Source organism: Photobacterium aquae, from assembly GCF_001029445.1.
In the GTDB taxonomy this organism is placed as follows: Bacteria; Pseudomonadota; Gammaproteobacteria; order Enterobacterales; family Vibrionaceae; genus Photobacterium; species Photobacterium aquae.
Genome location: NZ_LDOT01000001.1, coordinates 57,672 through 173,014, shown reverse-complemented (window position 1 = coordinate 173,014; position 115,343 = coordinate 57,672). Strand labels below are relative to the sequence as shown.

The 115,343-nt window shown below is 49.8% G+C and carries 105 protein-coding genes, 1 pseudogene and 1 riboswitch (2 of these 107 cut by a window edge); of the genes and pseudogenes, 70 read left to right on the top strand and 36 right to left on the bottom strand.

What is annotated here, in order from left to right; translation table 11 throughout:
• Together ABT56_RS00745 and ABT56_RS00740 are read left to right on the top strand one after the other, a co-directional pair.
• On the top strand, nucleotides 1–1,890 hold the 3' portion of the coding sequence (locus ABT56_RS00745; RefSeq protein ID WP_047876926.1) for a replication initiator protein RctB domain-containing protein. It extends 105 nt beyond the left edge of the window; 1,890 of the gene's 1,995 nt are visible here — the last part of the coding sequence; its start codon lies beyond the left edge, outside the window; it ends in the stop codon at nucleotides 1,888–1,890.
• A 161-nt stretch (nucleotides 1,891–2,051) separates the two neighbouring features.
• Nucleotides 2,052–4,325, top strand: coding sequence for a patatin-like phospholipase family protein (locus tag ABT56_RS00740; protein ID WP_053062341.1), 2,274 nt, complete (start codon nucleotides 2,052–2,054; stop codon nucleotides 4,323–4,325).
• Nucleotides 4,326–4,760: 435 nt separating this feature from the next.
• Here the strand turns inward: ABT56_RS00740 and ABT56_RS00735 are convergent, their stop codons facing one another.
• Complete coding sequence (locus ABT56_RS00735; RefSeq protein WP_047876925.1) at nucleotides 4,761–5,402, bottom strand: bifunctional 4-hydroxy-2-oxoglutarate aldolase/2-dehydro-3-deoxy-phosphogluconate aldolase; 642 nt, start codon at nucleotides 5,400–5,402, stop codon at nucleotides 4,761–4,763.
• A 377-nt stretch (nucleotides 5,403–5,779) separates the two neighbouring features.
• On the opposite strand from ABT56_RS00735, the gene ABT56_RS00730 reads away from it, so the two are divergent.
• Nucleotides 5,780–6,496: an MOSC domain-containing protein gene (locus ABT56_RS00730; protein WP_053062340.1), complete on the top strand. Its 717-nt coding sequence runs from the start codon at nucleotides 5,780–5,782 to the stop codon at nucleotides 6,494–6,496.
• A 29-nt stretch (nucleotides 6,497–6,525) separates the two neighbouring features.
• Here ABT56_RS00730 and yieH read toward each other — a convergent pair whose 3' ends face one another.
• Nucleotides 6,526–7,191 carry a 6-phosphogluconate phosphatase gene (gene yieH, locus ABT56_RS00725; protein ID WP_047876924.1) on the bottom strand — a complete coding sequence of 222 codons (666 nt, stop codon included), beginning with the start codon at nucleotides 7,189–7,191 and terminating at the stop codon, nucleotides 6,526–6,528.
• Nucleotides 7,192–7,293: 102 nt separating this feature from the next.
• A complete protein-coding gene (locus ABT56_RS00720; RefSeq protein WP_047876923.1) occupies nucleotides 7,294–7,812 on the bottom strand; it encodes a hypothetical protein in 519 nt (172 codons plus the stop codon).
• A 77-nt stretch (nucleotides 7,813–7,889) separates the two neighbouring features.
• Here ABT56_RS00720 and ABT56_RS00715 point away from each other — a divergent pair, with 77 nt between their 5' ends.
• The 8 genes from ABT56_RS00715 (at nucleotide 7,890) to ABT56_RS00680 (ending at nucleotide 15,423) form a co-directional block, all read left to right on the top strand.
• Complete coding sequence (locus tag ABT56_RS00715) at nucleotides 7,890–8,552, top strand: CatB-related O-acetyltransferase (RefSeq protein WP_047876922.1); 663 nt, start codon at nucleotides 7,890–7,892, stop codon at nucleotides 8,550–8,552.
• A gap of 266 nt (nucleotides 8,553–8,818) precedes the next feature.
• Complete coding sequence (locus ABT56_RS00710) at nucleotides 8,819–9,469, top strand: hypothetical protein (protein ID WP_047876921.1); 651 nt, start codon at nucleotides 8,819–8,821, stop codon at nucleotides 9,467–9,469.
• Nucleotides 9,470–9,479: 10 nt separating this feature from the next.
• Nucleotides 9,480–10,178 carry an ABC transporter ATP-binding protein gene (locus ABT56_RS00705; RefSeq protein ID WP_047876920.1) on the top strand — a complete coding sequence of 233 codons (699 nt, stop codon included), beginning with the start codon at nucleotides 9,480–9,482 and terminating at the stop codon, nucleotides 10,176–10,178.
• Entirely contained in the window at nucleotides 10,166–11,440 is a 1,275-nt protein-coding gene (locus ABT56_RS00700) for an ABC transporter permease (RefSeq protein WP_047876919.1), read from the top strand. The genes ABT56_RS00705 and ABT56_RS00700 overlap by 13 nt, the downstream gene beginning before the upstream one ends.
• Before the next feature lie 109 nt (nucleotides 11,441–11,549).
• On the top strand, nucleotides 11,550–12,287 hold the full coding sequence (locus ABT56_RS00695) for an outer membrane lipoprotein-sorting protein (RefSeq protein ID WP_047876964.1): 738 nt from the start codon (nucleotides 11,550–11,552) through the stop codon (nucleotides 12,285–12,287).
• Nucleotide 12,288: 1 nt separating this feature from the next.
• Nucleotides 12,289–13,575, top strand: coding sequence for a hypothetical protein (locus ABT56_RS00690; protein ID WP_053062339.1), 1,287 nt, complete (start codon nucleotides 12,289–12,291; stop codon nucleotides 13,573–13,575).
• Nucleotides 13,575–14,666, top strand: coding sequence for a sensor histidine kinase (locus ABT56_RS00685; RefSeq protein WP_047876918.1), 1,092 nt, complete (start codon nucleotides 13,575–13,577; stop codon nucleotides 14,664–14,666). Before ABT56_RS00690 ends, ABT56_RS00685 begins: the two co-directional genes overlap by 1 nt.
• The gene (locus ABT56_RS00680; RefSeq protein ID WP_047876917.1) at nucleotides 14,632–15,423 is read left to right on the top strand and encodes a LytR/AlgR family response regulator transcription factor; all 792 of its coding nucleotides are present in this window, start codon (nucleotides 14,632–14,634) and stop codon (nucleotides 15,421–15,423) included. Before ABT56_RS00685 ends, ABT56_RS00680 begins: the two co-directional genes overlap by 35 nt.
• 16 nt (nucleotides 15,424–15,439) lie before the next feature.
• Here the strand turns inward: ABT56_RS00680 and ABT56_RS00675 are convergent, their stop codons facing one another.
• Nucleotides 15,440–16,363, bottom strand: a complete 924-nt coding sequence (locus tag ABT56_RS00675; RefSeq protein WP_053062338.1) for a Rossmann-fold NAD(P)-binding domain-containing protein — start codon at nucleotides 16,361–16,363, stop codon at nucleotides 15,440–15,442.
• A gap of 100 nt (nucleotides 16,364–16,463) precedes the next feature.
• Here ABT56_RS00675 and ABT56_RS00670 point away from each other — a divergent pair, with 100 nt between their 5' ends.
• The 4 genes from ABT56_RS00670 (at nucleotide 16,464) to ABT56_RS00655 (ending at nucleotide 21,057) form a co-directional block, all read left to right on the top strand.
• Nucleotides 16,464–17,348: a LysR family transcriptional regulator gene (locus tag ABT56_RS00670; RefSeq protein ID WP_047876916.1), complete on the top strand. Its 885-nt coding sequence runs from the start codon at nucleotides 16,464–16,466 to the stop codon at nucleotides 17,346–17,348.
• Nucleotides 17,349–17,676: 328 nt separating this feature from the next.
• On the top strand, nucleotides 17,677–18,870 hold the full coding sequence (locus ABT56_RS00665) for an acetate/propionate family kinase (RefSeq protein ID WP_047876915.1): 1,194 nt from the start codon (nucleotides 17,677–17,679) through the stop codon (nucleotides 18,868–18,870).
• 257 nt (nucleotides 18,871–19,127) lie between these two features.
• On the top strand, nucleotides 19,128–20,231 hold the full coding sequence (locus ABT56_RS00660) for a methyl-accepting chemotaxis protein (RefSeq protein ID WP_047876914.1): 1,104 nt from the start codon (nucleotides 19,128–19,130) through the stop codon (nucleotides 20,229–20,231).
• Nucleotides 20,232–20,448: 217 nt separating this feature from the next.
• Entirely contained in the window at nucleotides 20,449–21,057 is a 609-nt protein-coding gene (locus ABT56_RS00655; RefSeq protein WP_047876913.1) for a hypothetical protein, read from the top strand.
• A gap of 76 nt (nucleotides 21,058–21,133) precedes the next feature.
• Here the strand turns inward: ABT56_RS00655 and ABT56_RS00650 are convergent, their stop codons facing one another.
• The 5 genes from ABT56_RS00650 to ABT56_RS00630 all read right to left on the bottom strand — a co-directional run bounded on the left by ABT56_RS00650 (nucleotide 21,134) and on the right by ABT56_RS00630 (nucleotide 26,332).
• A complete protein-coding gene (locus ABT56_RS00650) occupies nucleotides 21,134–22,498 on the bottom strand; it encodes a TrkH family potassium uptake protein (protein WP_047876912.1) in 1,365 nt (454 codons plus the stop codon).
• Between the two features lies 1 nt (nucleotide 22,499).
• Nucleotides 22,500–23,153 carry a potassium channel family protein gene (locus tag ABT56_RS00645; RefSeq protein WP_047876911.1) on the bottom strand — a complete coding sequence of 218 codons (654 nt, stop codon included), beginning with the start codon at nucleotides 23,151–23,153 and terminating at the stop codon, nucleotides 22,500–22,502.
• Nucleotides 23,154–23,592: 439 nt separating this feature from the next.
• Nucleotides 23,593–24,357, bottom strand: coding sequence for a transglutaminase-like domain-containing protein (locus ABT56_RS00640; RefSeq protein WP_084722116.1), 765 nt, complete (start codon nucleotides 24,355–24,357; stop codon nucleotides 23,593–23,595).
• 67 nt (nucleotides 24,358–24,424) lie between these two features.
• Nucleotides 24,425–25,231: an AraC family transcriptional regulator gene (locus ABT56_RS00635; protein ID WP_084722115.1), complete on the bottom strand. Its 807-nt coding sequence runs from the start codon at nucleotides 25,229–25,231 to the stop codon at nucleotides 24,425–24,427.
• 339 nt (nucleotides 25,232–25,570) lie between these two features.
• Nucleotides 25,571–26,332, bottom strand: coding sequence for a uracil-DNA glycosylase family protein (locus ABT56_RS00630; protein ID WP_205626043.1), 762 nt, complete (start codon nucleotides 26,330–26,332; stop codon nucleotides 25,571–25,573).
• A 216-nt stretch (nucleotides 26,333–26,548) separates the two neighbouring features.
• Between ABT56_RS00630 and ABT56_RS00625 the strand changes: the two genes are divergently transcribed.
• Nucleotides 26,549–28,783: a hypothetical protein gene (locus tag ABT56_RS00625; RefSeq protein WP_047876909.1), complete on the top strand. Its 2,235-nt coding sequence runs from the start codon at nucleotides 26,549–26,551 to the stop codon at nucleotides 28,781–28,783.
• A 48-nt stretch (nucleotides 28,784–28,831) separates the two neighbouring features.
• Here the strand turns inward: ABT56_RS00625 and ABT56_RS23815 are convergent, their stop codons facing one another.
• From ABT56_RS23815 to ABT56_RS00615, 4 genes are all read right to left on the bottom strand, one after another.
• On the bottom strand, nucleotides 28,832–28,981 hold the full coding sequence (locus ABT56_RS23815; protein WP_157037752.1) for a hypothetical protein: 150 nt from the start codon (nucleotides 28,979–28,981) through the stop codon (nucleotides 28,832–28,834).
• A gap of 97 nt (nucleotides 28,982–29,078) precedes the next feature.
• Nucleotides 29,079–30,824 carry a methyl-accepting chemotaxis protein gene (locus tag ABT56_RS00620; protein ID WP_169753866.1) on the bottom strand — a complete coding sequence of 582 codons (1,746 nt, stop codon included), beginning with the start codon at nucleotides 30,822–30,824 and terminating at the stop codon, nucleotides 29,079–29,081.
• A gap of 1,514 nt (nucleotides 30,825–32,338) precedes the next feature.
• On the bottom strand, nucleotides 32,339–32,506 hold the full coding sequence (locus ABT56_RS23810; RefSeq protein WP_157037751.1) for a hypothetical protein: 168 nt from the start codon (nucleotides 32,504–32,506) through the stop codon (nucleotides 32,339–32,341).
• A gap of 397 nt (nucleotides 32,507–32,903) precedes the next feature.
• Nucleotides 32,904–33,572: a PDDEXK-like family protein gene (locus ABT56_RS00615; protein ID WP_053062335.1), complete on the bottom strand. Its 669-nt coding sequence runs from the start codon at nucleotides 33,570–33,572 to the stop codon at nucleotides 32,904–32,906.
• Nucleotides 33,573–34,133: 561 nt separating this feature from the next.
• Here ABT56_RS00615 and ABT56_RS00610 point away from each other — a divergent pair.
• On the top strand, nucleotides 34,134–34,826 hold the full coding sequence (locus tag ABT56_RS00610) for a hypothetical protein (protein ID WP_047876907.1): 693 nt from the start codon (nucleotides 34,134–34,136) through the stop codon (nucleotides 34,824–34,826).
• Between the two features lie 265 nt (nucleotides 34,827–35,091).
• Here ABT56_RS00610 and ABT56_RS00605 read toward each other — a convergent pair whose 3' ends face one another.
• Nucleotides 35,092–37,728 carry a glycosyl hydrolase family 18 protein gene (locus ABT56_RS00605; protein WP_157037750.1) on the bottom strand — a complete coding sequence of 879 codons (2,637 nt, stop codon included), beginning with the start codon at nucleotides 37,726–37,728 and terminating at the stop codon, nucleotides 35,092–35,094.
• A gap of 47 nt (nucleotides 37,729–37,775) precedes the next feature.
• Nucleotides 37,776–37,867, bottom strand: a riboswitch (cyclic di-GMP riboswitch).
• Between the two features lie 739 nt (nucleotides 37,868–38,606).
• Here ABT56_RS00605 and ABT56_RS00600 point away from each other — a divergent pair.
• The gene (locus ABT56_RS00600) at nucleotides 38,607–39,692 is read left to right on the top strand and encodes a methyl-accepting chemotaxis protein (RefSeq protein WP_047876905.1); all 1,086 of its coding nucleotides are present in this window, start codon (nucleotides 38,607–38,609) and stop codon (nucleotides 39,690–39,692) included.
• A 418-nt stretch (nucleotides 39,693–40,110) separates the two neighbouring features.
• On the opposite strand, the gene ABT56_RS00595 is transcribed toward ABT56_RS00600, so the two are convergent.
• Nucleotides 40,111–40,452 (bottom strand): hypothetical protein, encoded by a 342-nt coding sequence (locus ABT56_RS00595; protein ID WP_047876904.1) that lies wholly within the window; start codon nucleotides 40,450–40,452, stop codon nucleotides 40,111–40,113.
• Nucleotides 40,453–41,050: 598 nt separating this feature from the next.
• Between ABT56_RS00595 and ABT56_RS00590 the strand changes: the two genes are divergently transcribed.
• Nucleotides 41,051–42,334, top strand: coding sequence for a methyl-accepting chemotaxis protein (locus tag ABT56_RS00590; protein ID WP_047876903.1), 1,284 nt, complete (start codon nucleotides 41,051–41,053; stop codon nucleotides 42,332–42,334).
• A gap of 248 nt (nucleotides 42,335–42,582) precedes the next feature.
• Here ABT56_RS00590 and manA read toward each other — a convergent pair whose 3' ends face one another.
• Nucleotides 42,583–43,785 (bottom strand): mannose-6-phosphate isomerase, class I, encoded by a 1,203-nt coding sequence (gene manA, locus ABT56_RS00585; protein WP_047876902.1) that lies wholly within the window; start codon nucleotides 43,783–43,785, stop codon nucleotides 42,583–42,585.
• A 248-nt stretch (nucleotides 43,786–44,033) separates the two neighbouring features.
• On the bottom strand, nucleotides 44,034–45,935 hold the full coding sequence (locus tag ABT56_RS00580; RefSeq protein ID WP_047876901.1) for a PTS fructose transporter subunit IIABC: 1,902 nt from the start codon (nucleotides 45,933–45,935) through the stop codon (nucleotides 44,034–44,036).
• 413 nt (nucleotides 45,936–46,348) lie between these two features.
• On the opposite strand from ABT56_RS00580, the gene ABT56_RS00575 reads away from it, so the two are divergent.
• Complete coding sequence (locus ABT56_RS00575; RefSeq protein ID WP_047876900.1) at nucleotides 46,349–47,194, top strand: AraC family transcriptional regulator; 846 nt, start codon at nucleotides 46,349–46,351, stop codon at nucleotides 47,192–47,194.
• 3 nt (nucleotides 47,195–47,197) lie between these two features.
• Here the strand turns inward: ABT56_RS00575 and ABT56_RS00570 are convergent, their stop codons facing one another.
• The 8 genes from ABT56_RS00570 to ABT56_RS00535 all read right to left on the bottom strand — a co-directional run bounded on the left by ABT56_RS00570 (nucleotide 47,198) and on the right by ABT56_RS00535 (nucleotide 54,258).
• Nucleotides 47,198–48,019, bottom strand: a complete 822-nt coding sequence (locus ABT56_RS00570) for a PTS sugar transporter subunit IIA (RefSeq protein ID WP_047876899.1) — start codon at nucleotides 48,017–48,019, stop codon at nucleotides 47,198–47,200.
• A gap of 4 nt (nucleotides 48,020–48,023) precedes the next feature.
• Entirely contained in the window at nucleotides 48,024–48,332 is a 309-nt protein-coding gene (locus ABT56_RS00565; protein WP_047876898.1) for a PTS fructose transporter subunit IIB, read from the bottom strand.
• 122 nt (nucleotides 48,333–48,454) lie between these two features.
• The gene (locus tag ABT56_RS00560) at nucleotides 48,455–48,916 is read right to left on the bottom strand and encodes a MarR family winged helix-turn-helix transcriptional regulator (RefSeq protein ID WP_047876897.1); all 462 of its coding nucleotides are present in this window, start codon (nucleotides 48,914–48,916) and stop codon (nucleotides 48,455–48,457) included.
• The gene (locus tag ABT56_RS00555; protein WP_240478227.1) at nucleotides 48,913–49,902 is read right to left on the bottom strand and encodes a DUF2955 domain-containing protein; all 990 of its coding nucleotides are present in this window, start codon (nucleotides 49,900–49,902) and stop codon (nucleotides 48,913–48,915) included. Before ABT56_RS00555 ends, ABT56_RS00560 begins: the two co-directional genes overlap by 4 nt.
• 45 nt (nucleotides 49,903–49,947) lie before the next feature.
• A complete protein-coding gene (locus ABT56_RS00550) occupies nucleotides 49,948–50,997 on the bottom strand; it encodes an HlyD family secretion protein (protein WP_047876895.1) in 1,050 nt (349 codons plus the stop codon).
• Nucleotides 50,998–51,172: 175 nt separating this feature from the next.
• Nucleotides 51,173–52,543, bottom strand: a complete 1,371-nt coding sequence (locus ABT56_RS00545; RefSeq protein WP_047876894.1) for an L-serine ammonia-lyase — start codon at nucleotides 52,541–52,543, stop codon at nucleotides 51,173–51,175.
• A gap of 201 nt (nucleotides 52,544–52,744) precedes the next feature.
• Nucleotides 52,745–53,875 carry an HlyD family secretion protein gene (locus tag ABT56_RS00540; RefSeq protein WP_047876893.1) on the bottom strand — a complete coding sequence of 377 codons (1,131 nt, stop codon included), beginning with the start codon at nucleotides 53,873–53,875 and terminating at the stop codon, nucleotides 52,745–52,747.
• Nucleotides 53,875–54,258 carry a DUF3302 domain-containing protein gene (locus ABT56_RS00535; RefSeq protein WP_047876892.1) on the bottom strand — a complete coding sequence of 128 codons (384 nt, stop codon included), beginning with the start codon at nucleotides 54,256–54,258 and terminating at the stop codon, nucleotides 53,875–53,877. The genes ABT56_RS00540 and ABT56_RS00535 overlap by 1 nt, the downstream gene beginning before the upstream one ends.
• Before the next feature lie 367 nt (nucleotides 54,259–54,625).
• Here ABT56_RS00535 and ABT56_RS00530 point away from each other — a divergent pair, with 367 nt between their 5' ends.
• Nucleotides 54,626–55,861, top strand: coding sequence for a tetratricopeptide repeat protein (locus ABT56_RS00530; protein WP_053062334.1), 1,236 nt, complete (start codon nucleotides 54,626–54,628; stop codon nucleotides 55,859–55,861).
• 174 nt (nucleotides 55,862–56,035) lie between these two features.
• Here ABT56_RS00530 and def read toward each other — a convergent pair whose 3' ends face one another.
• The 3 genes from def to ABT56_RS00515 form a co-directional block, all read right to left on the bottom strand.
• A complete protein-coding gene (gene def / locus ABT56_RS00525) occupies nucleotides 56,036–56,551 on the bottom strand; it encodes a peptide deformylase (protein WP_047876891.1) in 516 nt (171 codons plus the stop codon).
• 602 nt (nucleotides 56,552–57,153) lie between these two features.
• Complete coding sequence (locus ABT56_RS00520; protein WP_053062333.1) at nucleotides 57,154–57,540, bottom strand: DUF2799 domain-containing protein; 387 nt, start codon at nucleotides 57,538–57,540, stop codon at nucleotides 57,154–57,156.
• 143 nt (nucleotides 57,541–57,683) lie between these two features.
• Entirely contained in the window at nucleotides 57,684–58,655 is a 972-nt protein-coding gene (locus ABT56_RS00515) for a TDT family transporter (RefSeq protein ID WP_047876890.1), read from the bottom strand.
• Between the two features lie 989 nt (nucleotides 58,656–59,644).
• Here ABT56_RS00515 and ABT56_RS00510 point away from each other — a divergent pair.
• The gene (locus ABT56_RS00510) at nucleotides 59,645–60,292 is read left to right on the top strand and encodes an AcfA family outer membrane beta-barrel protein (protein WP_047876889.1); all 648 of its coding nucleotides are present in this window, start codon (nucleotides 59,645–59,647) and stop codon (nucleotides 60,290–60,292) included.
• A 16-nt stretch (nucleotides 60,293–60,308) separates the two neighbouring features.
• Nucleotides 60,309–60,644: a YgiW/YdeI family stress tolerance OB fold protein gene (locus ABT56_RS00505; protein ID WP_047876888.1), complete on the top strand. Its 336-nt coding sequence runs from the start codon at nucleotides 60,309–60,311 to the stop codon at nucleotides 60,642–60,644.
• 1,275 nt (nucleotides 60,645–61,919) lie between these two features.
• On the opposite strand, the gene ABT56_RS00500 is transcribed toward ABT56_RS00505, so the two are convergent.
• Nucleotides 61,920–62,306: a hypothetical protein gene (locus ABT56_RS00500; protein ID WP_047876887.1), complete on the bottom strand. Its 387-nt coding sequence runs from the start codon at nucleotides 62,304–62,306 to the stop codon at nucleotides 61,920–61,922.
• Between the two features lie 278 nt (nucleotides 62,307–62,584).
• Nucleotides 62,585–63,409: a LexA family transcriptional regulator gene (locus ABT56_RS00495; protein WP_047876886.1), complete on the bottom strand. Its 825-nt coding sequence runs from the start codon at nucleotides 63,407–63,409 to the stop codon at nucleotides 62,585–62,587.
• Nucleotides 63,410–63,642: 233 nt separating this feature from the next.
• Here ABT56_RS00495 and ABT56_RS00490 point away from each other — a divergent pair, with 233 nt between their 5' ends.
• Genes ABT56_RS00490 through ABT56_RS00470 form a run of 5 tightly spaced genes read left to right on the top strand, consistent with a single transcriptional unit; the run spans nucleotide 63,643 to nucleotide 67,911 of the window.
• Nucleotides 63,643–63,870 (top strand): helix-turn-helix domain-containing protein, encoded by a 228-nt coding sequence (locus ABT56_RS00490; RefSeq protein WP_047876885.1) that lies wholly within the window; start codon nucleotides 63,643–63,645, stop codon nucleotides 63,868–63,870.
• Nucleotides 63,863–66,088: a DNA-binding protein gene (locus ABT56_RS00485; RefSeq protein WP_047876884.1), complete on the top strand. Its 2,226-nt coding sequence runs from the start codon at nucleotides 63,863–63,865 to the stop codon at nucleotides 66,086–66,088. Before ABT56_RS00490 ends, ABT56_RS00485 begins: the two co-directional genes overlap by 8 nt.
• A gap of 54 nt (nucleotides 66,089–66,142) precedes the next feature.
• The gene (locus tag ABT56_RS00480; protein WP_047876883.1) at nucleotides 66,143–66,856 is read left to right on the top strand and encodes an AAA family ATPase; all 714 of its coding nucleotides are present in this window, start codon (nucleotides 66,143–66,145) and stop codon (nucleotides 66,854–66,856) included.
• Between the two features lie 12 nt (nucleotides 66,857–66,868).
• The gene (locus tag ABT56_RS23165; RefSeq protein WP_053062331.1) at nucleotides 66,869–67,390 is read left to right on the top strand and encodes a hypothetical protein; all 522 of its coding nucleotides are present in this window, start codon (nucleotides 66,869–66,871) and stop codon (nucleotides 67,388–67,390) included.
• Entirely contained in the window at nucleotides 67,387–67,911 is a 525-nt protein-coding gene (locus tag ABT56_RS00470) for a helix-turn-helix domain-containing protein (RefSeq protein WP_047876882.1), read from the top strand. The genes ABT56_RS23165 and ABT56_RS00470 overlap by 4 nt, the downstream gene beginning before the upstream one ends.
• A gap of 17 nt (nucleotides 67,912–67,928) precedes the next feature.
• Here ABT56_RS00470 and ABT56_RS23805 read toward each other — a convergent pair whose 3' ends face one another.
• A complete protein-coding gene (locus ABT56_RS23805) occupies nucleotides 67,929–68,093 on the bottom strand; it encodes a hypothetical protein (RefSeq protein ID WP_157037749.1) in 165 nt (54 codons plus the stop codon).
• Between the two features lie 59 nt (nucleotides 68,094–68,152).
• On the opposite strand from ABT56_RS23805, the gene ABT56_RS00460 reads away from it, so the two are divergent.
• The 35 genes from ABT56_RS00460 (at nucleotide 68,153) to ABT56_RS00295 (ending at nucleotide 98,063) form a co-directional block, all read left to right on the top strand.
• Nucleotides 68,153–68,569: a hypothetical protein gene (locus ABT56_RS00460; protein WP_047876880.1), complete on the top strand. Its 417-nt coding sequence runs from the start codon at nucleotides 68,153–68,155 to the stop codon at nucleotides 68,567–68,569.
• A 25-nt stretch (nucleotides 68,570–68,594) separates the two neighbouring features.
• A complete protein-coding gene (locus ABT56_RS00455; RefSeq protein WP_047876879.1) occupies nucleotides 68,595–69,227 on the top strand; it encodes a DUF3164 family protein in 633 nt (210 codons plus the stop codon).
• Nucleotides 69,228–69,236: 9 nt separating this feature from the next.
• Entirely contained in the window at nucleotides 69,237–69,425 is a 189-nt protein-coding gene (locus ABT56_RS00450) for a hypothetical protein (protein WP_047876878.1), read from the top strand.
• Between the two features lie 99 nt (nucleotides 69,426–69,524).
• On the top strand, nucleotides 69,525–70,094 hold the full coding sequence (locus tag ABT56_RS00445) for a gp16 family protein (protein ID WP_047876877.1): 570 nt from the start codon (nucleotides 69,525–69,527) through the stop codon (nucleotides 70,092–70,094).
• A gap of 153 nt (nucleotides 70,095–70,247) precedes the next feature.
• Nucleotides 70,248–71,267, top strand: coding sequence for a hypothetical protein (locus tag ABT56_RS23160; protein ID WP_169753864.1), 1,020 nt, complete (start codon nucleotides 70,248–70,250; stop codon nucleotides 71,265–71,267).
• A gap of 156 nt (nucleotides 71,268–71,423) precedes the next feature.
• On the top strand, nucleotides 71,424–71,834 hold the full coding sequence (locus ABT56_RS00435) for a Mor transcription activator family protein (protein WP_047876876.1): 411 nt from the start codon (nucleotides 71,424–71,426) through the stop codon (nucleotides 71,832–71,834).
• Nucleotides 71,835–72,135: 301 nt separating this feature from the next.
• A complete protein-coding gene (locus ABT56_RS00430; RefSeq protein ID WP_047876875.1) occupies nucleotides 72,136–72,531 on the top strand; it encodes a DUF4019 domain-containing protein in 396 nt (131 codons plus the stop codon).
• A gap of 235 nt (nucleotides 72,532–72,766) precedes the next feature.
• Nucleotides 72,767–73,189, top strand: coding sequence for a DUF5675 family protein (locus ABT56_RS00425; RefSeq protein ID WP_047876874.1), 423 nt, complete (start codon nucleotides 72,767–72,769; stop codon nucleotides 73,187–73,189).
• Nucleotides 73,190–73,198: 9 nt separating this feature from the next.
• The gene (locus ABT56_RS00420) at nucleotides 73,199–73,720 is read left to right on the top strand and encodes a hypothetical protein (RefSeq protein ID WP_053062329.1); all 522 of its coding nucleotides are present in this window, start codon (nucleotides 73,199–73,201) and stop codon (nucleotides 73,718–73,720) included.
• Nucleotides 73,717–73,962, top strand: coding sequence for a TraR/DksA C4-type zinc finger protein (locus tag ABT56_RS00415; protein WP_047876873.1), 246 nt, complete (start codon nucleotides 73,717–73,719; stop codon nucleotides 73,960–73,962). The genes ABT56_RS00420 and ABT56_RS00415 overlap by 4 nt, the downstream gene beginning before the upstream one ends.
• Entirely contained in the window at nucleotides 73,946–74,260 is a 315-nt protein-coding gene (locus ABT56_RS00410; protein ID WP_053062328.1) for a DUF2730 family protein, read from the top strand. Before ABT56_RS00415 ends, ABT56_RS00410 begins: the two co-directional genes overlap by 17 nt.
• A complete protein-coding gene (locus tag ABT56_RS00405) occupies nucleotides 74,260–74,556 on the top strand; it encodes a VpaChn25_0724 family phage protein (protein ID WP_047876872.1) in 297 nt (98 codons plus the stop codon). Before ABT56_RS00410 ends, ABT56_RS00405 begins: the two co-directional genes overlap by 1 nt.
• Before the next feature lie 2 nt (nucleotides 74,557–74,558).
• Nucleotides 74,559–75,149, top strand: a complete 591-nt coding sequence (locus ABT56_RS00400; RefSeq protein WP_047876871.1) for a DUF3486 family protein — start codon at nucleotides 74,559–74,561, stop codon at nucleotides 75,147–75,149.
• A complete protein-coding gene (locus tag ABT56_RS00395) occupies nucleotides 75,149–76,741 on the top strand; it encodes a terminase large subunit domain-containing protein (protein ID WP_047876870.1) in 1,593 nt (530 codons plus the stop codon). The genes ABT56_RS00400 and ABT56_RS00395 overlap by 1 nt, the downstream gene beginning before the upstream one ends.
• A gap of 26 nt (nucleotides 76,742–76,767) precedes the next feature.
• Nucleotides 76,768–78,069, top strand: coding sequence for a DUF935 domain-containing protein (locus ABT56_RS00390; RefSeq protein WP_047876869.1), 1,302 nt, complete (start codon nucleotides 76,768–76,770; stop codon nucleotides 78,067–78,069).
• Nucleotides 78,062–78,511: a phage virion morphogenesis protein gene (locus ABT56_RS00385; protein ID WP_053062327.1), complete on the top strand. Its 450-nt coding sequence runs from the start codon at nucleotides 78,062–78,064 to the stop codon at nucleotides 78,509–78,511. The genes ABT56_RS00390 and ABT56_RS00385 overlap by 8 nt, the downstream gene beginning before the upstream one ends.
• A 384-nt stretch (nucleotides 78,512–78,895) precedes the next feature.
• Nucleotides 78,896–80,299 (top strand): SIR2 family protein, encoded by a 1,404-nt coding sequence (locus tag ABT56_RS00380; protein ID WP_047876868.1) that lies wholly within the window; start codon nucleotides 78,896–78,898, stop codon nucleotides 80,297–80,299.
• The gene (locus ABT56_RS00375) at nucleotides 80,293–82,653 is read left to right on the top strand and encodes a hypothetical protein (protein ID WP_047876867.1); all 2,361 of its coding nucleotides are present in this window, start codon (nucleotides 80,293–80,295) and stop codon (nucleotides 82,651–82,653) included. The genes ABT56_RS00380 and ABT56_RS00375 overlap by 7 nt, the downstream gene beginning before the upstream one ends.
• A 270-nt stretch (nucleotides 82,654–82,923) precedes the next feature.
• Nucleotides 82,924–84,117 (top strand): phage protease, encoded by a 1,194-nt coding sequence (locus ABT56_RS00370; RefSeq protein ID WP_047876866.1) that lies wholly within the window; start codon nucleotides 82,924–82,926, stop codon nucleotides 84,115–84,117.
• Complete coding sequence (locus ABT56_RS23155; RefSeq protein ID WP_053062326.1) at nucleotides 84,114–84,500, top strand: hypothetical protein; 387 nt, start codon at nucleotides 84,114–84,116, stop codon at nucleotides 84,498–84,500. The genes ABT56_RS00370 and ABT56_RS23155 overlap by 4 nt, the downstream gene beginning before the upstream one ends.
• Nucleotides 84,501–84,530: 30 nt before the next feature.
• Entirely contained in the window at nucleotides 84,531–85,430 is a 900-nt protein-coding gene (locus tag ABT56_RS00360; protein ID WP_047876865.1) for a Mu-like prophage major head subunit gpT family protein, read from the top strand.
• Between the two features lie 80 nt (nucleotides 85,431–85,510).
• Entirely contained in the window at nucleotides 85,511–85,852 is a 342-nt protein-coding gene (locus ABT56_RS00355) for an HI1506-related protein (RefSeq protein ID WP_047876864.1), read from the top strand.
• A gap of 71 nt (nucleotides 85,853–85,923) precedes the next feature.
• Nucleotides 85,924–86,352, top strand: a complete 429-nt coding sequence (locus tag ABT56_RS00350; RefSeq protein WP_047876863.1) for a gp436 family protein — start codon at nucleotides 85,924–85,926, stop codon at nucleotides 86,350–86,352.
• A gap of 16 nt (nucleotides 86,353–86,368) precedes the next feature.
• Nucleotides 86,369–86,803, top strand: coding sequence for a phage tail terminator protein (locus tag ABT56_RS00345; RefSeq protein ID WP_047876862.1), 435 nt, complete (start codon nucleotides 86,369–86,371; stop codon nucleotides 86,801–86,803).
• Nucleotides 86,793–87,728, top strand: coding sequence for a hypothetical protein (locus tag ABT56_RS00340; protein WP_047876861.1), 936 nt, complete (start codon nucleotides 86,793–86,795; stop codon nucleotides 87,726–87,728). Before ABT56_RS00345 ends, ABT56_RS00340 begins: the two co-directional genes overlap by 11 nt.
• Before the next feature lie 41 nt (nucleotides 87,729–87,769).
• Nucleotides 87,770–88,102, top strand: a complete 333-nt coding sequence (locus ABT56_RS00335; protein ID WP_047876860.1) for a hypothetical protein — start codon at nucleotides 87,770–87,772, stop codon at nucleotides 88,100–88,102.
• 5 nt (nucleotides 88,103–88,107) lie between these two features.
• Complete coding sequence (locus ABT56_RS00330; protein ID WP_047876859.1) at nucleotides 88,108–88,443, top strand: hypothetical protein; 336 nt, start codon at nucleotides 88,108–88,110, stop codon at nucleotides 88,441–88,443.
• Nucleotides 88,436–91,237 (top strand): tape measure protein, encoded by a 2,802-nt coding sequence (locus tag ABT56_RS00325; RefSeq protein WP_047876858.1) that lies wholly within the window; start codon nucleotides 88,436–88,438, stop codon nucleotides 91,235–91,237. The genes ABT56_RS00330 and ABT56_RS00325 overlap by 8 nt, the downstream gene beginning before the upstream one ends.
• Before the next feature lie 30 nt (nucleotides 91,238–91,267).
• The gene (locus ABT56_RS00320) at nucleotides 91,268–92,110 is read left to right on the top strand and encodes a hypothetical protein (RefSeq protein ID WP_047876857.1); all 843 of its coding nucleotides are present in this window, start codon (nucleotides 91,268–91,270) and stop codon (nucleotides 92,108–92,110) included.
• Nucleotides 92,110–93,009 (top strand): hypothetical protein, encoded by a 900-nt coding sequence (locus ABT56_RS00315; RefSeq protein ID WP_047876856.1) that lies wholly within the window; start codon nucleotides 92,110–92,112, stop codon nucleotides 93,007–93,009. Before ABT56_RS00320 ends, ABT56_RS00315 begins: the two co-directional genes overlap by 1 nt.
• 2 nt (nucleotides 93,010–93,011) lie before the next feature.
• Nucleotides 93,012–94,703: a hypothetical protein gene (locus ABT56_RS00310; protein ID WP_047876855.1), complete on the top strand. Its 1,692-nt coding sequence runs from the start codon at nucleotides 93,012–93,014 to the stop codon at nucleotides 94,701–94,703.
• On the top strand, nucleotides 94,678–95,442 hold the full coding sequence (locus tag ABT56_RS00305; protein ID WP_240478226.1) for a phage BR0599 family protein: 765 nt from the start codon (nucleotides 94,678–94,680) through the stop codon (nucleotides 95,440–95,442). The genes ABT56_RS00310 and ABT56_RS00305 overlap by 26 nt, the downstream gene beginning before the upstream one ends.
• A gap of 29 nt (nucleotides 95,443–95,471) precedes the next feature.
• Nucleotides 95,472–95,684 carry a hypothetical protein gene (locus tag ABT56_RS00300; RefSeq protein WP_047876853.1) on the top strand — a complete coding sequence of 71 codons (213 nt, stop codon included), beginning with the start codon at nucleotides 95,472–95,474 and terminating at the stop codon, nucleotides 95,682–95,684.
• A complete protein-coding gene (locus ABT56_RS23800; RefSeq protein ID WP_157037748.1) occupies nucleotides 95,656–95,901 on the top strand; it encodes a hypothetical protein in 246 nt (81 codons plus the stop codon). The genes ABT56_RS00300 and ABT56_RS23800 overlap by 29 nt, the downstream gene beginning before the upstream one ends.
• The gene (locus ABT56_RS00295) at nucleotides 95,874–98,063 is read left to right on the top strand and encodes a phage tail protein (protein ID WP_047876852.1); all 2,190 of its coding nucleotides are present in this window, start codon (nucleotides 95,874–95,876) and stop codon (nucleotides 98,061–98,063) included. The genes ABT56_RS23800 and ABT56_RS00295 overlap by 28 nt, the downstream gene beginning before the upstream one ends.
• A gap of 522 nt (nucleotides 98,064–98,585) precedes the next feature.
• Here ABT56_RS00295 and ABT56_RS00290 read toward each other — a convergent pair.
• Nucleotides 98,586–99,560: pseudogene (locus ABT56_RS00290) on the bottom strand (glycosyl transferase family protein); the annotation flags it as partial.
• Nucleotides 99,561–99,736: 176 nt separating this feature from the next.
• Here ABT56_RS00290 and ABT56_RS23150 point away from each other — a divergent pair.
• Nucleotides 99,737–100,675 (top strand): DUF3427 domain-containing protein, encoded by a 939-nt coding sequence (locus ABT56_RS23150; RefSeq protein ID WP_053062325.1) that lies wholly within the window; start codon nucleotides 99,737–99,739, stop codon nucleotides 100,673–100,675.
• Nucleotides 100,676–100,705: 30 nt separating this feature from the next.
• Here ABT56_RS23150 and ABT56_RS00275 read toward each other — a convergent pair whose 3' ends face one another.
• Both ABT56_RS00275 and ABT56_RS00270 read right to left on the bottom strand, forming a co-directional pair.
• On the bottom strand, nucleotides 100,706–103,303 hold the full coding sequence (locus ABT56_RS00275; RefSeq protein ID WP_047876850.1) for a TRAP transporter permease: 2,598 nt from the start codon (nucleotides 103,301–103,303) through the stop codon (nucleotides 100,706–100,708).
• Nucleotides 103,304–103,365: 62 nt separating this feature from the next.
• Entirely contained in the window at nucleotides 103,366–104,337 is a 972-nt protein-coding gene (locus ABT56_RS00270) for a TAXI family TRAP transporter solute-binding subunit (protein ID WP_047876849.1), read from the bottom strand.
• A 740-nt stretch (nucleotides 104,338–105,077) separates the two neighbouring features.
• Between ABT56_RS00270 and ABT56_RS00265 the strand changes: the two genes are divergently transcribed.
• The 6 genes from ABT56_RS00265 to ABT56_RS00240 all read left to right on the top strand — a co-directional run bounded on the left by ABT56_RS00265 (nucleotide 105,078) and on the right by ABT56_RS00240 (nucleotide 111,322).
• Nucleotides 105,078–106,439: a DNA-3-methyladenine glycosylase 2 family protein gene (locus tag ABT56_RS00265; protein ID WP_047876848.1), complete on the top strand. Its 1,362-nt coding sequence runs from the start codon at nucleotides 105,078–105,080 to the stop codon at nucleotides 106,437–106,439.
• Between the two features lie 31 nt (nucleotides 106,440–106,470).
• Entirely contained in the window at nucleotides 106,471–106,938 is a 468-nt protein-coding gene (locus tag ABT56_RS00260) for a methylated-DNA--[protein]-cysteine S-methyltransferase (RefSeq protein ID WP_047876847.1), read from the top strand.
• Nucleotides 106,939–106,953: 15 nt separating this feature from the next.
• Complete coding sequence (gene fabV, locus ABT56_RS00255; RefSeq protein ID WP_047876846.1) at nucleotides 106,954–108,165, top strand: enoyl-ACP reductase FabV; 1,212 nt, start codon at nucleotides 106,954–106,956, stop codon at nucleotides 108,163–108,165.
• A 424-nt stretch (nucleotides 108,166–108,589) separates the two neighbouring features.
• Nucleotides 108,590–109,615, top strand: coding sequence for a M23 family metallopeptidase (locus ABT56_RS00250; RefSeq protein ID WP_084722111.1), 1,026 nt, complete (start codon nucleotides 108,590–108,592; stop codon nucleotides 109,613–109,615).
• 40 nt (nucleotides 109,616–109,655) lie between these two features.
• A complete protein-coding gene (locus ABT56_RS00245) occupies nucleotides 109,656–110,783 on the top strand; it encodes an anhydro-N-acetylmuramic acid kinase (RefSeq protein ID WP_047876947.1) in 1,128 nt (375 codons plus the stop codon).
• Nucleotides 110,784–110,836: 53 nt separating this feature from the next.
• Entirely contained in the window at nucleotides 110,837–111,322 is a 486-nt protein-coding gene (locus tag ABT56_RS00240; RefSeq protein ID WP_047876845.1) for a hypothetical protein, read from the top strand.
• An 87-nt stretch (nucleotides 111,323–111,409) separates the two neighbouring features.
• On the opposite strand, the gene ABT56_RS00235 is transcribed toward ABT56_RS00240, so the two are convergent.
• Entirely contained in the window at nucleotides 111,410–114,697 is a 3,288-nt protein-coding gene (locus tag ABT56_RS00235; RefSeq protein ID WP_053062324.1) for an autotransporter outer membrane beta-barrel domain-containing protein, read from the bottom strand.
• A 535-nt stretch (nucleotides 114,698–115,232) separates the two neighbouring features.
• Nucleotides 115,233–115,343 carry the 3' portion of a hypothetical protein gene (locus tag ABT56_RS23795; protein WP_157037747.1) on the bottom strand. 144 nt of this gene lie beyond the right edge of the window, so the window shows 111 of its 255 coding nt (coding positions 145–255); its start codon lies beyond the right edge, outside the window; the stop codon is at nucleotides 115,233–115,235.

Genomic DNA, 115,343 nt, shown 5'->3' with positions numbered 1-115,343 from the left:
ATCGACTGGCTACCTCAGTACCAACATTTCAAAGGTGTTACCAAGAGTATTATTGAACTCTTGAATTTAATTTCACTGCGTGGGCTATCGACTCAAGACGGGATGGTATCGACAACTGAACTTGTCGAAGCAACCGAAGGACAGTTAACCCGGGCGGCTATTCAGCAGCGTTTGCGTGCCGCAGTGAGTGTTGGCCTGTTTCGTCAACAGCCTGTTCGTTTCGAAGAAGGTCTGGCTGGCAAGACCATGCTACATCATTTTATCAATCCGGCGTTGCTTGTTTCCCAACTAGGCACCGGCAGCCTTAATTCTGATCAAAGCAGAGCACAGGCAAAACAAAAACGTTCAAAAGCCTTAGCGCAAAATTTTGTTAATCGACAGCTACTCAGCGAACATGGCCTGGGTACGCCGCCAACCATGCCAGATGAGGCAGATCAGATCGTCGTCTCTCCGACAAGCTGGGCGGGGATCATCGATCAGGCGCTCGCGCCTCCTCGTACCAAGAAAAGTTATCAAAAATCAATGGTGGCGATCAGCGGAACCAAAGCGATCATCGAAACGCGATCGTCCAAGTCAATTATGACGGTTGATGATTTGATGACCTTGTTTGCCTTGTTCACAATGACCGTGCAGTATCACGATCATCATCTGGCTGACTACGAAATTCAGACCCGTACCATGGGGAATAAAACGCCGATATACATTACTGATATTCTGGCGTTACGTGGCAAGAAAGACAGCGGCCCCGCGCGTGATTCGATCCGCGAGAGTATCGATCGCATCGAGTTTACCGACTTCCAGCTGCATGAACTAACTGGGCGTTGGCTTAGTGACAACATGCCGGAAGGATTCAAAAGTGATCGCTTCCGTTTTCTGGCCCGAACCATCACCGCTTCTGAGGAAGCACCGAAGGAAGGCGATGACGGCGAAATCAAGATCAAGCCTAATTTGTATATTCTTGTTTGGGAGCCGTCGTTTTTCGACGAGTTGCTGACCCGGGATTATTTCTTCCTGTTCCCGCCCGAGATCCTTCGCCAGCACATGTTGGTCTTCCAGCTCTACACCTTTTTCCGGAGCCGGATGTCACGCCGGATCAATGATTCGATGCTGCTCAGCGAGCTCAACCAGAAGCTGGCTCGCAATATTGAATGGCGCCGCTTTTCTACCGATTTGATCCGCGAATTGCGCAAATTGGCCGAGGGCAAGATCACCGATAATGTGTTTGCGGTGAATTTGTGGGGATATCATTTGACGATTACCCCGCACGAGGAAAACAAGCGCTATTGCGATTACCAGATTGACATTCGTTGCGATGCCGATGAGGTGATCCGCTTCTCGCGGGCCAAGACGACCAATGAAGGCAAGCGCTCAATGGCACCGACCATGCCCAACCCGCTGCGTAATGAAATTATGCCGCGGCAGGAGCTCGATCAGCTGTCTGAAATTATTGACGGCGAATTCGAGCCGATCCAGCGCAAGGAAGGGCGGACCAAGGGGCGACTCGGCCGCAGGGTTAAGCTGCGTAAGCATTTGGTTGAAATCAACGCAGATGAATTGACCATAACTTTGTCTAAATACACCTCTCCAGAGGCCCTGCAACGCAGTATAACGGCGTTATCGGCAATGAGTGGTCACTCTGCATCGGCAATCAGCGAAGAGTGCCATACGCTGCTGGAGAAGCTTGATTGGCTGCGGGTCAGCGGTGAGGTTGTCCCGTATGAGACGCTTAGCCGGACCATCGAGCTTTACAACGAGCAGCAAGATGCACGTCATTTGTCGATTGAGCGTTTGATCTCCGGCCTTGCCGTGCGTCGCAAGGTTTGCAAATTGGTCTTCGAGGGGCACTACAACGAGCAGGTTATGACAGCCCTTGACGATATGGCCCAATGACATTGATCGTCTGATCCCCTCTCTCTAATGATCAAGCTATAGTAGCTTGATCATCTTTCCGTACGATTGACCCGGCTGCATGCCGATTCTCACTTGAGCCTAGCGGGCAAATTGAAGTAGTTTGGGTATATCTCTTTTATTGTCTTTAGAAAGGATTAGGCATGGGTTGGCTGGCTTTGCACGGCAAGCATGTGGCTGTATTGGCCATTTCTATTTTGTGTGCCGCCCCTGGCACAGAGGCTGCTGAAGAGCGTTTGAAAGTTGGCGTTGCCCTTAGCGGCGGCGGAGCCAAGGGGGCGGCCCATATTGGCGTATTATCGGTATTGGAAGAAAACCGGATCCCGGTTGATATTGTGACCGGTACCAGTATGGGAGCCTATGTCGGCGGGATCTATGCGATGGGCCTGTCGGCCGATGAACTGTACCGTCGGACGCTGAAGGCCGACTGGTCTTCCGGCTATGAGGATCGGGTCGGACGCAATGATCTTGTTCTGCGCCGCAAAAAACAAAATGACGATTATCAGATTTACACTGATATCGGTATTGATATCGATGGTAGCTACCAGTCCAAGTCGGGGGCATTTCAGGGGCAGGGCATGGCAACGCTGCTTGGCCAATTGACCGGCAATTTGCCAAGGCTCGACAGCTTTGATCAGCTGGCGATACCTTACCGGGCGGTTGCCACGGATATTGTCAGGGTTAAGCCTGTTGTGCTCGATGGTGGCCACCTTGCAACGGCGATGCAGGCATCGATGACGGTGCCCGGCGCCCTGCAGCCGGTACGGATCAATGATCAAGTACTGGTCGACGGTGGCGTGGTCAACAATATGCCCGTTGATGTGGCCAAATCGCTCGGGGCCGATGTGGTTATCGCGGTGGATTTGCGCGATAGCTTGTTTGCCGAGGCGGAGTTGGGCAGTGCGTTCAATATTATCGGCCAGCTGACGACATTCATGACCAATTCCAGTGCCGATCAGCAAAAGGCACTGCTGACAGAACGCGATACGTATCTTCAGCCGGAAGTCGGTTTTATGCTGGCCCCTGATTTTGACAAGATGGAGCTGGCCTACGCGGCCGGTCGGAAAGTGGCACTGGCGGCTTTGCCTGAGCTATTGCGCTATCAGGTATCATCTGATGAATATCAAGCCTACCGGGCGAGCAAGCTCGATCGACGTAGCCGTTTGACGGCGAGCTCTGCCTATTACATCGACCGAATTGACATCATCAATGGAACTCGTCGTTCCGATGCCGCATTAAGGGCATTGCTCAATCTAGAGCCCGGGCGGGTGATCAGTGCCAGCGAGCTGGATCGGGCTGTCAAACGACTAAACAGCGAAGATATTTTCGAGCGGATCACCTACCAGATTGATCATCAAGAGGGGGTCAATGTGCTGGTGATGGATATCAACGAGAAAAGCTGGGGGCCGGGCTATCTCAATTTCAAGTTTGCGTTTGAGGACGATTTTGCCAATCGTTCGGATTTCTCCTTCGGCGCACAGTATATCTATACTGATTTGACTGACAAGGGCGGTGAATGGCAGTTTGAATGGCTGCTCGGTAGCTGGAAACAGATCCATACCAGTTTCTATTTCCCTCTGGACTACCAGAAGACGCTGTTTACCAATTTTGGGGCGGGGTGGAACCGAGAACTGCGCCAGTTCCGCTTGTCCGAGGAGCAGGCGGATTTCATAGGCCGTGAGCCGGGAAGCGTGGTCGAGACCGAGTATGAGGTCTTCCACGGATTTGCCGAGCTGGGATGGAATCTGCGGCCATGGAGCTCCCTGACGCTGGGTTACCGTGGGCAGCGTGGCAAGGTGGTGGAAACGAACCAGATCAACCGCCAGGATTATGATGTCCACGGGCCTTATATGGCCTTTGTCTATGACGATCTGGATAATATGTTCTTCCCTCGGACGGGCTGGCTATTGGAAGCTGAGCTGGGGATGGGGACGAGTACCAGCCAAGTCAATGCGTTGGATGAATTCGAAGATGACAACGTCTACTACGACGTCAAGTTGTTTAAGCCGATCAGTTATGACAAACACAGTTTGCTGGCTATCGGTAAGTTCTCCGGCAGTGAGGGCGACGATTTACTGCCTATTTACGTCCAGGATCTGGGCGGCCTGTTCAATATGTCGGGCTACCATCGCTATGAGCTCAATGGGCGCTACCGCCTGTTTACTGGCTTGATTTACAGCTACCAGTTGATGGAGAACAATTTCGGTGCGCTGTCGATCCCTGTGTATATCGGCGCCTCTATCGAAAAAGGCAATGTGTGGGATCAGGGCGAGAATATCAGTTGGGGGGAAACCCTCAATGCCGGTAGTGTGTTTGTCGGGTTGGACTCACCGTTGGGACCGATCTATTTCGCCTATGGTCAGGCGGAGGGCGGCGAGCATTCAATATATCTCTCTGTCGGTACTGTTTTTGACTAAGGAAGGGGCGCTGGATAGGGCGATTTATGCGATAAACTTTGTAGTTTGTGGTTTTTGACCATGATCGTTGCGTAATAAATGGAACGCATAGCTAAAAAAAAGCTATTATTTGACGCATTTTGACAATTTTCTGACATCGAGTTGTATTTTTAGGTCAATATAGTGCCCGGATATAACCTTTGTCCCTTTCGATGAGATAAGTGGTTGCCCGTCATGGATGGCGGCGCAGACTTTGTCACCCTCTCGAAATGCAATATATGAGTTATTTTTGCGAGCCATCGACCGGCTCGCTTTTTTTTGCCCAAAATTCAAGCCGCCGGGCACCAAAGCCCCCGAAGGGGCTGGTTGGGTAGCTGTGTTTCTCCCCCCGTTGTTGATATCTTATTGAGTTTGCCAACAGCGGGGGAGGGGAATAACAGATAATTACAGGATGGCTTAGCGACTAACCAAGGCCACAGCTTCTTGTGAGAGGCGGGTTATTTCGGTCCAGTCACCGTTATCGATGAGCGTTTTGGGGAGCATCCATGACCCGCCCACGGTTGCCACGCATTTCAAGGCTGTGTATTGCTCGACATTGGCCGGGTTGATACCGCCTGTAGGGCAAAAGCTGATTTGCGGCAGCGCTGCTGCGATGGCTGCCAGTGCCTTGGCTCCGCCGTTGGTTTCGGCCGGGAAGAATTTCAGATCCGTATAGCCAAGCTCCATAGCCTGCATGATTTCGGATGGCGTCGCCACCCCGGGGATCAGTGGCACGTTGCCGTTTTTGGCATGGTTGAGCAGGGCTGGGGTCATACCCGGTGAGATTGCGAACTTGGCTCCCGCTGCCACGGCGTCGTCGTATTGCTTGGCCGTCAGAACCGTTCCTGCTCCTACCATTGCTTCCGGCATGGCTTCGGCAATGGTACGGATAGCGTCAAGGGCACAGTCGGTTCGTAAAGTGATCTCGAATACAGATATCCCACCAGCCAATAATGCCTTTGCCATAGGGAGGGCATTTTCTAGGCGCTCGATAACCATCACAGGGACAACCGGCGAGGCGGCAAAAACAGTCTGTGGGGCGATTTTCCAGTTGGTCATGATTGTTCCTTAATCGAAAGTGTTCGCACTGTGTATTATCGCACCGTCTTCGCTCTATCACATTGAAAATTTTAGTAGGATTAATGGGATTCAGCTCTGGCTCCAGAACGATGATCAAGCTGAATGATGGTGATCCCATTACGGGATCTAGCCATGATCATTGATCCGCATTGATATGGATCTTGTTCGCAGTAAGCAATGGGGCATAAATAGCGGATTCATTATTTACTACTATGGCTATTACTGGCGCTAACAGGTCGTAGGGCGTTCTGTTACCCTATATCTCCTAGTTACCTCAAATGTCCATAGTGTGCTTAAATGAGCGACTTGAGGCAGCTGGCTATAATCACAACAATCACAACAAAGGAGTGGGGAACGTGGTCAAATCACAAGTCTTGGAACTGCGTCTCGGAAAGGTTCAGGCAATGGCCGCTGGTGGCCGCGACAGTGCTATCGACAAGCAGTTGGTTGAATCTGTGGTGGTGAACGAATTGGGTATTGTCGGTGATGAGCAGGCTGAGTCGTTTCATGGTGGTAGTGAAAGGGCATTGCTGCAATATGACTGCGGTCACTATGATGGCTTGCGTCACCAGTTTCCCGACGCCTCGGGGTGCCTTGTGCCGGGGGGCTTTGGCGAGAATATCGTTGCGGCCGGTATGAACGAGGAAACGCTGTGTATCGGTGATGTAGTGATGATCGGTGATGTCAGGGCACAAATCAGCCTGCCGCGTGCGCCTTGCTTCAAGCTCAATGACCGTTTTGGTGTTGCTGATATGGCTCATTATGTTCAGCAACATGCGGTAACCGGTTGGTTTTATCGGATTCTGGACGGGGGACGTATTGCCGTTGGCGATGAGATTGTGGTGATCAAGCGTCCAAACCCGCAATGGTCGATTGCTAGAGTCATGCATTACCTTTACATCGAACCTGATAACTTTGCCGTTGCTGCTGAGCTGAGTGTTTTGCCTGCGCTGGGGAATGAAATTGCCCGGGTCTTTGCCAAACGGGTTGATAGCGGGCAGGTGGAAAATTGGCAGGGGCGGTTATACGGCTCAAGCCGAAAGCCGACAGATGATAATACAGCGAGCCGCTGAACGCAGGCTTCGCTATATGGGGTGTAAACCTAGGCCGGCTCGATATGGTCGAGCAGCGCGAGCATGCTGCTAAGCGTAGTGACCTGTGGTGGGAGGTATGATCCTACAGAGGAATGCGCATTGTAGTGAAAGGTCGGGACATCGGCATTGATCCCGGCCTGTATTCCCTTGACGGTATCATCGACGAACACGCAGTCTTGCAAACGGTACCCCATGTGCATAGCAGCATAATGGAGCAGATCCGGATCGGGTTTCCAGCTGCTGGCGTCGAAGCCGCTAAATAGCTTGCCTTCAAAATAGGGCATGAGCTGTGTTAGTCCGAGGGCGTGCTTCATTTTGAACACCGGGCCATTGGAGGCAATACACATGTCGATCCCCTTGGCTTCCAGCGTGGCGAGCAGTTCGGGGATACCGTCTATGGGCTTGAGGTATTGTTCGAACAACTGGCGGCACTCTTCGCGGTACATGGGCTCTAGCTCGTCGATGGAGGTAGTTACGCCTGTACGGGCTTTAGTCTCGGCAAGGATGTCGACAATTTTTCCACCTTGGAAATTTGCGATGCACTCTGCCAGTGACAGTTGTCCTCCTTGACGGGTGAATATATTCACGAGGGCCTGATTGCACAGAATTTCGCTGTCCACCAAGGTACCGTCACAATCAAAAATTACACAGCGTGTCGGATGCTTTTTTTCCATCACTCTTCCCCCCGGCAAGAATTGTCCTTGCTTGATTGATAATCCAGGCCGGGTTTGGCGACAATGGCGATATCGGCAAAGTGTTAGCTGGCTCTCTTCATTTTATTTCTCTGGCTGCGTTTTTGTGCTGTGTGGCGTGCATTGGGCCGATGAGGGGCTTGTTGGCGCGTAGGCGGCAATGAAATCTGCTAGTATCGCTAATCCACTATCATTTTCGTGTTGCTCTGCCAGCAGGAACTCATAAATAGCATCTTCGTGAGCCTGGACCAGCTCGAATAGCTCCTTGTGTTCGGTGGCTGCTGCGGCTTGTTCGCGGTAGCGTAGGGCGTAAGGTTCAACCCACGGGATCATGGTGTCGATCAGGGTAGGCCAATCCAGTCCCAACCATTTTTCGGCGTCTTCGAGCCCTTTGTTTTCCATCTCGTCATCTTGACTCGGGCAAGGATAATTGGCCGCCTCTAAGCCATTTTTGAGCCTGTTGGCAGTAATTTGTTCTACTTGTATCAGATGTTGCCATTTATTGATGTGGCTATCATTACTATACTTCTGGGCAAAAGCAGTGAAAAAGGCAATGCCATAAAGCTCGCCGAGGTAGGCTGAATAAAGTTGTTGTAACGGCATGGAGGGCTCCTTGTCGATGATGGCCTGTTTTCGGCTTACACGTCTGGGTGGATGGCCAAATATTATAAGGGGTAGCTATGTCTTCATCTATTTTTCCGTCATGGCTTGGCGGGTATGAAGTCAGGGAGCATGTTAATAATCCTAATATCAGGGTAGGAGAGCATACCTATTATTCGGGGTATTATCACGATAAGCATTTTGAGGATCACTGTGTTCGCTATTTGCTCGGGGATCATTCCAGCCGGGCCGTATGGGAATCGGGGATATTTGGCGAGGTTGATCAGCTTATCATCGGCAAGTACTGTTCGATTGCCTCGGGGGCGACCTTTATGCTGGCTGGCAACCAGGGGCATCGCCATGACTGGGTGTCGTCATTCCCGTTTGATGTCAGCAAGTTTGGCGACAAGGTGAAATCCGGTTTCGAGCGGGCTGGAGATACGGTGATCGGCAATGATGTTTGGATTGGCTCCGAGTGCGTCATTATGCCGGGGGTGACTATTGGTGACGGGGCGGTGATTGGGGCCCGTGCAGTGGTGACCAAAGATGTGCCGCCCTATGCTGTCGTGGTGGGGAATCCCGGGCAGGTGATCAAAAAACGTTTCGACGAGGACTTGGTTGCCAAGCTGATCGAAATGAAGTGGTGGGACTGGCCACTTGACCAATTGCAGGCCAATATGGATTTGATGTGCAGCAATGATATTGATGCACTCTATCAGCGTTACTGCCACCAGCAGAAATAGCAGGCGGCCACACCGTTCGCTTCTCGGTATGCCAAGCAGGCCAGCATTATGCTGGCCTGCTGTGTTTTAATTCCCCCTCCCTCATTGATGCTCTTGTCGTCTTCCTATTTATATTCTTTTTCCCTACGCATTACCGCGTTCCTACCATCCACTCCCATTATTGACCGTTTGTCGCATCGCGCGGCAATGGTGCGGTATTGGCCGTACTCTCAAATACAACAAGACGGGTATTCGGTTTACCTGATAGGGATTGCGAGGATTGCGAAATGAAAAAAATAGGGTTGTGGGCTTCGTTATGGGTTGTGGGGATGCATATGGCATATGCCGCACCGGACAGTGCGTTGATCAACGCCTATAACGAGGCGGCGATGGGGAACGAGGATCGGGTCGAAGAGGTGTACCACCAACTCAATGGGTTGATTGAACAGCAAGGCGCGACACCTTTAACGTTGGTCTATTTGGGAAGCACTCAAATGCTGCAGGGGCGTGATGCCTTTTTGCCGTGGAACAAGATGAAGTACGTCGAGCAGGGCGTTGCCAGCATTGAGAAAGGGCTTGGACTTATTGACGCGATGGCTCAGGACAAGGCGCAGGCTATGCCGGATATTGTGCAGGGGCTGCCGGAAAATATGCTGGCCCGTGCGGTGGCGGCGATTTCTCTGAGCCAGTTGCCGGATTTGTTCAACCAACTCGACCACGGATACGACCTGTACCTTGGGTTATTGGCCGAGCCTGCGTTTAGGTCGGCGAACTTTGAGGCGACGGCATGGATTTACGGCGGTGCCATCGAGGCGGCGCTGCGTAGCGGTGACTGGGTTCAAGCCGAGGCATGGCTGGCCGAGATGGGGGAGAGACACGAGGATCATCCTCAAACCCTGAAGGCAAGGACGTTGGTGTTCTCGGATCGTGGCCTGTAAGGAGGAGACAATGCTGACATTTGAGAATCTTCAGCGCCAATACCGCCTCGGAGGGCAGCGGGTCAATGCGTTATGCGGGGTGAGCGGCCAAATTGAGCGGGGGGAAATGGTTGCCCTTTGTGGGCCATCCGGCTCGGGGAAGAGCACCCTGCTGAATATTTTGGGGTTGCTCGATATGGCATACGACGGCAGCGTGGTGCTGGATGGCGAGGTGATGCCAAAGGCCGGGAGGCTGGTACAACAAAGGCAGGCAGCTACGTTACGTCGGAGCAAGATGGGATTTATTTTCCAGCGTTTTAACCTGATCCCCGTGATGACCGCATTGGAGAATGTCTGTTTTCCCCTGATGCTAAACGGCATGGACCGCCATACTCAGATCCGTTTGGCGACTGAGATGTTGGAAGCGGTTGGCCTTGCCGAGTTCATCCATCACCGCCCTGATCATCTTTCCGGTGGCCAGCAGCAGCGGGTTGCCGTTGCACGGGCGCTGGTCCACAGCCCCTCACTGGTTATCGCCGACGAGCCGACGGCGAGTCTTGATAGCCAGAGCGCCGGCAAGATTATCGCCTTGATGAAGGCTCTGGGGCACCGGCAAGGGACGACCTTTGTCATCGCAACCCATGATCCCCGGATGGCTAGGCAATGCGATCGGGTGATGACGTTATGCGATGGCCAGATCAGCGAGGAGGGGATGTCATGGGCAAGTTAACACTGCGTGTTATATCACATAGCGAGAGCTACCGTTTGGCGTGGCGCAATATCTGGCGTAATCGCCGCCGTAGTTTGCTCTCGGTGACGATCATTGCCATTGCGGTATTTGCGCTGTCGGTGGCGGGGGGATTCGGGCTCTATACCTACCACTCGCTGCAAGAGGCGGCAGCGCGAGATAGCGGCCATTTGATTTTGAGCCAGCCCGGATTTTTCGAAAAAGATGAGGAGATGCCGCTCAGCAATGGTCTCGAGCGCAACTCGGCGTTGGAGCAGGCGATAGTGTCATCGCCTATGGTTCGCTCGCTCCAGCCAAGGATTTACCTGTCGGGGCTGGTCTCAAATGGCAATAAGTCGACGATTTTTACCGGGACGGGGGTGACGGCGAGGGAGTTTGCGATGAAAGGGCCATTTCTGACCATGATCAAGGGGAAAACCCTGTCATCGGTGAATTCACCTCGCTACAACCCCGCCGAGCCGCAAATTATGCTTGGTGAGGCGCTGGCGGCCAATCTGCAGCTTGGGGTGGGTGACTGGGCAACCTTGTTGGCAACAACCCGCCACGGGGCATTGAATGCGATTGACTTCAAGGTTCGGGGGATTTTCTCTACCGGTGTTCCCGAGCTTGATAAGCGCCAACTGTATATTCATCTCGATACGGCGCAGTCACTGTTGGACTCAAACCGGATCAGTACCCTGTCGGTGTTTTTGTTCGATACGCCGGATACCGAGCGAGTTTCCGGTCTGATCGGAGGCTGGGCAGAGCAGTTCGTGGAGGGTGAGCTGGCGATGACACCGTGGCATGAGCGGGCATTCTTCTATACCAGCGTCAGGGCACTTTACGATCGGATATTCGGCCTGCTGGGTAGCATTTTGGGGCTGGTGGTCTTTGTGGCTCTGTTCAATACCATGACGATGTCGGTAGCCGAAAGAACGCGGGAGACCGGGACCTTGATGGCACTGGGATCCCCTCCTTCGGAATTGGTGCGGGGGTTCTTGCGCGAGGCAGGTTTGCTGGCGGTGCTGGGAAGCCTTGCCGGGGCACTGCTGGCGGCGTCGGCCTCGGTGTTTTTCATGGTCGCGGATATTTGGATGCCGCCTCCTCCCGGACACAGCGAAGGTTATCCGCTGCAGGTGTATTTCTCATGGCCGTTGGTACTGGCGGCAACAATAGGGTGTGTGGCCATTTGCCTGTTGGCGGCATGGTTTTCGGCACGAAAAGGGGTTGGCAGACCGATCACGGAGGCATTGGCATATGTATAGGCTATGGATTGAACAGGTAAGGGGCGGCAGGAAATTATTGCAGGCGATTGGCACGGTGTTCGTTTTGTGGGGGGCATTATGTTCAGCGGTGTGGGGGACGCCAACGGAGATGGCCGATATGGCCGGGAAAGCAACGACTGCCAGCACGGAAACGCAGGATGCCGGACAGATGCTGGCCAGAGCCGATCACTACCGCAGCGATGGTGGTGATATCAAGGTGGTGTCGGAAGTCAGCCTGTATGAGGAGGGCTCACTCGATAAGCGCCGCCGTTACCATGTTTATACCCGGGCGAAGCGTGAGTCACTGGTTGTGTTCAAATCGGACGTGGAGGCCGGGCAGAAAATGTTGATGCTTGGTGATAACTATTGGCTGTTGATGCCCAAGAGCCGACGTCCGATCAGGATCACCCCGATGCAGAAATTGCTTGGCGAGGCGTCGGTGGGGGATATCTCGACCTTGACTTGGAGCCAGGACTACGCCGGCCAGTGGCGAGGCAGCGAAACGATAGAGGCTATTGATGGTAAGCCGGTGCTGGCTAATAAATTGGTGCTAGAGGCGACACTGGGTGGGGCGAGCTATCACCGGATCGAGCTCTGGCTTGAGGCGGGGAGTGATTTTCCGCTCAAGGCCAATTTGTATCTTCGCTCGGGGAAAATGGCCAAGGTTGCCTATTATCACCGCGGGATCCGGGATGGCTCACCGGCTGTGGTTGCGATGACCCTGCTCGACCAGATCCAGCCCGAGCGGAAAACGGTGATTGAATATGTGGCGTTTGCGCCGTCTGCATTGGCCGATAAGTATTTCAACCCCGCCTATCTTTCCCGAAATGGCGTCTCGGAGCTTTAGCATGATTGATATGGCAGCGGTAAGGCTGCGAGTCTCGTTGTGCCTGTTGGTGGCGTTGTTTTTGCTGCTGCCTAAGCCGGCAAAGGGGCAGCCGGATGACTGGCAGCTCGAATGGGACTGGATGGTAAGTGCTGGCTATCACCATATCTCCGGTGCCAACCAGTATTCCGATCTGGAGGATGAGAGTGCACAGGTTGACGCGCTGCTGGATCTGCAATGGCAATACCGCCGCTGGTTGGGGCTATTTGCCCTCAAGGGAAATCGGCTGGTGGCATGGAACGATGATCAAGGTGGGGATGCTGAGGCTGAGTGGGTGATTCGGGAGCTGTTTTGGCAAGAGTCGGTTTCTGTTTTTGATCTGCCTCTGGATCTCACGTTTGGCAAGGTGCGCCTCGACTGGGGAGTAGGGTACGGTTACCGTCCGCTTGATGTGATCAAGCCATATCGTCGTAACCCTGTCGGGATCGCGGTCGAAGAAGGGGCCGGTGTCGCGGCGGTGTCCTATTTTGACGGGCTGGGGGAATGGAGTTGGCTGTATAGCGATTCCTCGTGGAACAGCCAGTCGGGTAGTCCCTTGGAGGAAGCGTCAGAGCAGCGGGGAGTTGGTGGCCGTCATTACCGGCTAGAAGGTGATAGTGAGTACCAATTCATTGCCTATTATGACGATGTCCGGCATGGCTTGCTTGGTCTCGGGTTTACCACTGTAGCCGGTATGGCTTGGTCTTTCCACGGTTCGGCTCTTTACCAGCGCCATTACCAGCGCTACCAGCAGCCGGTAATGGCTGGGGGCGGGGTAACATTGGGTGAAGGCCGTGATGCGCTACAGTCCTTGATTGGGGCAACATGGACTGCCAGTAACGGGCATCAGGTGATTGCGGAGTATTGGTATGACGGCCGGGCTTGGAGTCATAGCGAATGGGCGCGAGCCGGGGCGGCTTTGGCCAATATGGGACGTGGAAAAGGGGATATCCGGATGAGCTTTGCCCATGGTTTCGAAGCGGTAAATTTACGGCAACATAATTTGCTGCTCCACTGGCAGCTTGACCCCAACGGTGGGTATGGCGGGATTTGGCCGGAATCCTTGACGCCGAAGATTGATCTTCTCTACACCCCGGAAGATAGCGGGCATGTGGTGACCGGTTGGCTTGATTATACCGTGAAAGATACCGGGTCGATGCGACTTGGCGTGGAACTGGCTGTGCGTTGGTTTGGTGGCCCGGCAGACAGTGCGTACCGGATGCTGCCCGAACGACAGCAGCTGTTTTTGAATATCAAAGGGAGGTTGTGATGAGTGATAGGGCAGAGGATCTGGCGCATTACAGTTGGCGTCACTCGCTGATCCAAACATCAGTGATTTGTGTGGTGATAGCCGTTGTGACGTGGCTGATCTGGCCATCGAGTTATGTCGAGCATTTGGCGATCAGTCTGGGCTATGGCTACAGTGCCTTGGGCAGTGCCTGGGTTTTTCAACGTGTATTTTCCGGCTTGCAGTACCGGCAGTTGCTGGTACTTGTGCTGTTGAGTGCGATGATTCTCGGAAGCCTTCTGGCCATGCTCTGGACGGGGACTGGCGTTCAAGAGTGGGAAGCCATGAAGTCAGTCATGTTGTTGGGTTTTCTGTTTACCGTCTTTTGCTTTTATTTTTTTTATGTCAGAGAGCAGAAATTTGTGGCGGAAAGGGCGTTGGAGCAAGCTCGCCGTCAGCAGAGCGAGCAGGAAAAAACGTTGGTGTTAAGTGAGCTGAAAATGCTCCAGAGTCAGATAGAACCTCATTTCCTGTTTAATACCTTGGCCAATATTAGTGCCCTGATCGACTATGACCGCGAGACTGCCAAGATCATGCTGACCAAGCTGACGGAGTTGCTGCGGGCAACGCTCAGTGCCAACCGTGCGAGGTTGGTCACCGTTGAGCATGAAACTGCATTGGCCAGTGCCTATCTTGCGATCCAGCAAATACGGCTGGGCAGCCGGTTAGCTTATACTGTCAGCAATAGTGGGGTTGGTGATAGCTGGTTGATCCCCCCGCTGTTATTGCAGCCCTTGGTTGAGAATGCCGTCTTGCACGGGATAGAACCGCTTGCCGACGGTGGGCAGATAACGGTAGATATCTGTGAGCAAGACCGTCGGTTAGTGATGCGTATTAGCGACAATGGCATCGGTTTGGGCGGTCAGTCACAGCATATTGGACACGGGGTGGGATTGGAAAATATCCGTCATCGCCTTGAGGTCTTGTTTGGCTGCGGTGCCGGGTTGCAAATCAGAGGCAATACCCCGGCTGGCGTGGTGGCTGAGATTTGGATTGAGCGCGGCGCACTGGATGCATTGGTGGAAAAGGAGAACAGGGATGAACGAGCGCGCAACGGCAGTCATTGCCGATGATGAACCATTGTTGCTGCACCACCTGAACAAGGCATTGGCCGAGGTATGGCCCGAGCTTGAGATTGTGTGCCAGGCTCGCAATGGCCAACAGGCCTGGGAGGCCGCTTGCCAATATCAACCCGATGTGATGTTCCTTGATATTCGGATGCCTGAGCTCGATGGCATGGGCGTAGCCAGAAAAGTGCTGCAGCTCGGATCCCCGCCGTTGGTCGTCTTTACGACCGCTTACAGTGATTATGCGGTAGGGGCTTTTGAGCATGACGTTGTGGACTATGTCCTCAAACCGGTATCGGAGGCACGGCTTGAGAAAACGTGCGACAAGCTGCGCAGTCAGCTTAGGATGCGGCGTTCTGCCGATGTTCCAGCAGGCGTGAATACCCTGCTGGACGAGCTAAGTAGGCTGTCTGCGCCAAACCCGTGCCAATACCTCAAATGGGTGAAGGCGGTAAGGGGGGAGGATATCCACCTGCTGGCGGTGGGCGATATTCGTTACTTTAAAGCCGAGGACAAGTATGTTTCGGTATTTGTGGGAAAGGCCGGTGGGCCCGTGGAAGAGTATGTGATCCGTACCCCGCTCAAGGAGCTGCTGGAGCAAATAGATCCCCAGCAATTTTGGCAAATTCACCGTTCGACATTGGTCAATGTCGAGGCTATCGAGAAAGTCAGCAAGGATTTTACCGGCCGGATGAGTGTTCGGGTTAATGGTACGAAATTACCCGTAAGCCGCCGTGCACAGTCACTGTTCAAAGGTATGTAATTCAGGCTAGGGTTGATTACTGATCTTGCCGCCAACTTTGCTGTACCGCAATTTCCAGTGGTGTATGGACGAACAGATATTGCTGTGGCAGCAGATTTGAGGATGGAATGGTCTGTCCACATTGCCAGACGCTACGCATATGGGCCAAGCCGCGAAATACCGGAGAGAATAGAGATATGGCCTCAATAAGTCCCCAGCTGAGCTGGGTGACATTAACCGGCTTGCCGCAGGAAAGCGCGAGGCTACGGGCGATATCTTGGATGCTGACCAGGTGGCCCGGGTAATAGCTGACTTCTAATTGGGTATGATGCGTTTTTTGGGTGGAGAGTTGATGGACGATATTCTCCGCAAAGTCGGGTAAGTATGTCCAATAATGACGTTGGCCAAACGGGCCGGGAGATTGCAGGGTCAGACTATTGTCGTTTTCCTTTATGAACATACCTAGGTAACTTTGTGGGCGGGCACAGCTAAGGCTGTGCCCGCAACACATCACGCTTATACTGGCACCAGCGTCGGCGGCCGCGTTGAGCTGGCGGGTCAGCTTATGGGGGAGAGCGGTTGTGATAGGTGACGTGGCTTTCCAAAAAAGTAGCTTGGACAGGCGTGAATATTGGTGCTCGTAATGATTGGTCGTCAGCATCAGGTGACGGCCGTGTTTGATGATCAGGGCCAATACCGTGTCGAGTGAAAAAATCACTTGCCCGCCCAGTGACGGATCGGGCAAGTGCAGGAAGACTGTATCGACATCTTGTATTAGTTGTTCTAAGAGCTCGACATCTTTCTCACCCAGTTCGGCGAGGGTCATGTCGGAATGCAAGGCGACCGTATGTTGTGGGTCGTCGATTGCCGCCACCACATACCAGTTGTATTGTGATAAAGCCTTACTGATCAGGTTGCCCATTTCATATTCGGCACCAAGAACAAGGGCTCTTCTCATCATTACCTTCAACCTTGCGATTCATATCAAACTCAATATCAATAAGTTAAGTGCTTTTTACGTTTATAGTAAATAGACAAAACGGCATAGCAGGTATTTGATAATGCATAACATGGAATGGGATAGTATTCGGGTATTTTTAGCCGTTGCTGAAGAAGGGAGTATGTCGGCCGCAGCCTTGGCTTTGGGGATGTCGCAGCCGACCGTCAGCCGCCAGATCGTCGCCTTAGAACAGAAAGTGGGCTTTAACCTGTTTGACCGTTCGTCACACGGGCTGAAGCTGACAGACAACGGTGAGATTTTACTTGAAACAGCCCGGCAAGCCGCAAAGGGAGTCGAGGGGTTCAAGCAGCAAGTGGTGGCCTGCAAGAACAGTCATGAAGGGCATGTTCGTCTGGCTGTTGGGGAAATTGCCGCATTTTATTTTTTGCCCGATGCGCTGACGGCATTTCGTGAGGCGCATCCTGAAATTGATGTGGAATTGTTGGTAGAGAACAAGGCCGTCAATCTGAATAAGCGCGAGGCTGATTTGTTGATTTCGCGCGAAAAGCCGACCCAGCCTGATTTGGTGGTGAGTTATCTGCATGAAGAAGCGCTTGGGTTTTATGCTCATCGTGATTATCTGGCAGAGATGGGGACTCCGGCAGACATGGATGCCATGCACCATGAAGGCTACCACTTGATAGGCTATGATCAATTTGATTTCTATACTCGGGCGGCTTCGGAGATCGGTGGCAAGGTGACCAAGTCGAACTTCTGTTTTCGTACGGATAGTTACAAGATGCAGGTTGAATTGGCGCGCGCCAAGGCGGGGATTGCAGTGATGTTTGACTGTGTTGCAAGGCGCTACCCGGAGCTTGTGCCGGTGTTGCCGGGGACCCCGCTGCCCAAAACAATCTGGTGGCTGGTGAGTCATCATGACGTTCGGGTAAATCGACGTATTCAGTGTTTAATGACCTTTTTGAGGGCGTGGTTTCATCGCTGTTAATCTCATGGAAATTTAGATGCTTATGCAATTTTTTTAATACATCAAAAATTATGGGCTGAATTTTGTACTTTGGTGAATAAATAAACGCATTTAAACGTTTTCGTTGCGCTTATCTTGATCTCAACCAGTGAAATTTCAATTTTTTGTTTTTTTCTCGAAACAAAAGTTGAGTTATTCAAAAAAAATTGAATAATGTAACCATAAAATATAAATCAGAAGAAAATGCTGCTCCACACATCTTCTTCTGGCTAAGGTCACTGGACCAAATAGACGTGTTCACGGAACAGCACGCTGTTTCAAAGCCAACAAATATTCTGATGAGATAACCATGAGCAATTCTCTAGTACTTGTAATCAACTCCGGCAGTTCTTCCCTGAAGTTTGCCCTAATCGATACCGTAAGCGGTGAAGCAACCCTGAGCGGTTTGGGTGAATGTTTCGGTCTACCAGAAGCGGTAGTGAGCTGGAAGATTGATGGCGAGAAGCACGAATATCATCTTGAAGCTGAAGGCAACCACCACCAGCAGGCTGTTGATCGCATCGTAATGCTGCTTGACGAGCTGGGCATGAAGCAGGATATCGTTGCTATCGGTCACCGAGTTGTACATGGCGGCGAGAAGTTTACCAAGACAGTGAAAATCGACGATACAGTACTGGAAGAAATTGAAAAGCTGAGCGATCTTGCTCCGCTGCACAACCCAGCTCACGTTATCGGTATGCGCGCGTCAATCAAGGCGTTCCCTAACCTGTCTCAGTACGCAGTATTCGATACGGCTTTCCACCAGACTATGCCGGCGAAAGCGTACACTGGCGCTATCTCACAGAAGCTGTACAAAGATTACGGTATCCGTCGTTACGGTTTCCACGGTACTAGCCACTACTACGTAAGCCGTGAAGCTGCGAAAATGGTTAACAAGCCAATTGACGAAAGCAACTTCATCTCTGTCCACCTTGGTAACGGCGCGTCAGTGTGTGCAATCAAGAACGGCAAGAGTGTCGATACCAGCATGGGCTTCACCCCGCTGGCGGGCCTGATGATGGGTACACGTTGTGGTGACCTTGACCCAAGTATCATTGAGTTCCTGCTGAAGAAAGGCTGGTCTCAGGAAGCTGTGTTTGATGAGCTGAACAAGAAATCTGGCCTGTTGGGCGTATCTGGCCTGACAAGCGACTGCCGCGGCATCATCGAAGCGATGGAAAACGGCCACGAAGGCGCGACACTGGCATTCGAACTGTTCTGCTACCGTGTTGCCAAGTACATCGGCTCTTACATGGTTGCACTGGATGAGCTTGACGCGATTATCTTCACTGCGGGTATTGGTGAGAACTCACAGCCAATCCGTAGCAAGATCCTAGAGAATCTGAAGATCTTCGGTTACCGCGAAGATGAAGACGCTAACGCAGCGGCACGTTTTGGCAACCGCGGTATTATTACCAAGCCTAACACGCCTGTGGCGATGGTTATCCCAACTAATGAAGAGTGGGTAATCGCCAAGGAATCAATGGAGCTGCTGCACGCTTAATAGCGGCAAGAAATCCATTAACCCCATACGTAACCGCCGGTATCATACCGGCGGTTTTTTTGTGCTTAATCCCTCAGAATTATCTCATTTGTGAATACAAAAAATAGCTTTTAGGTATGTTTGTCAATACAATACGCGCTGTTTTGCGCAGGGTATATACGCTGCATATTGTATTGTTTATTAATGTTTTTAAGTTGTTTGGCGAAGTTACCCTGATAATGATCGCCACTGTCCGATAGGTAAAATGGTTGTCGAATATGTTCAGTTTCGCCTTCAATAAGAATAAAGACGGTAACAATGCCGTAATAGATACATTAAGTGCTCAGTTAGATGAACAACGGAAAGAGAACGAGCGATTAATCACGACGATTAGCGAAACGCAGCAGCACGTTGAGCAATTGGAGTTATCCGTTGCAATCAAAGATGAGTTTATGAACAAGCTGCTCAAATCCGTTTCGCCGCTCGAATATATCCGAAGCAACATTGCCAGCGCGGCTGAGAACCTTGCGCTTAATCTTGATCAGCATGTGTCTGACAACAAAGATGGTATTGCCATCTTGAATATGTTCCGCGATACCCTCAATCAGCTTATTGGGCAGATCCAATCGAGTGGGGACTCACTCGAAGTATTGAAGTTGAATTCTGACGATATCGGCAAGTTTATTGTCACGATTAATAATGTATCAGAGCAGACTAACCTTCTGGCGCTCAACGCGGCCATTGAGGCTGCCCGTGCAGGTGATCATGGACGGGGATTTGCCGTTGTTGCCGATGAGGTACGCAAGTTGGCCCAGAATGCCAGCGATGCGGCCAGCCAGATCCAAAATGTGGTGGGTGAGATTAGCGGTAACACTCAAACTTGTTACCAGAGCTCAAAGTTCATCGAGACTCAGTGTACTCAATTGCACGACAGTATCGAAGAGCTGATCATGATTGTCAGTTCGCTGATCCTTAAATCCGAAGAGCTGTATCGATTGGTTGATATGAGCTATACCTCGATATTTCTCCGTCTGGTTCAAATTGATCACGTGGTATGGAAAGTCAGCATTTACCAGCGCCTTAGCCAGCAGAGCTTCAATAGCCAGGAGGTGGTCGATCACCACCGTTGTCGCTTGGGCAACTGGTATTATCAGGGCCGCGGCAAGCAGCTATTCTCGGGATGCCGTTCGTATCAGCAGCTAGAGCGTCCGCATGCCGATGTGCATACCTATGGCCGTAAAGCATTGCAGGCATTTGCCGAGGGGAATCAAGCAGAGGGGATGCACTGTCTTGCCCAGATGGAAGAGGCGGCAGATAGCGTGATAGACCTGCTTAATGATCTGGAAGGGGAAATCGCGCAGGTTAAACAGCTTAAGCGTTAACTACTTTTAGAATGCAGAAAAAACCGCCCTGAGCCTATGTTCAGGGCGGTTTTTTTATGTGATGAAGGCATGATCTGTTTGGGTGAGGCGTCGGAATATTGCAAGGAACGTTAATGTCGGTCAAAGATATCGGAGATAACTATGGTACTTTTCCTGCTGTATTATCTTGCTTTTTTATTGGCATTGCCGTTTTTATTATTTATCCACATGGTTCTTTATGAAAAAAAGATACGTTGTTTTGGGTGTTTTGCTCATCGCTATATTGAGCGCTTTCTTGGTCGATAATTTGAACTACAGGTTGGCAACCGTAGGTTATTTTATTGAAGATTATTGGATGATTCTTGTAGCTATCGTGATGGCAGCGGTTGGCTTCAAGCAGCCAGAGAAGAAAAAGAAAATACAGCGTTATGTTGTGGCCATGTTGTTGGTGGGAATTTACATCGGGGATTATTTCTATATTTCAGAGTATGAACAAGAAGAGGCATGGCTGTCCCTTGGGCAAGTTTCTGATATTTATGATTCAATGGGGCTCGAGTCCAAGATTGAGCCGCTGTTTATCATCAACACAGTGCGTTTGCCTGATGCCTCATTGTCTGATGTGAAGTCATGCGAGGATGAATTCGCACTGGCTAATCTGGTGATACTGCGTAAAAGGTATGACCGCAAAGAATATTCTTATTATATTTATCGTGAGATTGATGAAGTTATCGATGTCTTGCGTCAGGGCGGCGGTAGAGTCTATACCTATATCCAGAACAGCAGTGGGGAGAATGTCTGCCGGGCGTCAATGAAAGGGGCCGATCGTTTTTCAATGGAGAAGCTGTGACGTTGCTACTGTGATTGTATATCCATAAAAAAAACCGCCAAAAGGCGGTTTTTTGTCTCTGAGCAACAGGTCGCATCTAGCCAATGGCCAGTTTGGTCTCCGGATAGCGTAGCTTGCGTGCCCGGGGGCTGGCGAGGAAATAGGCGAGGGTCAGCGGGCCGACCCGGCCGATAAACATCAGTATGATGATGATGGTCTCGCCGGCAGGCGTCAGGTTCGGGGTTAGTCCGCGTGACAGGCCGACGGTTCCTAACGCTGACAGGGCTTCGAACATGATATCGAGCATCGGGGCCTTTTCGGACAGGAGCAGGCCGAAAATGGCCAGCCAGCTCACCACGACCGAAATCATGGTAAGGGCCAGTGCCTTGCTGACGGTTTCGCGCGGGATTTCGCGTTTGAACACGAAGATCGCTTCGTCCCGGCGTAGGTACCCGTAAGTTGCCAGAATCATCACCATGAAAGTCACCACCTTGATCCCGCTGGCGGTGCTTAGCGAGCCGCCGCCGATAAACATCAGGGTCATGATGAGGGTTGTTGTGGCATCTTCGAGTTGGTCTATCGGCAGGGTATTAAAACCCGCTGTGCGGGGGCTTACTGCCTGAAACCAGGCCGCCAGCCATTTCCCGTGCTCGGAGAGATGCGCCAGGGTATGTGGGTTGTTGTACTCAATCATGTAAATGGCGATGACGGCGAACAGGTTGAGCAAGACGGTGCCGGTTATCATCATTTTGCTGTAGGGCGTCAGTTTTGACCAGCGTCGGTTGCGGTGCAGGTCGATCCATACCGAGAAGCCCAGCCCGCCAACGATGAACAACCCCGTAATCGTCAGGTTGACCACCGGATCTTCCACATAGGGCATCAGGTTGTCGGCGCTGAGGGCGAAGCCGGCATTGTTGAAGGCGCTGATGGTATAGAAGAACCCGTGGAACAAGCTGGTCTTCCACCCGAGCTCGGGACTCCAGTAGGCCGCCAGAATAACCATTCCGATGCTTTCGACGAACAGGGCATAGGCCAGCACGTTCTTGGCGGTAGAGGCAAGGGTCGATGTATCGGTTTGGTTGAATGCCTCTTTGGCCACAGTGCGCTCGAGGAAGCCGATTTTGCCGCCCAGCGAGATCAGGGTCACGATGGCAAAGGTCATCAGCCCCAACCCGCCGCACTGGATTAGCAGGGCGATGACGGTTTGGCCGAACGTGGTGAACACGGTACCGGTATCAACCACCGACAGTCCGGTAACGGTGACGGCGGAAGTTGCAGTAAACAGGCTTTGTGACCAACTTAGTGGTGCCGCTGTGGCAAAAGGAAGCTTAAGCAAGCAGGTGCCAAGCAAGATCAGGGCAAGGAAGCTGCCCGCCAGAATCAGGGGCGGCGCCCCTGTGATCTTCTTGGCGGCATTGGTCTTGCGCTCAAGCGGCGAGACAGAGGGATGCCACAAAACCATGTTACACCAACCTTGGGGCGAGGTATTTCAATTCGGCCCGGGTGCCGCACAATAACAGGATATCATTGGTTTGCAGTACAAAATCACCACTTAGCTGGGTGAAGGTTTCCTGATCGCGTTTGACCAGCAGCGGCTCGATATTGTCGCTGATATCCCCCAGCAGTTGGTTCAGCGTCACCTCGTTGAGGCAGGCTTGGATGGGAATCTCGACGACGTGCAGGCCGTGGCCAATCGACAGGTAATTGTTGACCATCGGGTAGTTGAGCGATTGGGCGACCCGGATCCCCATTTCCTCCTCCGGGTGGATGATACGCGAAACCCCTAGCTTGGAGACGATGGTATGGTGGGCCTTGGTGCTGGCTTTTACCCAGATATTGTTTACGCCACTGTTCTTCAGGGCAAGGGTGGTGAGCAGGCTTGCCTGCATGTCTTCGCCAATAGCGATCAGGACGGCTTCGCTGTTGCCCAGATCCATTTCACGCAGTGCACACTCGTCGGTGGCATCGCAGATCACCATTTCGGTAAAGTCTTCAGTATATTTTTCGGCAATTTTCGGGTCGCAGTCGACGCCGGTAACAGTATGGCCGAGGTGGATCAACTCTAGGCTGGCGGCGACACCAAAACGCCCCAAGCCAATGACGGTAAAATGCGCCATGGATAAGTACCTTGAATAGTTTGGTTTGATAGATAGTGACAGTAAGCCACCACTGGCAATACCGTGGTGTCATGTCGTTATGTGGTGTGCCGGGAGGGCTAGGTAGTCACGGTGTATTCCTGCAACTGATAGGTTGTTTTCTCGTTGTTTGAGAGCGCGGCGGGATTCGCCCCTAAAATTGTGCGCTACATCACGGTCTCACTCTAGCAGAGGCCACCGTGCAGAACGCGCTTTAAATTTGCAATTTAGGATTGCCATATTGAAGGCGGATTTGGGCGAGTAATATGCATAAATGAAAGAGGGTAAATAATTAAAATTTTGTTTTTATTGATTTTTATTTTTTATTCCAAGATAGAAATATGCAGCGTTGATAGCGATTTACAGTGTGAATTGGATCGCCTGCCGTGATGTTGCGGCAGGCTGGAGATGACTGTGGTGGTTAATTATCGACCCCTGTGCGGCGCACTTTATCTACATGGCGGTTGATTAAATGGCGGATCAGCCAGCGGTAGGCGATATGTTTGAGTCCGCGGGTGTTGCTGCCGTAGCGCGAGAAAAAGCTGTCAGGGTCATTGAATACCCCGAGGTCATCAGCAATGCCTTGCGCTTGGATATAGGTATCACTGCCGGTAAAGATATTCGGCGGGTTTTGCAGGCATGCAACGCTGATACCATAGCCACTGAATATACGCGTACCGGGGTGGGCTCGCTGAACCTGTTCGAGAAATGGCGTATCGATGATAAATCCCTCAAGGTTAAGCCATCGCCCCTCCAGTTTGACCTCTATCCAGCTATGCAAAATCTTTTTGGGGGCAAGCGGCATAATGTAGTCAGGGATTGCCCCGCGCTGGAGTGCATTGTAGATGGTAAAGCCATGGAAGCGGCATTGTATGGCGAGGCTGCGCAACAAAGCCATAAGGAGGGTACCTTTGGTGTTGCATTGCCCGTAGCCGTCTTTGAGAACTTGGCTGGCAGGTAGGGTATCGTCACTGTTATAGCCAAATAATATATCGTCGCGGACGAAATTATAGGCTTCGCGAAGAGCTGTTGCCGTGTCTAGTGCACGCCACCCCTTATTCTCGATAAGTTGTGATATGGCTGGATGGTTGTAGTCGATCATAGGGGTCGGCAGGAGTAGCCGTGGGTGCTCGGCTGGCGCGGGTATGTTGGAATCCGCTGTTCTGGGGGCTGTTGGTATGCTCATGGTGTATCCTCCCTGTTGGTACGCTTACGGTATCAACAGGAAAGGGGGGCGGTATTGAACAAACTGGCTATTTGTTCTTATTCAGGGTGAAACTGGCGAGCAGCTCGCTGCTGGTCATGCCAAAGGTACGCTTGAGGGTTCTGCTTAGGTGCGCCGCATCACTGAAGCCGGCAAGGTGGGCCGCCTGAGTGGTATTCGCTCCGTTTTTTATTGCCCTAACGGCACAGAGCAGACGTCGCCAGAGTAGATAAGGGCGCCAGGCTATGCCCAGTTGCTCGCGGGCGAGATGGAGAAAGCGGCTTTCTGACAAGGCCAGCCAGTCGGCGATTTCCTTGGCCCGCCATTTATCCGGTTTTAGACAGTGGCCAGATAGGCAACTGTCAAGTTGGGCCTGCAATTTTCTGATCCTCGAATCGCTGATGGTATAGCCCTGTTGTTTGAGTGCGTTGACCAATTCGGGCTGTGCCGCGAGGGCATGGTAGAGCCCACCGAGGGTACGATTCGGTTGGCCGGCAAATTCTGTCGGCAGTTGGCTGATCGCTGCACCGACCCGGCTCTCTGGCTCCGCCAGAATGATCCAGCCCTGTTCCATTTGGAGTTGATGGCTCTGATCTGGGGGGATAACCTTAGCCTTATCGAAAGGCTGGCCGTTGAGCTCGGCAGATAGAGTTGGCAGGCAGAGCTGCCATAGTGTATGGCGATGGGGTTTGGCATCGATGCTCTTGCCAAAGGCAATCACCAGCCCAGGTGAAATATGGCTGAAAGGTTCGCACCTTGATTGGGGAGGAGAGGGGATTTCGTTTTTCGTTTCCGCGCTGTTCCATGTCGCGGGGGAAGCCACTATCGCGGGTGTGGCCGAGGCGTCTGACTGCATCCTTGTCTACCTACTTGTTGTTCAGCTATCGCTGGTTGAAAATTGTTCAATCCATAGTAGCGATATCCCCGAGCGAGCTCAATATACATAATGGATATGTCTGAAAGCGGAGGTACTTTAATTTCCGGCGATATGTTTTAGGGATAGGTTGTCAGTTTTGGTTCGGATTGTTTTTGGGAGCTACGATAGGAAATTTTACTATCACTGTATCTATTGAGGGTTATGACTGCGTTGGTGTTGCTTAGGTGTATTCATATCTTTATTGAACAGGTATAGAAAGTTCTTATAGTAAATAATGAATACAAGCAGGGATATCTCCTGCTTGTATTTCATTCATCATCAAACTGCGTAACCTAATACTGATAGCAGTTGTTGTTTTTTACTTAAGATAATTTCAGGATTTGTTTTATCTGATAGGTTCTCTCTGGATTTTTCACCTAAAAAGAATGCTATTCGTTCAGCATTAGCCCCCGATGGGTGAGGCATACCAGCTAAGATTTGCTCGCGCTTGATATATCCGCTCTCAGCCATGAAGAAAAGCACGTCTGCTACTGAATCGCCTAAGGGGACGTATAATGTCTCTGAAGACAATTGACGTAGCTCTTCCCCAAGGTATTGCTCTATTGCTTCTCGAAGCAATGGCGTTCCTAACATCTTCGGCGTGCGCCCACTGTAATTTTTACCATTCACAAACACGGGATAACGTAGAGCTGAGGTGTAATGTACTAAGTCCTTCCTGATCGTGAATAGTTCTTCGCAGTCATTTACGCCTAACCGATGTTGCAACCCGATATGATTTAGCATTCGTATAAGATTTTTACGCATGGGGCCGGCGAAACTGGCGGTTTCTTTGGCTGATTGGCTAACAATAGGCAAAGGCTTGTTGGTACTTAATTGTCGATGTGCTTCCTGTAGTGCGATTTCCGCTTGTTGTAGTCCTGGCGTTATTCCACAAATGACAATTTTTGCTGCTGTATTCACATGATCAAATGGTGCGTAATACATCTCAATTGATTTGTCTTTATTTAGTAACAATGAACTAGGCATTTCCTTTAATGGGAACTGCAATGCTGTTATTGGTTTAATAAGTTGAGATAACACTTGATATTCTTCTCTTTGTTATTTTGAAAATACGGTGATTACGTACGGATTTCAGCCTGTTGTCGTAACACTTTACAGCAATGAGTATCGGAAAAGCGATATGTGTTGTTGTTCGTGTGCCCTGCTTTTTCATCGATGGAAAATAGATCACGACTGGCCACATAAATCGAAACAATACACCTTATGTTGCATAATGAGTATGAAGCTGCATAGGATATGTGGCACCAAATTTTTGTTGGTATCGAGCACGGAGTGGTGGCTGTGGGAATAAATGATTTTGATGAGGGCTGGGAAATTCTGGTCAGTGATTACGCGAGGCCTATTGCGGCTAAACGCCTGATTGCAAATATTTATCGAGGTTCGGATATGGCGAATGGGATCATTCGCAGTCAGATCGCCGAAAATAGCCAGCATTACCGGTGTGCACAGTGTCGGGGGGCGGTATATCTTGCCGGAGGACAGGGGAGAAGGCAGTGTTTGCATTTTAGGCACAACACTAAATCTCCAGAGAACAAACAGAAGGCCGAGGGATGTTTTTTCTGCAATCCTAACCGTGAGCAATGCCGATTATACAACCGCATCTTTCGTGCTGAGGGAGAATGGCACATGCAGAACAAAGAGCGGGTTGCAAATATATTGGCCCTCGACCCAAGAATCGAGCCGGATTCAGTCGCGACGGAACGCTATATTTTTAGTACCGAGCATACGCTCAATATTCGTCGACAGCCTGATATATATTGCCGAGATCGGGATGGTAATCATTGGGTTTTTGAACTTACCCGTTGGTGGTTACATCCGGAGACGGCCGTTGAGCGGCAAAAATTCTACCGTAAGCTCGGTTATAACCTCGTATGGCTGTTTAGCCCGGAATGCAGAGAGGAGAATCGTTCGACATTTCATCTTTTACTCTATGGTGCTAATTATCATGACGAGATGACGCTGGAATCCATCACTTGTGAAGGGGCACAGTTCAATGCTTTTGAGTTGTCCGAATCTGCGCTGGAAAAAAGTGACAGTGAGGGTGAGTTATATCTCGACGTTATCTATCCGAGCTTTGTTGTTGACGATAACCTAGGTACGCTCATGACGAGTTATCATAACAGGCTGATGAGTATGCATGATCTCATCTTGGATCCTTGTCAGCGGCTTCCGTATGGCGTAGAGACGGCGTGCCAACTGCAACAAGCGAAGGCGTATCTGGCAGAGGTGCGTAATGAATTGCTTCAAGCTGAATTCAATCGGCGGTATAAGTCCGAAGTGAAAGATCTGACGTTAATCCGTCGGTCGCTTGGCGAAATACGGAAAATACGACGGGTTGGTATCGACGAAAGCAGCATGGTGCAAATCAGAGAACGATTGTCCGAATGTCGTGCGAGGTTACCAGAGATTGGTGGGATGAGGGCGATTCGAATCGAAAAACTGATTATCGGTGCAGATTGCAAGGCCCAGTTGTCTATTGAGCGTTACCTAAAAGAAAGAACGGCGCGTGAGGAGCAGATTAGTACACTTTGCTACGAAGGGCATGGGTTTATTAACCAATTCAGTGGGCAACCACTACATCCTGATGGAGAAGTCAGTCGGCAGGCGGAGCAACTCAGCAAACAGCTTGAAGAGATAGGCAATCTCAGTTTTTCACGGCGCATAACGGCCGCATCTCGGGCTTGCCACCGTCGTTATATCGAGTTGTTTATTTATCAAATGAATGAAAGTGTAGGAAAGGTAAAGCATCGTCAGTACGTGAAAAAAAACAGGCCGTTGTTGTTCTCATTGCAGGAATATTGCCAGCAATTTGATGAGCGTCAGCTGCTCGTTCAGTTAAACAAGTTGCATCATATCGTTGATAACCACACTATCTATCTTCAATATTGCGAACTGGCTGCGATGATCGCTCATCCTATGCTGCCGTCAGGGTATCTTGATGATGTGCTGGATATGTATGATTTACTGTCGGAATATGAATTTAACCAGCAAAGGACGGATTTTAACCTTGCCGTGATACGGCGTTATGCCAGACAAGCTGTGGATGATTTTGCCGCGCTTCATCAATGGGATAAAGCACTAGATTATCGAACGCTCCTACCGCTGGCGATTCAGGTCGCCGAGGAGGATGAGTCGGCATTGGCAACAATGCTGGGATGTCATGCCAACAGTCTCTCCCGTCTACCAGAAATCAGAGATAAGTATGTTGAACAGGCGTCGGAGTCGGTGGAGTCTTTTTTTGTCGGGATAGGTCAGGCACTCTCTAGCTTGATTTCCAAGGCAGAGCGGGCATCGAATACAAAAGTCTTGGCTGCTATCGTCCCGTTAGCCGAGAAGCTCTTTACTGACTGCTATCTTTATACGTCATCTTTTTCAGATCAGGCGGTGCAATCCCAAAAGACTGATTTAATGAATGCGCATTATGAGCCTTTGTTTGACAAGCTCTACCAACTTGTTGAACCTCAAGATTAACTCTTAGAGTTCATGTTTTACATTTGTAAGACATCCTGCGTTATGGGATTAATCAACCGCCACAATCCCATATGTGCTGGTGGCTTGGTTTGCTTTCATCCAGCCAAGAATAATGTCGCCGTTGAAGCGCACACTCGCCTCTACGATTTCAATCACCTCACTGGCGATTATGGCGTAAAAGTCATCAAACTCAATCATGCTCTATGTTCATGGTCTATCTCGTGTGGTTGCCAATTGTGCCGTTATTCCCGGCGAGCCCGCCATGCTTGGTCATGGCGGGCTCGTTAGGACTGCTTTACATCTTGAATTTAAGAATGGAGTTACCCAATTCAATGGCCAGTGATTCTAGGTGCTCGGCCTGGACTCTATTTTGGGTGATCGCCGCCGCAGCCTCTTGGGATATATCATTGATGTTATAGACATTCTTGTTGATTTCCTGAGTCACATGAGATTGCTCCTCCGTTGCGGTGGCTATCTGAATGTTCATGTCTTGGATTTGGCGGATCTCTTGTTCGATTAGCGTAAGGGTTTGGGCGGCTTCATCGGATTTGGATAATGTCCCTTGAGCCCCTCGGGTGTTGTTTTCCATCAGGTGAACGGAATGTTGGACTTGTTCTTGAAGCCTTAGGATCATCGTTTGTATTTCGTCGGTACTCTGCTGGGTTTTGGTGGCGAGTGATCGTACTTCGTCTGCCACCACGGCAAACCCGCGGCCGTGCTCGCCGGCTCTAGCCGCTTCGATGGCGGCATTGAGTGCCAGCAAGTTGGTTTGGTCGGCTATCCCGCGGATCACATCGAGGATCCCGCCCACATTCTCGGTTTCCTGCTGCACGATATTGATTGCGGCTTGTATGTCGTTGAGATTGTTGACGAGCAATTGAATACTGTCATTCATCTCCCCCACCAGGTTGAGTCCATCTGTCGCGCTAAGGTGTGCCTCGTTGGACGATTTCGATGTGAGGTTGGCATGTTGCGACACCTCGGTGATAGTGGCCAGCATTTCGTTGATCGCCGTCACGACATGTTCCAACTCTGCAAGTTGGTGGTGGGAGGAGCGATCGGCCTCAGTCGACGAATCGGCAATCTGTTTTGATGAGCCATATAACTCTGTTGAACAGTTGTTGATGCTGCTGATGATTTCCTTGATGTTGTTCGCCATGATCAAGGTTGAGCGGTATACGCCAATGTCCTCGGTGCGCAGCGGTGGAATATCCGTCAGGATCCCGTTTGAAATGTTCTTGACGAGATGGTTAATTTCATTGGGCTCGCCGCCAATCGGGGCATAAATATATTTTCTGACAAATATCTGGCATAAGAACATGGCGATAATGCTCGCCCCGCACAGGATTCCGATCCCCATGGTGAAGTTGTCGTTGCTTTCTTTTTCGATGGTGGCCAGATATTCATAGTTGGCGACGCTGAAGCCTAAATGGCTGGCATTGGTGATATAGGCGATGATTTCGCCTTGCTTGCCCGAGTAACTGATCCTTCCTGATTGATTTTGGTATTCAGGGTAATCGGTGTAGATATTAGTGTGGAGCATGCTGCTGTCACCGCTGGCGATAACACTGCCGCTTTGGGTCAGGTAGACATCAATTTGGTCGCTGTCCACGCTGGAGAGTACAAAGGAGTTGAACTCGTCCAAGCGAAGATCGGCCGCAGCCACGGCATAGATGTGGTTCTGTGCGTCGTAGAGCGGGATACTGAATGTGATAATCCATTTTTTGGTGAATTCATCTTGGTATGCTTCGGTAAATGAACGTTTAGTCACGCCATTGATGACATCATCGAACCATGCTTTTCCTGCTGCGTTTTTATTTATATCAAACCCATTCTTGGTTATCACGCCACCATTTTTCATCGCAATATAGACATTGGATATGGATGAGTTGTTCTGGATATCAGAGAGTTGTTTCATCACCGACTGGATGCTGCTGTTGTCAGCTGTGTCAACGTTGATACTGGCAGTGCTTAAGATATCAAAATAACGTTCTGTGTATTGTGTTATGACCGACGAAAGCATATGTGATTGAGACTGCATCTTGCTGTCATAATTAGCAATGGATGACCCACTAAAGTTTGATAGATTGATACTGGTAATTAATGCAAATGAAATGATAAAAAATGAAGTGAAGGATATCGTTATTTTTGTACTTAGTTTCATCTTATGTTACTCACGAATAAGGTACGGCTTATCACGAAATCAACATATGTTATCGTGGATTGGAAGATAACTTATACCTTAACGGATAAGTTATTATGAGTTAGTAACAGGTTACAAATATGACTAACGTGAAATATGATTTTATTATTATCAATGTAAGTCAAATTAAATTAATGATGAGGTGTGATTACTTGAAGTTAGTCACGTTGCTTCAATTTTGATATTTTTAATAATGAGTTGAGTTATTCGGTTATTTTTTTATTCGATTGAATAATTGAAATTAATGATGGTATGAAATTTTTTTCATGAAAAGGCGATAGATTGCCATTTCTCAGGATGGTTATTTTGCTATTTTCTGTTTTTTACTTTGTTTTCATATGTTTGATTTTGACTGGTGGTTGGTGAGGTAACTGTTTGCCGAATAATTAACCAAATATCTAAGCGGTTGTGAATGTTGTTATGATGAAAAATAAGCAGCAATAGCAAAGATAATTAGTCAAAAAGTGTTGATTTTTTGACTCATATCTAAAAATTGAGTGGGAAATTGACGCAAGAAAGCATGATCTTCGTCTCATTCATATCATTCTATTTGCGTATAATCTGCCGGACATTCAGCATGTTTACTCATCGTGGTGAAAAAATGAGTACAAAGGGAAAATTGTTGTTATCCATAGAGTTGGGATTTAATTTATTATTACAATATTCATTTTATATTCAGAGGTAGATAAGTGCTTATTTAATTGGTGGCTATAAATATCAATTTTCAAATATGGCTTATTTCACTGTCAACGTAACAGGGCAGAAAGTTTATCCTTGAGTTTTATATCAGGATAGATTGGTATTGTCTATTCCGGTGTTGGAAGGAAAATAGTCACCAGATAAAAATATTTTAACGGCATTGAGCGCGGTGAATGTTGATTTCAAAACGATCAATATTTTTGGCAAGCTGTCTGACAGCCTGAGAGAGTGTTGCTACGTTAAAAAAAAATAAGAGGCTGGACGATGAAGGCCCTTTTTAAAATGGATAATAAAGAGAAGTAACCATAAAAACCTGTACATTTTCCCGCTTGGTTAAGACGGACTCGGCGGGATTTTTTTGCGGTTAATATGACCGTGACGTGTAGAAAGAAAAGGGAGTCATGCGCGCAGGGAAGCGCTTATACATGGCTACGCATGACCAAATAGTGTGTGGTATGAGATGGATGTATGAGGGGATTGTGACGGCAAGAGAAGAACGCAACAAAGCTCAATGCGAATTGGGTAGATAGAGCAACCAATAAAAAGGCCTGAATTGCTCAGGCCTTTTGTGTTTTATCTTGTCATTGTTGCCAGCAACGAGGGGCGGCGACAATTAGTTGTAGGCGCGGGCGAAGCGGCCTGTTGAGCTTGCTTTAAAACGGCCAGTGTTTGCCGGAGTGACGATTGATATACAGGGCAATATCTTCGGTAAGATCACTGGCTAGTTTTTCCGTATATCCATCATCTAGTAATTGTTTGACAACATGATCACTGGATTCAAGGAGAATGATAGGATCATGGTGATATTTCCATTTTGGCATGTATTTTGTCTGTCTTGCGTGTTCTAGATCTGGTCTTGTGTTCAGCGAGCCAGCTGGAGATAGCCGTATGAAGATCTGGATACGTATCCTTTAGGCAGGAGGCTCCCAGATAAAGAGAGCCGCGATAGGTCTCTACGCCAACGCAATAGCGATTATCGTTTTCGTCTGGGTAGAACCAGACGCCGAAATATCCACGATCAACACAACTCTCCGTATTCTCATGAGAGGATGAGCTTGATTCAATTTTTGCTGATATTTTATCAGCCACTTTGGTTTCAATTTTCCTCGTCAATAGGCGGAGTGTTTCGTCATGGAGACTTTTTTAGCCTGCAAGATATCATCAAGTAGAGAGGGGGGCTGGTTGTTAGTTCTTTTGGGATCGATTCTTATAGTTCGCTCATGTAGCGCTCATGTAGCGCTCATTTTGCCCTGTATGGGTAATATTCTGGATTAGTTCTATATATTGGCCGATGTTTTCACGCAAAGCGGGAGAATTAACTGCGTCTTTTTGACAGTTCTTCAACCATACCTGCATCCGCCCGGCATAGCTGAGTAACTGGTAATTCCCTGAATTGATGAATGACTTTGGGATATTTCCCAAGCTCTGTGTCGTTGGTTCCTTTCCATCAAGAGTCAAGTAGATTAGGTGAATATTGTCGTCTGTGACTTGGCGGCTTTTTATCGAACGGTAATAGCGAAAGAGTTGTTCCTCTTGATCTTCGGCGTAAATTTTATTCTCGATAATAATGGCTTGGTTGTGCTGGTTACGGATAAGGATATCGATATTGCCCCATTCTTTCTCAACGGAGCACTCACACTGACAATCAAAGTTATCTATCCCCAGTGTTTTCAGAAAGTGCCGCAAGAAAGTGTTCCCCATGTTATGGCTACCCGCCGGGTTTAGCAGTTCGGCAATAAAGCGGGAGTGGAGCCGGACTTCGTCGCTGTTCCCTCTTAGTACGCTAAATAGGTTGAAACCGGGAAGGCTTTGATATTTGTCACGTAGAAGATAGGGGAGTTGTAGGAAATTGGCTGATACATCAGCTTCGGACACAGAATGAGTCATATGTATTTGTTGTAAATGCATTTAATGGAATTATAACCAGATATCATCACACATTTAAGTGAATCAGATCAAAGATTTAATAATAGAGAGAAGTTAGGAAATTAGGAGGCTGCCGTAAACCTGATAAAAATAAATCTTACCATTGGTATAAAGGTACATGAATTATTGCAATAAAATTTAATGGAATCTATAAATGGGTTTTATATTATGTTAAATTTTGAACTGAATATATTTTGATGTGGTTTTATTGGTGGTGTTTAGATCAATAAAAATAAATTCATATTTTTGAATACTTATGGTTTTTGGATGAAGATCTATAACCTGTTTTTATATGGTACTTTCTTTTCGATATTCATGTTAACTGTATTGATTGGGAGTGTATCCATAAAGAGCCATATATGGTGAAATATATTCTTGGGAAAAAATTTATTTTTATTGAATATTTCTGGTGAGTTATTTTGCTGTGTAACATTTAGTTACATTTATTTACTGTCAGAAAAATGCTTTTAATCATAATGTATGCAACCTGTTTTCTATGTTATGCTTTATAGGTATTTTCAAATGAAAAAATGTTCCCTTTTGCCATTGGTTGCTTTGATTTCCACAAGTGCATTTGCTGACAGTATTGTTTTTGTGAATTATAGTTCAACCCCTGTTTATTCAGCTGTTAAAAATAGAGGTGAATTTGCTCCAGATTCACAGTTAGGATGGATTGTTAACAGTCGTGTTAGTCATGATGCATCTTCTACATTATTGAAAAATTTGGGCATTAAAAAAGGAAGCAGTTACAGCGTAGGGTTTATTGACCAATACGGAGAGGCGAAGGTTTGTGCTGATAATGTCATTTCCGGCAGCAATCGAGTATTTGAATATAAGTATGGCGAGTGTATTGAGCATGTCCAGAAGCCATATCATGCTGTAAATCTCGGTATTTACCATTCTGATACAAGAAGGCCAGAAGGAGAAACGCTAACCCTCTATGTGGAAAACATTGCTACAGGAGAAATAAAAGCCCAGAGTCGAGCGCTTACGCCAAATACTCATGAAACCATAAACTATACATCGAATAATGGATTGTTTAAGTATGAGGATAAGGTTAATTTCTTTTTGGAATCCAACTCTGGTGAAAAATTCCTATGTAATCAGGATGTCTACTACGGTGGCCAGCATACCGTATCCGTGATGTCTGATCGGGAGCCTGGTGATAACTACTGTTACCAAGCTACCGTTATTCATAATTTACCTCGTCCATAATATTATATAAGGCCGTTTAATAAGCGGCCTTCCATACTTAGTATAATTACAATGAGAAATGATGAGTATGGGAGATATCTATTGGTCGTTCTTGTTTATAATAGAAACGGCCCAAGATTTTAATAATCTTGGGCCGTTGTTTAGAATTAAGAGAGTCTTTAAACTACAATCGATTTCGCTTATGCAGCATCGTTGTATAGTAAAAATATCTCTGCGCGGTTACAGCGATCATCGAGTATGCAGATGATGATCGTTGCCACTGCTTTTATTCACAGGATGCAGGGCCAACATTCATCCAAACATCAGCGGAACCCGGCTCGTCACCTTTTGTCCACCATTTGGCCTGCCAGCGTGAACCGTTATGGTTGACCTGATCGGTTCCGTTATATGCGATTCCTGTAGACCATGGTAATTCTACATTGGAGATCAGCTCCCAAGCTTCGTTGCTTGGCGATGGCTCAGAGCCCTGAACCCACCATTTAGCTTTGTAAACGAGACCATTGTGGCTAACGGTTTCTGTTGTGTAGGCAATTGAGGCGTCCCAGGCTGGGTAGTTTGCGGCGTCAGAATCCGATGACTCGCACTGGTTGTCATCACCACCGTTACCACCGTTACCGTTGTCATCAATATTCTTGACATAGACAGCAGTGGTAGTAGACGCTGAGTCCTCACCGTCATTTACGCTCACATGGATATCGAATTTAGTATCCTGTGCCACTTCTGGGGCAGTGAGTGTTACGGTCTTGTCGTAGCCACCGTTAACCAGCACGAACTCCGATGGAATATCCCATGTATACTCAAGCGCATCGCCATCAGCATCATGTGCATCGGCAGTTAATGTGAATTGAGCATTCTCGTTGACATTGGTCATCGGGGAGATGCTAATTGTCGGTGCGTGGTTTAGGATTTCCGCCTTGTTGGTGACAACAACCGTATCCGTTGATGATGCTCCTTCGGGATCTGCGACTGTCAGCATGAAGTTGTATGCCTTATCACTGTCTGTTGCTGGGAGCTCAATGGTCGCTTTGGCAGACAGGTTGTTGCTGATAGTGATGCTATCCCCGCTGGTCTGAGTCCATTTGAAGGTCAGTTTTTCGCCTTCGAAATCAGAAGATAGCGAACCGTCCAAGACGACACTTACCGGGCCGGTAACGGTTTTATCTGCACCGGCTCTTGCTACAGGAGCGCGGTTCGGCTCTGGGGTTGTCGGTGTATCACCATGCCCAAGCCCTTCGTGCATGGCGTTGACAAGATCACCATTGTCGGCATCCATTTCCCAGTGGAAGATCCCGCCCATGCCTTGCTCGGTGACGTAATTAGCTTTTGCCTTCACTGAGCGAGGGTCATCGTAAGTGATCAAGTCACCTGTTGATTTGTTGAACAGGTAAGGTGCTTCCGCAGCCTCATCGTAGCCGTATTCAAATCCCTGCGCCTGCGTATGGTTGTTCACAATATCACGATAATCGACGACACCGTTTTCCCATGTTCCCTTGATCGGGCCAGATGCGGTACCGGTGAACGGGTTGCCATCGGTGTAATTTCGGACACCCGTCCAACCGCGGCCGTATGCAGCGGCACCGACAACCAATTTGCTTGCTGGTACACCCTGCTCTAGCAGAAGCTCTACGCCGCGCGATGTATAGTAGGCGGATTCCGACTCAACCGTGTTCATGCTCGACTTGTGCAGCGCCGTTTGGTGGTTCAATGCGTTGTTGTCCCAAGCACCGTAGAAGTCGTAAGACATCAGGTAGATATTGTCCATGTATTGTGCTGCTTCAGCATAATCTACCACCGCGATCTTATCCCAACCGACACTAATCGCAGAGGTCAGCTCATAGTAGCGGCCATTCTTCTCACCCAGCTCATCAAGCATTGCCCGCAGCTCTTTCATGAGCAATACGTACGTCTTTCCGTCGAGTTCTTTATTGCCCAGGTTCGGGTTGGCAGCCCCGCCGCCAGGGAATTCGTAATCGATGTCGACACCGTCGAAGAACTTCCACGTTTGCAGGTACTCTCGTACGGATTCAACGAAAGTATGGCGCTTTGCGTCATCATGCATGAAGAAGAATGGGTCTGACAATGTCCAGCCGCCGATAGAAGGGAGGATTTTCAGATCGGGATTGGCCTTTTTGGCTGCCATCATCTGGCCGAAGTTGCCCTTGTACGGGGCTGACCAGCCTTCAACGCCTTTTTGTGGTTTCTGAATGGCTGCCCATGGATCGTGTATCGCTACTTTGAAATCCTCACGGCCGGCACAGGCGTTCTGGAGTGCCTGGAATGAACCGTCAATGGTCTTCAGGGAGTCGTTAATACCATCGCCACCACAGATTGGCACGAAGCCATAGATCAGGCGGTTTAGGTTGGCAGTAGGTACTTGATCAATAGGGTAATTTCTTCCGTATACCCCCCACTCAACAAAGTAGCTGCCAACAATCTTGTTCGACTTGTTGTCGTATGGTTTGTTGTTTTCGGTCCAGACTGTTTCTAATGGCTCTAAGTGGCTACCGTCGGTGTCAGCAATTGTGAGCAATTTTGCGTCCGATTGGCTGGTGCCATCTTTGTTTTCCAGTTCGATAACCATGTCATAGCGGCCGCCTTTCTTCATCGTAAAGACCGCACGTTTAGCGGATGCAGCACCTTCCCAGACTACATTGCCGTCAAGTAAGACACGAGCTGTGTCTGCCGCATCGCCAGACCAGACATCCCATGTCACTTCAATGCTGACTTCATCATGTACGGCTTTTACTAGTTTTTCATATGCGACTTGAGATTGATCAATCTCTACCATCGCGTAGGTATAATCTCCCCATCCGATAGTCGGTTTACCAGGGGCAGCCGCCATTGCGGATGCACTGCCCAGTACACTCAGAATTGATAACGATAAAATAGATTGCTTAAGCATAAATATGACTCTTAGTTTTCCATAAGATAATCAAAACAACCTTGTTGGTTTGCAACCCCGCTACCATAGACATAAAAAGTCAGTCGACAGGCCGGAAGCTTTGCGTCTTATTCTTTCGAATAATTTGCCAAATGGATTTTAATAATGAAGGTTAAAAACCAAGTTTATTGACTTGGTTATATTAGCTTACATTCGAAAAATTAAATATTAAATTGGAATTTAAATTAAATTATATCGTGTGGTTTGTTTGTGAGCTGTAGTGGTGTTTTGTGGTTAAAAAATACTCTTTATTTTTCTTTTTTATAAAAATAATCTGATCTTATAAATAATATTGGTGGTTGGTAAATATATAATGTTTTTTTATAAAGTTTTGGGAGGAAATAATTCTGGTAGATGTGTGCTTTAATTGTGGGGGAAAGTTAAATTGTTATTTTTGGATTGATGATCATGTTTTTATTGGTAGTTTGAACTATAAAAAACTTGATTTTTAATTTATTATTATCAGTGAAGTAATAAAGTGAATATAGTGTCTAACAGTATTCATTAAGCGTGGTGAATTCGACTTGAAGCATTGAAAGTTACTGTCATCTTCAAGGTCAAAAAATGGTCAAGTTTGGGCGTTTTGGCACTAGAGTCGAGTAAGCATTAATGGTTAGAGGATCGGTATAGATGGATTTAGCGAACTTGGTACATATTGAAGTTGAGTGTAATGTCAAGTTTTTTTGTTGTATTTAACTTCAACATTAACACAAAACCCGTACGTAACTTAAATGATACATAGATACGGCGAGTGTTGTTGATTTGTGATAGGTGTTGAATTTTATGCTTTATTCGTACCTATAAGTTCATGGTGTTTTTAATATTCAAGTTATCTTCCTATGTTTGGTTTTAAACGAAAAAAAGATGAATTAGCTTTGCTAAAGCAAGAGTTATCAGATCTTAAACAGAAGTACCACGTTGAAGTTGCTGTCTTGGAAAATAAACTTCATGATGCCCAGACACTAATTAGTGTTGAACAGCAAAACGTCACATTTCATCATGAGTTAATGTCCAGTACTCTAAAGGGGGGAAAGATGCTTCGAACTGTGCGCGGAGTCATGGAAGAAAGCGCTAAGTTGATGGAGCAAGAGAATGAAGATTTACAGCAACTTGAAGAAATGTTCAAACAGACACATCAAGCACTTGTTCGTCTTGATGACAGATCGTTAAAAATCAGTACCCAAGTTTTGCAAAATATTGAGTCTGTAAGAGTCTTGGATGATACTGCTAATTCTATATCTTCCCTCGTTTCTTCTATTAAAGAGATATCAGATCAAACGAATTTGTTGGCTCTTAATGCTGCAATTGAGGCTGCACGAGCGGGTGATACCGGGCGGGGATTCGCAGTGGTGGCCGATGAGGTAAGAAATTTGGCCGGGAAAGCCAGTAAAGCTAGCGAAAATATTGATTTACTCGTAACTCAGGTATTGGCACAGGTAAATGAGATTAAAATCTCTATTGATGAAAACCAAGTTAGTGCTGAGGAAGTATCTGCTTCTAGTTCTCAAATCGGTTCTATAGTCAATGAAGTCGTAGACAAATCTGAGTATATGAAACGAGTAATTCATATGACGGCGACTAGAGCATTTCTTGATACAGTAAAACTTGATCATGCAATTTGGAAAAATAATATTTATTGTTTATTGCAAAAAGGCTTGTTTGGCGAAAATGTAAATAGTCATACAGAATGCCGGTTAGGCCAGTGGTACTACCAAGGAAGTGGCCGATTATATTCTCATTTCAGAAGTTATGCATTGCTTGAGGAACCACATAAGGGAGTTCATGATGCTGGTCGGTATGCATTGGCTCAAGCTAATTTAGGTAATATAGCTGAAATGGTAGTAGCTATAAATAAAATGGAGAAATATAGTGAGCAGGTAGTAATCCAAATTGATTGCTTGATGAATGAAATTATAAGTAAATAACAAATATTATTAAAAGCGGAAACTATTCATTTTAGGGTTAATGCATAATTATTGTTGATATCAAACATAGAGTTCATGGCTAAGTGTAAATGATAAGTTTACTATTATATCGAATTTATATGGTTTGTTTACTGCAAAGGTAGAACTGACGTGAATAAAAAAGCAATGAGATTATTATTGGCTATCCCACCAATATTGTTTGTCATCAGTTTTTTAGTTATTGATCATAGACTATATACATTAACATGTTTGTTTGTTGGTTTTATTGTTTCATTTATTTGTCTTGTTGTTTATATTTCCCATATGTGACTTTTATATCATAAGTTTTAAGTGTGGTTTTACATTAATAATGCCAGAAATAGTTAACATTCTGGCATGGGGTGTATTGATAAAGATATAATTTACTTTGAAATAAAGTTTAGTAAGTAATAGAAAAAGAAAAACTTTTACCAATTTTATCTACCATCATCTCACACTCTATTCTTACATCATACTTACTAGCTTCACATTCTCGTAGGATTCGAATAAATTCTGATCTTACGAATTTTTTAGATTCTGCAATTTTTTCATCATTTGTTAAATATTCTTCTGCCATAAAGAAATTACCGGTAAATGTTGTTTCAACATTTTGTGATTTAAACCAGCCTAATTCAGTAATATTGGCAATTTTAGACCTTACTTTATTGGCCTTTTCTCTATCGCATTCATAATCTGTACATGGTTTAACAGAGTAGCTTAATAAGTATTGAACGTATGACATTATATCTCCTGTTAAAACTAAATAGTGTACATCACCAAAAGGTGAACACGTTCCTTGTGTTCAGGGGTGGTTCTTAACTTTTGGGTGATAAAATATAATAATTTCTATAAGTTTCCTTGGTGTTCAACGTAGTTAGGATTCAATACCTAGCTACGTTGAATTTTAAGTGCTGCCAAGCTACGGTCACTATAAATGGACGAGTGTGAAGTGTTCGTGATTTTTTTCTGTTTTTTCTCGATTTTTCATATTGCAGAAAGGTTGATAAAAAAATCTTATCGTATCCATAATGTACTTTGCTTTCTGGCTTTTTAATATCGTTACTGTTCTTGATATCTGAGTATCTTAGTTTGTATCTGGATGACTTCAATCTGAAGATAATCAAAAGAATAGAATGGTTTTATAAAACTTCTTACAAATAAAAAGGTGATCCCGATTCATTCTTGCTAATAAAGTTCTTGTTTGTAATTCCTTCTAGTTCCTTTCGATAATGTCTAATGGTTAGAATTACCATGTTTTCATGATAGATAAAGTCTATTGTGATGATTAATAATATATTGAAAACAAAAATAAATATAATATACATAGAGATGTGAGAGTTATGTTCTTCAAGAAGAAAAAAGAAAAACATGAATTGTTATCTAATGGTGGTGTATACGATGCTATCGTTGATAATACTATAAGTATAGAGTTTGATAAGCATGGTTATATTGTTACTGCTAGTGATAGGTTTTTAACAATAACTGGCTATGATTTGAATGAAATCACGGGTAAGCATCATAGTGTGCTATATGACCCAAATGATACTAGGACTAATGCATATAAGGAGTTTTGGCTCGCATTAGGCTTGGGTGAATCTCTTGATGGTTCATTTACATGTATATGCAAAGATGGTAGCCATGTTATTTTTCTAGCCAACTATATCCCCATAAAAGATCATGATGGACATATTGATAAAATATTGAAAATTGCAAGCGATGTTACTAGTTTGCATAAAGATGATGCTAAAAATAAAAGTATTATTGATGCGCTCAACAAATCAATGGCAGTAATAGAGTTTTCTGTTGATGGCATAGTTATTGGTGCTAATGAAAATTTCCTGAATGTTTTAAAATATCAAGAAAGAGACATTATTGGCCATCATCATAAAATGTTCTGCTATGATGACTTTTATAATGAAAACCCTGATTTTTGGGAGGATTTGAGAAGAGGAGTGTATAAAAGCGGCCAGTTTCTTCGAAAAGATGCTTTCGGAGAAAATGTTTGGATTGAAGCGACTTATAATCCTATATTAAATGAATGTGGGGATATAGTTAGTGTAATTAAATTTGCTTCAGATGTTACCAAGCAAGTAGAGCGTAATTTGGCTGTTTCACAAACATCAGAAATTGCCTACAGTACATCAGTTGAAACGTCTCAAATTGCACTTGACGGTTCTAAATTACTGCAAGAATCGGTTGAAATATCACATGTTATTAGTGATAAAATTTCCGCCGCAGTGGATAAAATGGCAGAGCTAAATGAAAAGTCATATAACATATCTCAAACCGTTTTGACGATTAAAGGTATTGCAGATCAGACAAACCTGCTGGCACTGAATGCAGCAATCGAAGCCGCGAGGGCGGGTGAGCAAGGGCGAGGATTCGCTGTGGTTGCTGATGAAGTTAGAAAACTGGCATCAAGAACAGCAGAATCAACAGCAGAAATTACCCATATATTTGATGAAAACCAAGAATTAACGACGGAGATTACTCACTTCATGCATGAGGTTGCAACCGTATCGGAAGTTGGAAGTACAAAAATGTCTGAAGTATCTACTGTTATGAACGAAATATATAAAGGGGCTGAGAACGTTTCAAAAACAGTTATGAGTCTGAATAGTTAATGTAATGTTCCTCCTTCAAAATGTAGATAGTGGTCAAGAAAAACATAGTGGGTAAGCGTCGCATCCTGTTATCAGATTATAAATCGTCCATTGGTTGACTGTTGCCGATGACGGAATGAATTACCGTCCTTATGGTGCAATGCTAATCTTCTATTGCGCGGATAGAGCAACCAATAAAAAGGCCTGAATTGCTCAGGCCTTTTGTGTTTTATCTTGTCATTATTGCCAGCAACGAGGGGCGGCGACAATTAGTTGTAGGCGCGGGCGAAGCGGCCTGTTGAACTTGCTTCAAAACGGCCGGTGTTTGCCGGAATGAAGATAGACTCGCCCTTTTCCACGGTGAGCGTGTCACCACTTTGGTGAGAGACGGTCAGCGGCGCATCAATGGCCAGCAGGATTTCCGCGCTGTGGGTGGTTAGCACAAATGCCTGCTCGCCTTGGTAGACGCTGAACTTGAAGTCTGGCACTGGGATCGGGTAGTGCTCGGCACCTTGTTCGCGCGTAGGCGCCAGCAGCAGGGTTTCGGCAGGCATTGGCACGCAGCGGGTGCAGGCTACCAGCTCCGGAACGTCCATATATTTCGGCGTGAGGCCCGCGCGCAGAACGTTGTCGGAGTTGGCCATGATTTCAAGGCCGGTGCCTTTAATGTAGGCGTGCGGGGTGCAGGCGTTGAGGAACATCGCCTCGCCCGGCTGCAGGGTCAGGGTATTTAGCATCAGCGGGCCGAACAGGCCGATATCGCCCGGGTACTGGCTTGCCAGCTCAAGGATAAGGGCGAAGAGCTCATCGTCCTGATGGTTTTCGGCATGCACCAGCAGCTTGGCAACCGCGCTGTCTTTGGTGTCGCCTGTCAGTGACAGCATGGCTTCGAAGAAACGCTCCAGACCTTGTTCGTTCTGGTTGCCCTCCAGCGCGGCAACCAACTCGGCTAGCTCGCTGATAGACAGGGCATTGAAGAGGCTGACAATCTCAGTATAAGGGCGGAAACCGTTCATCGCCTGATAAGGCGTCAGGGCATATACCAGCTCGGGCTTGTGGTTGGGATCTTTGTAGTTGCGGTTGCCTGCGGTACGTGCAACGCCTAGTTCTTCTTCTTTGGCAAAGCCTGCCTCGGCCTGCACCTTGCTTGGGTGCACCTGAATAGACAGTGCTTTCTCTGCGGCAAGGACTTTGAACAGGTATGGCAGTTCGCCGAACTGCTCGGCAGTTTGTGGGCCGATAAGGGCTGCCATGTCATTGCTGATAAAATCAGAGAGCAGGGTCGGCGTGGCATTGACCTCGATGGTAGAGCAGCCGTTCGGGTGCGCACCCATCCAGATCTCCGCCTGTGGCTTTTGCTCTGGGTTGGCAAAGCCGAAAAGCTCGGTAATAGAGGTGGTGCTACCCCATGCGTAGTCCTGAATGATGTTGTGCATGCGGAAAAAACGCGGGGAAGAAGTTGCGGTTGTCATGGCGTTCCTTAGTGTAATACCGATTTCGTTAATGCCCGTCACTTCGGTGCGGTGATGGAGACTAAGGAAGTGGGTATCGTATGGGTATTTATATCACTCAACGCATCTTATCAAAGTTGGCCTGAAATTTTTAACGATTCGCGGGAAGAGCGGGTAAAAAAGCTCCCTCGACGGGAGGGAGCTTGGCGGGCATATCACTCGGTATGCCCATAGACCTGCCGGCTCCGTGGACACCGGCAGAGGGGGATTTATGCTATTGCTTCTTGCTGTGCTTTGGCCTGACGCATTTTCTTCAGAGAGACTGCAACCAGCGCGGTAACAACAGCACCCGCAGCCATACAGGCAAGGGCTAGTACCGGCTTGTTCATGGCACCTAGCAGGGCAACAACCGGGCCGCCGTGGGCAACGCTGTTGGTGATGCCGAATGAGAACGCCATTACCGCAGCAACCATTGAGCCAAGTACGTTGGCTGGAATCACAGACATTGGATCTTGCGCGGCGAATGGAATCGCACCTTCAGAGATACCCACCAAGCCCATTGCGCCCGATGCTTTACCTGCTTCGATTTCAGACTGTTCAAAGATGTTGAACTTGCGACCGATAACCGTCGCCAGAGCCATACCCAGAGGGGCAACAGGGATAGCACATGCCATCGCCCCCATGAACTGTGTTTGACCGCTTGCAATCATGCCGACAGAGAACAGGAAGGCGACCTTGTTGAATGGACCACCCATATCGAAGCCAGCCATGCCACCCAGTACAATACCCAGTAGGATCACGTTACCCGAGCTCATGTTGGTCAGCATAGCGGTTAGGCCGTCCATCAGGCTGGCGATTGGCGCACCGATAACGAAGATGAACATACCCGCGATGAACAGAGAGCCGGTGATAGGTGCAATCATGATAGGCACCAGCGGCTGGATGAACTTGTGGTAGTTGATGTTCACGATGAACTTAACGAAGTAACCTACCAGCAGGCCTGCGACAATCGCACCGATGAAACCGGTACCCGCTTCGGCGCCGTAGAAAGAACCGTTGTTGGCAATCCAGCCACCAATCAGGCCCGGAGCCAGTGCAGGGCGGTCAGCAATCGCATAGGCAATGTAACCGGCCAGAATTGGGATCATCAGGGTAAAGGCAACCACACCCACGTTCAGCACTTGGTTCCACATGCTGCCGTCAGGGATTTGCATACCGCCAGCGGATGGTTCGCCACCGATTGCCAGTGCCAATGCAATGAGCAAACCGCCGGTTACCACGAACGGGATCATATGCGATACGCCGTTCATCAGGTAGCGGTACAGATCAGAACGAGCCTGCGAGGCTTTGCTTGTGGTTTCTGCCGGTTTTTCGTCGCCGGATACCTGGTAGGCGGGCGCTTCCAGTGCTTGGCCAATTAGACCTTTGGCATCTTTGATCGGGGCTTTTACGCCTGTTTTGATCAGGCGCTTGCCGGCAAAGCGAGCCATGTCTACCTGCTTGTCGCAGCTTACAATGATGGCTTCGGCGCGGGCGATCTCCTCGGCTGTCGGGCTGTTTTTCACCCCGATGGAACCGTTGGTTTCGACTTTGATTTCATAGCCCAGTTCGGCTGCCCCTTTCTCTAGTGCCTCAGCGGCAAGGTAGGTGTGGGCAACACCGGCAGGACAGCCGGTCACACCGATCAGCAGGCCTTTGTTGGCAACGGGGGTATCGGCGGTTTCGGTTTTTTGCAGTAGCAGGCCAAGTGCTTCTGATTCGCTCTCCGCTTTGAGGAAGGCATCGATGAAGCCGTCTTCGATCAGCTTGGACGAAAGTTCTGCCAGTACTTCGATATGGTGGTTGGCTCCGCCGTCTGGCGAGGCAATCATGAAAAAGAGTTTGGATGGCAGGCCGTCTTCGGCTCCGTATTCAATGCCGCTACGGCTCACACCGATGGCAACGGCCGGTTCGGCAACGGCGGCGCTCTTGGCGTGGGGAAGGGCGACGCCGTCCTCAAAACCGGTATTGCCCAGCTCTTCGCGGGCGTGGATGTCGGCCAGGAATTGTTGTTTGTCGCTGACACGTCCCTGCTGGTGCAGCAGCTCGATCATTTCGACAAAGACCTCTTCTTTGCTGGTTGCCTTCAGGTTCAGGCAAATTAGCTTCTCATTAATCAAATTGGTGATCATGAGCGTTCCCCCTTATGAGAATTATTATTCGGCTTGTTGTGCCGTTGGGGATATTTTCAGCGATATTGCAGGTTCGTTTATAGTGTACCAGAGGGGCAATTACTGGATATTTGTAACCTAGGTAGCATAGTGTGATCTAATTCTCATATGACATATTGATGGTTTTGTTATCTGCTAACAATATTAATTTATTATAAATCAGTTATTTAGTTGGTTTGTTTGGATGCTGCTTACAGTGTGTTTTTATTTGGTGTCATAATAAAAACTAGAGTTAAGTAACAACAAATAGCTAGGTGTAAGGGGATATTTTGGTGATCGGGTTCACGCAAATTCGCCCTGCAACAGTATAAAACTGGCTGAGGTTCTGGTGGCGGGTAATAATGCCTGCCTTGTTATTGCCATGAATGATTGTGATGGGCCAAGTATTCCAACACCTGCTTGAGAACCTGCTTTGCGAGCGGGAGCATTTCAACCAAATTTGGTTTGGCGGCGATCTCCATACCCCGCCCCAGTTTAGTTACCAGGTCAACTTCCCCCGGCTTGAGATGGTGATCCACGGTGAGTACATCAATATGCTTGAAGATCCCGATCACGGGATCACCGAAGTCAGTATTATGGCGGGCGACGCACTGTACATTCCGCCTAATAGTTGGAACAAGCCGATGTGGGATACTGACTGCTCGGTACTGAGCCTGTTGTTCGGCCGTCGCCAATTGGGGTTTAGTCTGGTGAGTAAGGCCAAGGAGCAGTCGGGGTTCTACGATGTGCAGAAATACAGTATCCAGACCCGTACAGGCTATGCGATAGACCATATTCTGGCTGCCCTCAATGCCTTGGCAAAAGAGCCGCACAAGAAACCTATGGACGAGTACCTGCTGCAGGCCCTGCTTAGCTACAGCCAGCAGATGTTACTCTCACCGGCCAGAGGCAGCAAAAAACGCAGCGAGGATCTCTATCAGGGGATCTGTATCTATATTCAGGAGAATTTCCATCGGCCTATCGGCAGGGATTCTATCGCCAAGCGGTTCAATATTACCCCCAACCACCTCTCTCGCCTCTTTCGGCAACAAGGGCATATGCGCATGGCTGATTACATCACCTGGGTGCGTATCGAGCGGGCCAAGTTCATGCTCAAGAAATACACCTTCCGCCTGAGCGAGGTTGCTACCCGATGCGGTTTTCAGGATGTGAACTATTTCTACCGGGTGTTCAAGCAGAAAACGGGGATGACCCCCTCAGACTACCGGGCCAGTTCGTAGCCGCTACGGGGCGCGCCGGTCAAAGGGGGCGGCAAGGGCATGGACGATGATCGCCTCGAGTACATCCGGGTGGGTGTTGTCGCCGAGCGCTTGGCAATATTTGGTCACAAGCAGCTGTTGTGAGAAAGACGAAAAAGCCTCGAGATGCGGTCGCTGTGGCGGTGCGGGTAGCACCAGCCCGACGATGCGGTGGACCGGTCCGCGTTGTGATCCCCAGTCCAATGGGGTATCGAGGGCCGTGACACTGATATGGGGCTGGCTGACAAGCGGGCTAAGCACATGGGGCAGGGCGATGCCGTTGCCCATCGCCGTCGAGGAGACCGACTCGCGGGCCGTGAGCTGTTCGAATAGCTGGCGGGTTGCGGTGGCGATGTCGTCAGGATGGGGAGGTGCGTCTTGCTGCTCTTTTTCAGCGATGATGACAAGGCGGCTAATGGCCTGCAGCTGGGCGTTCTTGTCTGTGCATGGTGCGAGGTGGTGGAGGCTGAACGGGAACGGCAGCGGTGTTGTGGGCGTTGGCCGGTGTGGCTGCTGGCGGTAGCTGCTGTTGATCAGGCGGCAGTGTTCGGCAATAAAATTGGTCAGGGTCATGCACGCCAGCTCGGCGTCTGTCCCTTCGATCAGCAGTTGGCAAAGATCGCCCGGCCGCGAGCCAAGGCTCATCATCTGCATCGGTTGTTCGGCATTGGCAATATTGAGCCGCGAGATATTGCGCATTACCACCACGGCTTTGAAATAGTGGGCAAGCGTTTTCAGCCGGTTGAGCATCCAGGCGGGAATACCTTCCTCGCCAAGGAAGAAGGTAATGCGGCGTTCTATGTTCATGGCCTTAGGCACACAGGGCCTTGCAGCGGTTCAGTACGCTTATTGGATCGGTCAGAACTTCTTCGATCGTGACACAATGGATTTTGCTGCCGGTGAATCGTGCCCTGTGCTCTATTTCGATATCCGATGCGATGAGAACGATATCGGCCTTGCCGATATCTTGAATGCTCAGCTGGTTCTCGATCCCCATCGCGCCTTGGGTCTCAACCATGATTTGGATCCCGAGCTGCTGGGCCGTTTTTTTAAGCTCTACCGCAGCCATGTAGGTATGGGCAATGCCTGTCGGGCAGGCTGTAACAGCAACAATCTTCATTTTCTTTCCTGAATAGTCATCATCCCAACGCGACTGCGCGGGAGCGAATGCCGTAGATGTAGCACGGAATGTACATCCGCACATTGAGTTGCGTTAAGAATGTGGCATTTTTCCCCGGGGTGTTAATCAGCCCCGATGATCACGTCATCTTTGATCAGTTTTTTGCACAGGCTCAGCAGCAATCGCTGCTCGTCGGCCGAGAGCGGGGCGTAGTAATCGGCAACAATCGCTTGCAGGCGCTGGTGGGCTTGGGTTTTGGTTTCCTGCCCCTGTTCGGTGAGGGCGAGATAGCGTGCTTTCTTGTTTGTCTCGCTCTTTCTGGCCACGACCAGTCCGCGTTTGATGCAGTTGTCGACCAGCCGCTTGGTGACCGAGCGTTCTCGGTGCAGCGCTTCGGCCAGCGCCTGTTGCGGGATCTCGCCCCGGTGCGCCAGTACCCGCAGTGCGCCGAGCATTTCGAGGGTGATGTCCCATTCGGCGGCCAGTACCTGGTTGGCGAGGGTTCTAAATTGCTTGTAGGCCAGTCCCATCATGAAAGACATATTGTTTTCGAGTTCCGGAATGTCGTTGATGGTTATGCTCATCGTGCTTGTCTCGTATTGTCGGATCGACGGGTTAATTGGTGCAGGGTGAACAATATACCCAATGTTACCGTCAGTTCCCATGCCCGCAGGTAAGTACTTTCCAAGCCGAGGGTTTGGTTACCCATGTAAAGCTGGATCGGGAGCAGTGTTGCCAGCAGTGCGTCGGCATGGAGATCTCGCGCAGGCCCGTCGGCATGGGTCATCCAGTTGGTGATCAGGAATATAAGCGTGCCGAGCCCCAGCGCATAGTAGCTGAGGATGGATTGGTGGCCCGCCATCAGCAGCGTGAAGATGACGGCAATGGCACACCCGCCAACTTGGGTTATGAATCGGCGCTCGACGACTTCTAGGAATTTGTCTCTGCCGGGTTGGGTCGCGGCGGCGACAACCGGGACCATGCAGAAGGTAGCCGAGACAATATCAACAATCATCAGGCATGCCAGTCCGCCGCCGATCAGGCCCAGTGAGACCAGCCGCTGCTGGAAACTGACCGGCTTGGGTGAAAAAGCAGGTGGTTTGCCGCCTTTGGCTTGCGGCAGGATGAGCAGCATCGCCTTGGCCACGCAGGCGGTGATTAGCATGGAAAGGCCAATTTCATGGATCCGCATCGGCATATCCATGCTGGTGTGCTGCGAGAAGACAATGATCAGGATCCAGTTGAAGGTCGGCATCAGCATCGCCCCCGCTTTGGCCGGGGTATCGGCCCGGCGGCGCAGGGTATCGAAGAACAGCAGGCTGAGCGTCCAGATCACAAACGGATGGTTGGCAAAGATTTCACAGATCAGCAATGCCAGCGAGGCTGCGGCGAACGTCGGAAGGAAGGTTCGCAGCATGCCAGCCCAAGAGTAGTCCTTCCCTTTGGTCATCAGGATGGTCGGGTATAGGGCAAGGTAGACCGGGGAGTCAAGGTGCAGCAGCTTGCCAGCCAGCATGCAGATCGTGATGGTCAGGGTGATGCGCAGTGCATCTTGGCGTTGTGGGGTCATGATTCGCATCACCTCGTTAAAGCGTTATCAGTCAGAAAAGGGCGATCAGTAGATATAGCGGAACCAAGAGACCAGTGATATCCAGCAATAACCGATGCCGTCGATCAGGCTGTTGCCATTTTCGACCATGACGCTGGCTCGGGAGCCAGCGATTAATGCTGGGTTGGCCTCATCAACCGTAATTCGGGTTCGGATTTTCTGCTGCTCGCGGATCCAGCGGCTATCGTTGCCAACCGTAGAAAGCTGGTTGGCCGGATTGTTTGCGTCGAACACCGCGCGGTCCTGATTGGCAATGGTGCCTTGGTAGACCTTGCCCGGCAGGGCATCGAAGCTGATCCAAACAGGCGTACCGGCCTGCAGATGGGCAACGCCTTTTTCATTGAAGTCGGCACTTAGCCATGTGTTGGTTTCGTTCACGACAAACATTACCACGGAGCCTTGGTTGACATAGGTGCCGGCCTGTAACTGGAGGTTGCTGACGGTGCCATCAGTTTTGGCGACGACGTGGGATCGGGCCAAATCAAGTTTGGCACTGGCCAGCTTGGCCTCGGCCAGCTCAATTGCCGCATTTTTGTTGCCGGTAGCCAGTTCGGCATTGAGGCGGGCGATGTCGGCCTTGGCGGCTTTTACGGCACTGGTTGCAACGTCAGCGGCTGTTTTTGCATCGTCGAAAGCCTGAACGGTGATCAACCCCTTGGCTTGCAGTGCTTGCTGGCGGAGCAGCTGATTGTGGGCATTGTTGGCTTCGACCATCCGTTGGGCGAGTGCCTGCTCGGCCGCATGAAGCTGTTGCCATTTGGCCGAATGTGACTGCTCGGCCTGATGCAGCTCTGCCTCGGCCTGTTTGACGGCCAGCGCATAGCGGTGGTTATCCAAGGTAAACAAGGTATCACCGGCATGGACAAACTCGCCGTTGCTGACATCTACCGTAGCGACAACCCCCGACACTTCCGGGGCGATATTGGCAACGGTTTTGTGCATGGTGGCCTGGGTGGTAAATGGCGACAGGTTATCGGCGCTGATCAAAAAGGCGGAAAAGCCGAGCGTGATAGCGAGCACGGCATAAAGCGTATATTGGTAAATTTTCTCAGTCATTTATTGTTACCCATACAACAATAATATCAATGAAGCGCAGTATAACTATTTTTGTTGTATTGGCAACAAAAATAGTTGTTCACTCAAGGAATGCAAATTTTTTTGGGAGCGGGGATGAGCGGTAAGATGATAGTGGTGCATCGATGGAACGTTGACGCACGGTGCTGCTGGGTGCTTATTCGCATGGTGGCGCCAAGTGGATCATGGCCAGACCGCCAAGGGAGGTTTCGCGGTATTTCTTGTTCATGTCCTTGCCGGTCTGGTACATGGTCTCGATGACCTTGTCGAGAGAGATACGCGATTTGCTATTGCGTTTCAGGGCCATGCGCGAAGCATTAATGGCCTTTATCGCCCCCATGGCGTTGCGCTCTATGCAGGGGATTTGAACCAGCCCGGCGATGGGATCGCAGGTCATGCCCAGCGAGTGTTCCATGGCGATTTCGGCTGCCATGCAGATTTGCTCGTTGCTGCCGCCGCGGATCGCCGTCAGGCCTGCTGCTGCCATTGATGACGATACGCCGATTTCTCCCTGACAGCCGACTTCGGCACCAGAGATGGACGCGTTCATTTTATAGAGCATGCCGATAGCGGCCGAAACAGCAAGGAAGTCTTTGAGCGGCTTGCTATCCAGTTCGCACACAAATCTATGGTAGTACATCAATACGGCCGGGATCACGCCTGCCGCGCCGTTGGTCGGCGAGGTGACCACCTGCCCGCCGGCGGCATTTTCCTCGCTGACGGCAAAGGCAAACAAGTTGACCCAGTCAAGAACCGCCATCGGATCGTTATCAAGAGCCCTGTTTGATTCCAGTGCCTTTAGCAAGGCGGGGGCGCGGCGAACCACATGGAGCCCTCCTTCCAGTATTCCTTCGGTGGCAAAACCGCGCTGCATGCATTGGGACATGACTGACCAGATCAGGTCGGTTTTGCGGTCGATCTCGTGTTGGCTGCGAAAGGCCAGCTCGTTGCGCAGGATCAAGGTGCCAAGGCTGATCCCCTCGCGCTCAGAGGTGGCGAGGATCTCATCGGCGGAATGGAAGGGGTAGGGAACCTCAATACTCTGGCTGGGCTTGCCGTGCTGTAGCTCGTCGGCTGTGGCGATAAATCCGCCGCCGATGGAGTAATAGGTGTCGGCGAGCACGGGCTTGCCGTCTTTGTCGAAGGCGGTGAGGATCATACCGTTTTCGTGCAGGGGCAGGTTGGTGTTGTGAAATAGCATATCCTTGTCGGCATTAAAGCCGATGGTTTTCTTTCCGGCAAGGTGCAGGGTGTTACTGGCAGAACCTTTGGCCAAGGCTTGGTTCGCAATCGTAATGTCGATGGTATCGGGTTGGTTGTTCATCAGGCCGAGCAGGGTGGCCCTGTCGGTGTGGTGGCCTTTGCCCGTGAGTGATAGCGAGCCGTACAGGTCAACCTTTACTCGCTCAATCCGAGGTAGCTCGGGGAGTATTTTCTGGCAGAACGCATAACCGGCAAGCATCGGCCCGTTGGTATGCGAGCTGGAAGGGCCGACACCCACTTTGTAAATATCAAAAATCGACAGCATAGCCAGCTCCTGACGGATAGATCACGGACAGTAAAGCTTATCATCATCCTAGACGATATTTCTGCCGAGGGTTGCGGATCATCCGGTTTTGATCATCTCCCCCGTTGGCTGTGAGATCGAGCGGCAGGGCCCAATATACGCCGGAAGCATGAGGATGATCGCAGAACGATGATCAAGGCACTATTAATGATCAAGGATCTATCAATGATCGAGGAACAGGTAGTTCTGCCAGCTTTTCATCCGGATCAAGACTTTCCTCATTACCGAGACATGCTCGAAGCGATCCGAATAAACGGCAATCTCAACGTTGGCCCCTTGCGGCAGGTGATACTGGCTGAGATCGTCTGTGATTTTGAGCTTGACCAGCGGTCGCCCCTGCCTTAGCAGTAAGTCGCTACCGTAGAGCATGCCCGCGGCCTGTACTTGGCTTTCACCAATAGCGGGGAGCACTTCCACTACTTCGCCCTGAAAAGTCTGTCCCGGCAGGGCCCTGAAGATGAAATCGGCTTTGAATCCGGGCTTTAGTCTGAGCAAAGAATTCTGCCGAAATGCGCCAATGAAGAACTGCTCCTCTTTGTGGATGAAGGTCATGACGGGGCGAAGCGGAACCGGGACGGCCATCATACCCGGACGGAGGGTGACTTGAGTGACGATGCCGTCCGTTGGTGCGTAGGCAATGGTTTCCTGAAGGTTAAACTCAGCTTGAACCAGCTGTGCTCTGACCTTGGCTGTTGTGGTGTTCTCCCCAAGAATCTCAGACTCATAGGCCAGTTTGGCGCGTTGTTCTTCGGCGCGGGCTGCTGTTAGGGCTGCTTCGGCGCTACGGTAGAACTGGCGGCGGTTATCAACATCGGATTTTGTGAAAGCACCCCGCTTGAAGCCTTTCTCATAGCGGCGGTATTGAGTAAGGGTGCGATCGCGTTCGGCAAGGGCGCGGGAGGTTGTCGCCCTGGCCGCGTGGTAGGCTGATTCCAGTCCCAGTACGTATTGCTTGGCTTCGGCCAGTGCCGCGCGTTGCAGCTGGACTTCGGCCTGATAAGGGGTCGGGTCGATTTTGAAGAGTATATCCCCTTTTTTGATCTGGCTGTTGGGCGTAACTGGTACTTCGATGACCTTGCCGCGTACGCCCGGCACAATGGGGGTTGTGACAAAGAACTGTCCGCCGAGGTTGCTGTGGGGGTGGTTGTAGTTCATCAGCAAGATCAAGGTGCCGATGAGGATGATTCCGCCCAGTACCGCAGTTGGTACCGTCCACTTGTTGAGGGGGATCTTGAAAATTTTAAATATTGCGATGCAGAGCGCCGCATAGGTAAGGATGAGCAGTAGATCCATTAGCGTTCATCTCCCCTAGATGGTTTTTGGCTGTGCCCGTTGGTGCTTTGCTTTACTTCAAGCTCCGCGACTTTTTCTGTTAGGTGCTCAACCTGTTTGGCGAGGTTGAGTACTTCATGGTGGAGTTCGTTTTGTTCGTTTTGGATTTTGGTAAATCCCCACCCCCGGTCTTCGCGCCACAAGGTGGCCCAGATCCACAGAAACGGCCAGAGCGCATGCAGGGTAAACAAGCTGACCCATCCGGCATAGTGGATGGCATCCTGGTGGGGATGGTTGCGGGTTTTGGATATCTCATAGGGAATATCGTGGATGGCGATAATGCCGTAAAACAAGACAAGTGCTACAAAGCACAGTAAACCGAGGGCAAAATAGTCGAGAAACATCCTTGCTCCTTGCGAAGAGACCTTACTTATTGATATATAAGCCAAGAATCATACGGTTAGCACCCTGCGGCGATTCACGTCGTGGTTCACCCTCATAAAATGCTGTTTTGGGGTGCCGCGGTGGGTTATGAGGCCAATGATACTTTTGCCGTTCTTATTAAAACCTAGCACTCAATTGCGTGGGTAAGGCGCTGAGGGGATATTTTTTTGTTTTTGCCTCCAGTCAGAGCAAATGCGGCCGATGATATGGGGAAGGCTATCTGATCCGATGTGTAAAGTGGTTTGCCTTGTTCGGAGGTATTGATGTTCTGGCGCTCTGGCTGAACTGGGGGCGTCGAATAATGTATGTGTATTTTTCAGGGGAACTATGACTAGTCTTTTGATCGGGTTGGCGATTGTTGTTGGTTTGCTGGGATGGATTATCTACCGCTATAGCGTAGCGCAGGATATCGAGGCCGAGAAAGCCAAGGAGCAACGCGTCAAGGACGAAAAGTACCGCTTGGTGTTGGAAAAAGCCAAGATGGCGGAAAGAGAAGAGAAGATTTTCAAGGCCCAGACGGGCCATGTGCAAAGCCAGCTGTCGCTTGCCAAAGAATATGAGGCTACCAATATTCGCGAGGCACTGTATTGGTATGGTAAAGCTGCCGAGCAGGATCATGAAATTGCTATGAATGCGATGGCCAGATTGTGCAAACACGATATTGATGATCCGCATGGCGAGGAAAAATCGGAATATTGGACGCAGAGGCTAAAAGCTAAAAGTAATGTGCCAGAAGCGTGCTTTGAGCTTGGCCGCTATAAGATCAAGGGACACGGAACAGATATTGATGTCGAGGGTGGCTTGGCGTTGATCCATCAGGCGGCGGACGCCGAGCTGGTGGTTGCTCAGCTGTTTTTGGGCGATTGGTATTTATCCGATCAGGCTGCCGACAAGGATCAGAAAGAGGCATTTTTGTGGCGTCTCCGAGCGGCCTTGCACGAGGATGTTAGGGCGTTCAAGAAACTGGCTTATTGCTATCAGGCTGGTATCGCGGTTGAGAAAAGCCGCTCCCGCACGGTTTATTGGCTGGAGCGTGCCGCAGAACTGAGGGATATGGAAGCACAGATCCTCGTCGCCAAGATGCATGGCGCAGGCGATGCCTACGACAATGCCATTGCTTATATTTGGCTCTCACAGGCCCATGTCAGTGGTCACCCTTCGGCGAAAGTTGAGCGGGATAAAGTGGTTCAGCATATTGGCATTGAATCGATATTGGGAGTACAGAATGTTGCCAATACCGTTGAGATGATGATTAACCGCGCGGCGTTCGAACCTCAGTCGGTAATTCGTTTCCTAGACAAGCTGTACGAGCGAAAGGGCTATCGTCCTACACATGATGAGCTGGAAACGTTGGCACTGGGTGACTTTTCCAATCAGGCGATGAGTTCTCAAAAAGCATCATCTCATTCGTCGGATGAGGCAAGTGGCCTTTCTGGCGAGTCGTCTGAGGGTCAATCTGCCTCTGATTCAAGTGGTAGTGAAAGCAGTGCGTCTTCTTCTTTCCAAACAACGGATTGGCAGGCGGGATGGGAGCCGGTTTCTCCAGATACGTCGAAGTCGTAGTCATACACTGAAGAGCGAAGAAAAACGCTGGCATGATTTCATGTCAGCGTTTTTTTATATCTAGCCAAAAGGGCCTGTTTGGTTGGTTATCGGTGTCTTCAACATACGAATATACCAAGACATCAAAAGAGCTATGCCGAGAAAGGGGAAGTGATGGCCATGCAGCGAAGGGTGTTAGACCCGTTTCAGGTATTCACTTTCGCTGTAGTAATCGGTTTTATCTGCCCGGTCCAGAAAAACGAGCCCGTTGAGGTGATCCAGTTCGTGCTGGAAAATGCGGGCGATGAAACCGTCAAGCCGAGTCGTGATCTCTTCTCCTTCCGGTGTGAAGTAGCGTACCTCGATGTGCTTGTGGCGGCTTACCAATGCCCTTATCCCTGGAATGCTTAGGCAACCCTCCCAGTCCTTTTCCATATCGGCACTGGCCCAGAGAATTTCGGGGTTGATCATGAGGGTGGGCTCCATTACCGGTGCATTGGGGTAGCGCGGGTTGGGCCGAGAAGCCACGATAAAGGCCCTGATTGATTCGCCGACTTGTGGGGCGGCAATACCGACACCGTTGTGGTATAGCATCTTTTTCTCAAGGGCTGTAAAGAAAGCACCATACTGGCTGAAGGTCTCCGGGGGCAGGGGGCGGGCCTGCTTGCGGAGGACTGGGTGGCCTAACTCGGCAATCTGCAACGTATCCATCCTTGTTATCCTCGTAATACCAATGACCGTGAGTGGTATAAATACGGTCGTTCATTCAACTGCGGTTAAATTTCACGGGGTAATCTTGATACTTAACTTACATCAAGATTTTAGTGCTCGCGAGGATATATGATGCGCTAAGTTAGGAAAATGGCTTATGTTTTCCTATATCACAATTAAAATTTTTTAAAGGCATATATCAACTAAAATTTAGAAAGCGCTACTAATGATGATTAGAATCAAAAAAAGTAGTAACCATTCAAAAAATTTTTGCATTACTAAAATATTGTGATAATCTACACACAGATTTGAGAGACACAAATCAACAAATATGAAGTTTCCCCGTAAGGGGGGGCTGAAATGTCTAACGGGGATTACGGCCTTGTTAGACATTGCTGGGGGCACCCAGCTTATCCTGCTTGGAACCCAGGGTAATTATGGAACGGGAATGCGGCCCTGAGCTTACGCTCAGGGCCGTTTTTCTATCTGCACATTTGCTTCCATGCATCATATCTTTTCATCGCAATGTCTTAACGCGTTATTGAATCCTGTGTTTGCGGTAACTGTTTCCTGAGTCAACTTCCTGAGCCAACAAGTAGTGGCTATTCATTGTTCAGCCACAGCATATCGTGCTCGGCAATATACTCTTTATAGCCTGTTTCCCACCCTTGGACAGCAAGTCGCTCATGGGAGGTATTGAGACATTGTCCGGTATATTGCGTCCCTTTTTTGCCTTGCTTATATGTATTGAATGGTAGGCAGTACTGCTCGATGCCCATTTTGTAGCCTACGTTATATTCGGCCACGGCGTTTTCGTTGAGAGTGTGCAGGCGGGCGAGGTCTTTTTCGCTACGTATCAGCCGTCCGGTTTCGCCATCTTTGAGCCCTAGTTGCTCCCACTGGTTTTCCTGGGCAAGTTCGGTATCGTAGTTTTGTCCGGTACAAGCAGCGAGGCCAAGTATTGCGAGGGATAACACCAGATATTTCATGATAGCCTCCGGTCATCAATACTAAATTTCACTATAAGTATATGACGCGGTGGGTGTTGTGCCGTATAAGATGGGATTTATCAGTAATCTGTCTAAGCCTTTTGCTTCTCATAACAAACTTGTCAAATTCCCTTCGTTCATCTTTATGGTTGGTGTGCACTTACTATGTGTCGAGCCGAGAACGAATGCCAGTAGTAGCAGATAAAATGCCATCCCACCCAGCCCACAAGAGCTGTTGCCACAGCTATCTCAACAATTCCCAATCGTTCCAGCCAAGCCCATTGGGGATAGTCTCTGCTCAGCCATTCGGTTAGCCTGTCGAGGGCGACGGCACTGATCACCGATGGGAAGGTGAGTGCGGCTAGCGAAGGTTGGAACCGTTGCTTAAGCAAGTTGATATAGCACAGGTAGACCAGAATAGTCATGGTGATCCCTACGCCAGCCAGAGCGCCGGTAAGGATGGGATCCGGATCGCTGACGTTAGTGAGATAAGCGGTAAGGGCAAGGTTAACAGGTGCAGCCATGATCGCCAGTGTGGGGCGAGCCTGACGGGGAAGGCGACCGGCAAAACAGAGGCGATAGAGCATTACCGGCAGCATCAGGAAATAGATAGCAATACAGATATCGGTCATGACTAAGGCAAAGTCATGGTGGCCGAGCTGTGGGCCGGCCAGTGTTCCGCTGATGGCCCCGACGGGGTATAAAAACCAACTCGGGTAGATATTGGTGAGCCGAAATCGCCGGAACTGATGGAAGAAGAAATAGCCCATCATGAAAAAATGCAGTAGCAAGGCGGGATACCAGAGTAAGCGGGCGCTTTCCACATGAAGTAATGTCAGATAGTCGGCCAGAATCAACATTGTCATCGAGATGGGGGGCATCAGGCTGCCGTGGAGTGGGTGACGTAAATCTTGTAAAAACTGGCGGCGGTTAGCGATGTACTTGAGCAATACAGGAATGAGCAGCAGGGCGCCGAGGGTCGCAAAGCTGCCGCGGATCCAATCGGCTTCGGATGGAATAAAAAGGGACCATGCCAGCCCGGTTCCCGTTGTGGCGAGCGCGAGTGCCGCTTGGGCCGAGGGGACATGCAGCAAGGCTTTGGCAAACGTCGTCATAGATAAACCGGGTTCCGCAATCGTTATCGTTAAGCCTCAATATGTTATACCAAGTTGCAGAAGGAGGCATGGGGCGGCATCAAGTTATCGCTGTTCCGTGCATGAAAATAGCGTGCCGGAAGTTGCTCATCTGGGTAGTTTTTGAGTGGAAATAGGATAGAAAAATGGAGATTGCAGGAAGGATCACACTTCAGCAGAATTACGGGAAAATCGGGTTGCGAAAAGCCGAAAACAGTACCATATTTACATTGTGACCTGTAAACGAGCTGGTTCAACCAAAGCCAAAGGAGAAATGAGCTGTATTCAGCAAGGCTCAAGGGTACAGGAAGCAGGTTGATGTGAATCAACACCCACTAGGTCAGTGGCCTAGATACAATTTGGTTAGCAACACAAAAAATTGATACTTCTTCGCCAATACCAATGATGTCCGATTTAAATTAATGACTGTATCGGGCACGGCATACTCAACGTAATGAGTGGCGAAGCCGCAACATGTTTATATTCATTACCAACGCCGCTGTGTGCTGTGTAGGTACACGAAGGCAAAAACTTAGAGATATAAACCAAGCCGCACTGCAATGGTGCGGCTTTTCTTTTCCTGCAAAGTACTTTCATCCTCCCCTCCCTAGTATTAGGCCGCAGTATTACCGCCATAAAGCATGAACATACCAGAAAATGCTGCATAGCCGACAGAATAGCGCCGCCCCTTGTGCGATTACTGGTATTGAGATAATGGTAGTTTGGGATGACTTTCCGGCTTTTTATCAAGGGCCGTTCGAATCGGCAATGGATGATTTCTCTCGTCATAGAATTTGTGATAATGCGGGAGAAAGACCATCAATGACAATTTAATGTAAACTTTTTTATACAATTGATTGAGGGGGAGCTCATTCATCCGTTTTTGTGTACTGAAATGAAGACATTTCTTCACGAATTCTTCACTTGGGTTGGGGCACAATTGATACCAGCTCATCAACACGAATAATAAAATGAAAAAAATACTGCTGCCCTTGTTAGTGACATGCTCTTTCTCTGCCGCCGCTGCACCTTACGTCGGCGTAGAGTATGGCATGGGTACGACAACCCATGATTTCCAGCCAGCCTTCAACACCGACAATATTCAGCTTGATCCCAAGCAGGAAGACGGTATCGCCAGCGGCTTTGTCGGTTATGCCTTCAATGATGCTTGGGCCCTTGAGCTTGGCTATAGCCAATTTGAGCTCAGTGACAGCCATAGCAAATACCTTGGAATGACCACGGTGAACGGACAGGTTTATACCCACGAATTGGATTGGGATTCATCCGTCGATGCCAAGCAAATTTCATTGCTACCTGTATATACCTATGAACTGAATGAAAAGTGGTCGGCCAAACTAAAAGCTGGCCTGACTTACACCCAGTACAAGGCCAGTGCGGGTAAATATGAAGAGTTCGAACTGGTTGCCAACGATGACATTGAGCATGGCAAAACCTTGTCACATACATCGTCAACAACAGATAGTGTTGGTGCGTTGGTGTCGGCCGGGGTCGAATACAGAATCCTATCGCGATTGGCTATTGGCGCAAATGCAAAATACCAGACGGACAGCTTTGCTAGCACGGCATCATTTTATATCGGTACAACGTATTATTTCTAAATTAGGGTATAAAATCATGAAAAAACAATTGGTGGCATCGCTTGTTCTATTGGCTTCAAGTCCTGTTTTTGCTGCATTTAACGGCCCTCACAGCCTAGTTATTGATACTGTTGCTGCTGCACAATCGGCACAGGACGATACCGTGGTTGAATTAAAGGGCTATATTATTAAGGCATTGGGTCATGAAACCTACTTGTTCAAAGATAGCACGGGCGAAATCAACGTGGAAATTGACCATGAAGACTGGCGGGGAGTGGATGTCAGCCCCGTTGAGCAAGTGATTATTCGCGGTGAAGTAGACAATGAGTGGACGACCACACAAATTGATGTTGATTCAGTCCAAAAGATCTAATTGAGAATGCGAACATAACAGCGGACTATCGAAAAAAAACACTGTGAAGTAATGAAAATTCACACATGTTTCACACTCGATATTATATATTGTTATCGCTCATCAGGTGGGGCGGGGTATTGTTAATTGATGGTATTCTTAAATATCATTACCCATCCCACTTTAACAATATAGGTGTTTCGCATTCAGGTTAAACACAAGAATAATAATCACCTGAAGTTAAACTATGATTAGACAATTGCTCCATATTGAAACTTATTCTTTTCATAATGGGCACTTAACCTATGCATTATGGTCTGATGGAATACTTGAGAAACTTGTCGTAAAAAACTCTCGTGTTGTTTTTTACGAAGAAATAGAAGTTCGTATAACTACATGACTATAGTGTATTGTTAAACTTTGCATGATATTAAAAATATAAATAAAGTACATTGGTATATAGCCTTACCTTTCGTGGACGCAAGGACAGCGTTCACATTTTTTCATCATCTATAGATGGTGGGATAGCCTGAAATTCTGCTTATGATTTCCATGACAAGGAATGTTACCTGCGTGAAGATTGACTGTGTTTGTTGTACACAGTGTTTCGCCAGATATCTTAGGATATCTGGCATTTTTTTCACGTAATTATATTTAAACCACTAAACCAAAGCCAACATAAGACACATAATAATATAATATGAAGAAAGTACAGCACCGCCCTCGATTTGAACAAACCCAAAAAAGAATAATGAAAGCCAAAGATCTAACAGATCTAATTGTTAGAACTCAAGGTATGAAAAAAAAGGAAGAATAAGTTAGGGATAAAGCCAAAATATCAAAGGTAGGACTGAGTATGAAATTTTGGCTTTTTCAAAATTTAAACTGTTTATTTTAAATAATAAAGTTTATTTATCAGTATATTATTTCTTATAAATATTATTTATTATCATTTCAAATATATTTAGCAAGAGTATTTGCCGGCGTTATTTTCTAAGCCCATTACCTTGGAAAACCTTAAAGCCTATAAACTATTACGTTGCTTCCTCATTATAATATGAAATGGCAAGATCTGTGATGTGTGACAAATGTATATCAAAGTGTTAATTTATTGGTTTTTATTTGGCTTTTGCTAACACTTGTTACGTTGTCACGTTTATTTCTGTTGGTGTAATGCTTGTAGGTTGTTGTTTTTCATCAATTTTTATTTTTTCATGGGCGGGCCGGATGTATTCCCCATCGTTTACCGGCCAGACATAGCATTTGAGTACCTATTGGCTTTCTCTATAGCCTCAATTATTCAAAAGTTTCAAAATAGAACTTGTAATCACGCACGCCATCTATCTGTACGCCTTTCTCTCTTAGTTCAAGGTACTGCTGGAGCTTTATCGTTCTGAACTCCATCGCCTTTAGTGCCAGAATTATCCGTAGTTCATCCATTGGGCGAGACTTAGCCGCAGAACTGCACGTACTGCAGACCACGTGCGTCTTTGTTTTAAAACCTGTCTTATCCAGCCAGTTAAGGGCTTTGGGCTCTTTACGTTCACCACAGAAATAACAGCGATTATCCTGCCGCAAGGCTGCTTCTTCCCTTAGGGCTTTTGGGTTTGATGCTGGTTTAGATGCGGCAGTGCTGCCTTTCTTGCTACCACTGAACTGAGAAAACTGAACGACATTGGGCATTGGGATAACTCTTATTCTTCAAGGTGTATGCGTGCTGTTGACGCTGTTCTATAGACCATTATTGTCTAATATGTAACCGACCATTAAGAATGGCAAATATGGGAATAGATGGGATTGAGTAGGATCTCGTGGGCGAGGCCTTGCTATTAAAGGGCTTGAGGCTTGGCCTACTCTCAAACTGAGAAATCACCATAAATGGCAAAAAGTGTGTTTTTGTGGGAAAGCGGCCGGGCGAAATGACAATTCGCCCAGTTTGACAAAAACACATGAAAATACGTTTAAAGATCCGTTGAACGCTGAACGACTCTGCCGATGATACACAGCTGTTCGAGTTGGTGCGTTGGAACTTCTATTGGTGAATAGTCTTTGTTGTCACTAATTAAGCGCAGTGAACCATCAAAACTTTTCTGAATACGCTTAGCGTAAAGTTCATCACCAAGGCGAACAACGAAGATCTTCCCATCTAAAGGCTTTTGGGCGTTAAGATCAATCAACAGCGAATCGCTATCTTTAATCGTTGGTTCCATTGAATCACCTTTGGCAAATATCACCGCAAGTTTATTCGGGTCTAGTTTCCTGTGCTGGATGTATTTACGTCGAAAGGCCAAGTAACGCTTCACAGGGGCATCGATAGCTGATGTACCATGTCCTGCTGATACATGGATTTGATAACCTGGAACTAAAACGAACTCTTCATTAATAGCCTCATTGGCATCACGTTCATCCGGAGCAGCTGCATCGTTGCAATAGGCACACACTGAAAACATGTTGTCCCATTTTAAGTTCTTATAAATGGGAGAGTCTTTTTTAGGAATGAAGTGATCTGTGCAAGGTTCGGTAGACTTTGGTCCCTGGCCTGTAGCTAGCCACTCAAGCCGGACACCCTTGTAATCGGCAATTGCTACTAACTTGTCGAAAGTGGGCTTAGAACTATTCGGTGGCAGGTATTTTCTTAAACCACTGTCAGTGATCCCCACCTTTTCCCCGAAACTACGAATTGACTCATCGCCAATGAGTTCTTTTAGACGAACTGAAAACTGTGCGATTCCTTCCTTATCAAAAGCACTTGATGTGTTTTTCTCTGCTTGAGAGTGCTTTTCCATTTTATACCTCAAAAATCAGTGTCTTAACCCAATCTTCCTGAGAAGTAAGAAACGAAGAAAAACACATCGGCTGTGTCTTTTATTACATTTGTTTCATACAAAAGTGCGGCAGGGTTTTTTTATTTATAAATTCGCGTCTTATTGTTCTTGATGAGCATTATAGTTTGCACTACCGTCTTATTGTCGTAATAAGAAACTTGCTCGCTAGTGTGATATTACCACGGAGGGACTAAATGGAAATAGAAACTGCATATCAGCTGCAAGGTGCTTTGAGGGCAAATGCTTGGACTGTAAGGAGTTGGGCGATAGCTCACGGTTACAACCCAAGAACGGTACTTCATTGCATTAGTACTTTTGCACCGGATCAAAACCGTCTTCCAAAAAGACGACTGTCAAAGGCCATCATGGCGGATCTCTCTAAAACATTGTCCGTTCCGTTAATGGGAGGCAATGATGAGTAAGGAATGGTACACCGCATTAGAACTATCAGAAGCCCCCGGACTGCCAAGTGCGTCTTTTTCTATAAGACGAAAAGCAGAGAAAGAATCATGGAAATCAAGGAAGAGACAAAAAGGAAAAGGACTGGAATACCACATCAGCAGCTTGCCTGATGAAACAAAAGCACATTTAGCCAAACAGGAAATAAAGGACCTATGCATTACCGATACCGCAGCTAGCGATGGCGCGCTAGCGGTCAAAAGTATCGAATTGGCTGAAAAGCTCGATGGAAAAGGCAAACAAAAGCGCAAGGCACAATCACTGATAGCCTTTAACAGCCTAAGCGGTGAGCAACAGACCAAAGCCAATGCCAAGCTCGTGATCCTCAAAGCTCGCGAGATGTACCTGAAACCGTTTGTTGATGTTAACCGTCTCACAGCGGGAGAAAGCCAATTTATAGAAGAGTACAACCGAAAAGCATTGGGAATAGAAAGCTGGGTATATAGCGCGATTAAACAGATCAGCTGGCGTACCTGTCGGCGGTGGGCTGAATTACTAGATAAATCCGGAATGGCAGCCTTAGCGGGGAATTATTCTGGAAATAAACGTCAAGGAAAAATAGAGCAACAGCCCGATCTGCAAAACTACCTGATGGCCGTGATCACGGGCAAGCCTCATCTGGCACAGCGCCCGCATGTACTGCATCGGATGGTAGAAGAAAAGCACGGCAGCTACCCGCATTGGGATATCCCAAGTCCCTCATCCATTGGACGCTGGATCGCCAAATGGATGGCCGACAACGGAGCCAAGTTTTCGTACCTCACCAATCCCGATGCTTACAACAGCAAGCACCGTCCACTGTTTGGCAAAATGTATCCATGGATACAAGCCCCGAATGATTGCTGGGAATTTGACAGCACCCCAACCGACGTACAGCTGCGGGTCAACGGCAAACTAGTGCGCTACAGCATCATCGCCGCCATAGATGTGTATACCCGGCGGGTCAAATTGCTGTTATCGCCGACATCCAGCTCCGAAGGGATCTGCCTACTACTGCGCAAATGTCTGCTGGATTGGGGAGTCCCAAACAAAGACGGTATCGCCCGAACCGATAACGGCTCAGATTACGTCTCCAAGCGTGTCACCGCCATCTTCGACATGCTGGATATCGACCAATCGAAAGCCAATCCCTTCTCAGGTTGGGAGAAACCCTATATCGAGCGTTTCTTTCGCACCTTGAGCCAAGGGCTATTCGAACTATTGCCCGGCTATATCGGCCACTCGGTATCAGACCGCCAGCAAATCGAAGCAGCCAAAGCCTTTGCCCAGCGCATCGGTGAAGGCAAGAAGAAAGCGCAGCAAGAAGCCCTAGCATTGGCCTTAACGCCCGAAGAACTCGAAACCATCATGAACGATTGGCTAGAGCACCGCTACAACCATACCGCACGCGAAGGACTTAACGGCAAAACACCGTTTCAAGTCTATACCGAATCCGGTTACCGGCCACGGGTAGTGGCGGATGCGCACAGCCTCGACTACCTCCTGAACTACATTGGAGATGCCAGTGTGATCCGAGGGCAGGTGTCAGCGCAAAAGGTCAAATATACAGCCCCAGAGTTAATGAACCCAGATTGGGACAGAAAACGTGTCCGCGTTTTTCTCGACCCGAACGACGTCGGCCGCGCCACCCTCTATCCGGTTGATAGCTGGGATTGCTTTATCGAAGCCGTCAATATCGACCTAGTGGGACGCGCCATAGACCCAGCCGCCTTCCGCGAGCAGCGCAAGTTGCAGAACAAAGCACTCGGCGAATTCCGCCGCAGTGCCAAAAAGCTGCAAACCGAATTTGGCATCGATACCCAGTACGCCGAATCGCTCGCAGCAGACAAAGCCAAAAATACGCTGGCAGCCTTCAAGCAACCATCAGAAGTGACCATCAACCCAGCACTGAACGGCCTGACCAAAGCCGCGAAAACAAAACAAGCGCCAGCATACAGCGAGGCAGAGCTCAAGAAACTAGAGCAGGCAAGAAAACAGATCGAAGAGAAAGAAACGCAGCTCACCACGCAGAAAAACCACCTGCATCGGAACATGCACGACAAAGCCCGCTACTTGGCCGAGCAGTCATTGGAGCGGGAGCTAACAGACAAAGAAACGGCTTTTTTGGAGGACTACCAGAAGAAAAACCACATCGGAAAACGAACCATTCAGGAAATTATGGCACGCCGCCGCCAAGCATAGCGTGCCATAGAGATAAGCCATTAATACACGACTCAACCCAAAAGGATCATAACAATGAAACCTGTTATTGCACCAGTCAAAAATGTCTCAGCCACCCAGATAGCCTTTAGCACCTTATTCCAGCGCGCCCTCGGCGTACCGGGAATGGCGCTTATTCATGGACCATCAGGGTTTGGCAAAACCACCACAACCACCTACCTCTACAACCAAGTCAACGGCATCTACGTCAGTGCCCGCGCCCACGACACCACCTCAAGCATCACCAGCCGCATCGTCGAAGAACTAGGCGCACAGCCCAAATACCGGATCAGCAAGAATGTCGACTATATCATCGAGCAGATGAGCATGTACGAACGCCCGCTTTTCATCGATGAAGCCGATTACCTCATGAACGACACCCGGATGCTCGACACCATTCGCGATCTCTACGACGGCACCGAAACCCCCGTCATCCTTATCGGCATGGATCAAATTGCCCGCCGAATCAGCGCCCACAAACAGTTCTACAACCGCATCTCAGAATGGGTCGAATTCAAACCCGCCGACTTGGAAGACGTACAGATAATGGCGGATTACCTCTTGGAAGACAGCATCAAAGTCGAACCGGAACTGCTAGACCACCTTCGCCAAAGCACCAATGGCGAAATGCGGCGGATCACCATCGGTCTCACCAAAATCGAAGCCCTGGCCTTCGCCAATGAGCTCGACCTCATCACCCTCGACGACTGGGGCGACCAACCCTTCCATGGCCTCCGTAGCCTTGCCTGATAGGAAAGCAGAATGACTAACCGACAGTTGGCATGGATGTTTATTTGTCAGCTTCACCACCGAACCACCTTTACAGCACCAAAATTGGCGGCGGCGACAGGCATGAATATCAAAGCCGCCAAGCGATATATACGGCAGTTCGAGAGTAGCAAGCGGATTGAAGCAACCGGTGACATGGAAATGTACAGCCACATGAAATATCGAGTGATCAGCAAACGCCCCATCCCCGGATGGGGGGCATGGCAGAGCCGCAAACCCAATGTCAGGCAACGGATATGGAACAGCATGAGACTGCTAAAAACCTTCGGCCAGTACGAACTACAGGTCACCGCGCAGTCAGGGGAGAGAACAACCCGGCAATACCTCCGAGCATTGGAAAAAGCTCGGCTCATCCGCCGCATACCAACGGCAGATGGCGATGTTTTCCGCCTCAACAGCGATCTCGGACCGCGTCATCCAGAAATTAGGGGCTCAAGCATACGCTGCCAAAACAGCGGAGCCATCTATCCCTATATCAAGGAGCAGCGCCCATGAATTGGTTGGAGGCCTTAACGGCAGAATTAAGCAAAGACGGAGTAACCCAAAACAAACTGGCCCGAGATCTCGGCATCAGCAGCTCCATGCTCAGTCAAGTGATACGCGGCATCTATCCTGGCAGCACCGAAACCCTACAAGCGCGCGTAGAAGGGCGGCTCATGGACTACACCGTGCAATGCCCCGTAAAAGGATGCATCCGCCGAGACGAATGTGTCGACCATCAAAACAAACCCTTTTCATCGGCCAACCGAGAGCGGGTCAAAATGCACAGAGCCTGCCGCTCGGGATGCCCGTACTCAAAGCTAGAGCCCACCGTCAATGCACAACGCATTGACGTGCGAGTCAGCGCGACCGATGAAGCCTACAACCTCGACAGCCAGCTCGCCTTCATCAGGCGCAGCGCCCAAGGGGATACCCTGAAGCTGAATGGATTACTGGAAAAGGAATTATCGCGCCTAGCCAGCCGGTACAACCAGTTGCTGTGGAGCAGTAAATACGCAAGGAGAAGCAAATCATGAACAAGCCAACGGGCAACCTAATCACCAGAAACACCCAACTCAACAAAGCCGTCCGTCGTCTTACCCGCAGCGGCTTTCAGGTACGCGCCACACGGCTCGGCAACCTGCGACCCGTCATCGAAATCGAACGGCCAGATGCGCTGTGCAGCGGCTACACCATCACCACCAAGCAGGGAAGGCAAGTCAACACCTTAAACGTTGCCTCGCTGGAAGGTTGCCTTGTCACCTGGAGGGCATAGCCATGACAACGGCAGAGAAAATCCTCATAGCACTTCGGGAAAGACCTCTGACACGCCCAGAGCTCTCCATCCATATCGTTGAACTCAGCGGCCGGGCACTGCTTTACCAACTCGAAAAGCTACGGATCAATGGCTTTGTCGCCAAAGAAGGCAGCAAGCGAAGCCCGCGATTTCGGCTACTGAAAGAAGAGGGCTTATTACAGCCTTGCCACTGCTGCCGGATCCGCAGGCCATGCTGGCAGGTCAACGGAGACCTGTGCCAATACTGCATCAACGCCAGAGGCATCGGAGCCGTCAAACCCAAGCCCGCCAAACAGCCACCACAAGCGCTGGGGCGAAAGCTATCAATGTTCGCCAAAGACGACGCCTGCTCAAAGCGTTACCAACCGCTATTGCGCAGCCAGAAAATCGGATACTGAACCCAAGCAGTAATAAGGAAATTACATGAACACCCAACCAACAGCCGCGCCCGAAGGCTACATGCTAGACAGCAAAAAGCGCCTAGTACCCGTAGCCACCGTCGACGACTACGACATCGAAATCAACGACTTTGTCATCAAGCATATTGCCGAGGCGCGCCGCATTCAGGACATCCTCAAAACCTTCAAGCGCGACGTCTATGAAGACTGCTACGCCTTCCTCGAATTGCTGGCCGAAAAGTACGAAACCAAGAAAAAACGCGGCGGCGCAAAAGGCGGCTTTTCATTCTCGTCTTATGATGGTCAGCTGCAAATCAAAATCACCGTGCAAGATCGCATCACCTTCGGCCCCGAACTGCAAGTGGCCAAAGAACTTATCGACGAATGTGTCCACGACTGGAGCTCCGATGCCAACGACTACCTCAAAGTACTGATCAACGACGCCTTTGAAGTCGACCGCGAAGGCAACCTCAACACCGGCCGTATTTTGTCCCTGCGCAAGCACAAAGACAAAATCCGCGATCAGCGCTGGGTCAACGCCATGGAAGCCATCGCCGATGCCGTCATGGTCACCGGCTCGAAAACCTACCTCAACTTTCGCCAGCGTAACAGCGAAGGCAAGCTCAACAACATCCCGCTCGATCTCGCCGCATTATAAGGAGGCACCATGGCACACACTCATCAGCTCAACATCCCGTTTGTTAGCCCGCACTCCCGGCTCGCAGTACTGAACGAACTGGAAAAGGCCCTCCAGCTCGAAGATCTCAAAGCCGACGTCGCAGGCAAAACCTATGCCGATGGCGTCTACGATGCCTTGCTCTGGGTCATGGGCAAAGTCCCAGCCCCAAGCGAGTAGAGCACCCCATACCGCCCCTACACCGGGCGGTATTTTTTTTGCCAAATCACCGTAACCACTTATCTGTCCCATACCATCTACCCAAGGAATCATAAGGAAATGAACCACCGTAACCGCCTCATCCAGCTCATCCACATCGCCAAGCGTGACCTGTGTTTAGACGACGACACTTATCGCGCCTTACTGTTCGCCAACGGCGAGCATTCCAGTTGCAGCAAAATGAACATCAAACAGCTAGAAATGGTTTTGGCCGTCATGGAAATGCAGGGCTTTCGTCGCAGCAAGAACCCGGCAGGCAAAGAGGCTAAAACACCGTTTAAACGCCGTTTAAGCCCCAAATCAGGCAAGGCCAAACACGCCCAAATAGATAAAATAAGAGCAATTTGGATCACCATGGCTCAGCAAGGCATCGTCCGAGACAGCTCCGAAGCGGCACTGGATAAATACGTAAGTAGGATGACCGGAAGAGCGGGGCAAAAAGGCGTCGAGCATGTGGGTTGGCTGGATGCCAGTCAGGCTTACATCATACTGGAATCACTCAAGAACTGGCACAAGCGCGAGCTGGCCGACCGAATGAAGGCAGTCGGTCATTGTATTCCACTCAATCGCAATGGTACGGGGTTAGCTGGATATCAGGCGGTGGTGGATGAGTATGAGGTGGATAGGTAACTAGATAAATTAGCTATATTTCTGATTTTTTTATATTTGTTATGAGTGTCAATGTATATGTTTGCCCCCACTATATAATGTTTATTTTTGAAATCTTAAGTTAGAGAATTCATGAGATATTTCAGGTTAACTATTTGTTCCACATTGGTGGCTATGTCTTTGGTTGGTTGTCAAACAACTCAGCAAGCAACGTTCAATATAGAGAAAACAAATCAAGATAACGCTAGTGAATCATTTGTATATGCTCCGAATGATAAAGAAGAGTTTGTTTTTCATGAGAGAGCAGAGTCTTTGCGTAAGTATGGATATGATAGCTTTTGTGCAGATACATCTACTTTTGCGTGTTATAACCGCCTTCCTTACGATAAATACTTGGGAATGAAAGGATATTTTGATACTGAGAAGCCGGTAAAAACACACTATGCAGGATATGAATTTTATCCTGTAATACTAGAAAATGGTGAGAAATATTATTTTGTATCTAGTACAAAGCTTGGCGGAAAGTATGGAACTACGTCACCAATTATTTCATTAAAGCAGTATCATGAGCTTAAATCGTTCCAATCTGAGCCTTTAGTTCCGTCATCACCGATACATGTTATTTCCTCAAAATTAGCTTATGGCCACAAGTCATTTTCCCTTAGTAATGGCGATGTGATTGGTGAAAAACAATTAAATCTAATTCGAGAATTAAGTGCAAGGTTTGATAATAACCCTACAATTGCAGAATTGCTCATTGATAAAAGAATAAATAAAGATGAAATGGAGAATCAGTATTTCATTTCCCCTTCTATAGATCTTCTTAAGAGTGATGCTCAATTATACATAGGTGTAAACGACAAGAAAGAATGGTTGCGATTTAAAGTGAAATACTATGATAGTAGTTGGCTGTTTGTTAATTCGTTTAAGGTGGCAGCAGATGATTATCGTTGGCAATCACCGGTCATGAAGTTTGAGAGAGACCACTCATCTGGAGATGTATGGGAATGGACTGATGTAGCTGCAACTAAGAGTTATATAAATCTGGCTAAAAAAATAGCTAATTCATCTAAAGTAACAATCAGGTTCTATGGAACACAATATTATAGTGATAAATTATTAGGTGAAAAACAGAAGCAAGGGATAAAAGATATTCTCAAGTTACATGATTTAATGAATAACAATAAGCGTTAACGATAGTAAAATCCGCTATATTCCCGTACAGTTTTCAAATTTACTTCAAAACCGCCTCCCGGCGGTTTTTGTTTTCTCCCTAGCGGAAATCCTGCATTGACCTATCAACCCCCGCCTTGTTCAATAATCGGATTGGCCAAATGCAGGAGGTGGGGCATGGAACAGCAGCAGGAGATCTTCAAAACCGAAGCGGCAGAGCTAGAGCAGCTGATTAACAACGTATCTGAAATTGCCGATGATAACGTGCGCCAACGCTGGCCATCGACGCTGCAATCATTGAGCGAAGTGCTAAACAGTGAACTCAAACGCGCCAACATAGAATCACCTCACCTAGCCGATAAACTCACCATCGCTCTTGGCCATTACTTCGGTGGCCGTGACATCTATATTCCCACTGGCACCAAATTAAAATCAGCCCTGCGTAACATCGCCATCTGGCGCGAATACAACGGTCGCAATATCGAGCAGCTGGCAAATCACCACAAACTGACTGAGCGGCAAATTACCGAAATAATCCGCGAACAGCGACAGGCTGAAGTGAAGCGCAGGCAGCGGGAATTATTTTAGTTAACGTTGTCAGAATGAATTGTGATTCCAGAGTAAGTGATTTCTGCCCCAAATCGTCTCAGTCCCAACGAACTGATTGTCTAGCGAGTATTGCAATCGACCCAATGAATATAATCAGTATGTTAGGTATTTATACGGAAGTTTCCCCGTAGTTCTACCCGAAATTCTCTGTCGATTCACACAACAGGTTGATATCAGTTGAGTTTCATAATAAATGACAGCAACATAGGCGGAATGCAAATACGCAGCAAATTCCGGTTATAAAGCGTTAGCTTACAAAATCGACAATGGAGAAAATGGTATGCTAAGAAAATTATTCTTCACGCTATTACTTATTCCTTCAATTTCTTATGCAAATAGTAATTCAGCTGAAGCGGAGGTAGCTGACTGGATTGCGTTAATAGACACGAAACAGTATGAAATGAGCTGGGAAGATTCCGCAGAATATTTTCAAGCACAGGTGTCTAAAACTGATTGGGTAGCAACGGTAAGTGCTGTTCGAAAATCTGCAGGTGAACTTAAGTCAAGAACGCTGATTGCAAGTCAGTTCGCCGATGATCTACCCAATGCACCCAAAGGAGAGTACGTGATCTTTCAGTATCAATCTGTTTTTTCGAAAGCTGATGAAGTGATTGAAACAATCACTTTGATCAAAAGCGGCAATGAGTGGCGTGCGATAGGATATTTCGTCAAGTAGTCACCCAGTAAGTTTACAAATAAGAGTTAAACGTAGCAAAGCCAGTACTGAATCCGAGTGTTGAATAAACGATACTTCAATGTCAGAAAAGTATGCGAACCATTCCTAATGGTGACTTCACCGTGATGGTTTCCTCAAGATTATTCAAGATACTTTTTCAGGATCTACCTCCATATCACCAACCGCCCCACACCCCATACCATCCCTGTAATCAAACAATTTACAGGGATGGAGCATGGACATTCTCACCCTCAAGCGCCGCCATTTCGAACACGGCACCTTTTCCACCTTACATACCCAAAACGGCACGCAGATCTGCTGCATCGCCGAGCGGCCTTGGCTGAACAATCAGTCCAATATCTCGTGCGTGCCGCCGGGCACTTACAAACTTCTCCCACACCAAAGCCCTAAGTTTGGTGCTTGCTACGCCCTTGAAGCGCCAACCCTTGGCGTCACCCGTTATGGGCCGAGCGTTCGCACCCATTGCCTTATCCATAAAGCCAACCGCCCAAGCGAACTGCAAGGCTGCTTGGCCCCCGGCACCCATTTTGGGGTCAGCAAAGGGGAGTGGGCGGTGCTGAACTCACGTCAGGCATTCGATGAACTCATGGCACAGCTAGCAGGCAAAACCTGGCAGCTTGATATCGTCACCGCATAGGGAGCACGCATGGATCCTATCACTATCATCGGCTTGGCCTCGTCACTGCTAAAGGCAGGCCCAACCCTTATCAAAACCGTCGGCGGCCTGTTCGGAGAGAAAAGCAGCCAAACCGCCGTCAAGGTCGCCGATACCGTCGCGCAAATCAGCGGGGCGCTCTCCTCAGAACAATCCAAACAGATGCAGATGGAGCAATGGGTCAAAACGCTCTCGCCGCAGGAAGTTCAGCAGCTGGAGAAAATCCACGTCGAGCTGGCCCATATCGAGGCCGAGCGCGAAGCCCGCAGGCTGGCCCATGACGAAACCCTGTTTGAATCCGGCCAGCAGACCATCCGCCAAGGCGATCACGCCCAGAATCGGTTCGTCGCCATAACGCGCCCGCTGCTCGCATTGATGAGCGCCAGCTCGGCCAGTTATTACGTCATTACCACCCCCAAGCCGGATATGGTCATCGCCGGGTTCTTGCTCAGCCTCGCGGCCGCCTACATGGGGGCGCGTTACAAAGAAAAGCAGCTGGGTATCGCATCATGACTGACGTGATAGATCGCGCTGCCGTCGAAACCGATGCCTATATTGCCGATTGCATTCGCAGGCAACGCAAGCCGCTGGAAATTCCGGATCAAGATAACGACGGGCGCTATTGCCTCGGCTGCGGGGTAGCGATAGATCCGCGTCGGCTGGCAAAAGCCCCACAAGCGGTGCGTTGCGTGCCGTGCGAGAGCCGCAAAGAACAAGGCAGAGGGAGGGGCAGAGGCAATGGGCGAAATGGGTGAGTTAATCCGCAATTACTGGCCGTTGGTGGCCGGAATCAGCACATTGGTGGGCATCGGCACCTTCGCCTGGCTCTCCAACCGCTTTGTCACCAAAACCGAACACCGCCGGTTGGAGCAGCGCATGGCCGACGCCGAAAAGGCGATTGCCTCCGTGCCCTCTACCGACGAGTGGCACGAAATGGATAAGCGGCTGGAGAAAGTCGCCACCCAGAACGAGGCCATCATGTATTCCCTAAAGGGGATCGAGAATCGTCTCGCCATGTTGTACGAGAACGAATTGAGGCAGGAGAAACAGTAATGACGCTCTCACAGATAATTGTCGAGCATCAGCGGTTGGTGGTCTTGCGCCTGCTCTCCGAGGTGCCCGGCTATGACTTGAACGAATCGATTATCCAAGACGGTCTGGATCGCTACGGGCTGGATATCAGCCGCGATGCACTGCGAGCCCAAATGGAGTGGCTGGCCGAACTGGGCTTGGTCACGTTGGAAAAGCTCGGCTCCACCTATATCGCCACCCTTACCGGGCGCGGGGAAGATATCGCCTGTGGCCGGGCCTCGGTATCGGGGATCAAGAAACCGCGGCCGGGGGAATAACCATGACCGACAAGGCAGATAAACAAGGCAAACCAACCCGTGGCCGCCGCAGCAAAATCGACCTGCTGCCAGACGATGTCAAAAGCCTCCTCGATGGCCTGCTGCGTGACGGCAAGAACTCCCAGCAGGAAGTGCTCGATGCCGTGCACGATTATATCGAACAGCAAGGGCTGCCCGAAGACATCAAACCCTCGCGCAGTGGCCTCAACCGGTATGCCACCCGCATGGAAGCCATCGGCCGGGATTTGCGTGATGTCCGCGAAGTCTCTCAGGCCCTGGTCGGTCAGCTCGGCGACAAGCCCACCGGCGAAGTCTCCCGCCTGATTTTGGAAATCGGCCGCACCCAGCTGTTCAAGGCCATGATGCATGCCAACGAGCAGGAGGGTGAGGTCGATATCGGCATGATCAAAGATGCCATGCTCGCCGCCCAGCGGTTGGAGAGTGCCGCCATGCAAAGCCACAAGCGCGAAAAGGAAATCCGCAAGGCGTTTGCCGAAGAGGCGGCCGCGACCGCAGAGAAGATCGCCAAGAAAGCCGGACTGACCGCCGAAACCGTCTCCAACATCAAAAAAGAAATCTTAGGGATAGCCTGATGAGCCAAGTTGAACGCCCCGAACTGAGCCATGTTACCCCCGCGGTGATTCAGACCTTTGATCCCGATGAGCTGCTGCTCGGTTACCAGAAACGCTGGATTGAAGATGATTCAGTGCTCAAAATCGCCGAGAAATCCCGCCGAACCGGGCTGACCTTTGCCGAAGCGGCAGATTCAGCACTCAGCGCTGGAGCCGCAAAAGGCGAGGGTGGCAGCAACGTGTTCTATGTCGGCTCCAACAAAGAGATGGCACGAGAATTCATTGATGCCGTCGCCATGTGGGCCAAGGCGTTTAATAAGATCGCTAGCGAAGTACAAGAAGAAGTGCTGGCCGATGAAGACAAAGACATCCTCACCTTCGTGGTCTACTTCGATTCCGGCTTCAAGGTACAGGCGCTCAGCTCCAACCCGTCTAACCTGCGGGGGATGCAGGGCACCGTCATCATTGACGAGGCCGCATTTCATGACCGTCTGGCCGAAGTGCTCAAAGCCGCGCTGGCGCTCACCATGTGGGGTGCGAAGGTGCGTTTAATCAGCACCCACAACGGCGTCAACAACCTGTTTAACAGCCTGATTAACGACAGCCGGGCAGGCAAGAAACGCTACAGCGTCCACACCATCACCTTGGATGATGCCTGTGCCGAAGGGTTGTATCAGCGGATCTGCCAAGTGCAGAAAATCCAATGGTCACAGGAAAAAGAAGACGAGTGGAAAGCCAACCTGCTCAACGACACCGCCACCGAAGACGACGCACTGGAAGAGTATTACTGTGTGCCCAAGGCATCCAGCGGCCAGTATATCCCGTTGGTGCTGATTGATTCGGCGATGACCCGCACCACCACCGCAGAGCCAGGCAAAGACACCGCCCCCATCTTGACCATCGAAGCCCCCAAAGGGTTCATGGAATGGAGTGACGGCCAGCGCAAACTATACGTCGATGACTGGTGTAAACAGGTGTTAAAGCCAGAATTAAACAAGCTCGATGTCAGCCACTCCCATGCCTTTGGTGAAGACTTTGCCCGCAAAGGCGACTTGTCGATATTCGTCCCGTTGGCGATCCGCAAGAACCTCAGCAAATATGTCCCGTTCGTGGTCGAGCTGCGCAACATGACCTATGACGCCCAGCGGCAAATCCTCCATTACCTGCTTGACGCCTTACCCAGAAAACGCGGTATGGCCTTTGATGCCACCGGCAACGGAGGCTACTTGGCAGAATCCGCCGCCCTGAAATACGGCACCGACATGGTGGATCAGGTCTCGCTCAACGACCCGTGGTATCGCGAGTGGATGCCCAAGCTCAAAGCCGAATTTGAAGATCTGAACCTAGCACTGCCACGCCATGAAGATGTGAAGGACGACCTCTGCCATATCCAGGTCATCAACGGCATCCCGAAAATCGACAAGGGCAAGAGCAAAGGCCAAGACGGCAAGCAGCGCCACGGTGACTTTGCCGTCGGCCTTGCAATGGCCGTGCGCGCCAGCTGGATGGACGGGGCCGCCATTGAATTCACCCCGCTACCGGATAAAAACGCACAGCGCGACGACGATGATCTCGACGACATAGGCTGTGCATTGAATTCCGGCTGCTATTAAAAAGCCAATCTTCAAGGAATAAGACTATGGCAACATCCCCCATTGTCGATTTATGGGGCCGCCCCATTGAAACGGCCGATCTCGACGAACAACAAACCGAATCAGATTCTCGCCTCACCTCCCTTAAACGCCACTTTGCCGACCACCCCTCATCAGGGCTAACCCCAATGAAACTGGCGGGCATCATGAAGCGAGCTGAAGAAGGGGATCTCATCGCCCAGAGCGAGCTGGCCGAAGACATGGAAGAGAAAGATGCCCATATCCAGTCAGAACTGGCCAAGCGCAAAATGGCCCTGCTCAATATCGACTGGAACATCCGCCCGCCTCGCAATGCCACCGCCGATGAGCAGCGCGATGCCGACATGCTGCAAGAGCTGCTCGAAGACGCCACTTGGCTCGAAGATGCCTTTTTCGATATGGCCGACGCGACCCTCAAGAGCTTTTCCAACCTCGAACTGCGTTGGGATAGGGTCGAGGGCATGCAATTAGTGACCGGCTACGATCACCGTGACCCGGCGTGGTTTCAAACTCACCCCGATAACCGCAACCAGCTGCGGTTGCGCGATGGCAGCCACCAAGGGGCCGAGCTGAACCCCTTCGGCTGGATAGCCCACACCGCCAAAGCCAAGTCCGGCTACCTGACTCGGCGGGGATTAGTGCGGGTGTTAGCCTGGCCGTTCCTGTTCAAAAACTACAGCGTGCGTGACTTGGCCGAGTTTCTGGAGATCTACGGCTTGCCTATCCGCCTCGGCAAATACCCCGAAGGAGCGACCGAGCGCGAAAAAGCCACCTTGCTGCGGGCGGTCATGTCTATCGGCCATAACGCGGGCGGCATTATCCCCAAAGGCATGGACATTGACTTTAACAACGCTGCCGATGGTGCGAGCGATCCCTTCATGGCCATGGTCAGCTGGTGTGAGAAATCCCAGTCCAAAGCCATTCTCGGTGGCACTCTAACCAGCCAAGCTGATGGCAAAACCAGCACCAATGCGCTGGGTAATGTCCATAACGAAGTCCGCGAAGAAATCCGCGATTTTGACCTGAAACGAATCGCCGCCACTTTAACCCGTGATCTCGTGTTTCCGCTCTATGCCCTCAACGGCAAAAGCTACCGCACCCGCCACCGCATTCCACGCTTTGAGTTCGACCTCACCGAAGCGGAAGACATCCAAATGTTATCGACTACCTTACCGGGACTGGTGCAACTGGGGATGCGTATACCGCTTGCGTGGGCGCATGATAAAACCCAAATCCCCCAAGCCAAAGATGGCGAAGACATTCTTCAGCCCCAATCCGCCTCATTAACCCAAGGAGCCCAAAATGACTAAGCCATCATTGCTTGCTGAACTCACCACAATCAACCGCCAACTCAAAGACGTCGCAGATAAAATCAGCAACCTGCAACCACTCTACGATCAAATCGGAGAGTATCTGCTTACCGTGCATCATAACCGCTGGCGGCTTCAACAATCCCCGCAGGGGCTCCCGTGGCAACCCTTGGCCTCGAATTACAAGCAGCGCAAACCCGTTAACCAGCAATGGATACTGGTGCTTAACGATCACCTTCGCCAAAGCCTCACATACTGGTACGACGAACAAGGCCTCGCCTTTGGCACAGCGCTCGAATACGGCGCAATCCATCACTACGGCGGGCAACAAGACATGCCCCCACACCTTGCCGCCATTCCTGCCCGCCCTTGGTTGGGTGTATCTCAAGATGACATCAGCGAGATATACGATATTCTCGGTGATTTCCTGATGGATAAGTAAACGCCCTGTAATCGACGCTAAGCGGTTAGAGCCTGACGAGGTACAACGGCTTAGGTGAAAACGAGTTAAACGCCGTAGAAGGGATTTAAACGGGGTGTGAGGTTGTGTGTGGCACTGGAAGATGCAGAGTAGGGAGGTTGACAAGGTTTTGCCCCAAAGCTTCTTTGGTCCAATGAACTGACCATTTAGCGAGTGCTACAATGGATCAAATTAATCTAATCCGTACTTTGAGCTATTATACGGAAAATCCACCCAGCCCTGTAATTCTCTCTCGATTCACTCCATACATTTTTTGTGTAGTTTCCACAAAATCAAGTAGTTCAGCTTAATAAGGAGATGCTGAAGGTATATGATGAAGGCAAACCATTAAAAAAAACAAACTAAATGCAATTTGTAAAGAACGGACCTAACGTCCCTGATAAATTGATCCAAGCACATGAGGAAGGAAGAGTCGTTTTCTTTTGCGGTGCTGGCATCTCATTTCCGGCAGGCTTGCCCGGCTTTGGTAAATTGGTAAATTCATTGTATAGCGAGATGGGTGTAATTCCTGATGACGTACAAAAGCAAGCACTTAAGAATGGTCAGTTCGACACAGCTGTTTCATTACTAGAGTCGATTAAGCAGACTCCAGAGTGGAGGCGAGATGTTAGAGAGAAACTCTCAGAGCTGCTAAAGCCAGATTTCTCTAGTCCTAAGTCGACACAGACGCACAGATCTTTACTCAGGTTATCAACAACGAACGATAAAAAAATGAGGTTGATAACGACTAACTTCGATACTGTTTTTCAAAAAGCTGCAGAAGAAGAAAGAATTGAGATTAAGGAATTTTCTGCCCCACTGTTGCCCGTCCCTAAGAAGCGCTGGGATGGTTTAGTGTATTTGCATGGCTTGTTGCCAAGGGATAAAAATGGTCTAGATCATTTGGTCATTTCGAGTGGAGATTTTGGGTTAGCTTATTTGACGGAACGTTGGGCTGCGAGATTTGTTAGTGAGCTATTCAGAACTTATACAGTTTGCTTTATTGGTTATAGTTTAAATGATCCAGTATTGAGATACATGATGGATGCTCTAGCAGCAGATAAACAACTTGGCGAGTCTCCACCTGAAATGTATGCATTTGGGAACTACAAAGCTAGTGAATACGATAAGGAAGAAAAGAGCTGGCGAGCAAAAAATGTAACTCCAATATTGTATAAGAATCACAGTCGTCATTATTACTTGCATGAAACGCTATCAAAGTGGGCTGAAACATACAGAGATGGTTTGAGTGGCAAGGAGCAGATAGTTGTTACAACTGCCTATACAAACCCAATGCAATCAGACGTGCAAAACGATTATGCCAAGAGACTAGCGTGGGCCTTGAGTGATCCATCAGGAATTCCTGCAAAGACATTTTCTAAGCTCAGTCCACCCGCTCCTATTTCATGGCTAAAAGTATTGGAGAGAGCGAATCTTAATGCAGAGGACTTATCGAGATACGGTGTAATTGACAAATCTTTGGATGAAAAGGGAAGTTACAACATCTTCAATAGACCCGCCAAAAGCTCACTTACTCCAAATATGACTATTGCAAAAAGTGGGTACCATGAAACATCTTGGGATGAAGTAATGGAAAATCTAGCCAAATGGTTGCTACAACATATCAATAATCCCGAACTAATCTTATTTGTTTCTAGGCAGGGCGGAAGATTGGATCAGAAAATGAAATGGCTGATATCATCGGAAATTAGACAACAAGATGAGAAAAGAAAAGAAAAGAACGAGATACCGAATACTTCAGAATGCTGAGCTTACAGAGTCCTGACCGCATTGTTTCTAGTAGAATGAAATCTTTATGGTCTATTGTGCTTGCAGGCTACACAGAGCACTCAGATATTGCAACTGATTTTTATAACTGGGTAGAAGATTACAAACTTCTCGGTGTTACTGTTGGACTAAAGAAAAGCTTGCGTCGAGTTTTAGGCCCTTTTGTGAACTTTAAAGAACCTTTTAACTTCCATAAATCAGATGCAGAATCAGGTATTAAAGGTCGTATTGATTGGGATGTTGATGTTGCATCTTCTTTTGCTCACTCTGCAATGGAAAGCTTAAACAATGACGAGTGTTGGCATAACCATTCCTATGAGCTGATACATGAATTTGTGGGACTTTTAGTTGAGTTAATGGAAGTTAAATCAACCTTAGGTGATATTAACCCTAAAGCAGACTATTCATATATCTCTAGGCCATCGATCAAAGCACACCCACAGAACAATGACTACAATAGTTGGACAGTATTAGTTGACTTAGTCAGAGACTCTTGGCTGTCATTAATAAACCAAGATGAGAATTTTGCAATCAGTTTAGCAGAACAGTTTTGGAATCAACCTTATCCAATATTTAAGAGAATAGCACTATTTTGTGCAAGTGAATCAAGTGCAATCCCCGTTGATACAGTTGTTTCTTGGTTAAAGCAAGATGATGCATATTGGCTATGGAATGTGTCCACTCACAGAGAAGTCCTGCAGTTGCTTCGTACTCTGCACCGAACTGCTAACAACGAACAGTACGAAGAAATACTTCAGATAACAATTAATGGTCCTAAACGAGAGTGGTATAGAGAAGAGTTATCAGAAGAAGAGTTCGAGGGATTATGTAGGCGTTCAATATGGTTGAGGCTCAAGAAGTTGCAGCAAGATGGCGGTACTCTGAATGAAGAAGCGACTCAAACGTTAGCTAATATTGAGAGTATTAATCAAAAATGGAAGCTTTCAAATGATGACCGTGATGAATTTCCATTTTGGACAGGACGTGGTGATGAGTCCAAGTCTGTTGTTAGTGCGCCAAAGGAAAAGCTAGGTTTAATTGAATGGCTTAAAGAGGAGCCAGTCGATCATTACTGGACTGAAGATGATTGGAGTACACTTTGTCGTGATGATTTTGAACTAACGTCGTCAGCTTTAAAAGAAACTGTTGCTTCCGGTATGTGGTTGACCGAAAGATGGCGTGAAGGAATTCAAGTTTGGAGTGAAGCTGAAGATCTAGATCTAGAGAAACAGATAGGGTTGTTTAAGTTTGTTCTGCAATTTCCAGATGAAAAATTAGTTGAGATCGCTTGGTCATTATCTCGATGGCTTAAAAAAATTCAACCAAGAGATACATTTACTGACAATGACTTCTTATATTTTTACGATAGATTACTGAATCTTCCGTACGAAATAGACAACGATTCAGTAACGATTAATACGGCTATAAATCACCCTGTGGGAATGTTGATAGAGTCCCTATTCAGTTGGTGGTATACAAAGAAACCGTGCGATGATGGAGGTTTGGATGAAGAATTTCAAAGTAGGCTGGAAGTCGTTTGTGACTTAGCTATTGATGAGTTTAGTCTAGGCCGAGTAATTGTTTGCTCTAATATGCTGTCCATCTATAGAGTGGACCAAGCATGGGCTAGAGAACATATTATTTCTTGGTTGTCATGGGATGATATAAATACATCTTCCATGGCTTGGCAATCCTTACTCTGGTCTCCAAGGCTGCATAAAGGCTTTATTTATGAAATCAGAGACTACTTAATAAACACGGCAAAATACTATTATTATCTTGGTGAGCTAAAAAGTCAATATGTTACTTTTATGACTCATTTATCCCTACAGGGGGACTCAGAGTTTAAAGTCGGAGAGTTGGCAAAAGTCTTTATTACTATTCCTAACGAATCACTATATCATGTAGCTTCGGCCCTGAAGGATATCTTGTCTAGTTCAGGAGAAAAAGTTAATGAGTTTTGGCAGAATAGGGCTAAACCGTTTTTAACAAAAGTTTGGCCGAAGCAGGTTAAGGTTGATGATCATACTGTGACTCAACTTGCCTTGATATGTATAGCCGCAAAAGAAAACTTCAATGAAGCATATAAAATAATAAGACATCACCTTAAGCGACAAAGTGATGCAGAGTATATAACAAGAACATTAGAGCATAGTGGTTTGATTGAAATTTACCCTAAACTCGCATTAGATTTTTTAGATAGCGTTATTGGTGAGCCAAAATATCACCCACCAACTAAGCTAGTTAATTGCCTAAACAAAATTGCTCATGAAGAGCCGGAGGTTATAAATACCCCTGAGTTTTTAAGGTTAAAAACTATCATAAACAAGTTTTAAAAAGTTAAAGCCCTAGCACTCGGGGCTTTAACTGTTTGACTAAAGAGCCCTATCAAGTTGGTGTCTATTTACTTAGTCTACGCAACTAATACTGGACATTCAGCGAGGAGACTTTTCCCCATACTAAAACTAATTCATCAATTGCTAAATTAGCAAAGTAAGTAACACCTTTCTGTCCATTTCCATGTTAGCCGCCACTGACTAAAATCGACGTTTAATCCCGAATCTCTTCCTCCCCACCTAACCCCTTCATAGCGCCACACTGGCGCTATGAAAACATCAAATCTCACTCATATCGCCCAGGCAGTCCTATCTGCCAACCTAACCGGTAACGTCGCGGTTCTGGTCGCCGACCTCAACCACCACGATAACGGCTGGGTCCAGCTGCTACCTGCTGGCAAGTTCAAGGCCCGTGACGGTCGCCCGCACGATACCGAAGACGGCCACTGGCATCTCGATGCCACTATCGCCGTGCAGATGATTGCCGCCACCAAGGCCGCCGCCCCTAAAGTGCTTATCGACTACGAGCACCAAACCCTGCATGCGGCCGAGAATGGTAAACCCGCGCCCGCCGCAGGTTGGCTAACGAGTGAGACCGACATTGAATGGCGTGACGGTCTCGGCCTGTACATCAAGCCAGACTGGACAACTAACGCCCAAGCGCATATCGACAACAACGAGTATGCGTTTCTCTCGGCGGTTTTCCCCTATGACAAACAAGGCCGCCCGCTATTGCTGCGCATGGCCGCGATCACCAATGACCCCGGCGTCGTGGGCATGGAATCGCTGGCCGCGCTGTATGCCGAAAAGTCGGCGGACTTCTCCCTTAGATTCAATTCTCACAGTGCCGGTGTCGGTACTGAAATCAACCTATACGGTCAAATGGAGGATCGTGACGTGGATGAACTACTCAAGCAGTTGCTTGCCAAGCTGGGCATTGAACCCAGCGGCGACACCCTGAGCCAAGAACAAGGGCAAGCCGCCCTGACGGCGCTGGATGCACTGCATACCAAAGCCAATGAAAGCGGTGAGCTAAAAAGCCAAGTGGCGGTGCTGACTGCCGAAAAAGACAAGGCGGTCGATCTCACCCAGTATGTCCCGATTGGGGCTTACAACGGGGTGGTGGGTGAGCTGGCGGTACTCAAGGCGGGCTCTGACAGCAACGGTATCGAGTCGGTGATCAAGTCAGCCAAGGACAAAGGCCAGATTGTAGAGGCAGAGGTCGACTACCTCACCCAGTTCGGTCAGCAGCAGGGCGTGGCCGCGTTAACCGCGATGTTGCAAAACCGTCCGGCCATTGCCGCCCTTACGGCGCAACAAACCGCCAGCCAGAAAACCAGCACCACCCTTCAACAACAATTCCAAGACGATGATGGCCTGACCGCCGAAGAGCTGGCCGTTCTCAAGGCCTGCGATCTCGACAAAGCCGCGTTCTTGGCAGCCAAAAAGGACAACCGCGAATGAGTGAAGCAAAACGCAGTGGCAACCGCCGCGATTATCCCGTGAAAGGAGGTCAGTACATCGGCGGCAACGTGGTGGTGATGCTGGCGGCAGGATTGGCGGTGGGCTTAGCCAGTGCCGCGCCGGGGGATAGCTGTGCCGGGGTGTCATCACTGGGCATCGACAATAGCCACGGCGTAGACGGTGAAAGCCGTATCGGGGTCGAGGTCGGTGAGCATAAGTTTCAAAACAGTGGCGATATCGTCAATGCCAGTGTCGGCAGTGATGCGTTCTTTGCTGATGAACACACTGTGTCACTGGATAGCGCCACCAACACGCGGCCCAAAGCCGGGGTCATCACCCAAGTGGATGATGACGGCGTCTGGGTGTGGTTGGGGATCAAATAGGGATGCGCAATCGCGCAGGGAGAAGTAACAGTGGATATTAATCAGAAGAATTTAAGCGCCCTTTATACGGCGATTAAAACCGCGTTTAACACTGGCAGTGGCAGCTATAAAGCGCTGTGGCCGCAGTTCGCCACCATGGTGCCTTCTAGCACATCGGCGGAAGCCTATACCTGGCTGGGGCAGTTCCCCCGCTTGCGGGAATGGGTCGGGGATCGTCAGGTCAAGAAGCTCGCCAGCCATGACTACACGCTCAAGAATAAGAAGTACGAAAGCACCGTGGCCATTCCGGCGGAGGCTATTGATGACGATGCTTACGGTGTGTTCATGCCGCTGTATCAGGAAATGGGCTATGCGGCGGCATCGCACCCCGATGAAATGCTGTTTGCCCTGATGGCGGCAGGCTTCACCACCAAATGCTACGACGGCCAGTATTTCTTCGATACCGATCATCCGGTCATCGACACCGCAACAGGTAAAGATGCCTCGGTCTCTAACATGCAGGCGGGATCGGGAGCCGCTTGGTTCCTGCTTGATACCCGTCGTCCGCTCAAGCCGTTCATTTACCAAAAGCGCAAAGACTACCGCCTCAATGCCAAGACCGATGCAGGCCAGTCGGATCACGTCTTCATGGCGGATGAATATGTCTATGGCGTCGATGGCCGCGGTAACTGGGGCGTGGCGTTCTGGCAGCAGGCGTTTGCCTCCAAGGCTGAACTGACCGATGCCAACTTTGATAGCGCAGTCGCTGCCATGATGGCGTTCAAGTCAGACGAGGGCCGTCCATTGGGGATCATGGCCAGCGTATTGGTCTGCGGCCCAAGCAATCGCAGTGCCGCGAAGAAAGTGCTGGAAGCGGAAAACAAAGCCCAGGGCGAATCCAACACCAACTACAAAGCCGTCGAGTTGGTTGTGGTGCCTTGGTTGCCGTAATCACTGAACGGCGGCTGAGTAGCAAGTTTAGAGAGTCGAGTATCGAGAATTAGCCTCATATAAGCGGAGACATTCATGTTATGGAAAAACGTAATCTCATCACTCAAGCCCTTATTGTTAAAAGCCTGGCACACAATGGCTATCGCCGTGCTGGGTTGGCGTTCAAAGCCGGTGAAAATACGCTGGCGGCTGGCACGATCACCCATGCGCAACTGGCCATGTTGGAAGCCGACCCGCGTCTGGCGCTACTTGGAACAGCACAAGATGACCCAGCGCCGACAGCTCCGGCTAACGATCCGGCAGGGGCTTTGGTTCAAACAGGTGTATCTGGAGGCATAGCCAAGAAAAAGCAGGCCACCGCCAAAGCAAGCACCACCCAAGCAACGACCACCCAAACAACCACAAAGCCGAGTAAGACGTAAAACTCTAGTCCTTGCTCTTAACGACTAGCCCCTAAAACCTAGCCCCTAACGGCTTTAAACAAGGATCGCGTATGTACTGTACTCGTGACGACATGGTTGCCCGCTTTGGCGAAGATGAACTGACCGAGCTGACCGACCGTGACGGTAATGCTGGCGGCATTGTCGACTCCGTGCTGAATCAGGTGATGGACGATGCCAGCGCCACCATTGATGGCTATCTCGGCGGCCGCTATGACCTGCCGTTGCCGGTCGTGCCTCGGGTGCTTACCCGCACTGCCTGCGACTTGTCCCGCTATTACCTCTATGACGACCAGCTGGGTGAGGAACACCAAGCCGCCAAGCGCTATGCCGAGGCCATCGGGTATATGGAAAAGGTCGGGCGCGGGGTGTTGCAGCTGGGGCTAGACCGCAATCACCACCAACCGGTAACCCACAATACCGCAACCATGACCAGTGCGGGGGCGGTGTTCAGCCGTCAGAACGGCAAGGGCTTTATCTAATGGATGATTTTATCTGATGGAAGATGTGGTGGCACTGACGGTGGCCCGCCTCAAGGAAGGCAACCCGCCGTGGAAGGATGTCAGCGAGATTGATGCCCTGAGCCAGTTGGATGTGAAGAAAACCGGCACCACCCGAACCCCTGCGCTGTATGTGTTTCTGGTGGGGGAAACGCCAGCGCCGGATGTACGCGGCTCTGGCGCTTACCTGCAATCGCTCACCGCCACGGTCGGGGTGGTGATTGTAGATACGTCTCGCAACGGCAAGCCGATAGACCTCCAGCCCCTGCGCCAAGCGTTGCGACAACGCCTGTTTGGCTGGTCGGGGGCGGAGGAATTCGAGCCGTATTGGCTCGGCGGCGGTCGCCTGCTGACGATTGAAAGCGGCCGGGCGAGCTGGCTGGATAACTTTGTCACTGAATATACCGAGGATCAAAACGCGTATGGCCCGTAAAAACAGAAAGAAAATTATCGGCTTTGGTCTGGAAACTAGCTACGGCCTTGATGCTTTTACACCGGATGAAAACGGTGTTCCAGCCGCAACCATGCAGCATGTGCTGGGGCGTGAGTTCTCTATCACGCCGTTAGCCGGTGAATCCCAAAGCCTCGAATATGACAACGGGGCGATGGGGCAATCCCCGCAAATCATGACTGAAACCTACGTCACCGTGGAATTTACCGTGGATTTGGCGGCCTCGAACGATCCGGCCAAGGCCGCGCCATGGGGCAACTTGATGAAAGCCTGTCTGCGCACGGTGGAAGAAAACGCCGCCCAGTCAGAGACGTTCTACCGCATTGATGAAGAGGCAACCGGTAGCCTGACGCTCTATTTCTTTCAGTCCGGCAGTTTGCACAAGATAGTCGGGGCGCGGGGCAGTGTGTCGTTCAATGCCACGGCCAAGCAGTTCGGGGGGATCAAGTTTGTGTTTACCGGCCTGTTTGCCCCAGTAGTGACAATGGCCAACCCAGTGCCGGATTTCAGTGCGTGGGTGACGCCGCTCAAAATCGGGGTGCAGAACGCCAGCTTTACCATCGACGGCACGGCTACCAAGTTGATTTCGCTCGAATACGATCAAGCCAACCAAGTGCCGTATCAGGAGTATGTCGGTCACGAGGAGGTGATGATCACCGACTACAAGCCGACCGCCACCATGGTGATAGAAGCGCCGGAGTTGGCGCAGTTGGATGTCTTTGCGTTGGCACAGGCAGGCAGCGAACACGAGTTGGTGTTTAGCAATGGCCCGGTCGGCAATCAGGTGGGCTGGCAGAGTTCGCAGGTGCAGTTCGGCCGCCCGACTTATGGCGAGCAGGAGGGCACCCAAACCTACAGTATTCCGTTGACGGTCATTGCCAACAGCGATCAGTTCTTTACCCGTTAAACAGTGTTTAAACACATTTTAAATCCGTAAGGACGTAAACCATGTTTCAGTTAGTCAAAGAGCGCATTGTTAAAAAGTGGCCCATCACCATTGCGGTGCCGATGGATGGCGGCAAGGTGCAAACCTGCGATATCACCTTGGATTTTAAATTGGTGAACAGCGATGAGTTCCGCCAGATGAGCCAGCAAGGCGACAGCAAACTGTTTAGTGAGGTGGTGTTGGGTTGGAGTGGGATCCATGACGAAGACGGCGAGCCGTTGCCATTCACCCCCGACAACCTGACGGCTGCCTGCCAAAACCAACATTTCACCGCCGGAGCGCTGCAAGGCTACATGAAGGCGATGAGCGGGGTCGCCAGCACAAAAAACTCCTAGATGCCGTGCGGGCGGCGATCCAACGTCGTCCCGCCACGGCAAAAGACGATCAGGACTGGCAGGACGAACTGGCCAGTTGGGGCATTGAATCCGATACATTCGCCAAGGTCGAGGCAGAGCCCGAGGTGATCACCGTCTGGGATGAACACCAGAACGTACTGGAATGGTGGTTAGATATACCCGCGTTCCTGCGTTGGAATGGCTCGGTGTGTTTGGGGATGGATGCCAGTCAGGTCAGAGCCGATGCGGAACTCTCCGGCCGCACGGTCGATACCGATGATTACCGTAAGCTCAAACTGATCGCCCAGACGATGACCGAGGAACTCAACCGCCGTGACTAACAACCTTAAGTTCACCCTGAAATTTGATGCCGAGACCCGTCAGTTTATCCCGCAGGTACAGGGGGCGGGTCAGGCGGTCGGCCAGTTGGGCTCACAGGTTCAGGTGGCTGATGGAAAAATGCAGCGCATGACCCGCCAGTCCGATGCACTGGAAGGGCAGATGCTCGGTCTGCGCAACCACTTGCTCGGCGTCGCAGCGGGTTTTTCGGCTATCGCCGCCGCCCAGCAGGCCACCGAGCGGTTGGGCGCGTATCAGGATATCCGTACCCAAATCACAGCCTTGGTTGGCGGTCAGCAGCAATGGCTGGAAACTGAGCAATACCTGATTGACGTCAGTAAAGAGCACAACAAGGCGCTGATTGGCATGGCGGGCAGCTATGCCCGTGTTGCCACGATAGAAGACTCAGGGATGATCACCCGCCAGCAGACGATCGCCATCTTTGAGGGGATGAGCAATGCGGCGGCCACCTATGGTGCCACCAACGATCAGCTTGGCCAGTCGATGTTCGGTTTGCAGCAGGCGATGGCCAGCCAGATTGTGCGAGCGGAAGAGCTTAACCAGACCGTCGAGCCCTTACCCGGCTTGTTGACTCGGATGGATAAAGCCGCCGGATTGGCATCGGGTGGTTTTCGTAAACTTGTTAATGATGGCAAAGTGACCTCAGATTTCTTTGCTGACACCTTGGTCAAGGCATTGGCTTCCTATGATGGGGCCGCCGCCAGAACCGCAGGTAACGTCAATGCCATGTATGGCGATCTCTCGACAGCCTACACTCAAGCGGTGGTGGCATTCGAGGAGCCTATCTCGGATGCGTTCTCGCCGTTGGTGCTGTCATTAACCGACAGCTTAGATCTGTTAGCCGGTAACGCCGAACTGGTTTCAACCGCCGTCGGGGTGACGTTGGCCTTGGCGCTGGGCCGCGGCACCGCAGCCTTAATGAACATGACTGCCGCTAAGACCCGCGACATGCTGGCAACCCGCTCCCAAATCGCAGCGTTAATCAAACAGAGTCAGGCCACGATTGCTGTCACGGCCGCAGAAGTCGCCCGACTAGAAACCTTGCAGTTGACCAATGCGTTTATTTTTAGAAGCACTGGTGGAGAGAAGGCGCTAGCAGTCGCGAGGGGGCAGTTAACCGCAGCCACAAACCAGCTATCAGCCGCTCAAGCGGCGGCCAGCGTCTCCGGTCGTGCCTTGAATGCCACCATGGCATTTCTCGGTGGGCCTGCTGGGGTGGTTATGTTGGCCGCATCAGCGATAGGTTACTTTGCCTTGCAAGCAACGGAGGCGAAAACCCCGACAATCAACCTTGATGATGAAGTTAGTAAGCTATCCGGCAGTTTTCGTGATTTAAATGACGCCCAGCGCCGAGTGATGATCAGCCAGCTTGGCACGCAGGCCAATGCGGTGAGAGCCGAACTGGCGCAGACCCGTCAGCAAGTTGAACAGCTGTCAGGCAGTTTGCAGTACCTTGATGCCGCAGGCCGGGTAGATTCCCGCAGTAAAATTGAAAGCCTAAATGCCCATGCGCAGGCTCTCGATCAGCAGCTCGTTGAAATCGCCGCCAAGCAGACCACCATTTTTAATGATGGCCTGCCTACCGATTGGGTAGATCTGGATAAACCGAAACCCTCTTTGAAGCCGCTAGGTGATGACAAAAACACTAAAACCGCCCAGCAGCAACTGGCCCTGATGCAGCGGCAAGTTGCTTTGTTTGGCGAAACGTCTGAAGCGGCCAAACTGCGGTATGACATTGAACACGGAGCCCTAAAAGGCATTAACGAAGAGCTGGCTAAGAAGCTACTGCTGGAAGCCGAGAAGCTGGACTCACTACAGGGCAAAGATGCTTCGGGTCTAGATAATTCAACCATAGATGCGTTCTATCGGGAATCTGACGAATTGAATACCGCTTGGTTGATGCGGCTGGCCATGCAGGCTGATATGGAAAATCAGGCGCAAATCCAAGAACAATATGCCTATAACGAGCGACTGCAACAGTTGTCGGCCTCGTTTCAGGCTGCGTATGCCCAAGCCCAAGATAACAACCAGCTGCAAGATGAACTTGAACGGGAATACTTTGCCAATCGGGAAATACTGCGGGCTGACCATGAAGCCAACCTGACGGATATTGAACGTCAGGCAGGGGAAGAGCGTCTTGCCGCAGAATATGCACGTAATAATTTAGTTCTCAACAGCTCCGCCGACATGGCTGACGGGTTAGCCGGTATTGCTAAATCCGTCGCGGGCGAGCAGTCAAATGCATACCGCCTTATGTTTGCTGTCAGCAAAGCCTTTGTGGTGGCAAAAGCAGGATTGAATTTAGGGATGGCGCTATCAGAAGCCTCAGCCGCACAGCCGTGGTACATGGCGATCCCCGCGATGGCGAAAGCCGCCGCAGAAGGGGCGAAAATTGCGTCGGTCATCAGTGGTTCGAATTATCAAGGCCAAGCCCATGATGGTATTGACCGCGTACCGGCTCAGAACGAAGGCACCTGGATGCTGCGTAAAGATGAAATGGTGCTCAACCCCAAGCAGGCCGACAACTTCCGCTGGATGGTCAGCATGATGCAGCAAATGAAAACCATGCAAACCCAGCAATATCAACAGACTCAACAAAACCAGCGGATGCAGCATCAGAGCATGGGCGGCAGCCAAAACATCAACGTCGCCGCCCCAGCAGTGCATGTCGCGTTCCTCGATAATCAGGAGCAACTGAAAGCCTACCTGCGTAGCGATGCTGGCGAACAAGCCGTGGTGAAAATCGTCCAGCGAAACCGGACACGTTTAAGTTGAACTGGAAATAAAGGACAGGGAGAAAAAGGGATGGCATGGGAAAAGGGCACTGCAGCCGGTTATCGTGACCTGTTGGAGAAATTAAAAGTCTTCGCCTCGGCTAACGGCTGGACAGTGGAACGCTGGGTGAAAGATCCCGATGGTATTCAAAATGACGAGCTGATCCTCTCGTCGACGGGGCCCAGCGGCAATGAATATTTTATTTGTGGTTTTAAATCGGATTATGACATTGGGGCGGCGAGATATAACTGGGCATTAATTTCTGGGCCGTTGTATTCAGAAGGCGCGTTATTTGAAAGCCAGCCCAATGCCACGGCTTTGCAATATATGTATTTGTGGCAACACCCGATTGAATATTGGCTGGTTGTCAATCACGCCAGAATCATTGTGGTGGCCCAAGTCTCAATGACGACCCATGTTATTTACTGCGGGAAATTACAAAACTATTGTGCGTTGGGGCACTGGTTTCGCCAAGTCGGTTGTTATGGTGAGGGGGTTAATCCGGATGGGCGGTGGTCTAGCCAAGGTAATGACTATTCCACTTTTCAGTGGTTGCGGCATGCGGGGCGGCAGGTGTTGTGGATTGATAATAGTTATATCACGCCTGAATTGGTGTATCCGAACATGACCCGCTCATCGCTGTGCCAGAACGGCTGGACGTATGAAAATGGCGATCATTGGCTCATGCCCATGACGCTCTTGCATGAAACGCACGGGGCGTTGGGGGAGTTTATCGGCTGTTACTATATCGACGGTCACAATACCTCCTCACTGCAACAGATCACAGTGCCCGAGAATGCCCGTCAGCTTCTGGTTGTTCAGAATATACACCGAAATGGTTACCGTGATTTCATGGCTGTGGAGTTAATGTAATGGCGTATCAAATGGAAATATGTGACAGCCCGGAGGATTTGCATCGGGCCTTTGCGGCTTTTTTGGGTGCGCATCCTGCCTTGCCCTGGCAGCTTAGGGACGGAAATGCCAATAGTCTGTGTAAAGCGGTGGTCGAAAATACTGAGATAGGCTTGGCATTGGGCTGGAATGCCATCCCGAATAGTTACAAAAAAGGGATCGATTTCTATTTGGGTGAAGCTTATGCCGGTGGTCCTTGGCCGGGGCTATTGAATGCCAAGTGTGTTTGGCAAAATTGGAGTGGTGGGCGGATTGTTTGGCCATCTGCTTTTCATTTTATTGCCGGGCAGGAGTATTTCATTGTCACGGTAATGAACCCCAATACCGGGGAGTGTTTAAATTACGGTGGTGGGACAGCGGTGGGGATCGGTAGTGAGCACCATGGTATCCGCGGCAAGTGGGCCGCTGCCGATTGGTTTGATCACAATGTCGGTTTTTTTGGGGCGTTCCTTGGTGGAAAAAAGCGTCACCATGAGAGGGCGTACGTTAATAATTGGTACATGGATAGCGGGAGCGGGCATTGGCAGCCTGTTGGTGGAGGCGATCCCGCGTTGTTGCCCCCTTTGCTCGGGGTATGGGGTAAGAACTCATTCTACGGGGAAGGTGTTCATGACCCTTATGAGATAGAAAAGTTTGTTTTCCGCCAGAGCGCCACCACCGTTTTTCTTCCTTGTGTCATGGGCAAAATGAATAACGGCTGGCGGCCAGCCGTCGATATCCCGTATATACGCTTTTGTTCTATGGCCTTATTGAGTACAGGGGATCAAATCGACTATCAGGGGAAAAACTGGCGAGCTTTCTCTCGGTGTAATCATCAGGATGCTGAGATTGGCTTTGTTGTATTAGAAGATGATATCTAGCCATGAGTGTTGGTTATTTTGCCGGAGAATATTTTTGGATTGAGCAGTATTCGGAACCGCCGTTGCCGGAGTCGATACCCTTCGCTGAATACGGTGAATTATTGTGGGGACGTTCTGAGTATTGGGGAGTGCGCGGGCATACTGCCCCAGTCCGCCAGGGGTATGAGTTGCTTGGTTTTTGGGAGCGCGATTTTAAAAATACCCTCTTTATCTCACCCCGCACGGTTGATCTTGGTTTTGTTGTTAATCCCTCTGATGTGCCTGTCGAAATCTGGAGTACCTATACCGTCCCTTTGTCGCTGCTCGATCTTATCAAAGAGGGCGATAAGGGGTTGGCTATTAATGGCCCCAAGCTGGGGGCGGTATTGCCGCCCTATGGGGGGTTCTGGCCGGTTACCCTTGAGGTCTCTCAGCATGTCGAGATGAATATCGATGCCCGTTTCGAGTGGTGCTTTAACTTTAGCCAAGTAGCGGTAAGCACCACCTTGAATGTGGTGGGCACCAAGGTAGCGCTGTGGCCGTACCCGCCGATTTACCCGGTGTCTGAATCTTGGCAATGGTTCACGGCCATTGTCGAAACCCATTCCGGTGAACAGCGTCTGTGCAATGCCGAGCTCCCCATTCAGTTCCTCGACTATCGCTATAACCTGCCGGTGCGTGTTGCCGCCGAACAAACGGCGCGCTACGAAGCACAGGGGCAGAATCGCCATGTGGTCCCAGTGTGGACCGATGCCACCCCGCCGGTATCTGTGAGGGCAGGGGAGAGCGAAATCCGCACCGACCTTCGCTGTCGGGACTTCCAGCCCGATGGGATGGCAGTGGTCTACCTCGATGCCGAGCATTATGAGGTCGCTTTTATCGACAAGGTGGCTGATGACGTGTTGCTGCTCAAGCGCCCGCTGACGTTTGATCGCCGCAATGCGGTGGTGATGCCAGCCATTGCGGTCATTGCCCCTGATGGTCTCAAGTCCGTCCGACATGGCGCAAGGGCCGAGCAGCAAATCCGTTGGGTCAATAGCCAGCCGTTATCGGTCGCATCTCCGTCTATTGCCTCGCTATCAAATCGCCCAATGGCTTTTACTCGTGAATATTTGGGGCGTCCGGTGGTGATAAGGCGCGGGAAGTCCGGCGGGGTAAAAATCAATATCGCATTTTCGTGGCAGGAGCGCACGACCGACAGCGGCCAGCCGGTCATGATTGCCACTCGGGATCTCGGCGAGTACAGCACCATCATCGATTGGTTGGCATCCGGTCGCGAGGAATGTTGGCAGCTCAGGCAATTATTGGCCCAGTTTAAAGGCCGTTTAAACACCTGTTGGTGGGTCAGTTTCCACGGCGAAATCGTGTTGGCTGGTAGGGGTAATCGACAGCGCATCGCAGTGAAACCGACGGGGTTCAATCGCTTCGGCGGCCGCCATCTCTATCTGCAATGGCAAGATGGTGAGCAGTGTGTCTTCGCAATGCCCAAGGGCGTGGACGCCGACGGCAATGAAATTCTCGATATTGGCGGTGATGCCACCGTTCCCGTAGAGGTAGGTGATCTGATAGGCGGGCATGTTATGCGCCTTATGAGGCCGGATGATGACCACGTTAAGATCACCTATCGCCCGCGTCATCAGATGCAGGTCTCTATGCCGATGCGCGAGGTGCCGGAGGGCGAAATTAACCATGGAGAAAGCTCGGATGGTGCTTGAGCTCTATCAGATTGAGCTGCGCGACGAGGTGTGGCGGTATACCTCCTGCCAGCGCGATGTGCTGGCCAACGGTTATCACTGGCAAAGCCATGTGATTGATCGCGATGCCTCGATTGAACAGTCGGACGACCCGCTTCGGGCTGATACCGAATTTAGAGTTGAGGCGGGGAGCGAGCTGGCGAATTTGGCGTTGAATCCGCCACTCAATACCGCGCCGAAAGTGACGATTTATCGTTCGGAAGATGGCGGCCGAACCGTGTATGCCGTGTTTGCCGGTCGCCTGATGGCAGGGGTTTGGGATGAGGGCTTTGTGACGGTGGAGCTTGAGGCAGTGCATACGGAGCTTCAGGTCACGGGGCTGAATGAGACCATTGCGCCACAATGCCGATACGAGCTGGGGTCGCGCAAATGCGGGGTGCGTGAGGTGGCGCGGGATATCACCATTCAGGCCGTTGACGGCTGTCAGGTTGTTATTTCTGAACCTGTGCCGGTGGAGTATGCCTTTGGCTATCTCAAGCAAGGCGGTACGTATTATTTTATCGACCAGCAACCGGATGGCGTGACCTTGGTATTGTTGCATCCCGCTCGCTTGGCGGTAGGAACGGCGGCCCAGATAACACGGGGCTGCGACCGTTCATTGGCGACCTGTTTTCGCCGGTTCAACAATGCCTTCAATTTTGGCGGGGCCGTGAATCTCCCCACCAAAAATCCCTATGTCGGTGATCCCATCGACCGTTAATGGCAATCCAGCCCGATAAAGGAGTCATGATGTTTTGGGTTTCTCTGATTATGGCGGTGATTTCGGTGGCGATGAGCTACCGTGCAATGAACCAGAACCATGCCGCGCCGGATGCGCAGGAGCCAAAGGCCCCGGTGATAGAAAAAGGCAAACCCTTGGGAGTGGTCTTTGGCAAGGTCAAGATCACCAGCGGGACCGTGTATTGGTGGGGGGATGTGTCCCATCAAGAAATCAAAAAGTAATCGTATCTATCCGCGCGATTTGGCCGCGCTTGGCATTTGCTGTGCCGGAGCGCGGGGCGTATTCACCAATTATGGCCTGAGCTGGACTGACTTTGTTCGTGACGGAGCAGATTGCGGGCAGCTGTTGGCGTTGGGGGATCCATTGGTCACCGAGGTGGTGATGAAGTTTGTACAGGGCAGGGAATCGCAATGGGCAGCAAGAAAAAGCAAACCGTAGGTTATCGCTGGTTTTGGGGGCAGCACTTGGTGCTCTGCCATGGCCCGGTCGATTTTATCCAGCGGATCTGGTTTGGCGAAAAAGTTGGGTTTGGTGCCAGGGTAGGCAGCAATCGCCGTGTTCGCATCCGAGAGCCTGAATTGTTTGGGGACCGCGATCAGCATGGCGGGGTGATCGGTGATGTCGATATCTGCTTGGGGGGAGCCAACCAAGGGGTGAATGATTATCTGGCCGAACAGTGTGCGCAGGTTATTGATGGCCAGTCGGTGGTGAGTGCCTTCCGTTATTTAGCCGCGTTGGTTTTTCGCAAGCCGGAGATGGGCAACTCCAGTTATCCGCCTGCCGTGGCGGTCGAGGTAGCTCGCTTGAAAACGGGTTGGGATGGTCAGCCGATGTGGTATCTCGACAAGGCGATCATTGGTGAGGGGCGCGATCTGGACAGTGTCTCGGCGATGGGGGCCGGTGGGTTGAATGCCGCCCATATTATCCATGAGCTGATTGAATGCCCTGAATGGGGGACGGGTAACCGCAATATCGATGAGGGGGCGTTTCGTCGCTGTGCCGATAAGCTCTATGACGAGGGCTTTGGCCTCAATGCCCATTGGGTCAAGCAGCAGCCCGTCGAGCAGTTTATCAAGGATATCTGCCGTTATATCAACGGGTATGTGTTTACCGATGAGGCATCGGGCAAGGTGACCATGCGCCTGGCCCGCGATGATTATGATCCTGAAGCGATCCCTGTGCTGACGGTGAGCCAAATCAGAGCCGTGCGCCACGTTCGCCGCCGAAGTCAGGCCGATCTCATTAATACCCTGACAGTGACTTACACTGACTGGAAGACCTATGACAAGGCCGCTGTCACCGTGATGAACTCGGCGCTATTGCATGCTACTGGGCGTACCATTGGGGACTCGGTGGACTTTCCGATGATCCATGACGACAAGCTGGCCTATCGGGTGGCAATGCGCGAGCTGCGGATGCTCTCCGCCCGATTGATGACGTGTGAGCTTTATTGCGATACCTCGGCCGCGGTATACCAGCCGGGGGATGTCGTGCGGGTGGTATTCCCGCCTGCGGGGCTGGACCATATTGTGCGGGTGCAGAAAAAGCGGCGGGGGAGCTTGGCCAATCCCGAGGTCAAGCTGGAGGTGATGGAAGATATCTTCGCCTCCGCGACTGGGGACTATACGCCGCCTCCGCCAAGTAACTGGAAAGACCCGATTAGTCAGCCGCAGCCCATCAAAAAGCAGGCACTTATTGAGCTGCCGTATTGGGTGTTGGCCAATACGTTTAACCCTTCCGAATTGGCCGCATTGAACGAGGCCAGTTGTTTTGTTGGCTGGTGTGCCGAGCGTCCAACCGGCGATACTCTGGGGGCTGATCTGTATTACAACCACTTCGACCGCTGGGTTTACAGCCACAGAGCCAGTTTTGCCCCGCGTACCGTATTGCTTGAGCCCGTTAGTTACACCGATACCCAATTGCCGCTGTTTGGCCGCGATCTTGCCGCTCAGGATCTGCCGATGCTATGCCAGTTAGGGGAAGAGCTTATTGTGATACATAGTCTGGAAGGTGATGTGGCGCAGGTGAAACGAGGCATACTCGATACAATGCCTGCCATTCATGCAGCGATGACCGAGGTGATATCGCTTGACGGCGATGCGTTAGCGACCGAGTTTACCAGTGGTGAACAGGTCAGGCTTCGAGGCTTGACGGTAACGCCAAGGGGCACCTTGGATGAAGCGCTTGCCACTGAGGTCGGCATTGAGCTGCAAGGCCGGATGATAAGGCCGTTGTGTGTCACCAACGTGCAGGTAAATGGCGAATATTGGCCGGACGTCGCCACCTTGCCATTGGTTGTGACGTTGTCGCACCGCAATCGCATCAGCGAGGTCGCAGAGCCGCATCTGTTGTCGGATTGGTTCAGCAATGGTGTACCAGAGCCGGGCACAGAGACCAAGGTCACCCTGACTGATGCCGATACAGGTATCGTATTACATGAAGAGCAGACTGAGGCTGTTGCTATGACGTTTGACAATGCAGTGATCCCAGAATCGGTCAATCGGGTCTCTATCACCTTGACCGCCACCCGCTCTGGCTATGAGTCCCTGCAAAGTTATACACAGGTGATCGCGATTAAACACCCGCCGCAAAGCGTTTAAACCGTGTTTACGGGTGTTTAAAATTAGGTATTTTTAAACAGTTAGTAATCGCTCACCCATAAGAAACCGGCAGAAATGGCAAAAACACCATTGGTCAGCTCTTGCTGTTAATCGCCAATACTCATAGCGCCCACTCAAAATGACAAATATACAATTGGGTGGTTATTTAGTAGTAATCGACAACAGCCGCTCGTTTCCTATTCAAGTACAGCGCGATATACAGAGTCCGCCAGAAATGACAAAAAAGGATTTGTCATTTCTGGCGGTTTCATTTGTCAAACCTCGCGGGCGGCTACATGAGGTTAAAGCAACCGACGGGTTCTGTAACCGCCCGTCTACAACTACATGTCAGGAAAATTACCTGAATCGCTGCTGAATTTGTTGCGTTTTATAAATTAATGAATTTTAAGTTAATTTTGACTTTATCCACAAAAACGGTGGGTAACTTTATGGAAAAGTCATGGGGCGTGGTGCTTTTTTGTACAGTAAAGAATAACTTATCTTCATTCACGGAAAGAAGGCTCAAGCCTGTCTCTCTTCCCACCATTGCTGAGCAAGTGTGAGTGCGGCTTGCTGGCTATTCGCTTTATCCATCATTTTCAAGATGATCGCCAGTGTTCCAATAGTTGCATATTTGCCGTACTCACTATGGCGATGACCGAGCCACACACTCTGCAGATACTCTCCGCTTATCTCACCATGTTTGCCTGATGATGCTTCTAGTAAGGTCGGCCACTCTTCGTCAAACCGAATGCCGTTGTGCATGCCTGCTATGTGGCAGGTTGTGCGCGGGCTACGTTCGCTTTCGCCGCCTTCGCCTTTGAAAGCAACCATGTTGTTATCACCGACACGGAGTGCGGCATCGGCATGGATTTTCTCGTAGCCTTGGTGGAAGATCCCGTGAATCGAATAGGGGGCAGCTGTTGGGTTAAGGGTTCGGGCAACGGTATTGAGCGGGGTGCGCAGCCCCATGAGATCGCGCAGGGCCAATAGTTCGACAAGCGGTTCACAATAGCTGGCTAGCGGAATATAGCAGATATGGTCGGTTGCAAGGATGGAGGATGCCTCTGCTGGCGTTGCGGCTTGCTGGATTTCAAGGGCTGGGCAGGCGCTTTCGATCTGGTATTTCACCGCATCGACAGCCATGTGTCCGCTAAGTACGACCTTGATGCCGCGTTGGGCGAGCAGTTTGGCGGCCAGCAGCAACCACGGTGGCTGGCGCCGTTTACCGGCAAAACATGGCCAGTCGATAGTGGTATTGATAGCCTGCCATTGTGGGTCGATGCGCTCGCGGAGGGCTTCAATATACCCCGCTGCTTCATCGGCGGTTTCGCAGCGCACCCGTTGTAGCATCAGTAAGGTTGCGAGCTGAAGCAATTCGGCTTCGCCGTTGAGGTACATTCGCAGTGCGTCGCGGGCTTCTTCTTGGGTGAGCGGTCGACGGCCTTTTTCGCCGCGGCCGACGAGTTTGATGTACTCGCGGAAGTTGGGCATGTCATCATCCTTGTTGACGAGAGTTGTCTTGTACGTGACGACCTCATCATAGCATTTTAAAAGAGCTTTTCACGCGGCTGGATTTTTATCTGTTGATATAAATGTGAGTAAATGTACAGATAGTTAGTCACTTAACGAATACACTCCATGCTTTGTAAGAAGCCGTGAAGTGCGATTTGATGTCTACAAAAAATGAAAATTTAGCTGTTGAAAATTTTGTTATTGGTCACTGTTACTCGCGTAAAGATGTCGCAAGAGTGGGGTGTGTGACACCTCCAAAACAAGACAGAGATTGGACTGGTATTGTTAGTTTTAATAATTGTGTGCTGTTGTTTGTGACGTTAGATAAAGGTGACTTTGAAAAAGATATTCAGTATCACGACTACTTTGCTGAGGGGGGAGAGCTGTTTAATTGGGAATCGCAAAATAAAAATACGCCAGCCACCCCTGCAATTAAGCGCATCATTGATGGTGAAACTGTCGTATTGTTTACGCGTATTATTAATAAAAGAAAAGGAAAAACTCAGCCTTTTGTTTATGTTGGGCGTTTATTACCTTTGGAGCATAGGAATGAAAAACCTGTGCAGTTTACGTTTTTAGTTGATGGTTATACTAGCGCACCTGAACCGCAGCTTTTTGAGTTATATCATTGGAAAGAAAACACATTAGCGACTAGAGAAAAATCAGGGAAGTATGTTGTTAGCAAAGGCCAAGGGCGAATCGCTGATGCCAAAAAGAAGAAAGCGATTGAGCTACGTGCGATGACGACAGCTCGGCAATATTATGAGTCGCTGGGGTATCACGTTATCGATACATCGAGCCATTGCCCATATGATTTTGAATGTGAGCGAGGTGGTGAGTTACGTCGTGTTGAAGTAAAAGGTACAACACAGGGGTTAGGAAAGGTAACAGTCACATACAATGAGGTGATTTCAGCTTTAGACGATAAGGTTGAAACGGATTTATTTATTGTTTACCACATTCATGTTGTTCCAGCTGATGATGATTATCAGGCGATAATGGGAACGACCCATTTAATTTCAAATTGGAATCCTTCAAATTCAGACTTAAAACCAATTGCTTATGAATACACACTGCCTAAGCCTTTGAGTATTTAAGAAAACGCGGCCCATTGGCCGCGTTTTTCGTTAAGGCTGAACAAGAGGTTGCTGTTCTTGCTCTGCTGAGTTGATCCGGCGGCGCTGGAGGGCCACGATCACCAGAAATAGCAGCCCGGCCGGCAGCCAGAACCATTCCTTGGCCCAGCGCTGGGCCGGGATACGCAGCTCGACAATTTCCTGATCGAACATCAGTCCGGCTTTTTCGGCTGGGCTGGAGAAATGGACGATATCAATCAGGGTCTTGCCGTCCTGCTGGTAAGTTTCCAACCCGAGAGCCTGTTGCTTGGCATCGCCGGTATCACCCGCGGGTACTTCGAACAGTACCGAGAAATCCCTGATGACCCCGACAGCATCCTCGCCGCGGATCCGCATGCGCAGGATATCCCCTTCGCTCAGGCTATTGAGTTCTGCACTGAGTTCGCTAGGGGCAACGTAGCGGAACGGATCGGTGATTTGGTCTTGCCAGAATCCCGGGCGGAACAAGGTAAAGGCAACCAGCAGTAGCAGCAGGGTTTCGTACCAGCGGTTGCGGGTAAGGAAGTAGCCCTGGGTGGCTGCCGCGAAGATCAGCATTGCAATGGTGGCGACAATGAAGATGGCGATCCCGTGGGCCCAGTCGACATCGATTAGCAGCAGATCGGTGTTGAAGATGAACAGGAACGGCAGTGCCGCGGTTCGCAGGCTGTAGTAGAACGCGGTCAGGCCCGTCTTGATGGGGTCGCCTTTCGAGACTGCCGCTGCTGCAAATGAGGCGAGGCCAACCGGTGGGGTGACGTCGGCCATGATACCGAAGTAGAACACGAATAGGTGCACAGCGATCAGCGGTACAATTAATCCTTGCTGCTGGCCGAGCACGACAATAACAGGTGCAAGCAGGCTCGATACCACAATGTAGTTGGCGGTAGTTGGCAACCCCATACCGAGGATCAGGCTGAGCAGGGCGGTAAGCATGAGCATCAGTAGCAGGTTGCCCATCGACAGCATCTCGACCAGATCTGCCAGCACCAGTCCCACACCAGTTTGCGAGACGGCACCGACAATTATCCCGGCGGTTGCCGTGGCGATGCCAATCCCGATCATATTGCGGGCCCCGGCGATCAGCCCTTCGCGCAGATCGACAATCCCCTCCTCAACCGTGCCATAGTGATGCTTGCCATCGGTACGCAGCCAGTTAAGCAGCGGGCGTTGGGTCAGCACGATAACCACGAGGATCACCGTGCCCCAGAAGGCGGATAGCCCCGGTGAGAGGCGCTCGACCATCAAGCACCATACCAACACCACGACGGGCAGCAGGTAGTGCAATCCGGAGAGCAGCACGGCACGGGTGGATGGCAGGGTATCAAGGCTAGTCTCTTCTTCGCTGGCGAGCGGTTCGTTCATGGCCGCGATTTTTAGCAGGCCAAGGTAGGCGATGCCCAGAAGTATAGCTACGCCGGGCAGGGTGTAGTCGCCCAGCAGAGGTTTGAGCCAGCCTAGGCCATAGTAGACGGCCATCGACAGCCCGCTGATCAGGGCTGCGCCGAAGGCAAATCCGGTCAGTCTGGCCAGCCAAGGACGCACGGTTGCCACCGCAAGGGGCTGCATGCCGAGTTTTAGGGCTTCGAGATGGACGATATAGAGCAGCGAGATATAGGAAATCGCCGCGGGCAGGAAGGCATGCTTGATGATATCGACATAGGGTATGCCGACGTATTCAACCATCAGGAAGGCGGCCGCCCCCATAACCGGTGGCATGATCTGGCCATTGACCGACGAGGCGACCTCGACGGCCCCGGCTTTTTCTGCGCTGAAGCCGACTTTGCGCATCATCGGGATAGTGAATGTGCCGGTGGTGACGACATTGGCAATCGACGAGCCGGAGATCAGCCCGGTCAGCCCCGAGGCAACGACGGCGGCTTTGGCTGGGCCGCCGCGTAGGTGGCCGAGCATGCTAAAGGCGAGCTGGATGAAGTAATGGCCGGCCCCGGCCCGTTCAAGCAAAGCCCCGAACAGCACGAATAGGAACACGAAGCTGGTGGATACGCCAAGGGCAATACCGAATACCCCTTCGGTGGTGATCCATTGGTGGTTGGCCAGTGCCGGCAGCGGAACGCCACGGTGGGCGAGAAGCCCCGGCATCCACGGCCCAGCCAGACTATAGATAAGAAATAGGCTGGCAATAAGCGGCAATGCCGGGCCGAGAACCCGGCGGGCCGCTTCCAGTAGCAGCGGGATCCCTACACAGGCGGTGATGAAATCGGCGGTGGTGAGGTTGCCCGGGCGCTGGGCCAGTTCGGCATAGAAAACAAAAAGATAAAGCGCTGCTGCGGTTGAAACAAGGCCGAGCAGCCAGTCACTGCCGGGGACGCGATCACGAGGAGAGCGCTTGCGGGCCGGGAAGACGAAGAAGGCCAGCAGCAGGGCGAAAGCCAGATGGATGGCGCGGGTTTCGGTGTCGTTCATCACCCCGAAGCCGATAATGAAAGGCAGCGGCGAGGCGATCCAGAGCTGGAACAGGGACCAAGACAGGGCGAGGGCGGCAATCAGCTTTGCCATTGGCCCGGAAGGTAAGCGGGCGCCAACATCCTGGGCGATGAGCTCTTCGGTCGACAGGGCATCATGGGATGTAATAGGTGTTTTTTCCATAACGTTTACTCAATAGCGAGTGCCGCAAAAGCGGCACTCGTTTTTACAATGCGAAGCATGGCTTAGAGCCAACCTCGCTCCTTGTAATAACGCTCGGCTCCTTCGTGGAGCGGGGCGGTGAGACCGGCATTGATCATCTCTTTCTCGTTGAGCGAGGCAAAGGCCGGATGCAGGCGTTTGAAGCGGTCGATGTTGTCGAATACCGATTTCACCAGCTGGTAAACCAGTTCGGGATCGGTGTGGGTACTGGTGGAAAGGACTGCTTTGCCACCGAGCGATGGGACGGGATCCGGGTTGCCGCGGTACATACCGCCCGGGATTTCTGTCTTCGTGAAGTAAGGCTTGTCGGCAACCAGCGCGTCAATGATCGGGCCGGTTACCGGAACAAATACCGCATCCACCGTAGTGGTCGCTTCCTGAATTGCCCCGTTGGGGTGGCCGACAAAGTAGCTCATGGCATCGATGTTGTTGTCGGTCATTGCCGCGGCTTGTTCGGCTGGCTTGAGATCGGCGACAAGGGAGAAGACCGAATGGTTCCAGTCTTTGGCATCGATGAGCTGCTCAAAGGTATCCCGCTGGCCAGAGCCGGGGTTACCGATATTGACGCGTTTGCCTTTCAGGCCGTCGAAATCGGCAATATTGGCATCTTTGCGGGCAAGGATGGTGAAGATCTCGCTTTGGAGCGAGAAGACCGAGCGGATGTCGGCCATTTTGCCTTGGGTGGCAAAAGGCGCTTGACCGTAAAAGGCTTTGTATTGGTGATCCGACTGCATGACACCGAAGTTGTACTCGCCGCTGCGGATCCCGTTTACGTTGGCCACGCCACCGCCGCTAGCCGGGGCATTGCATTTGATGCCGTGGTCACCGACGCCACGGTTGACGAAACGGCAGATGGACTGGCCGGCAACATAGTAAACGCCAGTTTGACCGCCGGTACCGATGGTAATGAACTGTTCTAAAGCGAGGCTATTCTCGCTATATGATAATGTAGAGGCGGCAGCAATAACGGCTGCAATCAGCGATATTCCTTTCATTTTCTCATTCCTGATTTATCCATAGTCGCTTGGTGGGCAGGCAGGCTTTTGCTTTATGCAGAAGCCTGCCTGTAACGGCACGCTCAATGTGCCACCTAGGTCTGTCATTGCTTTATTTTTTATGATGTTGCTTGTGTGTTGTGTTTGTCCCTGAGAGCGGGATATGTATCAGCTTGCTTGATTATGCATGTCAGTGACAGCATGTATTAACAAGCCTGTTACTGATTCACTGTAAAGGTAAAAAGAAGTTATGGATACATCGCTTTCCCATATATTGAGAAATGGCGTTATATTGTGAAAATGCGTGCAAAAGCGGGATATATTGCCTGTTTTATCGTCTGTATGGCGCTGTGCGATCGAGAATAGCGTGACATCACAAGAGATATCCTCTTTTTGGTAGCGGATTTTATGGCAATTATGGCTGATTTTTAGCTGTTTTCAGGCTCGGAATGAGGCTGTTTTAATGGGGGTATTCCTACAATAGGAGAATGTTCTGTACCTTCTCCTGTCGGTGTGAGCAATCGCTGTCAGATTGGAGCTGCTTTTTGACGAGGTTAAGTCGGGAGGATAGAGGGGCTGGTGGCAGGAAAAAGGTGAGTACCGATTATGGCTAGTAATGTGGAGCGGGCGCGGTAGACTGAACGTATATTCATTAACGGAGCCTGCCTGCTATGCCAGTATTACCCAGACATCAATCTGCCACGACTACAGCAAACAGGCGGCAGGGAACGAGTGAGCCAATGTCGGCCGAGCAGTGCCAGCAGGCGAGACTGAGCAAGGACCGCCGTTACGACGGGTTATTCTTCACCGCCGTCAAAACAACGGGGATTTATTGCCGCCCTATCTGCCCGGCTCCAGCACCGCTTGAGCGTAACGTTGAATATTTTTCGTCGGCCATTGCCGCTGCCAATGCTGGATACCGCCCCTGTTTGCGCTGCCGTCCCGACAGTGCGCCGGGCTCTCCGGCATGGCTGGGTAAAAGCACGACGTTTCGCCGTGCTCAGCGCTTGATTGATGAAGGTGCTTTGTGTTCGGGGGATTTGCCGCAGCTTGCGGCTCGGTTGGGAGTATCTGAGCGCTACCTGCGCAAGCTATTCGATACCGAGATCGGTATGTCGCCGAAAGCCTACAGCCTATATCGACAGTGCCTGCTGGCGAAAAAACTGCTGCATGAGACCCGCTTGCCGGTGACAGAAATCGCCTTGGCGTGTGGCTTCAACAGTATCCGGCGATTTAACGACAGTTTCAGGCAACATTTTGCCCTGACGCCAACAGAAGTACGTCGTCAGCGAAATAGACATCCGCTCTCTTCTGGGGCTGTCACCGTGACGTTGGCATATCGTCCCCCTTATGATTGGAGCGCGGTTAGGGATTTTTATTGCTCGCGGCTTATCGAGGGGTTGGAGTGGGTGGGCGAAAATAGCTACGGCCGCACCTTTGGCGACGGGAAGGGTAAAGGGCACTTTACCGCGGTGCACGATCCTGATAAGTCTCAGTTTAATGTGACAATCGAGCTAGATGATATTACCCAGCTGGCAGTTCTTCTTGCCAATATTCGCCGCTGTCTGGATTTGGATGCTGACTCGGCGCGTATTGAGTCATGCCTTGTGCAGGCGATGGGGGAGCCGCTTTTGTCTTCTGGAATTCGTCTGCCGGGAATTTGGAGCCCGTTTGAAGCGGGCGTGAGGGCGGTGCTCGGCCAGCAGGTATCGGTGAAGGCCGCCCGAAACTTGGTGACCAAGCTGGTTGCCATGAATCCTGACAATGAGGATGGGCGGTGCTATTTTCCATCCCCCCAACAGGTAGCTGATTGGGATTTCTCATCGCTCGGTATGCCACAGCGTAGGCGTGATACGCTAAGTATTCTGGCTCGCTTTGCTGTTGGTCATTCGCTGGATGATCCTGCCGCCCTGTTGGCATTGCCGGGGATAGGCCCGTGGACGGTAAATTACCTGCGGATGCGTGGACTGAGCGAGCCGGATATTTTCCTTGAGGGGGATCTCGGGGTGAAGAAGGCCTTGACGCAATATCCATGCGAGCCCCTTTCTGCCGCCCCTTGGCGGAGTTACCTGACTTTATATTTGTGGTCGCTGCTGGCCTGATGGCAAGTGGTGAATGTAGCGAGATAGATTCATGAGCAATCAACTTATCAATACGCCGATTGGCTGGCTGAATGTGCTGGCCAACAACAGCGCGGTGACCGAAATCGCCTTTGATGCCCCTGCCGATTTGGCCCAGAATCCCAGTCCGCTGACCCAACAGTGCTGCTTGCAGCTGGCCGAGTATTTTGCCGGCGAGCGAAGCGAATTTGAGTTGCCATTGGAGATGGCCGGAACGGCCTTTCAGAAAACGGTTTGGCAGGCTCTCAAGCAGGTTGGATACGGAGAGACTTGCTCCTATGCCGATATCGCGCGGGAAATAGGAAACCCCAAAGCAGTAAGGGCGGTGGGGGCGGCAAACGGCAAAAACCCCATACCGATCATTGTGCCCTGCCACCGGGTGATAGGCAGTTCCGGTAAGCTCACCGGATATGCTGGGGGGCTGGACATTAAAGTGTGGTTGCTTGACCATGAGAAGCAGATGGATTCGGCAAACTACTGAGCTAAGGATTGGATTATGGTGATAGAACCGATTATCAACGGCGTGATTGCCCGTTCGGCCCACCCGTATGGCTGCCAACAGGCTGTCAGGAACCAGATCGATTACGTCAAGAAGGCTGCGCCGATTATCAATGGGCCCAAGCGGGTGCTGATACTCGGGGCTTCTTCGGGATTTGGTCTGGCGTCGCGGATCGCGCTGACCTTTGGTGGGTCTGACGCTGATACCCTCGGTGTCTCGTTTGAGCGTGGCCCGAGTGACAAGGGGATCGGGACAGCGGGCTGGTATAACAATATCTTTTTCCGCCAAGAAGCTGAGCGTGCCGGACGGATCGCGACCAATATTGTGGGGGATGCCTTTTCACCGGCTGTTCGTCGTCAGGTGATTGATGCGATTCAAGCCGATTTGGGCGGGCAGGTTGACTTGGTGGTGTACAGCTTGGCGACGGGAGTACGACCAAAGCCGGAGGCGACCAATACCGCGCCAGATATGTGGCGTTCGGTGATAAAGACGCTGGGGCAGCCTGTGACAGGCCCTACCCTTAACCTCGAACGCGATACGATGGAAATGCTAACCGTAGGTACGGCTTCGGAGCAGGAGGCTGCTGAAACAGTTAAGGTTATGGGCGGTGAGGATTGGACGGATTGGATAGCCTGCCTTGCCGATGCCGGGGTATTGGCTCCGGGATGCCGAACCGTGGCCTATTCCTATGTCGGTTCCCCGCTGACTTACCCTATTTATCACCAAGGGACGTTAGGGCAAGCAAAAAAGCATCTCCATCACAGTGCTGATGAGATTAACCAGCGTTTGGCTGATATCGGCGGGCAGGCCCATGTGGCGGTCTGCAAGGCTTTGGTGACCAAGGCCAGCGTGTTTATTCCGGCATTTGCCCCGTATATTTTGGCTTTGTTCAAGGTGATGAAGGCCAAAGGGTGCCATGAGGGCTGCATTGAGCAAATGCAGCGGATGTTCGCGACCAAGTTCTACCCGGATAATGCGGTTGAGACAGATGGGGAACGCCTGATCCGCATGGATGATTGGGAGCTAGCACAGGATGTACAGCGGGAGGTAGCCGAGCTCATGGTCCAGATCAACGAGAACAATTTTGCCGAGCTGGGAGATTACGCTGGATATAAGCAGGATTTTTTGCAGTTGAATGGATTTGCCTATGACGAGGTTGATTATAGTCAGCCTGTAAGTGTCAATATATTGACGAAAATGCAGCCGTAAACTTATTTTTGTATCAAATGAAATGTATTGAATGAATATGTGCCACAGTCATGCTGTGGCATTTTTTTATCTGTCTGATCATGATTAAAACCGAGATAGTTCTGAATCGGTATTAGTTTATGAATATTACCATTATGGTGGTGGCGATAGATGGATTTTGACATTATCATTAGCCGAAATTACTACAAAAAAAGTAACTATAGCGAACGTTGTCGTGGCGTTGCATGGTGACGGTGCGTTGTTGTTTCCATTGGTTGGAAGGCAATAGTGTCGCTATGGTTCAATTATTATTGATATGCAAGTTAAAAGAAACGCTATGTCGTTATGGCGTAAGGTCGAGCTGATTATAGGGATGAATGATCAAGCGTGCCGCAGAGGGGCGGATTTCTTGCTTTGTCGTTTAACTCGTAATAAGTAGCTTTTTATGTCAGACAACATTTGTATTTCGGTGTCCGATCATCGTGGCACCTCTCATTATTTAATTAGCCGCCTTAAAAAACGTTATTTTGCATTGGCCGGGTTGTCGCTGTTTGCCGGACTCGGCATCGGTGGATACAGTGTTTATAGCCTGTATCAAGACAACCAATTGTCCCTGCAGCAGATGAGTACCCTCAGCGAGTCGCTTACCGAGGAGAATGCCACCAACCAGGCTTTGCTTGAAAAACTTTCAGAGAAGAAAGCCGAGCTCTCGATGCTTAGCGAGAGGATTGATGACGTTGAAGCTGTCTTGGGGGTTGCGGGCGTAGAAGGTGGCGCAGCGACGCTTGAGAAGAGAGTCAACAGTGCTGCGGTTAGCTCGGCAGTGCGCGGAACATTGTTTAGCTTGATCCCTAATGGCAGCCCGACACCGGGCACCCGTATGTCGTCTCAATACGGAGTTCGGATCCACCCGGTTACGGGTAAGCGCAAGCGTCATCTGGGTCTGGATTTCGCCGCTAATATCGGCACGGAAATTTTCTCACCGGCCGACGGCGTGGTGGAGGTGACCCGCCCAAGCAACAAAGGCTCGGGAAACTTCCTTAAGCTCAACCATTCATTTGGTTTTGCGACCAGTTATTCCCATATGAAGAAGTTCAATGTGAAGTCAGGTCAGTTTGTCCACAAGGGGGATCTTCTGGGCTGGACGGGTAACACTGGATTGTCGACGGGCCCCCATTTGCACTATGAGCTGCGCTTCTTGGGCCGCGCTCTTAACCCTCGTTCGTTTGTCGAGTGGACGCCGGATAATTTCGACAGCTTGTTTGAAAAGGAAAAAACGGTACAGTGGACGTCATTGCTTGATATGGTCGGCCGTGTCGTTACCATGCAGGTTAAACTGACTCAGGCGGTACAGGTCGAGGCACTGGATGCGATTGAGTCGGCTGAACCGAAAAGGGATCCGATTCAGACGGCTAAAAGCGGGGGGAGTGGCCTTAAGGCATTGCCTATGGTGGCGACCTCAAGGTTGTAATTTAATGATTGTCGGCAATCGTAGCCGCTTTGGAGATGGTATGGCACGGGAACTGTATATTGGGGTAATGTCGGGCACCAGTCTTGATGGTGTGGATGTTGCTCTGGTTGCGATGGATCAGGCGCAGAAGGTTGAACTATTGGCTTCTGTGGATTTCCCGATGCCCGATCCCCTTAAGGCAGCACTGCTGGATGTCTGTATTGGACAGCCGACAACACTCAAGCAGATAGGCGAGCTGGACCACCAGCTGGGCCAGTTATTTGCCGATGCGATACTATACCTGCTTGAAAAGACCGATGTGGCTGCGGATCAGATCACTGCGATCGGCAACCATGGCCAGACAGTTTTCCATCAGCCTGATGGCCAGTGGCCGTTTACGACCCAGTTGGGGGATGCCAACATCATCGCGGCCCGAACTGGGATCACCACTGTAGCCGATTTTCGGCGCAAGGATATGGCTCTGGGGGGGCAGGGGGCTCCTTTGGTACCGGCCTTCCACCGCTATCTGTTTGAGCAGCGTGATTCGACAACGGTGATCCTCAATATTGGTGGGATTGCCAATATTTCCGTATTGCGACCGGATATGCCGGTACTGGGTTATGACACCGGGCCCGGCAATATGCTGATGGATGCCTGGGTGTATCAGCACCTGGGCCAGAAGTATGATCAAGGTGGCGTTTTTGCTGCCAGTGGCCATGTGCAGGAGACATTGCTGGCACAGTTGATGGCCGATCCTTATCTTGCCCGCACCTATCCGAAAAGTACCGGTCGTGAGCACTACAATTTGCCGTGGCTGGAAAGCCAGATCGTACAGTATCAAAGTGCGGTTGATGAAACGCTGGCTGCGGAAGATGTTCAGGCGACTTTGTTGGCATTTACCGCCGCGACGATTGCCGAGCAGGTCCAGCTCTTTGACGAGGGACCACAACCGCAGTTATTGGTATGCGGCGGAGGGGGCAATAACCCGCAGCTGATGGCTCGCTTGGCGGCACTCTTGCCTGATTGGTCGGTGGCCAATACCCGTGATGCCGGTGTAGATCCCGATTATATGGAAGCAATGGCGTTTGCCTGGCTGGCCCGCCAGCGTATGCATGGGTTGCCGAGTAATGTTCCTGAAGTGACAGGGGCTTCTCGGCTTGCATCGCTTGGGGTTATTTACCCCGCGTAACGAAACAGGCATCTATTCCCACTGAGTTCACAGCCAATAGGATGTATGGCATCATGTCAGTGTTATTGGGCAGTGCTGCTAGCACGGTAAATGGTGGGATGATGATGGAAAATGGATCGATAAAGCAGAGGCTTATTGGAATTGGCTTGGTAGTTCTTGCCGTGAGTGCATTCAGCGTTCCATCCTTGGCGAGTGATAAGTCGTCACCCATGCTTACTGAGCCCTTGCCGAATACATCCTTACCTCAAACAACAACACCGAAACGTCAGTTGGGGCAAATTTTTATTGATGCTTCGCAATCTCAGCGCCAGACAGTTGAGTTTGTTGGCGAGGGGGCCCGGCCGGTAAGCAACAATAGGGTTGATAAATATAGTGTCTACCAAAATAAGAATACCACTGATCCTACAGAATTCGGTGGCGGTGTGAAATTCAATGCCACGGATGATTTTAGTATTTCTGTCCAAGCTGGTGGTGAGCTTGGCGATGAAAATACGGTAGATGTAGACAGCGGCTCGGTAAGTTTTGAGTTCAAGTATTAAGCGCAATTAATATTATCTAAAAATGAAAAATCGAAGGCGGTGGTTATCCCTTCGGTTTTTTTGTTTATATTGATGTTATCGTTTTATTTATGGGCAAAGCCGTTGAGCGGTATATAAGTCCAAATCATGACTGAGCCTTGATGCTTGGTACCTATCCCTGAGCCCCCATCTTTGGCTTTGGCCGTTGTAACGATATTTCAGCAACATTTCATGCGCATGTTTCATGGCATTGTTTGCCTTGTGGCATGTCTTCAACCCAAAATGTTGATGAAGCTGAGCATTGAATAGTTTGGTCGCCAAGTATTCAACATTGCTAGATGGGGCTTTTTTCTCCAGCAATTCTTTTGCAATTTCACAATTTTGGATAGTGTGGTTGCCTAGTTGATAACTCTGGGATTGGAACGTTTCCGTGCCGAGGTAATGCCCGTAGACGGGTTTGTCGTAACAAGGTTCGTTTGGTTCAGGCTTGTCTGCAATTTTGGGTTTATCGAATTGAATATTATCAACTTTAAAATACAGCGCTTGGCCTGGTTTCACAACAAAGTTCACGCAGGATCGTAGGTTGCCCTCACCGACCTTTTGGGTCTCGGCATCGGGGTTGAAGGCTTGGCTGGCTCCGATTCTATAGTTCACCGGTGAATTTGATGCTCTGACATCAAAGAAAAGTACTTCGTCGGCATAATGGTCATTATTGGTATCGACCACCCATACAGGTTGCCAGCCATAAGGAACCCCGACTTCACACAGCGTGTATGTATGGTATGGCTTTAGTTTGATTCCTGCAAAATCAATTCTGTTTGGAGGGGTGAAGGCGGAGGTATTGACGCCCGTACCAGAGAGTGTGAATTGCCAGCGGTCTTCTGTCGGGTAACCGTTGGTCAGTTTATCCAGAATGACCATACCGTTTTTGACATTGGTGTATGTACATTCAATAAGCTCGCCGGGCTCCAGCTCGATACTGACTTGGCGAGAAGCGATATCAATTTGGCTGTTTATCGCTGATGATTCTGAACAGGTAAGATTAGCCAGTGAGTAATCCGGGCCGGGATCAGTTTCTACAATGTTATAGCTGCCGGGTAATACACCATCAAAGCGTTGATACTGGCCATGATCCAGATTGAACGGATTTACATTAGGGTCAATGTCATGGGTAAATGAAAAGCCTTCGCCATATTTCGGTTTTGTTTGTTTGTGAATAATAATTGTGCCGGTTTTGGTATTGGTGAAAGAACAAAACTTGGTGGTGCCTGCATCTCGAATAACATCGACGTCAAAGTTGCAGCCGCTGCTGGATACGGGGCGCCAGCCCTCTCTGGGTGATTCCGTGATGGTATAAGTACCGTTTTGCAGTTCAAAGTTGCCGTTGGCACCTTGGAAATACTCAAAGTTTCCGGGGGAGGAATCACTGGTAACCAATGTTATGCCGTTAGCACCCGTACCAGGGCCGGAGAGAGTCATAATCCATCCGTTTTCTTCTCCTTCTGGTAAGGTAATTTTGTCAACGGCCACGAGCACGGGATCTTCCGGTACCGGTGTTGTAAAGATAAAGGCGATTTTATCCTCACAGTCGGCGCTGGTGGGATTGGCTGGCAGTGTAAGATCTGCGAGTTTGATGGTCTCGCCAGCTAAGCCGCCACAACTGGTCACGGTGGCAGTGTGCTGCTCGGGATCAAGGTTGTTGGATGTGTGTTGTTTGGTGAATATATTTTCGCTGCCGGAAAATTCAAACAGAAGCGTATCTACAATTTGATTACTGGCATTGGTTATCTCTACGGTACATTGCAAAGTATCAGGGCTCACCAAAGGCGGTACTGTCAGCTCAACATCGAGGTTAATTAATGCTGAGCGGGTAATTTGGATGGACACGGGATTATCTTGAGTACCGCTTGTGGCCTGCGAGCCATCTGACGCTGTCAATAATGCCCAATCAGATAGCGTGCCTGAAGACGTTGTCGCGATGTTCGCTGTAATTGTTTTGGTGAATTCGGCAAAACCGGCCTGTGTTTGGGTCATGGAGGTCCAAACTAAATCAGGATCAGAGGCTTCCAGTGGTGTGCCGAGGGAATAGTTGTTGCTGAATGAGCCGTCAGCACCAGCGCCGCCAAGGCTATCAACTTGGTAACTAAGGCCATTCCCGGTGATTTTTTCCGTATCGGAAATATTTGCGGTGCTGGTGTCTTGGCCGGATGGTTGGATTCCGAGCCCGTCGTTGTTCAAATCAAAACTGACTTCAGGGGTAATATCAAATGCGATCCCGGTGACCTTATCAATAAATGTCGCAACGGCCGTATCACTTAAATCACTCACTGCTCCTGGGGCATTATAGGTATGAGTGAGTATTTTTTTCTCTTGCCCTGGCAGCAGGGTCTCTTCCCCTGAGGTTACGGTATCCAAGGCGGCAATGGGGGATCCGCCCGCCGCACCGTCGGGATCGCCAAAAATGGTATCGCTGATTACAACGGCCATCTCTCGAGCGGAAGGGTTCGTCGCAAAGATATTGGTGATGACTAATACGCTATCCCCCTGCGTTGGGAGTACGCTCCACTCAACTCGAATTGTGACTTCAGCTGAATTGCTGGTGCTTGTATCACAGGTGTTTCCCAAATCGATGGTTGATGGGGTGGCTGACTTTGTAACATTCCATACCTGCCCGCCTCCTCGAGTCGCCGTCATGTCTTTACGTATTCCGGCTGCGACAAGCTCTCTTACAGAAATGGGTACCGTTTTCTTTCCTTGCTGAAAGTCTTCGGATTCAAACATATAGGCTTGTAAGGATGAACCTGAAAATTGGTTGGCCCCGATAGCTATTCGATTGGCCCAGTCAATCACACAGGTCGTATTTGCTGCCTGGGTAATGGTTAACTGGCGGTAAATAACCGAGTCAATCCCTCCTGTTACCGTACCGCTGCTATCAATGGATTGAGCGCCAACGGTGACCGAGCAGGAAGCATCTGAAAAAACATTCAAGGTATCGGGCGATTGGATAATTTGCACATCGGCAATCTGATCATAACCAATGACACCGCCACTATCAGCATTATCAGCGGCAATAATGACATCATAGGTGATAGCGCCGGAACTGTTGCCGTTGGTCGCTATTAATCGGTGAGGAACCAGATCAAGCTCATTCCAGCCTTTGCCCAAGTTACCTGTGGTATAAGGCGTGTCGTTGCCTCCCAGGCTTGAGGGATCCTGACAGGTGAAGTTTCCATCGGTATTGGGCAGTGTATTGCCAGAGGGAAGCAGTGGAATATTTCCGCCATTGTTACAGCCCTCAAGCCGAAACTGTACGGTATTTGGGGCTGGTACAAATGCAGCTAGAGCCTTCCCAATGGATAAGTTGAACAGAAGAACGAAACCTAGCGCATGTATCATATTGTATCGTTGAAAATACCTTACCATGAGGTGGCTCCTATCCATTGTTGTCATATTTATTTGTCTCAAGAGCAACGGGTCTTATGAGAATGCTTTTATGAGTAGATTAGGCGTGAAGAACCGTTACGGAGAGCCAATAACGTGAAACTCAATAAGATGAGACTGGATAGTTGGATCTGAGACGACGGGTTTACTTGTACAGGGGCGAGACAGAGGTAATTAACAGTGCTGGTTATGTGTTTGCCGACAAATTTTATACTTGCGTATAACTGATTTAGATATGAAGAGAGAAAGCCTTCGCTGGTTTATGGCGCCGTAGTCTATCAGAGTGTAGATAGACTCACACTGAATGATGAATTAAAAATAATAAACGCAACATATAAAATGAGAGTTCACAGGATTTTGTTGTGGGTGTGATTTTATTTTTGTGTCTGTTATGACTTGTATTTTTCAGTGTTTATATTGGTTATATTAAAATGGAATTTAATGTCGTTATTAAATAATTGACTTAATTCTATTTACACATCATTTTTTGTTAGGCTATTATTGAAGTTGTTAAACAGACGGGAGAGTTATATGAAGGTGTTTTTAGTATCATTAGCTGCGCTGTTTTTGTTCGGGTGTTCAACGCCAGAAATTTATAACA

Coding starts and splice junctions, on each gene's coding strand:
- ABT56_RS00470 (WP_047876882.1), top strand. CDS start 67,387: ATGAATTGGTTGGAGGCCTTAACGGCAGAATTAAGCAAAGACGGAGTA.
- ABT56_RS00510 (WP_047876889.1), top strand. CDS start 59,645: ATGAAAAAAATACTGCTGCCCTTGTTAGTGACATGCTCTTTCTCTGCC.
- ABT56_RS00560 (WP_047876897.1), bottom strand. CDS start 48,916: ATGAGCATAACCATCAACGACATTCCGGAACTCGAAAACAATATGTCT.
- ABT56_RS00545 (WP_047876894.1), bottom strand. CDS start 52,543: ATGCTGTCGATTTTTGATATTTACAAAGTGGGTGTCGGCCCTTCCAGC.
- ABT56_RS00740 (WP_053062341.1), top strand. CDS start 2,052: ATGGGTTGGCTGGCTTTGCACGGCAAGCATGTGGCTGTATTGGCCATT.
- ABT56_RS00355 (WP_047876864.1), top strand. CDS start 85,511: ATGGAAAAACGTAATCTCATCACTCAAGCCCTTATTGTTAAAAGCCTG.
- ABT56_RS00335 (WP_047876860.1), top strand. CDS start 87,770: ATGTTTCAGTTAGTCAAAGAGCGCATTGTTAAAAAGTGGCCCATCACC.
- ABT56_RS00710 (WP_047876921.1), top strand. CDS start 8,819: ATGAAAAAAATAGGGTTGTGGGCTTCGTTATGGGTTGTGGGGATGCAT.
- fabV (WP_047876846.1), top strand. CDS start 106,954: ATGGTGATAGAACCGATTATCAACGGCGTGATTGCCCGTTCGGCCCAC.
- ABT56_RS00555 (WP_240478227.1), bottom strand. CDS start 49,902: ATGACCCCACAACGCCAAGATGCACTGCGCATCACCCTGACCATCACG.
- ABT56_RS00570 (WP_047876899.1), bottom strand. CDS start 48,019: ATGAACATAGAACGCCGCATTACCTTCTTCCTTGGCGAGGAAGGTATT.
- ABT56_RS00390 (WP_047876869.1), top strand. CDS start 76,768: ATGGCAACATCCCCCATTGTCGATTTATGGGGCCGCCCCATTGAAACG.
- ABT56_RS23800 (WP_157037748.1), top strand. CDS start 95,656: ATGTGTCCCATCAAGAAATCAAAAAGTAATCGTATCTATCCGCGCGAT.
- ABT56_RS00245 (WP_047876947.1), top strand. CDS start 109,656: ATGGCACGGGAACTGTATATTGGGGTAATGTCGGGCACCAGTCTTGAT.
- ABT56_RS00405 (WP_047876872.1), top strand. CDS start 74,260: ATGACGCTCTCACAGATAATTGTCGAGCATCAGCGGTTGGTGGTCTTG.
- ABT56_RS00515 (WP_047876890.1), bottom strand. CDS start 58,655: ATGACGACGTTTGCCAAAGCCTTGCTGCATGTCCCCTCGGCCCAAGCG.
- ABT56_RS00565 (WP_047876898.1), bottom strand. CDS start 48,332: ATGAAGATTGTTGCTGTTACAGCCTGCCCGACAGGCATTGCCCATACC.
- ABT56_RS00460 (WP_047876880.1), top strand. CDS start 68,153: ATGACAACGGCAGAGAAAATCCTCATAGCACTTCGGGAAAGACCTCTG.
- ABT56_RS00645 (WP_047876911.1), bottom strand. CDS start 23,153: ATGGCGCATTTTACCGTCATTGGCTTGGGGCGTTTTGGTGTCGCCGCC.
- ABT56_RS00595 (WP_047876904.1), bottom strand. CDS start 40,452: ATGTCATACGTTCAATACTTATTAAGCTACTCTGTTAAACCATGTACA.
- ABT56_RS00735 (WP_047876925.1), bottom strand. CDS start 5,402: ATGACCAACTGGAAAATCGCCCCACAGACTGTTTTTGCCGCCTCGCCG.
- ABT56_RS00235 (WP_053062324.1), bottom strand. CDS start 114,697: ATGATACATGCGCTAGGTTTCGTTCTTCTGTTCAACTTATCCATTGGG.
- ABT56_RS00680 (WP_047876917.1), top strand. CDS start 14,632: ATGAACGAGCGCGCAACGGCAGTCATTGCCGATGATGAACCATTGTTG.
- ABT56_RS00580 (WP_047876901.1), bottom strand. CDS start 45,935: ATGATCACCAATTTGATTAATGAGAAGCTAATTTGCCTGAACCTGAAG.
- ABT56_RS00350 (WP_047876863.1), top strand. CDS start 85,924: ATGTACTGTACTCGTGACGACATGGTTGCCCGCTTTGGCGAAGATGAA.
- ABT56_RS00600 (WP_047876905.1), top strand. CDS start 38,607: ATGTTTGGTTTTAAACGAAAAAAAGATGAATTAGCTTTGCTAAAGCAA.
- ABT56_RS00660 (WP_047876914.1), top strand. CDS start 19,128: ATGTTCAGTTTCGCCTTCAATAAGAATAAAGACGGTAACAATGCCGTA.
- ABT56_RS00700 (WP_047876919.1), top strand. CDS start 10,166: ATGGGCAAGTTAACACTGCGTGTTATATCACATAGCGAGAGCTACCGT.
- ABT56_RS00540 (WP_047876893.1), bottom strand. CDS start 53,875: ATGGATCTACTGCTCATCCTTACCTATGCGGCGCTCTGCATCGCAATA.
- ABT56_RS00445 (WP_047876877.1), top strand. CDS start 69,525: ATGAACCACCGTAACCGCCTCATCCAGCTCATCCACATCGCCAAGCGT.
- ABT56_RS00260 (WP_047876847.1), top strand. CDS start 106,471: ATGAGCAATCAACTTATCAATACGCCGATTGGCTGGCTGAATGTGCTG.
- ABT56_RS00605 (WP_157037750.1), bottom strand. CDS start 37,728: ATGCTTAAGCAATCTATTTTATCGTTATCAATTCTGAGTGTACTGGGC.
- yieH (WP_047876924.1), bottom strand. CDS start 7,191: ATGGAAAAAAAGCATCCGACACGCTGTGTAATTTTTGATTGTGACGGT.
- ABT56_RS00380 (WP_047876868.1), top strand. CDS start 78,896: ATGCAATTTGTAAAGAACGGACCTAACGTCCCTGATAAATTGATCCAA.
- ABT56_RS00485 (WP_047876884.1), top strand. CDS start 63,863: ATGAGTAAGGAATGGTACACCGCATTAGAACTATCAGAAGCCCCCGGA.
- ABT56_RS00720 (WP_047876923.1), bottom strand. CDS start 7,812: ATGCCGTTACAACAACTTTATTCAGCCTACCTCGGCGAGCTTTATGGC.
- ABT56_RS00655 (WP_047876913.1), top strand. CDS start 20,449: ATGAAAAAAAGATACGTTGTTTTGGGTGTTTTGCTCATCGCTATATTG.
- ABT56_RS00480 (WP_047876883.1), top strand. CDS start 66,143: ATGAAACCTGTTATTGCACCAGTCAAAAATGTCTCAGCCACCCAGATA.
- ABT56_RS00385 (WP_053062327.1), top strand. CDS start 78,062: ATGACTAAGCCATCATTGCTTGCTGAACTCACCACAATCAACCGCCAA.
- ABT56_RS00300 (WP_047876853.1), top strand. CDS start 95,472: ATGTTTTGGGTTTCTCTGATTATGGCGGTGATTTCGGTGGCGATGAGC.
- ABT56_RS00455 (WP_047876879.1), top strand. CDS start 68,595: ATGAACACCCAACCAACAGCCGCGCCCGAAGGCTACATGCTAGACAGC.
- ABT56_RS00435 (WP_047876876.1), top strand. CDS start 71,424: ATGGAACAGCAGCAGGAGATCTTCAAAACCGAAGCGGCAGAGCTAGAG.
- ABT56_RS23160 (WP_169753864.1), top strand. CDS start 70,248: ATGTCTTTGGTTGGTTGTCAAACAACTCAGCAAGCAACGTTCAATATA.
- ABT56_RS00295 (WP_047876852.1), top strand. CDS start 95,874: ATGGGCAGCAAGAAAAAGCAAACCGTAGGTTATCGCTGGTTTTGGGGG.
- ABT56_RS00265 (WP_047876848.1), top strand. CDS start 105,078: ATGTCGGCCGAGCAGTGCCAGCAGGCGAGACTGAGCAAGGACCGCCGT.
- ABT56_RS23150 (WP_053062325.1), top strand. CDS start 99,737: ATGTCTACAAAAAATGAAAATTTAGCTGTTGAAAATTTTGTTATTGGT.
- ABT56_RS00345 (WP_047876862.1), top strand. CDS start 86,369: ATGGAAGATGTGGTGGCACTGACGGTGGCCCGCCTCAAGGAAGGCAAC.
- ABT56_RS00505 (WP_047876888.1), top strand. CDS start 60,309: ATGAAAAAACAATTGGTGGCATCGCTTGTTCTATTGGCTTCAAGTCCT.
- ABT56_RS00430 (WP_047876875.1), top strand. CDS start 72,136: ATGCTAAGAAAATTATTCTTCACGCTATTACTTATTCCTTCAATTTCT.
- ABT56_RS00275 (WP_047876850.1), bottom strand. CDS start 103,303: ATGGAAAAAACACCTATTACATCCCATGATGCCCTGTCGACCGAAGAG.
- ABT56_RS00270 (WP_047876849.1), bottom strand. CDS start 104,337: ATGAAAGGAATATCGCTGATTGCAGCCGTTATTGCTGCCGCCTCTACA.
- ABT56_RS00685 (WP_047876918.1), top strand. CDS start 13,575: ATGAGTGATAGGGCAGAGGATCTGGCGCATTACAGTTGGCGTCACTCG.
- ABT56_RS00575 (WP_047876900.1), top strand. CDS start 46,349: ATGGGCCAAGTATTCCAACACCTGCTTGAGAACCTGCTTTGCGAGCGG.
- ABT56_RS00415 (WP_047876873.1), top strand. CDS start 73,717: ATGACTGACGTGATAGATCGCGCTGCCGTCGAAACCGATGCCTATATT.
- ABT56_RS00640 (WP_084722116.1), bottom strand. CDS start 24,357: ATGAGCATACCAACAGCCCCCAGAACAGCGGATTCCAACATACCCGCG.
- ABT56_RS00715 (WP_047876922.1), top strand. CDS start 7,890: ATGTCTTCATCTATTTTTCCGTCATGGCTTGGCGGGTATGAAGTCAGG.
- ABT56_RS23155 (WP_053062326.1), top strand. CDS start 84,114: ATGAGTGAAGCAAAACGCAGTGGCAACCGCCGCGATTATCCCGTGAAA.
- ABT56_RS00395 (WP_047876870.1), top strand. CDS start 75,149: ATGAGCCAAGTTGAACGCCCCGAACTGAGCCATGTTACCCCCGCGGTG.
- ABT56_RS00340 (WP_047876861.1), top strand. CDS start 86,793: ATGGCCCGTAAAAACAGAAAGAAAATTATCGGCTTTGGTCTGGAAACT.
- ABT56_RS00315 (WP_047876856.1), top strand. CDS start 92,110: ATGGCGTATCAAATGGAAATATGTGACAGCCCGGAGGATTTGCATCGG.
- ABT56_RS00425 (WP_047876874.1), top strand. CDS start 72,767: ATGGACATTCTCACCCTCAAGCGCCGCCATTTCGAACACGGCACCTTT.
- ABT56_RS00635 (WP_084722115.1), bottom strand. CDS start 25,231: ATGCAGTCAGACGCCTCGGCCACACCCGCGATAGTGGCTTCCCCCGCG.
- ABT56_RS23165 (WP_053062331.1), top strand. CDS start 66,869: ATGACTAACCGACAGTTGGCATGGATGTTTATTTGTCAGCTTCACCAC.
- ABT56_RS00495 (WP_047876886.1), bottom strand. CDS start 63,409: ATGGAAAAGCACTCTCAAGCAGAGAAAAACACATCAAGTGCTTTTGAT.
- ABT56_RS00615 (WP_053062335.1), bottom strand. CDS start 33,572: ATGACTCATTCTGTGTCCGAAGCTGATGTATCAGCCAATTTCCTACAA.
- ABT56_RS00535 (WP_047876892.1), bottom strand. CDS start 54,258: ATGTTTCTCGACTATTTTGCCCTCGGTTTACTGTGCTTTGTAGCACTT.
- ABT56_RS00620 (WP_169753866.1), bottom strand. CDS start 30,824: ATGCAGTCTCAATCACATATGCTTTCGTCGGTCATAACACAATACACA.
- manA (WP_047876902.1), bottom strand. CDS start 43,785: ATGACAACCGCAACTTCTTCCCCGCGTTTTTTCCGCATGCACAACATC.
- ABT56_RS00670 (WP_047876916.1), top strand. CDS start 16,464: ATGCATAACATGGAATGGGATAGTATTCGGGTATTTTTAGCCGTTGCT.
- ABT56_RS00675 (WP_053062338.1), bottom strand. CDS start 16,363: ATGATGAGAAGAGCCCTTGTTCTTGGTGCCGAATATGAAATGGGCAAC.
- ABT56_RS00310 (WP_047876855.1), top strand. CDS start 93,012: ATGAGTGTTGGTTATTTTGCCGGAGAATATTTTTGGATTGAGCAGTAT.
- ABT56_RS00410 (WP_053062328.1), top strand. CDS start 73,946: ATGGGCGAAATGGGTGAGTTAATCCGCAATTACTGGCCGTTGGTGGCC.
- ABT56_RS00250 (WP_084722111.1), top strand. CDS start 108,590: ATGTCAGACAACATTTGTATTTCGGTGTCCGATCATCGTGGCACCTCT.
- ABT56_RS00450 (WP_047876878.1), top strand. CDS start 69,237: ATGGCACACACTCATCAGCTCAACATCCCGTTTGTTAGCCCGCACTCC.
- ABT56_RS00650 (WP_047876912.1), bottom strand. CDS start 22,498: ATGGTTTTGTGGCATCCCTCTGTCTCGCCGCTTGAGCGCAAGACCAAT.
- ABT56_RS00625 (WP_047876909.1), top strand. CDS start 26,549: ATGTGGCACCAAATTTTTGTTGGTATCGAGCACGGAGTGGTGGCTGTG.
- ABT56_RS23815 (WP_157037752.1), bottom strand. CDS start 28,981: ATGATTGAGTTTGATGACTTTTACGCCATAATCGCCAGTGAGGTGATT.
- ABT56_RS00610 (WP_047876907.1), top strand. CDS start 34,134: ATGAAAAAATGTTCCCTTTTGCCATTGGTTGCTTTGATTTCCACAAGT.
- ABT56_RS00375 (WP_047876867.1), top strand. CDS start 80,293: ATGCTGAGCTTACAGAGTCCTGACCGCATTGTTTCTAGTAGAATGAAA.
- ABT56_RS00665 (WP_047876915.1), top strand. CDS start 17,677: ATGAGCAATTCTCTAGTACTTGTAATCAACTCCGGCAGTTCTTCCCTG.
- ABT56_RS00490 (WP_047876885.1), top strand. CDS start 63,643: ATGGAAATAGAAACTGCATATCAGCTGCAAGGTGCTTTGAGGGCAAAT.
- ABT56_RS00590 (WP_047876903.1), top strand. CDS start 41,051: ATGTTCTTCAAGAAGAAAAAAGAAAAACATGAATTGTTATCTAATGGT.
- ABT56_RS00400 (WP_047876871.1), top strand. CDS start 74,559: ATGACCGACAAGGCAGATAAACAAGGCAAACCAACCCGTGGCCGCCGC.
- ABT56_RS00695 (WP_047876964.1), top strand. CDS start 11,550: ATGGCCGATATGGCCGGGAAAGCAACGACTGCCAGCACGGAAACGCAG.
- ABT56_RS00240 (WP_047876845.1), top strand. CDS start 110,837: ATGTCAGTGTTATTGGGCAGTGCTGCTAGCACGGTAAATGGTGGGATG.
- ABT56_RS00305 (WP_240478226.1), top strand. CDS start 94,678: ATGGAGAAAGCTCGGATGGTGCTTGAGCTCTATCAGATTGAGCTGCGC.
- ABT56_RS23810 (WP_157037751.1), bottom strand. CDS start 32,506: ATGCCAAAATGGAAATATCACCATGATCCTATCATTCTCCTTGAATCC.
- ABT56_RS00690 (WP_053062339.1), top strand. CDS start 12,289: ATGATTGATATGGCAGCGGTAAGGCTGCGAGTCTCGTTGTGCCTGTTG.
- def (WP_047876891.1), bottom strand. CDS start 56,551: ATGGATACGTTGCAGATTGCCGAGTTAGGCCACCCAGTCCTCCGCAAG.
- ABT56_RS00550 (WP_047876895.1), bottom strand. CDS start 50,997: ATGACTGAGAAAATTTACCAATATACGCTTTATGCCGTGCTCGCTATC.
- ABT56_RS00530 (WP_053062334.1), top strand. CDS start 54,626: ATGACTAGTCTTTTGATCGGGTTGGCGATTGTTGTTGGTTTGCTGGGA.
- ABT56_RS00500 (WP_047876887.1), bottom strand. CDS start 62,306: ATGCCCAATGTCGTTCAGTTTTCTCAGTTCAGTGGTAGCAAGAAAGGC.
- ABT56_RS00520 (WP_053062333.1), bottom strand. CDS start 57,540: ATGAAATATCTGGTGTTATCCCTCGCAATACTTGGCCTCGCTGCTTGT.
- ABT56_RS00420 (WP_053062329.1), top strand. CDS start 73,199: ATGGATCCTATCACTATCATCGGCTTGGCCTCGTCACTGCTAAAGGCA.
- ABT56_RS00705 (WP_047876920.1), top strand. CDS start 9,480: ATGCTGACATTTGAGAATCTTCAGCGCCAATACCGCCTCGGAGGGCAG.
- ABT56_RS00320 (WP_047876857.1), top strand. CDS start 91,268: ATGGCATGGGAAAAGGGCACTGCAGCCGGTTATCGTGACCTGTTGGAG.
- ABT56_RS00370 (WP_047876866.1), top strand. CDS start 82,924: ATGAAAACATCAAATCTCACTCATATCGCCCAGGCAGTCCTATCTGCC.